81 protein-coding genes, 1 tRNA gene and 2 pseudogenes (1 of these 84 running past the window's edge) are annotated in these 115,343 nt (G+C 35.9%); 25 read left to right on the top strand and 59 right to left on the bottom strand.

Annotated features, from left to right (window positions below):
• The 13 genes and pseudogenes from JEM65_RS13050 to JEM65_RS12990 form a co-directional block, all read right to left on the bottom strand.
• Nucleotides 1-2,045: the 5' portion of an outer membrane protein assembly factor BamB family protein gene (locus tag JEM65_RS13050; RefSeq protein WP_199600225.1), read on the bottom strand. 805 nt of this gene lie to the left of the window's left edge; only the first 2,045 of its 2,850 coding nucleotides appear in the window; the start codon lies at nt 2,043-2,045; its stop codon lies off the left edge, out of view.
• Nucleotides 2,046-2,226: 181 nt separating this feature from the next.
• The gene (locus JEM65_RS13045) at nt 2,227-3,750 is read right to left on the bottom strand and encodes a sulfatase family protein (RefSeq protein WP_199600223.1); all 1,524 of its coding nucleotides are present in this window, start codon (nt 3,748-3,750) and stop codon (nt 2,227-2,229) included.
• Nucleotides 3,751-4,234: 484 nt separating this feature from the next.
• Complete coding sequence (locus JEM65_RS13040) at nt 4,235-5,737, bottom strand: sulfatase family protein (protein ID WP_199600221.1); 1,503 nt, start codon at nt 5,735-5,737, stop codon at nt 4,235-4,237.
• 416 nt (nt 5,738-6,153) lie between these two features.
• Nucleotides 6,154-7,083 (bottom strand): sialate O-acetylesterase, encoded by a 930-nt coding sequence (locus tag JEM65_RS13035; protein WP_199600219.1) that lies wholly within the window; start codon nt 7,081-7,083, stop codon nt 6,154-6,156.
• A 269-nt stretch (nt 7,084-7,352) separates the two neighbouring features.
• Entirely contained in the window at nt 7,353-9,173 is a 1,821-nt protein-coding gene (locus JEM65_RS13030; RefSeq protein WP_199600217.1) for an alpha-1,3-galactosidase-related protein, read from the bottom strand.
• 110 nt (nt 9,174-9,283) lie between these two features.
• Nucleotides 9,284-10,771 (bottom strand): sulfatase family protein, encoded by a 1,488-nt coding sequence (locus tag JEM65_RS13025; protein ID WP_233530650.1) that lies wholly within the window; start codon nt 10,769-10,771, stop codon nt 9,284-9,286.
• Nucleotides 10,772-10,884: 113 nt separating this feature from the next.
• Complete coding sequence (locus JEM65_RS13020; RefSeq protein ID WP_199600215.1) at nt 10,885-11,220, bottom strand: EF-hand domain-containing protein; 336 nt, start codon at nt 11,218-11,220, stop codon at nt 10,885-10,887.
• Between the two features lie 450 nt (nt 11,221-11,670).
• Nucleotides 11,671-12,117 carry a hypothetical protein gene (locus JEM65_RS13015; protein ID WP_199600213.1) on the bottom strand — a complete coding sequence of 149 codons (447 nt, stop codon included), beginning with the start codon at nt 12,115-12,117 and terminating at the stop codon, nt 11,671-11,673.
• A 10-nt stretch (nt 12,118-12,127) separates the two neighbouring features.
• Nucleotides 12,128-12,439: a hypothetical protein gene (locus JEM65_RS23575; RefSeq protein WP_439953512.1), complete on the bottom strand. Its 312-nt coding sequence runs from the start codon at nt 12,437-12,439 to the stop codon at nt 12,128-12,130.
• A gap of 165 nt (nt 12,440-12,604) precedes the next feature.
• Nucleotides 12,605-13,693, bottom strand: a pseudogene (locus tag JEM65_RS23570) (hypothetical protein); the annotation flags it as partial.
• A 216-nt stretch (nt 13,694-13,909) separates the two neighbouring features.
• Nucleotides 13,910-14,659, bottom strand: a complete 750-nt coding sequence (locus JEM65_RS13000; protein ID WP_199600207.1) for a T9SS type A sorting domain-containing protein — start codon at nt 14,657-14,659, stop codon at nt 13,910-13,912.
• 89 nt (nt 14,660-14,748) lie between these two features.
• Nucleotides 14,749-16,356, bottom strand: coding sequence for an IS5 family transposase (locus JEM65_RS12995; RefSeq protein WP_199600205.1), 1,608 nt, complete (start codon nt 16,354-16,356; stop codon nt 14,749-14,751).
• 189 nt (nt 16,357-16,545) lie between these two features.
• Entirely contained in the window at nt 16,546-20,712 is a 4,167-nt protein-coding gene (locus JEM65_RS12990; RefSeq protein ID WP_199600203.1) for a hybrid sensor histidine kinase/response regulator transcription factor, read from the bottom strand.
• A 551-nt stretch (nt 20,713-21,263) separates the two neighbouring features.
• On the opposite strand from JEM65_RS12990, the gene JEM65_RS12985 reads away from it, so the two are divergent.
• Nucleotides 21,264-23,636, top strand: a complete 2,373-nt coding sequence (locus tag JEM65_RS12985) for a hypothetical protein (protein WP_199600195.1) — start codon at nt 21,264-21,266, stop codon at nt 23,634-23,636.
• Nucleotides 23,637-24,556: 920 nt separating this feature from the next.
• Here the strand turns inward: JEM65_RS12985 and JEM65_RS12980 are convergent.
• The 14 genes from JEM65_RS12980 to JEM65_RS12915 all read right to left on the bottom strand — a co-directional run bounded on the left by JEM65_RS12980 (nt 24,557) and on the right by JEM65_RS12915 (nt 48,659).
• Nucleotides 24,557-26,059 carry a sulfatase-like hydrolase/transferase gene (locus tag JEM65_RS12980; protein WP_199600193.1) on the bottom strand — a complete coding sequence of 501 codons (1,503 nt, stop codon included), beginning with the start codon at nt 26,057-26,059 and terminating at the stop codon, nt 24,557-24,559.
• 11 nt (nt 26,060-26,070) lie between these two features.
• A complete protein-coding gene (locus JEM65_RS12975; RefSeq protein WP_199600191.1) occupies nt 26,071-28,353 on the bottom strand; it encodes a beta-galactosidase in 2,283 nt (760 codons plus the stop codon).
• 3 nt (nt 28,354-28,356) lie between these two features.
• Nucleotides 28,357-29,805: a hypothetical protein gene (locus JEM65_RS12970; protein WP_199600189.1), complete on the bottom strand. Its 1,449-nt coding sequence runs from the start codon at nt 29,803-29,805 to the stop codon at nt 28,357-28,359.
• Between the two features lie 13 nt (nt 29,806-29,818).
• The gene (locus tag JEM65_RS12965; RefSeq protein WP_233530649.1) at nt 29,819-31,450 is read right to left on the bottom strand and encodes a sulfatase; all 1,632 of its coding nucleotides are present in this window, start codon (nt 31,448-31,450) and stop codon (nt 29,819-29,821) included.
• Between the two features lie 362 nt (nt 31,451-31,812).
• Entirely contained in the window at nt 31,813-33,378 is a 1,566-nt protein-coding gene (locus JEM65_RS12960) for an MFS transporter (RefSeq protein ID WP_199600185.1), read from the bottom strand.
• Between the two features lie 3 nt (nt 33,379-33,381).
• A complete protein-coding gene (locus JEM65_RS12955) occupies nt 33,382-35,202 on the bottom strand; it encodes a CRTAC1 family protein (RefSeq protein ID WP_199600183.1) in 1,821 nt (606 codons plus the stop codon).
• Nucleotides 35,203-35,301: 99 nt separating this feature from the next.
• Nucleotides 35,302-37,245, bottom strand: coding sequence for a glycoside hydrolase family 127 protein (locus JEM65_RS12950; protein ID WP_199600181.1), 1,944 nt, complete (start codon nt 37,243-37,245; stop codon nt 35,302-35,304).
• A gap of 40 nt (nt 37,246-37,285) precedes the next feature.
• Nucleotides 37,286-38,794, bottom strand: coding sequence for a family 16 glycosylhydrolase (locus JEM65_RS12945; RefSeq protein ID WP_199600179.1), 1,509 nt, complete (start codon nt 38,792-38,794; stop codon nt 37,286-37,288).
• 47 nt (nt 38,795-38,841) lie between these two features.
• Nucleotides 38,842-40,275: a sulfatase gene (locus tag JEM65_RS12940; RefSeq protein WP_199600177.1), complete on the bottom strand. Its 1,434-nt coding sequence runs from the start codon at nt 40,273-40,275 to the stop codon at nt 38,842-38,844.
• Nucleotides 40,276-40,558: 283 nt separating this feature from the next.
• A complete protein-coding gene (locus tag JEM65_RS12935) occupies nt 40,559-42,292 on the bottom strand; it encodes a RagB/SusD family nutrient uptake outer membrane protein (RefSeq protein WP_199600175.1) in 1,734 nt (577 codons plus the stop codon).
• Between the two features lie 20 nt (nt 42,293-42,312).
• Nucleotides 42,313-45,507 carry a SusC/RagA family TonB-linked outer membrane protein gene (locus JEM65_RS12930; RefSeq protein ID WP_233530648.1) on the bottom strand — a complete coding sequence of 1,065 codons (3,195 nt, stop codon included), beginning with the start codon at nt 45,505-45,507 and terminating at the stop codon, nt 42,313-42,315.
• Between the two features lie 613 nt (nt 45,508-46,120).
• Nucleotides 46,121-46,978, bottom strand: coding sequence for an AraC family transcriptional regulator (locus JEM65_RS12925; RefSeq protein WP_199600173.1), 858 nt, complete (start codon nt 46,976-46,978; stop codon nt 46,121-46,123).
• A 96-nt stretch (nt 46,979-47,074) separates the two neighbouring features.
• Nucleotides 47,075-47,719: a bifunctional 4-hydroxy-2-oxoglutarate aldolase/2-dehydro-3-deoxy-phosphogluconate aldolase gene (locus JEM65_RS12920; protein WP_199600171.1), complete on the bottom strand. Its 645-nt coding sequence runs from the start codon at nt 47,717-47,719 to the stop codon at nt 47,075-47,077.
• Complete coding sequence (locus JEM65_RS12915) at nt 47,709-48,659, bottom strand: 2-dehydro-3-deoxygalactonokinase (protein WP_199600169.1); 951 nt, start codon at nt 48,657-48,659, stop codon at nt 47,709-47,711. Before JEM65_RS12915 ends, JEM65_RS12920 begins: the two co-directional genes overlap by 11 nt.
• Nucleotides 48,660-48,919: 260 nt before the next feature.
• On the opposite strand from JEM65_RS12915, the gene JEM65_RS12910 reads away from it, so the two are divergent.
• From JEM65_RS12910 to JEM65_RS12875, 8 genes are all read left to right on the top strand, one after another.
• Nucleotides 48,920-49,942, top strand: coding sequence for a family 16 glycosylhydrolase (locus JEM65_RS12910; RefSeq protein ID WP_199600167.1), 1,023 nt, complete (start codon nt 48,920-48,922; stop codon nt 49,940-49,942).
• Nucleotides 49,930-50,337 carry a hypothetical protein gene (locus tag JEM65_RS12905; RefSeq protein WP_199600165.1) on the top strand — a complete coding sequence of 136 codons (408 nt, stop codon included), beginning with the start codon at nt 49,930-49,932 and terminating at the stop codon, nt 50,335-50,337. Before JEM65_RS12910 ends, JEM65_RS12905 begins: the two co-directional genes overlap by 13 nt.
• 587 nt (nt 50,338-50,924) lie before the next feature.
• Nucleotides 50,925-54,017, top strand: a complete 3,093-nt coding sequence (locus JEM65_RS12900; RefSeq protein ID WP_199600163.1) for a SusC/RagA family TonB-linked outer membrane protein — start codon at nt 50,925-50,927, stop codon at nt 54,015-54,017.
• An 82-nt stretch (nt 54,018-54,099) separates the two neighbouring features.
• Nucleotides 54,100-55,863, top strand: a complete 1,764-nt coding sequence (locus JEM65_RS12895; protein ID WP_199600159.1) for a RagB/SusD family nutrient uptake outer membrane protein — start codon at nt 54,100-54,102, stop codon at nt 55,861-55,863.
• Between the two features lie 14 nt (nt 55,864-55,877).
• On the top strand, nt 55,878-57,584 hold the full coding sequence (locus tag JEM65_RS12890) for a hypothetical protein (protein WP_199600152.1): 1,707 nt from the start codon (nt 55,878-55,880) through the stop codon (nt 57,582-57,584).
• A gap of 19 nt (nt 57,585-57,603) precedes the next feature.
• Nucleotides 57,604-58,005 carry a hypothetical protein gene (locus JEM65_RS12885; protein WP_199600150.1) on the top strand — a complete coding sequence of 134 codons (402 nt, stop codon included), beginning with the start codon at nt 57,604-57,606 and terminating at the stop codon, nt 58,003-58,005.
• A gap of 114 nt (nt 58,006-58,119) precedes the next feature.
• The gene (locus JEM65_RS12880) at nt 58,120-59,277 is read left to right on the top strand and encodes a mandelate racemase/muconate lactonizing enzyme family protein (RefSeq protein ID WP_199600148.1); all 1,158 of its coding nucleotides are present in this window, start codon (nt 58,120-58,122) and stop codon (nt 59,275-59,277) included.
• Nucleotides 59,278-59,288: 11 nt separating this feature from the next.
• A complete protein-coding gene (locus JEM65_RS12875) occupies nt 59,289-60,743 on the top strand; it encodes an NAD-dependent succinate-semialdehyde dehydrogenase (protein WP_199600146.1) in 1,455 nt (484 codons plus the stop codon).
• Nucleotides 60,744-61,834: 1,091 nt separating this feature from the next.
• On the opposite strand, the gene JEM65_RS22415 is transcribed toward JEM65_RS12875, so the two are convergent.
• From JEM65_RS22415 to JEM65_RS12855, 5 genes are all read right to left on the bottom strand, one after another.
• Nucleotides 61,835-62,170 carry a tyrosine-type recombinase/integrase gene (locus JEM65_RS22415; RefSeq protein WP_233530647.1) on the bottom strand — a complete coding sequence of 112 codons (336 nt, stop codon included), beginning with the start codon at nt 62,168-62,170 and terminating at the stop codon, nt 61,835-61,837.
• A 32-nt stretch (nt 62,171-62,202) separates the two neighbouring features.
• On the bottom strand, nt 62,203-63,084 hold the full coding sequence (locus tag JEM65_RS12870; RefSeq protein ID WP_233530646.1) for a site-specific integrase: 882 nt from the start codon (nt 63,082-63,084) through the stop codon (nt 62,203-62,205).
• 248 nt (nt 63,085-63,332) lie between these two features.
• A complete protein-coding gene (locus tag JEM65_RS12865; RefSeq protein ID WP_199600144.1) occupies nt 63,333-63,734 on the bottom strand; it encodes a family 20 glycosylhydrolase in 402 nt (133 codons plus the stop codon).
• A gap of 370 nt (nt 63,735-64,104) precedes the next feature.
• Complete coding sequence (locus tag JEM65_RS12860) at nt 64,105-64,740, bottom strand: ParB/RepB/Spo0J family partition protein (protein ID WP_233530645.1); 636 nt, start codon at nt 64,738-64,740, stop codon at nt 64,105-64,107.
• Nucleotides 64,741-65,123: 383 nt separating this feature from the next.
• Nucleotides 65,124-65,205 (bottom strand) — tRNA-Leu (locus JEM65_RS12855).
• Between the two features lie 232 nt (nt 65,206-65,437).
• On the opposite strand from JEM65_RS12855, the gene JEM65_RS12850 reads away from it, so the two are divergent.
• On the top strand, nt 65,438-66,826 hold the full coding sequence (locus JEM65_RS12850) for a dipeptidase (RefSeq protein ID WP_199600142.1): 1,389 nt from the start codon (nt 65,438-65,440) through the stop codon (nt 66,824-66,826).
• A 123-nt stretch (nt 66,827-66,949) separates the two neighbouring features.
• Here the strand turns inward: JEM65_RS12850 and JEM65_RS12845 are convergent, their stop codons facing one another.
• Complete coding sequence (locus JEM65_RS12845) at nt 66,950-67,588, bottom strand: DUF6563 family protein (protein WP_199600140.1); 639 nt, start codon at nt 67,586-67,588, stop codon at nt 66,950-66,952.
• 142 nt (nt 67,589-67,730) lie between these two features.
• Between JEM65_RS12845 and JEM65_RS12840 the strand changes: the two genes are divergently transcribed.
• The 4 genes from JEM65_RS12840 (at nt 67,731) to JEM65_RS12825 (ending at nt 72,253) form a co-directional block, all read left to right on the top strand.
• Entirely contained in the window at nt 67,731-68,096 is a 366-nt protein-coding gene (locus JEM65_RS12840; protein WP_199600138.1) for a BlaI/MecI/CopY family transcriptional regulator, read from the top strand.
• Between the two features lie 202 nt (nt 68,097-68,298).
• Nucleotides 68,299-70,509 carry a M56 family metallopeptidase gene (locus JEM65_RS12835; protein ID WP_199600136.1) on the top strand — a complete coding sequence of 737 codons (2,211 nt, stop codon included), beginning with the start codon at nt 68,299-68,301 and terminating at the stop codon, nt 70,507-70,509.
• 156 nt (nt 70,510-70,665) lie between these two features.
• On the top strand, nt 70,666-71,766 hold the full coding sequence (locus tag JEM65_RS12830) for a DUF4407 domain-containing protein (RefSeq protein WP_199600134.1): 1,101 nt from the start codon (nt 70,666-70,668) through the stop codon (nt 71,764-71,766).
• 40 nt (nt 71,767-71,806) lie between these two features.
• Nucleotides 71,807-72,253, top strand: coding sequence for a YybH family protein (locus JEM65_RS12825; RefSeq protein WP_199600132.1), 447 nt, complete (start codon nt 71,807-71,809; stop codon nt 72,251-72,253).
• On the opposite strand, the gene JEM65_RS12820 is transcribed toward JEM65_RS12825, so the two are convergent.
• From JEM65_RS12820 to JEM65_RS12755, 14 genes are all read right to left on the bottom strand, one after another.
• The gene (locus JEM65_RS12820; RefSeq protein ID WP_199600130.1) at nt 72,254-72,535 is read right to left on the bottom strand and encodes an STAS domain-containing protein; all 282 of its coding nucleotides are present in this window, start codon (nt 72,533-72,535) and stop codon (nt 72,254-72,256) included.
• A gap of 180 nt (nt 72,536-72,715) precedes the next feature.
• Nucleotides 72,716-73,963, bottom strand: a complete 1,248-nt coding sequence (locus JEM65_RS12815) for an NAD(P)/FAD-dependent oxidoreductase (RefSeq protein ID WP_199600128.1) — start codon at nt 73,961-73,963, stop codon at nt 72,716-72,718.
• Nucleotide 73,964: 1 nt separating this feature from the next.
• Nucleotides 73,965-76,220: a S9 family peptidase gene (locus tag JEM65_RS12810; RefSeq protein WP_199600126.1), complete on the bottom strand. Its 2,256-nt coding sequence runs from the start codon at nt 76,218-76,220 to the stop codon at nt 73,965-73,967.
• Between the two features lie 10 nt (nt 76,221-76,230).
• Nucleotides 76,231-77,238 carry a 4-hydroxyproline epimerase gene (locus JEM65_RS12805; RefSeq protein WP_199600124.1) on the bottom strand — a complete coding sequence of 336 codons (1,008 nt, stop codon included), beginning with the start codon at nt 77,236-77,238 and terminating at the stop codon, nt 76,231-76,233.
• A 187-nt stretch (nt 77,239-77,425) separates the two neighbouring features.
• Nucleotides 77,426-77,791 (bottom strand): endonuclease domain-containing protein, encoded by a 366-nt coding sequence (locus tag JEM65_RS12800; protein WP_199600122.1) that lies wholly within the window; start codon nt 77,789-77,791, stop codon nt 77,426-77,428.
• A 64-nt stretch (nt 77,792-77,855) separates the two neighbouring features.
• The gene (locus tag JEM65_RS12795; protein ID WP_199600120.1) at nt 77,856-79,580 is read right to left on the bottom strand and encodes a DUF885 domain-containing protein; all 1,725 of its coding nucleotides are present in this window, start codon (nt 79,578-79,580) and stop codon (nt 77,856-77,858) included.
• Nucleotides 79,577-81,160: an aldehyde dehydrogenase (NADP(+)) gene (locus JEM65_RS12790; protein ID WP_199600118.1), complete on the bottom strand. Its 1,584-nt coding sequence runs from the start codon at nt 81,158-81,160 to the stop codon at nt 79,577-79,579. Before JEM65_RS12790 ends, JEM65_RS12795 begins: the two co-directional genes overlap by 4 nt.
• Before the next feature lie 175 nt (nt 81,161-81,335).
• A complete protein-coding gene (locus JEM65_RS12785) occupies nt 81,336-82,250 on the bottom strand; it encodes a dihydrodipicolinate synthase family protein (RefSeq protein WP_199600116.1) in 915 nt (304 codons plus the stop codon).
• 662 nt (nt 82,251-82,912) lie between these two features.
• On the bottom strand, nt 82,913-83,731 hold the full coding sequence (locus tag JEM65_RS12780) for a hypothetical protein (protein WP_199600114.1): 819 nt from the start codon (nt 83,729-83,731) through the stop codon (nt 82,913-82,915).
• A 217-nt stretch (nt 83,732-83,948) separates the two neighbouring features.
• Nucleotides 83,949-84,527 carry a PhnA domain-containing protein gene (locus tag JEM65_RS12775; RefSeq protein ID WP_199600112.1) on the bottom strand — a complete coding sequence of 193 codons (579 nt, stop codon included), beginning with the start codon at nt 84,525-84,527 and terminating at the stop codon, nt 83,949-83,951.
• Nucleotides 84,528-84,670: 143 nt separating this feature from the next.
• Nucleotides 84,671-85,033 carry an MmcQ/YjbR family DNA-binding protein gene (locus tag JEM65_RS12770; RefSeq protein WP_199600388.1) on the bottom strand — a complete coding sequence of 121 codons (363 nt, stop codon included), beginning with the start codon at nt 85,031-85,033 and terminating at the stop codon, nt 84,671-84,673.
• 165 nt (nt 85,034-85,198) lie between these two features.
• Nucleotides 85,199-85,921: a hypothetical protein gene (locus tag JEM65_RS12765; RefSeq protein WP_199600110.1), complete on the bottom strand. Its 723-nt coding sequence runs from the start codon at nt 85,919-85,921 to the stop codon at nt 85,199-85,201.
• A 268-nt stretch (nt 85,922-86,189) separates the two neighbouring features.
• Nucleotides 86,190-86,774, bottom strand: a complete 585-nt coding sequence (locus tag JEM65_RS12760) for a hypothetical protein (RefSeq protein WP_199600108.1) — start codon at nt 86,772-86,774, stop codon at nt 86,190-86,192.
• An 88-nt stretch (nt 86,775-86,862) separates the two neighbouring features.
• The gene (locus JEM65_RS12755) at nt 86,863-87,675 is read right to left on the bottom strand and encodes a DUF4412 domain-containing protein (RefSeq protein WP_199600106.1); all 813 of its coding nucleotides are present in this window, start codon (nt 87,673-87,675) and stop codon (nt 86,863-86,865) included.
• An 84-nt stretch (nt 87,676-87,759) separates the two neighbouring features.
• Here JEM65_RS12755 and JEM65_RS12750 point away from each other — a divergent pair, with 84 nt between their 5' ends.
• Both JEM65_RS12750 and JEM65_RS12745 read left to right on the top strand, forming a co-directional pair.
• Nucleotides 87,760-88,311, top strand: a complete 552-nt coding sequence (locus JEM65_RS12750) for an RNA polymerase sigma factor (RefSeq protein ID WP_199600104.1) — start codon at nt 87,760-87,762, stop codon at nt 88,309-88,311.
• Nucleotides 88,308-88,538, top strand: coding sequence for a hypothetical protein (locus tag JEM65_RS12745; RefSeq protein ID WP_199600102.1), 231 nt, complete (start codon nt 88,308-88,310; stop codon nt 88,536-88,538). Before JEM65_RS12750 ends, JEM65_RS12745 begins: the two co-directional genes overlap by 4 nt.
• Before the next feature lie 63 nt (nt 88,539-88,601).
• On the opposite strand, the gene JEM65_RS12740 is transcribed toward JEM65_RS12745, so the two are convergent.
• Complete coding sequence (locus JEM65_RS12740) at nt 88,602-89,351, bottom strand: cyclase family protein (RefSeq protein ID WP_199600100.1); 750 nt, start codon at nt 89,349-89,351, stop codon at nt 88,602-88,604.
• On the bottom strand, nt 89,348-90,508 hold the full coding sequence (gene hemW, locus JEM65_RS12735; RefSeq protein ID WP_199600098.1) for a radical SAM family heme chaperone HemW: 1,161 nt from the start codon (nt 90,506-90,508) through the stop codon (nt 89,348-89,350). Before hemW ends, JEM65_RS12740 begins: the two co-directional genes overlap by 4 nt.
• 778 nt (nt 90,509-91,286) lie before the next feature.
• Between hemW and JEM65_RS22410 the strand changes: the two are divergent.
• The 3 genes and pseudogenes from JEM65_RS22410 to JEM65_RS12720 form a co-directional block, all read left to right on the top strand.
• Nucleotides 91,287-91,693 (top strand): annotated as a pseudogene (locus tag JEM65_RS22410) (helix-turn-helix domain-containing protein); the annotation flags it as partial.
• Nucleotides 91,694-92,143: 450 nt separating this feature from the next.
• Nucleotides 92,144-94,501 carry an InlB B-repeat-containing protein gene (locus JEM65_RS12725; RefSeq protein ID WP_199600091.1) on the top strand — a complete coding sequence of 786 codons (2,358 nt, stop codon included), beginning with the start codon at nt 92,144-92,146 and terminating at the stop codon, nt 94,499-94,501.
• A 78-nt stretch (nt 94,502-94,579) separates the two neighbouring features.
• Complete coding sequence (locus JEM65_RS12720) at nt 94,580-96,538, top strand: OmpA family protein (RefSeq protein ID WP_233530644.1); 1,959 nt, start codon at nt 94,580-94,582, stop codon at nt 96,536-96,538.
• A gap of 178 nt (nt 96,539-96,716) precedes the next feature.
• Here the strand turns inward: JEM65_RS12720 and JEM65_RS12715 are convergent, their stop codons facing one another.
• The 3 genes from JEM65_RS12715 to JEM65_RS12705 form a co-directional block, all read right to left on the bottom strand.
• Nucleotides 96,717-97,079, bottom strand: a complete 363-nt coding sequence (locus tag JEM65_RS12715; RefSeq protein ID WP_199600087.1) for a hypothetical protein — start codon at nt 97,077-97,079, stop codon at nt 96,717-96,719.
• 1,109 nt (nt 97,080-98,188) lie between these two features.
• A complete protein-coding gene (gene ruvC / locus JEM65_RS12710; protein WP_199600085.1) occupies nt 98,189-98,743 on the bottom strand; it encodes a crossover junction endodeoxyribonuclease RuvC in 555 nt (184 codons plus the stop codon).
• A complete protein-coding gene (locus tag JEM65_RS12705; RefSeq protein WP_199600083.1) occupies nt 98,744-99,385 on the bottom strand; it encodes an outer membrane beta-barrel protein in 642 nt (213 codons plus the stop codon).
• A gap of 27 nt (nt 99,386-99,412) precedes the next feature.
• On the opposite strand from JEM65_RS12705, the gene JEM65_RS12700 reads away from it, so the two are divergent.
• Together JEM65_RS12700 and JEM65_RS12695 are read left to right on the top strand one after the other, a co-directional pair.
• Nucleotides 99,413-100,375 carry a lysylphosphatidylglycerol synthase domain-containing protein gene (locus JEM65_RS12700; RefSeq protein WP_199600081.1) on the top strand — a complete coding sequence of 321 codons (963 nt, stop codon included), beginning with the start codon at nt 99,413-99,415 and terminating at the stop codon, nt 100,373-100,375.
• Complete coding sequence (locus JEM65_RS12695) at nt 100,372-101,505, top strand: glycosyltransferase (protein ID WP_199600072.1); 1,134 nt, start codon at nt 100,372-100,374, stop codon at nt 101,503-101,505. The genes JEM65_RS12700 and JEM65_RS12695 overlap by 4 nt, the downstream gene beginning before the upstream one ends.
• A gap of 13 nt (nt 101,506-101,518) precedes the next feature.
• On the opposite strand, the gene JEM65_RS12690 is transcribed toward JEM65_RS12695, so the two are convergent.
• From JEM65_RS12690 to JEM65_RS12650, 7 genes are all read right to left on the bottom strand, one after another.
• Entirely contained in the window at nt 101,519-101,992 is a 474-nt protein-coding gene (locus JEM65_RS12690; RefSeq protein WP_199600070.1) for a hypothetical protein, read from the bottom strand.
• Nucleotides 101,993-102,090: 98 nt separating this feature from the next.
• Nucleotides 102,091-103,227, bottom strand: coding sequence for a tetratricopeptide repeat protein (locus JEM65_RS12685; protein WP_199600068.1), 1,137 nt, complete (start codon nt 103,225-103,227; stop codon nt 102,091-102,093).
• Between the two features lie 11 nt (nt 103,228-103,238).
• The gene (locus JEM65_RS22405) at nt 103,239-105,923 is read right to left on the bottom strand and encodes an energy transducer TonB (RefSeq protein WP_233530643.1); all 2,685 of its coding nucleotides are present in this window, start codon (nt 105,921-105,923) and stop codon (nt 103,239-103,241) included.
• Nucleotide 105,924: 1 nt separating this feature from the next.
• Nucleotides 105,925-106,287 (bottom strand): BlaI/MecI/CopY family transcriptional regulator, encoded by a 363-nt coding sequence (locus tag JEM65_RS12665; RefSeq protein WP_199600066.1) that lies wholly within the window; start codon nt 106,285-106,287, stop codon nt 105,925-105,927.
• Between the two features lie 660 nt (nt 106,288-106,947).
• Nucleotides 106,948-107,616, bottom strand: a complete 669-nt coding sequence (locus tag JEM65_RS12660; RefSeq protein WP_199600064.1) for a response regulator — start codon at nt 107,614-107,616, stop codon at nt 106,948-106,950.
• A gap of 6 nt (nt 107,617-107,622) precedes the next feature.
• Nucleotides 107,623-109,662, bottom strand: coding sequence for a tetratricopeptide repeat protein (locus tag JEM65_RS12655; protein WP_199600062.1), 2,040 nt, complete (start codon nt 109,660-109,662; stop codon nt 107,623-107,625).
• Between the two features lie 149 nt (nt 109,663-109,811).
• The gene (locus tag JEM65_RS12650) at nt 109,812-109,991 is read right to left on the bottom strand and encodes a hypothetical protein (RefSeq protein WP_199600060.1); all 180 of its coding nucleotides are present in this window, start codon (nt 109,989-109,991) and stop codon (nt 109,812-109,814) included.
• Between the two features lie 1,758 nt (nt 109,992-111,749).
• Here JEM65_RS12650 and JEM65_RS12645 point away from each other — a divergent pair.
• From JEM65_RS12645 to JEM65_RS12630, 4 genes are all read left to right on the top strand, one after another.
• Entirely contained in the window at nt 111,750-112,172 is a 423-nt protein-coding gene (locus JEM65_RS12645; protein ID WP_233530642.1) for a RagB/SusD family nutrient uptake outer membrane protein, read from the top strand.
• Nucleotides 112,173-112,341: 169 nt separating this feature from the next.
• Nucleotides 112,342-113,688 carry a Gfo/Idh/MocA family protein gene (locus JEM65_RS12640; RefSeq protein WP_199600058.1) on the top strand — a complete coding sequence of 449 codons (1,347 nt, stop codon included), beginning with the start codon at nt 112,342-112,344 and terminating at the stop codon, nt 113,686-113,688.
• A gap of 16 nt (nt 113,689-113,704) precedes the next feature.
• A complete protein-coding gene (locus tag JEM65_RS12635) occupies nt 113,705-114,523 on the top strand; it encodes a 3-keto-disaccharide hydrolase (RefSeq protein ID WP_199600056.1) in 819 nt (272 codons plus the stop codon).
• Nucleotides 114,523-115,119: a 3-keto-disaccharide hydrolase gene (locus JEM65_RS12630; protein ID WP_199600384.1), complete on the top strand. Its 597-nt coding sequence runs from the start codon at nt 114,523-114,525 to the stop codon at nt 115,117-115,119. Before JEM65_RS12635 ends, JEM65_RS12630 begins: the two co-directional genes overlap by 1 nt.
• Nucleotides 115,120-115,343: the final 224 nt, after the last annotated feature.

The following is a 115,343-nucleotide window of genomic DNA, read 5'->3' as shown; positions in this document are numbered from 1 at the left end:
TTATTAATATATTGAGCCCCACTAGCGATACTATAAACCATTGTTTTTAAAAAATGATTGGGTAAGGTTTGATTAGAATGCTGGCGCAAACGATCAAAACTGGCATTATCTCTTGCACAACGCGCCCCCCAACTATCAACAGAACCAGCAGCCCATAGTCCCATTCTGGAGGCTAAGCTCAACTCCATGGACTTATCTGTGGTCTCTTCCATGGCGGGTACAAATACACTCGCATATTTCCCAGACACCAAGGGTTGCCATTTATCTGAATAGACATCAGATTGCCAAAATAAATGCTTATTTCGCATATATAAATTGGCATTACGTGTTTTGGAATAATCCGCCAATGGCAACAGCAAATCATTCATCACAAACTTAAACTCATCGGTATGGTCCACAACCTCTGGAAACACCAATACCGTTTTCTTACCATTCGCAATGTCCAAACCTTTCATAGTAGTAGCCACCTGAAACATATATGGATCGTTACCATGACCACCCCAATAGGATATCCCTTTACCATGAGACTGGTTATGCATCTTGGTTATTTTTTCCAGAACTTCATCTTGTGATAAAGTATATTTCATCCGCCCATCACGTTTATCTCTATAAACTTTGCTAGCCATGGCAGAACGGTCCCAATTTTCTTTATCGAAATTGCCTCCGTTCAAAAATACAGGATTATCATATTTGGCTTCAATACTATTTATAACCCTTGCCGCTGCGTCATCTTTTCTATTTTCAGTCATAAAATAAACTTTAGCAGACTCCCATTGCGTTGATGGTTTCTTAAAGGTTTTTAGATTTTTCTTTATATCGTTGGTATTTGTTAAAATACTTTGAATTTTACCAATTGGATTTAAGTTCTTATAATCTTTTTTCCATAAGTCATTATCAAAATTTATAATATGAATAGCACTACCCCCACTCTGCGCACTAGCCAAAACAACCGTATTAGAGTTTGGGTCTTTAACCATATCATTAAACGAAAACTGTGTAGAAACAACTTCGGCATCTGCCATATTAGAGCCAAGATCTGATAGAATAATATTACTACCAAGCAATACCATGTAAGCCGATTTTCCCTGGTTATTTATAACTTCTGGCTGCGTCACGCGATACATCCCTCTATTTAGTGCATTATCCTTGACCTTTTTAATATCTAAATACCTCTGCTCTAAATTTTTAGTATCTAAAATCACCACGCCACTTCCCTTTGCTTTAGCTCCTACACGTCCCAATAACACCTCACTATACCCATCTTGGTCTGCATCTACAATTTTAACATCACCAAAAGGACCATTCTTCTTGATGGCAATAGATTGGAATGGCTTTGCTTCTAAAGGATTAAAGAAATAGACGGAACCGTTTGAACTCATACTATTTTGAACACCATGAACTACTAAAATCTCATTTCCGTTACCAAGTTTTGCTGGTCTCAAGAAATTAGTGATATGCAATCCCTCTGGTGGCAATTCTTGATGTACGGCTTTACCCCAAGGTTTTTCTATTGAATAGTTTTTGGAAGAAATTTCACTAACCAATGCCCCTGTTTTTGATACGTAGTAAAAGCTGTTATCGTAACCACCACAAACCACATACGATTGGTTTTCATCCTTAATAACACAAACCGAATACATAGGAGCATCATTTTGTTTGAATTGCCACAGTAGTTTCCCTTGATTATCTAAACAATAGACATTACCATCTGCATTGGCTACAAAAATCTCATCAATACCATCATTATCAATATCACCAGCCCAAATATCGTGGTTCATGTACCCTGATAGCTTATTTTCCCATCGTATTTTACCATCATATCCCACTGCCAAAACAGTACCTTCATAACTCGTACAAGCTACATAGCTACCTTTTTCATCAACTGCTGTACGAACTTTAGTAATGGTATATTTTGTATCTATACTTTTCACCCCAAAATCTTTTAGATTTGAGTTTTTGGAATCACCCGATTGCGTAGCAGAACAATTAATAAATAACAGCATAGCTAAAAAAACCTTTAAAATAACAATGGCATTTATTTTCATATATTTTAATTTTATAATATTTACGCTATTGGCTAAGCAAAGTTGATTCCTATTACCTTGAAAAAGGTATGATTAAGTAAATTAAATGTATGTGTTAGTTTACTCTTGAAACCAACTTGAGTTATAAGTCAGAAAATCCTCATCCATTAGCGAAAAACCTTTTAATTAATCCTGAAATTCGTTAATTCTTAAACTGGTTATATTCAGGATTTACGTTGGCTTCCCTAAAAACAGGACGGTCTTTCCACAAGTTGAAAGTCGCTTTTAATTGTGCTGTATCCTCCGGATACTGGCCTTTATCATCAGTTTCTTTAATCCAATCCTCTAAAAAATCACTATGTCCTTTTAAGAGTACTGCATATTCTGGGTTCTCGGCAAGATTATTTATTTGATGCGGGTCTGCTTTTAAATTATAAAATTCTTCCACGGGCCGATCACCAAACCAATGTTTGTCTTGATATGCTGTCAATTTCCCTTCATCATGTAACTTTTTCAAATCTGTTACAATAGGTTTATCATCTCGATATCCAGCTTGCATCATAGGTCTTTCTGGGTAGTAGTTTCTAATATAGCGATACTGATCAGAAACCACCGTTCTAATACGATCTATAGAATAATCACAACGGTCTCTTGCACCTATCACGTATTGTACTTCTTTATAATTTTCCGAAAACAAATTTTGTCCATCTAAATACCCGGGTAACTCTACCCCTCCTAATGCTAAGGTGGTTGCAGAAACATCTAACAGGGATACCAAATCGTTTCGTACGAGGCCAGCCTTTAAACCTGGATGACTTCCTTTTATAATTAAGGGCACTTGCATACCACCTTCATAACAAAATTGCTTATGTCTCAATGATGTAGGACTACCATGATCTGAAAAAAAGAAAATTACAGTATTTTCCAGCTCTCCGTCTGCCTCTAGTTGTTTTAGGATGTTTTCAAAAGTAACATCTGACCCACGATTTGCATTATAATGGTTTGTCCATGCTTTGCGTTGCGAAGGGATATCTGGAAAATAAGGTGGTAAAGGCACATCTTTAGGCCCTAATTCTTCTCCGGCTCTTACATATTGAGCATCTCTTTTTCCACCCATTATTTGGACCTGTCCAAACCATGGCTGATTTTTATCTGGTCGTGCATTCCATACGTAATCCTTAACGCTCATGTAGTCTATTGCAAAATTACCTTGCCATCCGTTCATTCCCGCCTTATAATCTTCTTTAGTTCCCACATCATAAAGTGCTCTTCTGTTATAGTGAAAATTATAATCATCTTTCCCACTATTAAAGGTAAAATACCCCGCTTTCTTCATCAATTCAGGAATAGTTTTCATATCATCTGGCAATAAAATCCGTAGATCCTCTGGCACCACCTCACCATCTTTAAAACGATTGGACCTATGGTTGTGAGTTCCTGTGGTGGTTTGCATCTTTCCTGTAATTAGAGCCGACCTAGCTGCAGAACATACAGGCGCTGTAGTATAAGCACGTTTAAACAACACCCCCTCACTAGCAAAATTATCGATAATTGGGGTGTGGCCTTCATTTATAGAATCGCCATAGCTTCCCATAAATGGAGAAAGATCTTCGGCAATGACCCAAAGAATATTGGGCTTCTTATTAATTTGGGCTTTCGTATTACAGGAAAACAAAGTACTTATGAGAATTAAACATAGCAGTACTATTGATGACATTCTTTTCATATAAAATAGATTAAGTAACTGTTTTTTGTTAAAACTAACACAACACCAAGAAAAGGATGTCCTTTATGGTAAATGAAATGTCGTTATTAATAAAATTATAAGCACTACTCCCTAAACTAGGGCAACCAAACTATTAATTTTTAGGTACCGCAATTACTCCATAAGAAGTAAGGTATGAATTGCGTATTATGGGATTGCCATTATACATGATCAAGATTCCTATACATGGTGGAAGGCACTGGAATATTTTACCGGTCTTTAGTTTTCCTGTAAATTCTTTATCAATAAAACTTTGATGACGTTCAGAAAATTTCACAACGAAATCAAATTTCCAGTTCCACATAGAGACTGCATTCTAGACAATAAGTGAATAATTTAAGTCCATACTAGAAAGTTTTCAGATTCTAAATATAGATAGGATTTTTCCAAGTGTTAAAATATCTTTTATCCACACCCGATTTTATTATACTAGATAACAATTAAATTACTCTATTATATACTGTTGATTTGCTTTTAACCCAGGCTCATCATACTTTTTCAGCTGAATAAACAATTCCGTTTGCATCATCTTTGCTATGTCTGCGTAGTCTTTATTATAATAAAAGTTAATGAGCTCATTTGGATCTTTTTCTAAGTCGAATAAATATGGTTTTTCTTTTTTATCGATCACTAGTTTATAACGGTCGTTAACAGCTGTTACCCACCAACCTCCAGATTTGGCGTAGTACGTTATTCGGTCGCTATTCACAACTTTATCAGTATTTGTATAATCTTCCGAAGTATCTAAACCATGAAACTTGGCATCTGTTTTCACGTTCATCAAACTTAAAATTGTTGGTGCAAAATCAACATTGGTATAAGCAGTATTAATTACTTTTCCTTTTGGTATTTTATTTGGATAACGAATTATAAATGGAATACGCGCTGATGCTTCATAGGGCACACCTTTATTTCTACGATTATGTTCAAAAAACATATCACCATGGTCTGAAGTAAAAATTACAATAGTATTTTCCGCTAGGTTATTGACCTCCAGAAATTCTAAAATGCGTCCCACACTATCATCAATATGGTTTACCATTCCAAAATATTGCCTTAAAGCTTCTTTATCATTATCGAACGATTTCTCGCCAATAGTTTCATTATTAGAAGTATCAGTAGCCCATGAAGGTTTTATTGCAACATACTCTGGCGCCATTGTAATTGGTGCTATAAATTCCAAATTACTATACATAGTATCATAAGGTGGCCTAGCATAATCAGGTGTATGTGGGTCTGGAATAGACACCATTAATGCAAAAGGCTTGTCTTTATCACGTTCTAAAATCTCTAAGGTTTTATCAGTAAAAAAATCTGTCGCATGTATCACTTCGTTTTTAGAGAATTTTGCTGCCACATTTTCGCTAATTCCTTTTAACACCTCACCATCTTTAACATGAAAGTATGGAGCATGACCACCTCGCATCATATAGCGATTGTCTTCAAATCCTGCCTTATACTTAATGCCGAAAGTGTATTTCTCATGACCAGCAAGGTGCCATTTGCCAACATAAGAGGTTGAATAACCTTCGTCTCTAAGAATAGTTGCAAAGGTTGGAATGTCTTCACGAATATGAAGACCATTTTGTGGTGCACCCGTAGCTTGAGGATACAAGCCTGTAACCAAAGACGCTCTTGAAGGCGTACACACTGGTGAAGACGCGTAATAACTCGTGCTTATAGCGCCTTCTTTAGCCAAAATATCAATATTAGGCGTTTTTGTATTGTTGCCTTTCCCCCAAACAAAAGCTTGATCTTCTGGCAATAATTCTTGATAACAACTCAAGGTTCTAAAATTATGCTCATCTGTGTGAATAATGATGAGGTTAGGCTTCGTGGCCGTTTGCTTATCACTGACTAGACTATTGCTTTTTTGCTTTTGGGCATGACACGCTAAGAATGTAAAAAAACAAATTACTGTACAAAGTTTTAAAAATTTTAAATTCATATTGTTCTGGTACTATTCGTTTTAAATTTATTAGACTTTTACTTTTTATTTTGGTTTAATTCGACTAAAATTATGCTACAAACTAATAAAAGCCTAAGATAATTTTTTGATCCTTTTCTAAAAATCGAACGGTTTAAACACCTGTTCTAAAGGATTGTTTTCCTGAAAAGTTTGACCTTATCGAGGCGAATATTTTGGATGCATATATTTCTTTAAAGCAAACTTTCTTTTGCACAATATCTAAGGTTGGGGTTTCAAAAAATATTGAACCGTTAAATATAACATCTCCAGTGCCCTATACATCTACTAAGATAATAATGATATTGGGTTGTTTAGCTGTTTCCATTTTAGAATTCTTTTCAATTTCCCATGAATAAAAACCAGCGATTATTATGAGTGATATAAAGTGTTTCATACTACTTATTTAAAATAATTAGTTGCTCTCCAAATGCTATGCCCAAACGTCTTTGCCCTTCTGCGTTGTAATGCACATTATCTGCATGTTTAGGATAATCACTCCAACTCGTATCTGTGGTCGTTTTTATTACCTCTACATTTTTATCTGATTGTGCGACATCTTCCATAGCTTGTCTCACCATATTAGGACCTGCTTTAAAGTTTCCATATTTTGAATTTATTTGCCCGATAACACATGGCATATCCTCTACATCAAACTCATCCCTATAACTTTTAATCAATATTTTGAGATTGCTTTCGTAGGTTGTAGCACTCACCTCTTTCGCAGCATCATTCTCGCCTTGCATCCAGGCTAATCCTATAATCTTATAGCTTTTGCCCTGAGCTTCTAATGCTTTAAGGTTCGCTCTGATATCTTCGATGTGTGTGTTGTAAAGTTGAACATCTTGTTTCTGTTCTTTTTCTACTGCTTTTGCTTTTTCTAGTGTCCATTTTGGATTCCATGCCCCATACAATGCAGTTCCTCCTTGTGACCGTTTTATAAATAAAAATTCTTGTTTTGGATTGTTTTCTGCCAAGGTTAACCCCATGAACAGTTCTGGACCAAAACGTTTTATAAAATCATACTTTTCAGAAGGGGTATTGTCGTAATAGGATAAGGGTTTTACTTTACCCCCATTGTAGCTTAAAGCTACTCGATTGGAAACATTTTTAATTCTTTCTATCGCTTCAATATCTAATGCATCAAAGTTTCCTGCACCAGCCATATTAGATTGTCCTGCCAATAGCACCACGTATACATCTATTGTGTCCTTCAATTTAACTATAGTACTATCCGTTATTGTTGTTTTGCAACCTGTTAAAATGATTGATAATAGTATAAAAGTATAGAGGTAAAGCTTCATCATTTTAATTTTTAGTGATTTCATCAAAATAAACATCGTTAAGGTCTTAGGCTTGGATTAGAATCTACCAAAGTCCCTTTTAATAAGTCTCTACAAACGAGTGCTTTTTTAGTATCATTAAGCGTTATTTTTTCTCGAGAACATCAATCCCTTTTTTTTCTGCCTTTGACATAAGGGATTACAATATTTTAATTTTCGCTTCAGCCTCATTTCCCAATGTCTGTGCGCTCAATACAAATGAGCTCATTAAAAAAACTATTAGAAGTATTGGTTTAAGTCTTAAGATCATAGGGTTAGTTTTTAAAGCCCACATTATTCTTAATTACTAAATTTCTACTAGATGGACTATCGACCTTTATGATATTCGTATTTTTCCCCTCATAAGTATTATTTATTATTTGAATATTATCACAATTCACCAAATCGAACATAAAAGCATCAGGGAACAGAGGATTGTCCGTAAACGTTTGCCGTATGGTATTGCCCCTTATTATTAGACCATCTAAACGATCTGCCCAAACAATGCGGTTATCGAAGGTTTCAATAATATTATTTTCAAACAGAATGTTCCTATCATAAGTCATCGTTTGATCAAAACTTTTTCCCAGACGCGGCGACACATTTAATACGGCATGTTCCGAACCACCATAAGCAGAACGAGTAAAGTGGTTGTTTCTAATAATGACGTCTTCAACATTGCCTGATTCAAACCAAAAGAAAGTTTCTCCACGCAACATTATAGACGACATCATTGACGATAAATTATTATTTTCTATCAGAATTTTAAATGGTGTTTTAATAATTATATTTCGCGCTCTATGATCTTTAATTGTATTTCCCCGCATAGTAAAAACAGGATTCCAAGTCTTATTTTCTAATATATCACCTGATTTTAAGTTTCCGGGTAAATTATTAGTAAAAGTTAAATCTGAATATTTCTCATTTACAGTTTGAACATTTTTCACAATCCCCTCTTCCGCACGTTGTGGATTCGGACTTTTTATAAACCAAATTTCATCTCCTGGTCCTGCAAATTGAAAGCCCATTTGCTCAAAATGTTTTAAAGCCACTCGAACCGTTTTAGCATCTAACACGTCAATTACTTGCACGTAGGTGCCGTGTACATTTGTACCGTCATCATACATGCCTTCAATTCGACAATTTTCTATTAACACATCACCTTTACAGTTTGCAAAATGCGTAGCATCAGCAGTTGCAGAGATAACCCGGTCTGAACCTTCACGTATATAAACCCCTGAATTTAATATCTTGATGTTTTCTGTTCGTTCAAATAAAAATGCCATACCTAAAGCATGGTGAACAACTACATTTTCAAAATGTACGTTTTTTGAGTTTCTAGTTAAAAAAGCCGGGGCATATCTATCGTTTTCACGATCACCTTTTGAGTTAAGCACTGTTCCGATTGCTGGAAAATACGGCATGCTTTTTTGATGGATCCGTAAATTGCCATTGGATAATTTCTCTACATAATCAGGATCCAAATCCATGTCTAATGCACCATATGCTATAGCTTTAGTTTTTTTATTATGAGGTAAGGTACTACCCAACTTAGTGAATTTAAAACCATCAATATTTGGGAATATTATTTTTCCATCTATTAATTCCCATGAAAATCCTTTAGTATATGGTTTTAAATCGATGTAGTGTTCTGCAGGATTAACGTCGACAACATCTCCTTGAAACACAAATGGAATATCCCAATCTATAGTTATGTTTTCGATACTTACTTTGTTACAAGCTTCAAAAATGAAAGGCATCAAGGCACCATTAAATATAAATTCTGAACCTTGCCCATCAACTGCAACGGAGTCAAATCCTGTAAAATTAAAAATTATCTTTTTGAAACCATTTCCGTGATTTGTGATATAGAGAAATTTTCCTATAGCATACTCTGGTTTAAAATTATAAATGCCTTTTTCAAAAACGAGTTTAATGTCTTTGCTCTTAGCATTTCCAATAGCATTTCTTACTATGGAAGTCATATCACCATCTGCATATTTTATGTTTATAATTTCGGTTGCTGAAACTGAAAAAGTGAGCATTGAGACTAAAAAAAGAATCGAGGCAGACAGATTGATACTGAGTTTTTTCATATTTTAATTTAATTTATTCCCTAGATTTAAAACTAAAGCATGCAGTTTAAAATCAAATTCGTTATACCTAAAGGTAGCTTTCAACTTTAATTTTTAATGAAATGTTCTTTTTAAAGATTTACTCCTGTACCCTGCAATGAAGCATCGTTATCCCACATAATGAGCCATGGGTCATTAGTGTTTTGCTGAAAGATTTTTAATTTTTTCTTCATGGCGTTGAAAACATCTAAATATTGATCACTATTAGCCAAATTATTGGATTCGTTTGGATCTTTTGAGAGGTTGAACAGCTCAAATTCTGGTCTGTTTATATACGCTTCTACCGTTTTATGTCCAAAATACTTTTGATCATTTCTATAAATAGCTTGCCATGTTGACGAGGCCCATAAGTCTGATGCAAATGGATAATCTAATGGATATGCGATATTCCATATTAATTTGTAATCACCATCAATTACCACACGCATAGGGTAATACATGGTAATTTCATGAAATGTATGAGAAGCATATATTTTATCCCATCCCTTAGGTTTTTCGGTATCCAATATGTTATAGAAAGATTTGCCATGGAAATCATCACTATTAAAATCTACTTGAGCCATATCTAGTATGGTGGGTGTTAAATCTACCCATGAGATTCTTGCGCTGTTTGTAATCCCTTTGTTGGTTTTTGTTGGATCTTTTATTATACAAGGCAACTTTATGCCTGGCTCATAAACCGTAGTTTTCGCTCCAGGAAAGGCCATACCATTATCTGAAATATAAATAACTATAGTATTATCTATTTTACCCGAGTTTTTTAAATGCGCCATTAATTTACCGAAGCCTTGGTCTATTCTAGAAACACTTTGGTAGTATTGTGCAATTTCTTCACGGGTTTCTTTAGTATCGGGAAGAAACTCTGGTACCAAAACATCTTTGGGATTATAGATCACTTCTTCCACGCCTACATAACCTTCCTTCTTATTCCCGAAATTATTTGGCGCATCCCAGGGTTCAGGGTTAAAAGGGTCGCCTCTATGCGGATCATCTGTACAAAAATATAAGAAAAACGGTTTGTCACCATTTAAAAAATCCACACTGGCATTAGCCATTTCGACAGTATTCCTTGGGTCTGCTTCTAACACCTCATCAAATACATATACACTTTCTGGTGCTACATGATATTTCCCAATCCTAGCCGTTAGATATCCCGCATTCGAGAGTCTTTTTGACAGTGATTGAACATTATCATACGTACTAAAATGATGATAATCGTGCACATGCCCATAAGAGCCTGTAGCATGACCATACAATCCTGATAGAATTACCGACCTACTAGCTGCACAACTGGCGCTAGTACAATAGGCATTTGTAAACCTAATACCTTCAGAAGCCAATTTATCTAAATTCGGTGTTTTTATAATGGAATTTCCATAACTACCTAGAGCATCAATGCCATGATCATCGGAAACAAAAAGAATGATGTTTGGAGTGTTTTTCTTATCAGTAACTGAAGATTTTTTGTTTGAACAAGCACTAAAAAAAACAATGAAGAAACCACTAAAGATAAACCTAAAAAATATTGATTTTGATGCCATTTTCATTTTTATAATCATGTTTGATGATTTTTAAATTTTTTCTGCTGTTACTATCACTTATCTACACAGTGAGCTGGTTTAAGTTTCTCTATTTGGTTAATATAAGTTCATGTGTTTAAACCTTTTTACTTTTATAATTTGGCCTTCTTTAAATTCTCTTTAGCTCTTTTTCTAGCCAATTTCCAGTCCGGTTTCAGAGCAAACTCTTCAAGAGTCACCATGTTATCCTCATTCTTATCTAAACCCCAAAAGAACATGTCTCCTTTTGGCTGTCCTGCTTTGTTGATTTCGTTTTTATACAGCTCATTCATCTCCGCGATTGAAATAGAGTTATCTTTATCTTTATCAATTTTTACAAATTTATTCTTTACTTCTCCAATGATATCTTGAGCTCTTACATCCTGAGCACTAACATTTGACAATGCCAATATTGACATTAACAAAACACTTCCTCTCAATAATTTCATGATAAATAAATTTTAATTAATAATTAGTTTTAATATTTATAAAGTTCCTTATTGGATGCCTATTCGTTGTCTTTACCAATAAACAAAATGTATCCAACGATAAATAAGATGTAGTTTGATACTACTCATAATCAACAGGTATGGATAACTGTAAATAAGAGTAAAATGCCTGGGTCAAGTATTAAAAACCTTCATCTGTTAGAATTTAACAAGCATCCTTCTCATGGAATTTCCTAAATCTGTAATGGATTAAAAAAACACATCCCAGATGATAAATAGGATACATCTATATTAAATGTTCTATTTTTTCCTGAATAATTTATATTACCTACAATAACTCGTGAAGCTGGATAAACAATTATTTATTTATAGGTTGCTCTCCTTTAATGTGTATTAGTTTTGAAGTCGGATTTGGAAACACTTGTGCAATATTATTGTTTTTTTTATGGATTAAGTTTTACAATCTACATCTATAAATTCAGCAGGTATAATATCTTCTTGATACAGAAAACCAATTCCAAGCACAGGCTCTTCAACAACTACGGTTTGAACCCCATTGGTACATGTGTAATTTGTTTCCACCATTACAGTAGCAATTGATGAACCGATATAGATGGTAGGCTCATTATAATTAGGATAGGTAGCTTCAACTGTTGGGTTAGGAATTTCAGAGGGATAATGCTTAAAATGTTTAGACTTTAACTCGGCCAACTCGCCGAAGGTGGCTGTTACATCCCTTATGTAAATAGATTTGAACGTTCCATCCGTTAGCCCTATATTTTGATCGTATTTTTTTGATATAAAACCACTTTCAGCACGAATTGCAAAACCACTACTTATAGCTGTAACACCTTCCACATCTATCGACCCATTGTGAACAGCGTGTGGCGAAAGCATTACAGCCGAGTTACCATTTGTAGAAGCAATATTTCTTGCTACAATTTGATCTATACCTCCAACTCTTATTTCCCCAATAGGAAATTCCCTTTCCATTAGACTTTTGATGCTTTTTCTCAATTATATCTAAAACTTCACTTTGGGATAGTATATATTTCATTCGACCATCACGCTTATTTTTACATATCTCGCTGGTCATTTCAGAACGATCCCAATTTTCTTTGTCAAAATTTCCTCCGTTTAAAAATATTGGATTGGAATATCTTGCTTCAATGTTTTCAATAGCTTTAGATGCGTCTGGATTGTTTCTGTTTTCGGACATAAAATAGACAGGAGCCGATTCTTTTTGATATGAAGGCTTTTTAAAGCTTTTTAAATTTTGTTTGATTTTAGCTGAATTAGATAGAATCTCCTGAATTTTCCCTGGTGGATTCAATTTTTTATATTCATTTTTCCACTCCTTATTATCAAAATTGATAATATGTATTGCACCACCACCACTTTGTACACTTGCTAATATTACTTTATTAGAATTTGGGTCTTTAAACATATCATTAAAAGAAAACCGTGTTGGTATGACTTCCGCAGCAGTTTGTGCTTCTCCAATATTTGAAATAACAATATTACTTCCAAATAAAGACATATAAGCTGGCTTACCATTATTATCGATAACTTCTGGCTGTATAACCCGATACATACCTCTTCTTAATGATGCTTTATCTTTAGATTTACTAAAATCTTGAACACTCTGCTTATTTGGGGATTTTGTATCTATAATTCTAAAGGTCATCCCTTCAGCTTGAGCTCCAGTACGCCCCAATAAAATTACGTTACTCCCTTCAGAATCAGCGTCAAAACTACTCTTAAGTCGCCATAAGGCCCTCGTTTTTGCACACTGAAAGATTCAAAAGGCAAGTTTTCCAAAGGATTAAACAAATAAATAGAACCATCGCCGTCATACTGTTTTGAACACCATGAACAATTAAAATATCCTTTCCATTGAGTTTCCAGGTTTTAAAAAATTTGTAATGTGTAAACCGTCTTGTGGTAAATCTTTATGAGTAACATTACCAAATGGCTTTTCTATAGAATATGTTTTTGAATTCACTTCACTAATTAACTGTCCATCACTAGATACATAGTAGAAACTATTATCGTAACCTCCACAAACTACATTAGCTTGGTTGTCTTTTTTAACAACTGTAACTGCATACATAGGTGTGTCGTTCTGTTTAAATTGCCAAAGTAATTTTCCTTTATTGTCTAAACAATAAATAGAACCATCAGCATTTGCTGCTAAAACTTCATCAATTCCATCCTTATTAATATCTGCAGCGCAAATGTCGTGATTCATAAAACCCGATAATTTGTTCTTCCATAAAATGTCGCCATTGTAACTTACTGCGATCATAGTGCCTTCATAGCTCGTTGCAACAACATATGATTGTTTTTTGTCCTCTGCTGTTCTGACCTTTGTAATTGTAAGACCCGTTTCGATACTATACACACCTTTGTTAGAATAGTCTACTTTACTATTTTTTTGTGCTGTAACGCAGCTTGCCGTAAAAAATAACATCTGAATTAATAGCAAACTTCTGAACTCGTTTTTATGTGGGATTTTTTTCATAATTAGTATTTCTAATTTTAATAACAATATATTAGTGATCGTAAATATTTACTTTCAAATAATACCTGTATTTTGAAATACATAAATTATATAATCATAGTTTAACAAAAAAGGGATTGCTCTGAACGCTACCCCTTCTTTAAACAAGTTCAAATTACTGTTTTTTTATTTTAAAATAATCTTACTTGTCATTGATTTCCCTTCTGATGATAGCTCCATAAGATAAACTCCTGCAGAAAGATTAGAAACATCAATTCTGTTTTCTCCTATAAAAGACTCGTGAGATTTTACTAATTTACCATTTATGTTAAAAATAGAGACTTTAGCGTCTTTTAATAGTTTAACATTTACAAAATCTGACACTGGATTGGGATATATTGAAAAATCATCTGCTAAAAATTCTTCAGTACTTAAAGTAGCAGGATCCACAATTTGAATTCTGTTAATTTCAATTGTTCCTCCATCTAAATCAGCTCCACCAGCTTCAGTAAAACGTAATCTTAATTGAAAAGCACCAACCCATGTGGTAGATCCTGCTGGAATATCTATTCTATAGGTTTGCTCGTCAGTATCTCCAGTGCTAATTGCTATTGTCGCTATACTAGTAACCCCCCCGGAAACAGTTTGAAGTACAAACCGATCAGAATTAGAGTTATTTTTCATATCAATAAGAATGGTAGTCAACGTTGTTGGATCTCCCACATCATTTGCGTTTTTTCTTAATTGAGTATTGTCTCCCGTACCAGTAGTTACTATCAAAAGTCCTCCTGAAGCGGCAAGACTTGGTCCTCCAGCACCAGCTACGGCAAAACCTTCATCGCCCGAATCAAAGGTATAATCAATCTGACCAAGGCTTGAAACACTCACAACAAGACCAAGTATTAATAATGTTTTTTTTAGTAGAATTGTTTTCATAATTTATAATTTTAAGATTAATTACTCCAAAATTATAATTCCAATCTGCTTACTATGTAGTTATATGTTTATTTAGGGTCTGCTGATTTTCAAAAACGTGAAAACTCTAAAAATCGAATTTTGTCGGCTTCTAATCTTGATTTTTGTTGCCACATTAGTTTTTCGCACTTAAACAAGACCGTAGTAATCATACTTAGCCACTTTGTTGTGTGTTGCAGGGATTTTAGCAGCCAAAAAAAGTATTTTTCGGCCACTTTTCCAAGGGTTATTAGGTTCATTACGAAAAAGATCGCAGCTATCCAGCTTTCCGATGTGTCTTTGCGTCTGGCTCTGATGCAGTTAAGGTTATATCCGTTTTTTGCCTGTCCAAATTTGCCCTCTATCAGGTTGCGCTGATTGCGCTCTTTCCTTTGTTTTCCTTTTTGGTATGGCGAGAGTTCTACTTTGGGAGGCCTTCCCAGTGGTTTGCCCACTATTCTTATTCCTTTTTCTTTCATATACTTTCTGTTCCCACGCGTCATATAGATCCCATCTGCCAGCAATAGTTCCGGATACCGGCCATAGGTCTTCCGAAATTCTTCTACCTGCATTTTAAGTTCAGTGCTTTCATTGTAGGCATCCCAACTTATGGAGTTTATTTTGGACATGCCATTGCATTCGCTGGCGTTGATCTTTGCGCCAAACTCTATTTTATTCTTGCTCTTTCCCCTTACCATGGGACGTACATATGGCTGGTACACACTTGTTATCCTGTCCGGATGGCTGTGTTCCCTGTTTTCATACATCGTTTTTTGTTGTGCACAAATATTGCGTACCACCCAGTATATACGTTGATCGCGTTTGGTCAATGGCCATGCCGTGGAGCGTGTGCCAAGAAGATCGAGCAGGTTTTCTATGTGCTTGATGTCCCGTTCAACGTAACCTATCTGCTTGCCTATGGCTTTGCGTATGTTTTTTCGACTGTTGTTCCTTTTCTTCGAAATATTCAAATAGTCCTTGCGTGCATTTCTACGGTACGTTCTCGGTTTAGCGCCTGAGTAAAGGTTCTGTTCGACCGCTATTTTGTAAAGTAAGTCCAGGATGCGCTCACATTCCCCACGGCCGGTGCTCAACAGCCCAATGTCTGTGGGGTAGGCTATCTGCTGGTCGCACACGGTGGCGTCCAGTTTTAGCGTGCCTTTATTGGGAGGCAGGTTTGGATCGGACGGATCGCTTGGGCCATCTTCACCTTGGCCGCCGTTATCTTTTTTCGCGGCCTGTCCTGACATGATGCGTTTACGTCCGTTTACAAGTTCTTCCGCTCTGGCAATGACCACGTCGTTAAAACTATCAAAGGCATCTGCTCCCATTCGTTTGCGAATATCCACGAAAAGTGATGCGTCAAACGGATCTTCTATCTTAAAGGCCCTGTAGCCACAGAAGTATTGGATGTAAATATTTTCAGATATGGTACTGACCGTCTCACGGTCGCTAAGCTTTAGCTTGTGCTTGATTATCAGAGCTGCAATAACAAGGCGTATATCAACGCTCTGCCTTCCACTTTTGCTGTCCAGGTTGCGGGCATATATTGTGGCAAGCTCATCCCAGGGGATAATATTTGCCATTTTTACCCAACGGTTTGCTGGGTCTAGATCGCGTTCAAAGGGATGTTCAAAACCAGCTAAGGTCAATTGGGATGCGGGCGTATATTTTATCATATCTGCAAGGGTTTCTGTTACAAGTTCGCAAAACCCTTGCATTTGAGCCAAATAAAAGGCCTATACTTATTAACATATATTGCTGATTATTAACACTTAAGAGACTGTGGAGTCGAAAATCAGCAAGCCCTATTTAATGTAGTCCTGTGTAAAAAATGTGTGTTGATGGCTCTAGGTATCGATGCAATATCAGGAAGTTGCACTAGACTCGCCTTCATATTTACTAGGTGAGACACCAAATTTTTCCTTAAAAATTTTAGTGAAGTGTGTTCTACTTTTGAAACCTGTCATCATATAAACTTCGTTAACAGAATATTTATTCTCTAATAAATAATCTCCTGCTTTTTTTAGTCGATAATTTTTAAGCAATTCAAAAGGTGTCTGATTAGTCAACTCTTTTACTTTTTGGTAAAAGTGTGTTCTATTCAGGTAAAGTTCTTTGGTCAAATTATTTAAATCGAAGTTGTGATTATCAAGATTCTCTTCAATTAAACTATAAAGTTTTTCGAGAAAGGCATTATCATTTCTATTGTTTTTGTTGTTTTCTTTAGTTAATGGAATGCCTATTTGATAACGTTCACGTAGCTGTTTTCTATTGGTCAGTAAGGCTTCAATATTCGTAACTAAATGCTGGACGTTAAACGGCTTTTTAATGTAAGCATCTGCTCCGTCTCTTATACCTCTTAAATGATCTTCAATATTTGTAAGCGCCGTAAGTAAGATTACTGGAATATGACTTGTTTTTAAATCTGATTTTATGTTTATGCACAAATCTAAACCATTTAATTCGGGCATTTGAACATCACTGATTACAATGTCTGGCCATTCGTCCTCCAATGCATCATAGCATTCTTGTCCATTTCTAAAACTTTTAATTCTAAAAAACTTTGAAAGTATTTCAGCTACAAAATGTCTCATTTCAGAGTTGTCCTCAGCATAAAAAATAAGAGCCTCGGAAAAATCTCCATTAGTTGTAATATCATTTATTGAGGCTTCCTTAAAGAAATGATTATCTACGACAATCTCTTTTTCTTTTGGTAATTTAATATCTTCAATGACTTCTTTTTCTAGAAGTTCTCTAACTATAGGCAAACGAATAGATATGGTCGTTCCATAATTTAATGTACTGGTAGCCTCTATAAATCCATAATGCATTTCTACTAATTTCTTTGAGAAAGCCAGACCAATACCTGAGCCTTGTATGTGAACATTTTGTTGTTTGTGGGATTGATAAAATCGCTCAAAAACATGCTCTAAGTCTATACTATCTATGCCCATACCAGAATCTATAATGGAAACAATTAGATCCTTTCCATCACTCTTGTATTTGATTTTAATAGTGTCGCTAGCTTTAGTAAATTTAAAGGCATTGCTAAGCAAATTATTAAATATTTTTTCCATTTTATCTTTATCACCTGAAACCACAATGATCGATTTTTCGCCTATAACTTCCAGATTTTTGTTGTCATTTTTCGCTAAAAGTTTAAAGTCCTCAACTATATCTTCAACAAACGAGTTAAAGCTAAATCTTGAATAATTCATCTTTAATGCATTGACATCCGATCTTCTAAAGTCTTGTACCTGTTCTATTAAATGATGAATTTTTTTAGACTGACGCTCCATTAAGACAAGTTTTTCGCCAATATCTGGATTACCTTTAAAACGCTCTAATAACATATTGATTGGTTCTGAAATTAATGTTAAAGGTGTTTTTATTTCATGGGAAATATTTGAAAAAAAACGTAATTTGGCTTCATTTACTTCTTTAACATTATCGATTTCCAATTGTTCTATTTTTACTTTATAGTTTAAAGATTGAATTTTTAAAATGAAGCTAATGATTACATAAGCTAAGAATGCACCTAAAAAAGTATAAATTATATAGGCTAAATTAGTGTTCCAAATGGAAGGTCTAATTATTATGTTTAATGATTTTGGAACGGTCCATTCATTCAATGAATTTGAAGCAATCGCTATTAATTCGTATTCATCCGGTCTGAGGCCGCTATAATTAATTGTTCTTTGATTGGAGGGGACTTCTATCCAATCTTGATTTATTGGCAATAATTTATATTTTATAAAATGATTTTTGTTGTTGGCAAAATGTAAACTTGTCAAATCTAGTGAAAATGCATTCTCATTATGTGTAAGTTCTATTTCATCTACGTAGGTCAAACTTCTATTCAGTAAAACGCGACCATTAATTGTATCACCTGGGACAATTATTTTATTGAGAATTTTCAAATTCTCAAATTCCAATTTCGGAAGTTTTTCAGTAGTATGAATGTCCTTAGGGTTGAAATAACAAAAACCATCCAGACCGGACAAAATCATGGTACCATTATCTAATTTTTCGGCAGCAAACCAGAAGTCTTCAAAAGGTAAACCATCGGTGGAATTAAACTTTCTAAATTTATTCTCTCGCGTATTAAACTTATTCAACCCTATATTGGTCGTAATCCATAAATTATACTCATCATCATATAATATGTTTTTTACGACATTATTTGATAACCCATTTTTCTCAGTAAAAGGAATGAATTTAGGATTTGAATCACTATCTATAACTTTGCAAATCCCACCACCTTCGGTTCCGATCCACATGTCGTCATTAGGCAACCTAATCATTGAAGACACAAAATTACTTGATATAGAAAATTGATTGTGTTTATCCTTCAAGAACTGATCAATAACCAATTCTTCAATCACAGTATCTTTTTTATTGGTTATCCTAAACAATCCATCAGAATCTGCACCAATCCATATAAAATCGAAAATAGGGTCAGCATAAATCCTTCTTGCGAGTGATATTTTTTTATTCTTAAAATAGGGGTTGTCATTTAATGATTCTACTTTAACAACTTTATTGACTTCATTTATAGATATCTTGTAGACGTCGTTAAAAGCACCTATCCAAATATTCCCACGTGCATCCTCTGTAAAAGATCTTATCCCTGGAGAAGTCGATGACAAAAGATTTTTTAGAGGTATTTTTTCAAAATCATCAGTCCCTGGTTTTTTTCGATATATCGTAGATTCACCTACGATATAGATATAAATATTTTTTTTTGAATCAGTGTATACGGCTTCTACGTTTAGGTCTGCTTTATCAGGTAGATTAAATGGTAAAGGTTTAAACGTACCACTCTTTGTATTGAACAATGCTAAACCACCTAAAGTTGCAGATACATAAACATGGTCTTGACCTATTGGTGCAATATGAGTGACACTATTGGAACGCAATCCAAATTTGTAATCCATCTTAATATTATAACTCTTAAATGGATTGATATTATTATTAATTTTATATACTCCTTTATTAAAAGTAGCAAACCAACAATCATTTTCTTTTGTTGTCATTAAAAAACTTCCTCTTAAAATCTTAAGGTTATCATTAAAATTTTCTAATTCAAACTGTTTCTTATTCCTAATTAATTCTAAATCGTCAATTTTAAAAACACCATCATTTAATTCGCTAAGCCAAAGATTCCCCTGCTTATCAAGCAAAAGATCATTAAACTTATAGTTTTCTAATCCTTCATATACAATTTTAAAGGTTTTAGCTTCCAAATTTGCATCATATTTTATCATTGATACTCCTTTAGAAAGTGAAACCAATAAGGTTTTCTCATCAATCGCAATAATCGAATTTGCATAATTGATTTCATTATTTAAAATAGATTTGAAAGTTTTATCAGTTATGTCGAAAAGTAATAATCCCGAAGATGTACTAAATAGAAATGATGTTTCATCCAAATGTATTCCGTCAAAAAATGAAACGTCATTCGGGTAGATTTTCTGTGATGGTTTAAACTGCCCCAAAAATTCAAAGTCTTTTGTAAAAACTAACACTCCATAGCCTTCTGTCAGGCATAACACCAAATCAGATTCTTTATCTATTAAAATTTTACGGATAATGGGTCCATTAATTTTTTTTCCAGATATTTTATTTAAATGGATTTTAGTAAACTTTTCACTGAGAAAATTAAAAACTGTTATTCCTTCATCTGTTCCAATCCATAAATTGCCATGATTGTCTTCATTTATAGACCTAACCCGATTGCTTGTTAAAAAATCTTCATCAATGGAATTCTTATATGTTCTAAATTCATAACCATCATATTTACTTATTCCATCATAAGTACCAAACCACAGAAACCCTCTGGAATCTTCATACATAGATGTAACCCCGTTATGTGCTAATCCATCAGAAATATTAAATTTTTGAGAAAATCTTAAATTTTTTTCTTGGGCAATTAAACAATTAATGGAGAATAAAGTAAATAGTAGAACAATTAGGTGTTTATTCAACATAAAGCTTAAAATAACTATATTATAGAATTTATTATTATTCAATAAAATATAAATCTAAGCAATTACACAAGATTTAGAACAGAATAAAAAGAATATTTAGGGTCTGCTGAAAGCAGGATTATACTTCAGTTATTTTGTAATTGCCATATTTCCCGATTCTTTCTAAACCGAAATCGAATTTTGTGATGACACAATATTCCATTCTCCTTCAAAAACTATAATTTAATCATTTATTACGTCATAGATTCCAAATTATAATTTGAAATCTAATTCTAATCTCTTTGTGAGTACGAATCATCAATACTCTCTGTTATGATAAGTGTAAAACTCTAACCGTTTGGAGTAGAAATTTTACAAAGTTCATAATGTTTATAATATTTTGTTATTAATGAATGTTGAAAATCTTTATAAAAAACTGTATAATAAATCAATAAGTAAACTCTCTTACCACAGACATCAGAAATCATCTTAATAAATCAATTTGTTTTCTTTGGTTAAATTCATACTATATCATGGTAATTATGGAGATTATTATTCTTTCTGATTATTGCTATTTTACATAATCTAATTTAACTTATTAATCATTAGTTATTATGACAAAACACACATTGATAATTGGTCTCGTATTTATTATAGTTCTTAACGCGTGCAGCAATTCCTCTAAATTCGAAAAAGAGGCCTTAAAGAAAATTGAGACTCTTGAATCTTTAATGAAAGAAGCAGAAGACAAATCTATAGATATAACTAGAGAAAAAACGCTATTATGGTTTTCTAAAGAGTTTCTAAAATTTGCCAATTGGGATGAAGCCAATAAAGAAGCCATTGAGAAACTGTTTGGCTATGAACGTTATTATGCTGAAAACAAGCTACAACTTGCCGAAGAATTACCAGATTATGAGCGTAAAAAAGTTATCGAAATTTTAGATAAAGGGATAGATATTCTAAAACAAGAACTTAATGGCGAAATTCGGCGCCGACCTGTCAATAAAGTAGACTGGCAAAATACCAAAGCGGGAGACAACATGTTTATTAGCAATAACAGGCCTTCTTTTCCATATGATTATTTTTCAAAAACAGTTGGTCAACCTTTAACGAATACCGAAGTTTACAATGATCATTTAGGAGCCATGTATCATGGGGGAGAAAACCTCTATCCTGTAGATCATGACCGAGCTATTAACTCTTTTTTATTAAAAGAAGATGGAACCTTCGATGAAGAGTTAATGAGCAAACTCACAGATATACCTGATACTAATATTGGATTTTTATATTATTGGTCTATGGGAATTCCTGAATGGGTGGAAAAGCAAGAACCAGAAATCAGAAAAGGTCGTTCGTTATTTACGGGTTTTGATATTGACAACCCTCTTGCAAGAGAAGTTTGGGGAAAAATCATCCGACATACCGGGAAACTCACAAAAGGCAAAAAAGTTACAGAGTTAGGGTATATTTTTGCCAACGAGCCACATTGGTATTCAGAAAAAAATCATTGGACCTACAAATACGATGAGATGAATGACATCTCATCTTATACCCGGAACAAGTTCAGATCTTGGCTAAATAAAGCCTATCAGGGAAATATCAAGAAATTGAATTCTAATTGGGGTGCATCATTTGATAATTTTGATACAGTTGAAATTGAAATTCCCATTGATACATCATTAAGAGGCTCCCCACAATGGTATGATTGGAATCGCTACCATATGGATAGAAGTACGGAGTGGTTTAAGTTTAATCAAGATGAATTACATTCTGTAAATCCAGAAGCTAATACTCACATCAAATTGTTTCCACGTTCATTCTATGAGGACTCTCGCTCTCATGGGATCGATTTTGAAGCGCTTACTGAACTAACAACCATGATAGGTCATGACGCCAAAGCGTTGGGCAGCCCGAGCATTAGACCTCACATTGATTCTGAATGGCACAAGAAGTATGCCTATAAATGGGATGGGATGGCAATTTTACATGATTTCTTAGAGTCGGTTAGTCCAAATAAAATCAACATTAACTCTGAATCCCATTTCCTTTCATCTGGTATGTGGAGAGATTTAGAGGCACGCACCAGTTATGTGCGCAATGTGTATTGGTTATCTACGTTAATGGGTATGGATGCTAATATGGGCTGGTTTTGGGCTCGCGATCCCGATGGATCACCTGAAGATCGTTTGGAAGGCGACTTAAATTTTTTCGATCCTGGTTTAGGAGGTGCATATGCAGGCTCAAATAATATGCAGCCTCATATTACAAACGAAGTGACGCAAGTAATGTACGATTTAAATACTTTCTCCGAAGAAATAATTGCTCTTCGTCAACAAGCCCGCCCCCTACGATTATTCTATTCAGAGACTGCTGCAATTAACACGTCTGATTATATGACTAAAACAAATGAACTTTACGAATCCTTATTCTTTGAAGGCATTCCTCTAGGTTTTGTCACTAAAAACATCATAGAAAAACAAGATAACACATGGAAAGCGATCGTTGTTTATAAAACCAACTATGTGACAGATGCCGAGTTTTCTGCACTTCAAACCTATTTAGATAATGGAGGCACTGTGATCCTTGATTCGTCCAACAGCTTATCGATGAATGAGTATGGAGAAAAACGATTGAAAAATTTATCTAATAGTAAAGGAAAAATAATCAACATAGAGGATTCGAACATTCTCAAGTTGAAGAAAGTTGCATTAAAAGAAATAGAAGATCAAATGCCTAATATTATTATCGAATCAGACAATGGGGAGTCCCATAAAACAATTGTTTCACGTGTTGTGCAACAAGCAGATAGTTCTTATTTAGTTAATTTATTGAATGTAGGTCATAAGACTACAAAGGTCAAGCTTTCGTTTAAATCCGGAGCTGAAGCAACCATTATTAACTTAATGACTTCCAATAATGTAGATTCAATTTTTGACTTAGCATCAGAAGAGATACTATTACTTGAAGTGAAAGAAAAACAATAAAAAGCTCTAAATTATAAAATGATTTTTATATGTACATGTTAATGATTGGGAGCACGAGGTCGTTCTAAAATTTTAAATGTGGAATTAATAAAATTCTCTTTTATGGTTCTAAAGAATTTATAGGTTTTACTATCATCTGAAGAGACTCGAATAAGAATCAAATTGATATAGCTTTCACATATGACGCACGCAATAAAACAAATAAAATCACCCTAATAAATTTCAAATGAAGAAGTAAAAATTACTGGAATTCTGTATTTTATTATTATTTTCAAGGAAAGGTGTCGAACAACTTAACGATGACGTCAGCTCAAAAACGAATTAACCAAATATTGAAGTCACTTATCTGATCTTAGTAATTGATGAAAAAACTTATTTTCGGGAATATCTCATTATGTGTGTAAGTTGATAAAATAGCGGTGGACCCCGCTATTTTATTATATAATTTTTACACATTGTTAAGAGAGATGATTAATTTTAAGGGATCTTCGGAATCAGTTCCTAACGATCTATAAAAAATGCAGGTTAAGATTTAAAAATGTCAACTCCTGCTATTTTAAAATTACACACTTGATCGGATAGTGTTATTTATTATTTTCGAAAAATTCAGGTTCTAAATCGTTACAAAACAGCATTGATTTTCTAATCTTAATCATCGCAGTTTTAAGTGCCAATGAGGCTTCTCATTGAATATCCTGATTACCAATTTTGTCCTACAACCTCATTTCGATGCTACTCTTTTGAATCATATTTAAAATGGCGCGTTCACCAACTTTGTTTATATCCTCAATGAAAGCGATATTACAAAATCTTCAATATGATGAACGTCAGATATTAAATTAAACAAAAATGGACAGGGAATATAATCCCTGCCCATTTTTGTTTACACACTTTCTGAGAGTTGAGTATATAAATGAGATTTAATTAAGATGAAATGTTTTATCAAAATGTGGCATCCCATCAGCTTTCCATTCAATGCCAGTTTTTTCATCATGCCACCATCTTGGTTGGATATGGGTCTTACTCCAATCTTGGGCATCTGCAACTAATTTTTTTAGAACTTTTGGATAGGCATTACTAACATCATTAGCTTCCTCAATATCTTTTTCAATATCAAATAACTTCCATGGCTGATTATAGGCCTTCACCGCTTTCCATTTTCCATTTCTGACACCTACATCACTAAATCCATTTCTGTGCCTCATGACAAAGATGTTGTCATCTATGCGACCTTCTCTATTTATCATGATGTTATTCCACATGTCTTTCCCGTCTAAAATCTTCGCTGCTGGAATTTTAGCATCTGCTAATTTCGCAAATGTTGGATATAAATCTAAAGCAGAAACTGGGCTATTATAAATTACACCACTTGGCACAACCCCCTTCCAGTGAAAAAACATTGGCACCCGAAAACCACCTTCATAAACGCTTCCCTTACCTTCCTTTAAAGGGAAATTACTTGCACCTTTATCAGGTCGTCCGCCATTATCACTATAAAAAACAATCAATGTATTTTCATATTCTCCAGTGGCCTTTAAAGTTTCAACAATTTTCTGCACTCCTCTATCTACAGCATAAACCATCGCTGCATAAGTACGGCGATCTTTATCTTTGATATCAGCAAACAATTCCATGTCTTCCTTTTTGGCCTCTAACGGTGTGTGTGGTGCATTATAGGACATAAATAAAAAGAATGGATTATCTTTTTTAGAGGATTCTTCTATAAATTGTACTCCATGATTAGACAACTCATCTGTTAAGTATTCATCATCGTCCTTTACTTCTTTTCCATTATGTTCAAGAGGTAATAAATATTCGAAAATTACGTCTGCCCCACGCTTCTTAGCATCTGCGAATTTCGCTTTATACTCATTTGGATGGTAGTCATGTCCTCCGCCTAGAAAACCATAAAAATCATCAAACCCTCTATTATTCGGATGATACTTATCTATTGCGCCTAAATGCCATTTTCCGACAAGTCCAGTCCTGTAACCCGACTCGTTAAGCATTTTACTCATGAATTTTTCGTTGACATCAATGCCTTCTCCAATTGTTTCACTATTTGGAGGCAAATTAAATTGTGCGCCAATGGTATGGGCGTAACGACCTGTTAAAATTCCTGCTCTACTTGGACCACAAAATGGATGTGGCACATAGCCCGATGTAAATTTTGTTCCAGTTGCAGCTAAAGCATCTAATGCTGGCGTTTTAATATCTTTTGAACCATTGAACCCCACATCAGCGTAACCAAGGTCATCACATAAAATCATGATTATGTTTGGACGTTTTGGCGTATTTATTACAGTTTCGATGGATTCAGTTGACTTCTTGGATTCATCTGCGCCATTTTTGGTGGAATTGCAACTCGTTGCTAAAAACAGTGTTAAACTGCTTACGATCAGTGTTTTTATTAGTTTTTTCATAAGTTAAAAGATTAATTTTTAAGTTCTTCGATAAACAAAACTTCGTAAGGTTTTAATACTGGACCAAATTTGATTGGTATATCACTTATTAATTCTTTGAAAGCTATTGCTCTATTTGTTTTTCTATTTCTAAAATTTAACGTGACGTCATGTTTCCCAACATTAACAACGGATAACACATGGTTTCCTTTGTCATTTTCAATCACTCGCCAGATGCATTTCTTAGCACTCTCACCATCATTTTCAATGATTTCAATTGCTGGCAATAATTCTTTTTCTTGTAATAATGAAAGTGTTCTTCCTTTCATTTCTTGCAAAGTAGAAACGACAAGTAGCTTTCCTTTACTTTGATCCAAAGCAGGAAGTGATGCTCCATAGGCATCAGTTTTCAGGCTTATTTCATCTGTAATTATAGTTCCGCCGTTATCTAAATAATATTGAAGCGCTTGCAGTTCGTCAATGGTGACTTGTTGAGTTTCATAAATTAAAATGACTTCCCACTCCTTATTATCAATCCGTTTGATGATATTTTCAGTCGCAAAACCTAGAGGAATGCCTTCAAAATTCAAACTTTCATACAAGCCAAAAGTTTTGTTCATGTAATCTGCATTTTGACTTGCCGATGTTTTAGAGTAATATAACCGAATTGGCTTTCGTTGCTGTTGAAATGCCGTGATTTCTTCCGAAAAACGATTTAGATCCAATATCGTGTTTTCCAGCTCAAAAGTTACGCGTGGCTGTTGATTGTTAGATCCTGCATATCCTTTTTCGGAATTTGGTCGTAAAGAACCGTCAGGTCTCCGAGGCCAAAACCAAGTTTGTGTAGCGTTTAATCCTAATATATGAGCAGACCAATATGCCGCTCTTACATATTTTGGATTCATATATAAATCGCGCACATGACTTCCGCTCAATAGATGGCTCTCAGAATTAAAATTAATTTGGTTGGGCTGAATAGATTTCAAAAAATCATATCCCATAAACAACTCTCGCCAGCCCCAAGCATAATTATCATCCCAATCACTAGAATTTGGTTTTGTTGTATTGTAATGAGATGCGGCATCATTTCCATTGATCTCACTCAATTCAGTCAGTGCTTCCCAATCGACACCGCTGTCGGGATCATTATCCGTAAAAATTGAAGGCATCACTTTTAAATGAGCTTTAGCTTGGGGATCGTACTTACGAATTTCAGATTTCATGAATGTAAACCATTCTGTTACACGCTCTTGATTAAACGTTGTCCAATCATACCATTTTGCAGTTCCTCTTTCAGATAGATCAACCGGAAGCTGTAACGCTACCTCATTAAAATCAGACATATTTGTCTCCCAAAGTAAATTCAATTTTTCAATGGTTTCATGCCTTTTATGAAGCCAAGTTTCAAATTTATCTAATGTGTATTTTGATACATCTGCCCTAAACCACACATTTTTATTTCCATTGGAATAATTAGCCCAGCGTGGTTCATTAGCCAACATATAACCTAATTGTGTGTGTTTTTTATCTGCTAAATATGGAACTGTGGCCTTGAATAGTTTGGACAACATATCTCTTGCACCTGGATTATCTATATCATAGGATGTAAAAGGCTTACCCATTATTTTATCCAACTCAGTACCATAGACTTCTTCTGCCCATTGAGGGGTGTCTTTATGTGAGATAAAAACAAATCCAGCATTATTAGATGAACCTTCCTTCAAGCGTTGGAGTACATTTGAATTCAGATCTCCGTTTTTAGTTTTTAGCTGATTAGGATTGATTAAAAAATTATTCAAACCACCAAAGTACTTCGATAGTTTTGGTGTGCTTGGCTTCCATGTGTAATCATGCAAAAACACGGGCTTGTTTCTATATAACAAACGATTTCCATCAATTACTATTTGTGACCAATCAGGTCTAACATATGGAGTTCTTTTAATTTTACCTGATATCAATAGTTCAGCCACTTCAATTGTTTCGTCTAATAACTTTATGATATCATTTCTTTCAAATTCAGGCAACTTCTGAGCCATTACGAGTGCACTGTCTTTGTAGATGTTTATCTGCTTGAAATGTTCCGTGTTTTCTTTGATGTTTTTTTCATCCCAATTGGCATATTTCAAGAATTCTTCAGCCGTTGCGATTGCCAATTCTTCTTTAAAAGCTTCTATATTTAGTTTTTCTAAAGCTTGTATAAGTTTTTTTAACTCCTTTATTTTTTGATTTGCGATCTTTTCGGAAGATTGTGATTGTCCAGAACTCACAAACAAGATGCTAAAAATTAATATAACGTAAAAGACACTTTTTCCCATAATTCACCTTAAATAAAGTATATCTAATACTGTTTCGTTCTTTTGAATATCTACAATCACAATTTGTACTGTATCGAAATAGTCCGGTTTATCTACTATTACATTCAGCTTAAATATTTCCAAAGGATTGACGGTGTTTAGTTCTTGAGATTTCAATACTTCACCCCCTGTTTTAAATTGCAATACAGCTTTTCCTTCCTTAAACACACCATAAGTGCCAATCATTTTTTTCCCCGTATCCGTGAACGCCAACTTTTTAGTTATAATACCTGCAACATTCACGCCCAATACTGGTGCGTTCTCAATTTGTGCTGCGCCGTGAATTTCTCTATATATAAAACTTTTCTTTGGTGCCAAATCGTATAGTGGTGTTTGCACTTCAGTTTCTATATAACCTTCAGATAAACCACTACAAAAAATAGCATTATTCAATCCTTGGTCATATTCTAATTCAGGATTGTACGGTTCCATTATTTTTGCAAAAGCGGTGTTTGTTTTTTTATTGACGTAACATAACCAAGACTCTGAAGAAATCATATGAATGCCTGCCATTTGATTATAGTCGTATGCTACTTCATAAATTCCCGGTGCCACCTCACCATTCCAATTTGTACCATTATTGTAATATTTCTCAATATGTTCCGGATTGTTTTTATCTAGTTTGAAACGATTTCGATTAAGATATTTCCAACGCTGTTCCGAATCTGTAGTAATCTCAAATTGTTCTCCATTGGGTAATTTAAGGCTTTTATCAAACGGAATATAAGCCACATAATTCTCACCATCCCGCAAACCACGTTTAGTTTCTGAAACGTGCTGACTTGATATTTTAAGTCCACGTTTCACATTTGTATCACCAACATTTTTGAGCGTATGATCTATATACACTAAGCTACTGTTAGGCTCAATATAGAGTGTTCTTGAATACTGGAGCTCTTCTTCTATTTTATTAGGATAGACAAATCCTTGATTTTCGAAAAACTGTGGAACAGGCAACTGCTGTACACCAGATTCTACTTCAATAGTTTGAAAGCCTAATTTATTTTCACCAATAGTAATGTCATACTTAGCATCGCCAATAATAGCTGGTGGTGGCCAACGTTTACCTTGATTTCCTAACTTATCTACCGAGCAATTTTCGTAAGGCAGTGGTACCAACCGATAGCCCCCAAAATTGCGCCACTCGTTTATTTTTACCTTGTCGGTTGCAGGAAAGGTTTTGCCTAATAACTCAGGATTCAACCATAATGAAGGGACTTGACCTAAATTGTATTCTAAAATTCTTCCACCAGCATCTGGCACCACCACCACACTAATGTATTTATTTTTAGCAACATGCACATTCTCCCAATTCCATCCTTTGTAATTCTCTTCGACAGAAACTGTTTGCGATTGCTGAGCTATACAGCTAAAAGTTAGTAATGTTATAAAACAATATAGAAAAAATTTCATTGTGTATTTTTATTTACAATTTTGCCATATTTCCTTCCCAACCTTTATTAAACTGATCCATAAGTTCTTTAACCACCTCCGGATTTTCAAAAGCTATATTTTTTGTTTCTGTTGGGTCAATTGTATGGTCAAATAATTCGATAAAGACAGGTTCTTTTTCTGGATTTTTATAATCCTTCCAAACAATAAATCGGTACCTATCGGTACGCATTGCATAACCCATTAAGTTATTTTCGAATAATTTCCGGTCCCATTTATCGCCTTGTTGTTCAATAATTTTACCTTCAACCTCTCTAATTAAAGGGCCAAAATAGGTCTCACGCATTCCCTTTGACAATGGGTTTGCAGCCCACTCTCGTAATGCAGGTGTTGGAAATTGACTGAAGGCAGCACTTTTCCAATTTCTATTCGGTTTTTTTAATAGGGGAACAAAACTTTGACCTTCTAAATGTGTTGGCAGTTCGAGACCTGCCAATTCCGACAGAGTTGGATACATATCAACCAACTCAACTAATGCGTTGGTTGTTTTCCCTCTACTTCCTGATGGCATATCTGGAGTCCAAATCATCAAGGGAACTCGTGTTCCTATTTCATAATTTGTGGCTTTACCCCAAATCCCCATTTCGCCTAAATGCCAACCATGGTCTCCCCAAACGATAATGATGGTATTGTCTCTTATGCCTGCGTCGTCCAAAGCGTCGATCATTCTACCTATTTGAGCATCGATATAAGAAACACTGGCCAAATAGGCATGTTTTAATGTTCTTGCCAGGTCATCTTCAATAGGACCTTCTTTAGGGATGCCATATCTGGCACGCAATTCAAATGAAGGATGTAAACCCATGGCAGCACCATTTTCTGGACCAGAAGTTTGAGTAGCTAATTTAATGTCATCAGGGTTATACAAATCCCAGTATTTCTTGGGAGCTAACCAATCTAAATGCGGCTTTTTCATTCCAAGACCTAAAAAGAAAGGCTTGTCAGGATTTTTTTCTAACATATCCTTCATGGTAACAATTGCCAACTCTGTATTATAACCATCTTCATAAAAAGTGTCAGGTACATCTGCATTTTCATAAGCTGGCCCTTTACCTAGACCGTTTCTAGGTGCATCTTCGCCATATTTAGCAATCATGTCTGCCATGTTTTTTCTAAACATTTCTTGATTTTCAGGCAAAGCAAAGCCACCAGGAGTACTTTCTTTCTTAATCGTCATTTTTTCAGTGGCAGCTTTCCTACTCCAAGACAATTCAAGATCACCAAAGGCATCATTATGATATATTTTTCCAGTATAAGTAGTTTCATAACCATTAGCCCAAAAATGCTGTGGTAAGGTTATCATGTCTGGATTTTCATCCCTAAAATAAGTGAAGTTTTCTATAACATTAATTGTTTCTGGACGAGCGCCTGTCATCAAGCTTGCTCTAGATGGGCTACAGATTGCTTGTTGACAATAGGCTCTATTAAAAAGCAAACCATCACTTGCCAATTTGTCCAAATTAGGTGTTACTACGACATCAGAACCATAAGCACCGAGTTCCGGACGTAAGTCATCGATAGCAATAAACAGAATGTTTGGTTTCTTTTTCGATGTTTCTTTTTTTGAAGTTCCACTTTTTGTGGTCTCATTTGTCTTACAACTCATTGCAAGTAATAAACACCCTATTAAAATCAGACGTATTTTCATAAGACTTATGTGTATTAATTTAGTTTTATCTGGTATGACAATTTCGAAAAATTTAAACCGATTTTAAGTGTCAAAATTACCTTTTGTGTGCATTATATTATCTCAATGGTGATTTGGATAGGAAGTACAACTATTCACATTGTATTTTTAAAAATATTACAATTTTTAAAAATTACTCTATGCCATCTAAAAGCAATGGCTGTGGCAGTATAGGTACATTAATAGCATCCAATAATTAAATTTAAGAAGTCAAAAAGTATGTTGAAGAAATTTCAATAAAAATGTCTTTTCATTTCCAAAACATTATTTAATTAAATTGACTATTTTTTTTTCAACTTAGCCTGAATTTCTTCTATCGTTAAATTCTTTGTTTCTGGTAAGTATTTATACAAAATCACTAGTCCAACAAACACTAACCCTCCGTAAAATAAAAAAATGGTACTTGCCCCCATATTAGCAAGCTGCCACGGGAAAAATAATTGTGTTAAAGCACTTATTGTACTAGAAATTAAAGCGAAAAAAGGTATAGCGATACCCCTTAAGGATATTGGAAAAATTTCAGAAAGCAGTACCCACATTATGGGACCTACCGAGAAATGGAATGCCGCAATAAAACTTAGAATCCCAATTAAAATTAAGGTTGCATTTAATACTGCAAATTTTTGTAAAAAAACACTTGAATTATCTCTAGCAGATATCTCACCCATAACGTTTTTAACCGCATCTTTAAATTCGATATCCGTAGCAAATTGCTTACCAACTAATATTTTTAATTTATTAACGTCTGAAATATCCTGCATTTCAGCAATTGCTTCATTAGTAACTTTATATTTAGCAGTGCCAAACCCATAAGCACATAAACCTAAACTCAAAATAACCCAAACTAGGCCAGAAATCATCATAGGTCGTCTTCCTGCTTTATCAATCATAACAAGTGATAAAATCGTAAATATCACACTGGTTAAACCAATCCAAATTGCTTGTTCAAAGGCCGCATTTTCGCCTAAACCTAACTGTTCCATTACTGTTGGCGCATAAGTTAATACCGCATTGATGCCTGTGGATTGCTGTACAATGGCCATCGTTAAAGCCACTATGGCTACAATACTCATTTTTTTACTAAAAATCTCTTTTAATTGACTTCCAACTGAGCGATCTTTATTGCTTTCTGCAACGCTTTGCTGCATTTCGGCCACGTGTTTATCTATTTCCCATTCTGGAATCACTTTGGTTAAGGTTCGTTTTGCTTCTTCAAATTTACCTTTATAAACTAACCAAGCAGGACTGCAAGGAACCGTATAAAGCAACCCAAACCATATTAGAGCAGGGATAATTTCAATGCCTAACATCCATCTCCAAGTATATTCTCTTATCCCAAATGTTGTGACCCATTCAGCATCAGAGTTAGTGACTTGTAAAATCCAATAATTTATAAAATACGCTGCAGTAAGCCCAATAACAATATTGATTTGCGTCATCGATACTAACTTACCACGCCATTGTGCAGGAGCTATTTCGCCAATATACATAGCGGCCAAAGTGATAGAGCTAAATGCCAGACCCCCTAAAAATCGGGCTCCAAATAAGGTAATAAAAGAAGGTGCAAATGCAGACCCTAAAGCTGAAATTAAATACAGTGCAGCGATGATTTTTAAAGTTGCTTTACGTCCGTATTTATTACTAGACCAAGCAGCCAATGGCAATGCTACCAACACACCAATTCCAGGTCCAAAACCAAGGGCGCCCACTTGCCATTCATTGAGATTAAATTCTGCCGTTATAAATTTAAATGCACCTGATATTAAAGCGGCATCTAAACCGAATACAAAACCGCCCATCGCAACGATAGAAGAATAGGCAAATGCGTTTCTCTTGAATGAACTCATGAATTATGGTGTATTAATAGTTCCAATGGACACTATGTTATTTAAATTTTTTACCTTTTGATCAATTGTTTCGCCGTTAGAATAAGTGACTTTTATTTGTATAGGCTTATCACAATCTCCCAATCCGAAATGAACAAGATTATTAAAACTAAGTGAGTAAGCCGCTCCCGTAGAACCTATGCGTTGTTTTTGTGAATTGCCACAAGCTTTAATTTCTACTAATGCCCCAAGCGCAGTTGCTTTTTCTGATTTTGAATTATCAACATCAATAATTACAAAATTGTTTTTTTGAGCTTCAGATAATTCATTTTTGAATAGATGCCATTTTCCGCGTTCATTACCGATAACAACATCTATCTTACCGTCAAGATTATAATCAATAATTCCAACAGCCATGCCATTAGCCCCTAATTCTGTTGTAATTATATTGTGATTTTCTATTTTTTCAAATCCTAATTTACCTTTATTTAAGTAAAGCAATGATTCATTTTCATAAATTAAATCACCTCTTTTAATAACCAAAATATCCTGAAATCCATTATTGTCAAAATCAGCTGTTTGAACGCCCACGGAATGCTCATCAAAAGAAAGTTTAAGGTGTTTGGTAACATCTTCAAAACGCCCTTTTTTATTTTCTAATAACACATCATTCAAACCTTTTGGATGATTTGATTCTTTATAATTTTTTACACCGTGAACAATTCCAGAAGCAGGCGCGAACAGAAAACCAGCGATGCGCCATTTGTTATTTCCAACATAACCTATGTACCAGCCCTTTTTATCTTCGTAGTTTGCATTGTCAGGAAAACCGAGCGCATTGCTATTTACCAATTTAATATTTTTACCAGAGTGTGTTTCACCTTCAAATTTATAGTCATAAGACGATTCCCCTATAAAATAGGTATTCGCATTTGGCCATTGTGATTGAAAGTTTTCCATATTTAGCACTTCTCCTACTTCTAAATCATCAAATTGAAATGCACCGCGTTTTGTAAAAAATCCGAAAGTTTTCGATTCTTTATCATAGAAAGTTTCTCCTTTTTCAAAATCTAGGCCTCTTGTAAAATAGAGATCAAAATCGCCATCATTATCATAATCAATTTCAGAAATACCAGTGACCTCATCTAAATTGTAAGGGAATATTTTATCTGTGACGTCCTTATAAGTTAAATCACCATTGCCTTGATACGCTTTTACGTTTCCATGACCATACAATAAAATATCCAAAATATTATCCCCATTAAAATCTGTAACTAAGGTTTTTTGTCCATCTACTTTAATGGCAGGCAATGTGGAATGGAGTATAAGATCCCCATTTCCATTGTTTTTATAGATGTAATTCTCAGTTTTACCTTTTTTTTCTGAATCTGGGAACGCAAAGTTCAATAGGTCTAAATCACCATCATTATCGCCATCTATAAACTTTACGGTTCTGCCTCTCATCATTTCTAAAGGAATATCAAAATCTGGTAATGGAATAAACTCCCTTCCTTTTACCGTATATATCTTTGAATTTCTAGCATTACTTCCGGAACCGCCACCACGCGACATAATAACTTCTAACTGGCCATCTTTATTAATATCTCCAACAGCAATTCCATGTAGATCGCCCATAATAATGTCATAGGGTTTTGCGAATTTTCCTTGATTATTCCATAAAACTTGAACTCCCAAAGTATGGTCGTTTAGGAGTAAATCCGGAAAGCCGTCTTGGTCTAAATCTGCTACCACCGGTGCATCCCACTTTTTTAAATTTTTATCTTGTCTTGGAAAATCTTGGAAAACTTCAGTAAACGAGTTTTTCCCAACCTTAGTTTGTGCCAAAAGATACGATTGGCATGAAAGAATCATCAAAAGACAACAGATAACGGCCTTTGTTGACCGTGTTTTTTTATTTTTTACTAACATAAAGCATATTAAATTTTAATTATTCCAAATTACAGGTAAGAAAACAGTCATTTCTGCTTGTCCTCTATTACTCCAAGCGTAATATGGAACCAATTGCGTTTTATAGGATTCCCAGTTTGGTTTTTCAACACTTCTGTACATGCCTGATTTATGATCTTTCCGCAGTAGCAATTCAGTTTCAACAACCGTGACGCCACCTAAAAAATTTGGTTTATGTACTGCTTTTAAAGGCGCATCCCCATTAAAATAAACATCTAAAATAGTAGTACCGTCAGGAAGATCTGGAGATTCTATACAATAAACTACAGGCCCTCTTTTTATAGCAACCTGATTTCGAACTTCCTCAATACGAGGATGACCTTCTATTAATTTAACTTCCATTATAAGATTTAATGTAATAACATCCCCTTTTTTCCAAACGCGGTTGATGACTGCAAATGTGCCTGGCTGCATTTCAATATCTACAGTCTGATTATTAACTGAAAGCATCGCATCTTCGCACCAAGCAGGAATTCGTAATTTAATATCAAAAGCCGATGCTTTACATTCATCAATGGTTATGGTTACCAACCCATCCCAAGGATATTGAGTATTTTGAGAGAGTTTGATTTCGGAACCATCGGACAAATTGGTTTCCAAATGATTGCTTCCATATAAGTTTACAGAAACTCCGTCTTCAGTAAGGCTATACGCCCATCCTGAAACCTTGGCAACTGTTCTCACCAAGTTTGGTGGGCAACAAAAGCAGTCCAAATAAGGCTGTCTATTTGGTGTTTCTGTAATATTTTCATGAGAATGATAATCTCTCGTATTATTTACCATTCTTAATGGGTTGGCATAAAAATAATCTTTACCCTCCACACTTATCCCAGACAATCCACTGTTATATAATACTAATTCTATAATGTCGGCATATTTGGATTCCCCATGAATAGTCAACATTCTGTAGCTAAACATGGCATTACACAAATTAGCACATGTTTCATTATACGCCGTCATATTAGGCATCATATAAGCATCTATAAAGCCTTCCTCAATCATATCTAAATTTGTGGAAGCACCATAATGAGCCTGTCCTACGGCACCAGTAACATACATTTTCTTCTCAGTGATATTCTCCCATAGCCTATCGAGGGCATCAATCAAGGCTTTCTCGCCCGATTCAGAATATACATCTGCAGCACCTGCATAATAATATAACGCTAAAACGGCGTGCCCAACAGCTTCTTCAGAAATTCTTAAAGGCGTGCGCTCTTGGACCATATCTCCAATAGGATAGCCCTCTGTAGTGGAGTCATGTTTTACCTCATACTTGCCTCTATTATTAATGAATTTTTCTGCTAAGTTCAAATACCGTTGATCATCGGTTATTCTAAACAAATCAACCAATCCCATAATTTGAGTCTGGTTAAAACCAAAACGCCCATAATGCTTCGTATCGGGCATAAAGATTGTGAAGATCAAATCGGCATGTTTTATGGCAATATCTAAGAAATTTCTTTTTCCTGTAATTTTATAATGAGCACACGCGCTAATCAATAAATGACCGCTGTTATACATTTCATGATATTTCCTGTTTTCATACCTATCAACCCCTTCTCTTAACTGAATTTGTGTTTGCAAATAACCATCCTCCTCTTGTGCCTTAGCTAGGATAGCAACATATTCATCGAGTTCATCTAAAAGTTGCTTGTTTTTAGTGTGGGCATACACATAAGTTTTGGCTTCCATAAACTTGTAAAAATCACCATCATGCCAAAACATTCCCTTATGTTCACCTTCTTTTTCACCTGCAGCAATTTTAAAGTTATTCAATGCATGGCCGACATCTCCACATAAAACATCGCCCATATAGGGCACCATGACATCCTCGCACAATTTAAATTTTTCTGCCCAAAATCCATTGGTCCAATTACAATCTCCTATATTTATTTGTGTTAATTTCTGATATGTCTTCATAGTGTAATTAGGGTGTAAATTTTGAAATTTTAACTTTTACTTATTTCGATTTCTTAATTTCGATATCGTCAATAAAGAGCTTTGCAGCTCTTGTTTTAGGCAAATCTTTTTTATGGATTTCAATCAACATTTGATCATTATCCTCAGAGGCCTTTTGTCTTGATATTTTTGATTCAACCTTCACCCACTGACGTCTTGGAAGCGCTGAAAGATCTGTAAATTCAATTTTTAATTCAGGACTTCTAAGAGTGACATGGATTTTTTCAGGAACACGCCCTTGATCCAACCAAACTTTCATGGATACTATATAATCTCCAGCTGGTATGTTTAACGCACCTTCTGGAGAAACAACTACTACTTTATCGGCTTCCAAACTTTCATTTTTTCCGAAACCAGAAAACTTAAGACTGTTAACTCCTGTAGCGTAATCACCTTCTACGATGCTTAGATATTTTGACGACACATCATCAAATAACCAAAACTTTTGATAGTCGTTAGGCGTTGAATCTTCGGGAACCATAGTTAAAGGTCTCGGCTTTTCTTCAAATAATACAGGACCTTCAAAACCATAAAAAGCACGATCTCTAGCTAATAGGTTATCTGACGGTTGTTGCCAAACGCGCATATATTCAACTTCAAAATCTACAGGCAATTCTTCTTTATGAGGAAGTCCCAACCATTTGAATATTTCAGAATCCAACCACACTTCCATTGGGTTGTTAAGTATCCAATCCAAACCAACATCATCTTGAGTAAAATGATGTACCATTTCTCCATCTATAAATAATTTAAGAAAATCTACGCCCCATTCTGCGCCATACACATGAAAGTCATCGGCGGTTCTAAAAGGTAGATCCTCGGTATGTTGAAATACGTTTGTTGGCCTTTCTGCAGGAGGGCTCCAATCGTGAGCGGTAGCTAAATAAGAGTTTTCTCTAATATTCCCTTTTTTATTTTTAGGATTCCCCATCAGCTCAAACACATCCAACTCTTGCTCATATCCAATAGCCCAAAATGCTGCGGTGATGGCAGCGTCTCCCACTTTGGCCTTAACTTCCATATAGCCATTCAAAAATCGCTTTTTAGTAAGCACGGCAGCCGTAGTAATAGGCAATGGCTTACCTTCATACATGCCATAGGCAGCTGATCCCATATTGCCATCAGCATATTCTTCCTGCGCAAATGCATAATCAGGCTCCCATTGGGTTCTTAATTTAAGTTTACCATTTTCAACAATTACATTATGTGGGACAAATTGAGAAGGCGCTCGTCCTTTCCATATATAATAATCACCATTCAACCCCTCAACAAACCATTTGGTGGTATCTATTTCTGTGCCTTCAAACTCATCGCTTACGTCTTTGTTAAGAACCCATCCTCCTGTGTTTTCAGGATCAGAATGCGGATAATACAAAATGTTTTTATCTTGATTATGGCCCACTATTGACTGTGACTCTAATACTGATTGTTTTTTCACTTGACAACTTGCATTTAAGAATATAAATACACTGAATAGAAGTGCAAGATTGTACTGTTTTATATATTTCATATCACATAACTTTAATTCCATTTGTACTTAACAAATGTGCTATTTTTCTAATCTAACTTTTTAGTTCGTGTCACTGGTAAGTGCATTTCTTTTTCAACAAGCTCCGGGCTTCTGTAGCGATCCATACGATCTATATCATACTTCTCAAACTCTTGTTTTAGCATCCACATAGGTCGCTCTAACGTAAGCTCCCATTCAAAAAGTTTTTTATACATATTTCGCACTTGCTCTGGGTATTTTGAAGCTAAGTCATTTTGCTCGGCGATGTCCTTAGACAGATCATAAAGTTCTGCTGGCCTGTCCGGGAATCGAATTAATTTATAATCGCCTTCACGAATTGCGCCACGAGCTTCCTTTTTCCAATATAACGTCTCATGGGGTCTTCCCTTTATTTCGACTTTTAAAAATGGAATTAAATTTACCCCATCTATATCTTTTAAATCAGAAACATCACCTCCACCGGCCGCATAAAAAGTGGGTAATAAATCCAAAGTACTCACGGGGTAATTATAGGCAGTATTTCCTTTTAAATGTTTGGGCCAGCTTATTAAAAAAGGGACTCTTAAGCCACCTTCTAAATGGTTTGATTTAGTCCCACTTAAAGGTAAATTTATAGAAGCATTCTTATCAGTTGGACCTCCGTTATCATTAGAAAAAACCACTATTGTGTTTTCATCTAATCCCAATTCCTTTAATTTATCTAATATCTTTCCACTGGCACGATCCAAAGCCCAAGTCATCGCTGCCAATTCTTTACGTTTTCCTGTTAAATCTGGAAATCGGTCTAAATCTTCCTGTGTAGCCTGCATTGGCGTGTGTACTGCATTAAATGCGAGATATATAAAAAACGGTTTATCTTGATTTCTTTCAATAAATGAAATGGCTTTATCTGCAAAAACATCGGTAGCATAGCCATCTGGTTCTTCAAAGTTTCCAAAGTCACGCTCCATTTTATTGTCATGATGCACGTTTTTGAAGTTTTCATAAGCAAAGTAATTACGGGCACCACCTCTAAAACCATAAAATTCGTCAAACCCTCTTTTTAATGGATGAAAACGATCGGCATCCCCTAGATGCCATTTACCATACATCGCATTCACATAGCCCAGTTTCTTAAGATAATCCGCCATGGTGACCTGATCTAATGGCAGCCCCATATCATCTCCTAAGAACTTGGAATTATCGCTCATATAACCAGGTACATTTATCTCGCCATATCCAAACCGTTGTTGGTATTTTCCAGTTATAAGCCCCGCTCTTGAAGGCCCACAAGTGGCATCAGTGACATACGCTTGTGTAAACTTGACACCTTTTTTTGCTAATTTATCCAAGTTTGGAGTTTTCATTACCGTACTACCTTGAAAACCAAAATCAGCATAACCTGCATCATCAGCAAAGAGAAAGACAATGTTTGGTTGTTTCTGTGCATAGCTGTTGTGAAGAAACAGAAATGTTGTAAGAATAAATAGAATTTTTTTCATGTTAATACTTTTATAAAATGGATTAAACAAATTAACTTTAAATATTCAACTAATCATTAGTAGAATTTACCCTTCGATTACCAAAATTTACCTATTCGATATTTTTTAAGTTAAATCTATTAAGGCTTCTTCTAAAATTAAGCAAATAATTTCCTGATTACATTTTGAGATACTAATTGAAATTAGACAACCTTTTTATAAAAAAAATACCGAACATTTTTGTTCGGTATTTTCAAAATAATGACTAAGCAAACAAACCATGTTTGGATATTCCAGGATTTTATTAATAACCATCATTTTGTAACATCGCCGGAGCCTTTTCGATTTCGGTGGCAGGGATAGGCAAATAATACTGTCTTTCAAACCATGGTCTTGTAACGACAGTATATTCTGTAAATGAATAAACGTCCAATGTTGTCTTCGTCCATTTTAAGCCTTTTACAGGAAAACCTAAATGGGCTTCATTCATCCACCTTCTTTCATCAAAAAAGTTGTGTCCTTCAAAAGCCAGTTCTATACGCCTTTCTTTTTTAATAGCTTCTAAAAGTTCTATGCCACTTTCCGTAACTGCTGGCTGTAAAGCTCTTGTAATCACTTTATTCAAAAATTCACGGGCTGCCGCTTCTTGTCCAACATGATATGAAGATTCAGCATAATTCAAATAAATTTCAGCTAAACGATATAATATATAAGGCCGTTGAGATGATATATCTGTTAATCCAATACCTTCGTCCTGAAATTTCCGAATGTTATACCCAGTTTTTGAAGAATGTCCCTGATTTACCCCGATTCCATCCACCAATCCTTTTGGAGAATCTGGCCCATTGAGTGAACTGTTTCCAGAAGTTAAAGGGGTCAATACAGCATAATCTACCGCACGCCCCCTAAACATTGCACCTTGAAAATTAAGATTGGCGTAATACCTCATTTCTCTGTTATTGTTAGGATTAGCTGGGTTGTAGGTTGAAACTGAACCACTCGTTTTCGTACCATCTGCCATATTAAACTCTAAAGCAAAATTATGGGAAGGCGAAGATAGTCCCCATCCACCATAACCGCTAGGAGATTGTGTTTGATCCCACAATGTATTCACATCGGTACCAAAATCATAATAATCATTTCCATAAGGACGCACGAATATATTGTCTTGATTAGGTGTTAAAAATAGTTTTTGGTAATCGGTAGCGTTATTTACAGCAATCAAATCCCTAGCACCTACTAAATCAATAACGGCCTTTGCCGCATCTGCTGCATCTTGCCATTTGCTCGCTTTTGTATAATCATACAATGGGCCATTTGGTGATGTGCTTGGGTCATGTAACTTACTAGCAGCATATAACAAAGTTCTGGATTTTACAGCTAAGGCTGCTAATTTAGTCGCTCTACCATATTCCGCATCAGGACGTGTTTCAGGTAATATTGCAGCGGCTGCATCAAGGTCCTGAATTATAAAATCTACACAATCTTCATAGCTATTTCGCACTAAATTAAAATCATCATTTAAGCCTAATGCACGGTCTAAAATAGGAACACCACCATAAAAACTAATAAGTTTGCTATATAGATTGGCACGTAAAAACTGCATTTCTGCTTTAAGCAAACTTACCTTTTCTGGATTATCTTGCATAGCTTTACTAGTATCAATCCTATCTAAAAACTCATTAATCGACCTTACATAAAACCAATAATTACTCCATTTTTCTTTAAAAACACCAACATTGGAAGCCGTCCATCCAGCTCTAAGTCTATACTGATCTATATCGTTAAAGTTAAACTTAGCTTCATAAGATGCTCCTTCAATATTAAATCGTCTTGACCACCATTGGTTTTTGTTCAGCCCCCAACTTTCAGTACTGTTGTAAGCAGTAAAAACCAATCTTTCTACTTGGGCTGGATCACTATAAATAAGATCTTCAGCAAAGGCATCTGATGCTGTGGTGTCCAAAACATCTTCACAACTTATTGTTGCAAATAATCCACATGCAACAAAAAGATATTTTAATTTAAAATATTTCATTTTTTTCATTTTTATATTTATTAAAAACTAAAGTTCACACCGAAAGTATAGGTCTTGAGTGAAGGATAGGTCGCATTTCTGAAATTGTTATATCCTGTTGCCTCCGGATCCAAACCAAGTTTATATACATCTGAAAACATAGTCAGCAAATTGAATCCTCTTACAAATACTTTCAAATCACCTATTTTTATATCGTCCTTGTTAAAAGTATATCCTAATTCAATCTCTTTTAGTCTTAAAAAAGAAGCGTCACGCAGCCAAAAATCTGCACCTTCAAAATTATCAACGTTTCCACTTTGATTACCGCTATAACTATCGCTAATTCCAAAGGCTCTTGGATATTCAGCGTTGCGGTTGGTTGGTGTCCATCTATCATTGAATACATAATCGGGTTTGGCTCCCTGCTGATCAAAAAACACTAACATTTCCGCTTTTGCCTGTCCTTGAAATAAAAAATTGAAATTGAAATTATCATAATTTATACCTCCAAAAATACCGTACTGGATTTCAGGAACATTGGAAGTGAATTTACGTATCCTGTCTTTTGAGTTTATCACACCATCATTATTAGTATCCAAATAATATGGTTCCCCAGGAACAGTACCTGGTAATTTAACTGCTGTAGCATCTACCTGAGCTTGATCTTTAAAGATTCCATCTGTTGGGTAGACCACATATGAATCTAACGGTTTGCCTTCTCTCTTTAAGCCTTCGGGCGTGTCGGCAGCTTCAGCTAAATATTTAACTTCGTTTTTTGCTTGTGTATAATTAAAGCCTAGATTGTAATCTACGTTTCCGATTTTATCTTTCCAAACCATTTCAATCTCTAGACCAAAGTTATTTACTTTCCCAATATTTTCTGCTGGCAAGGTTAAGCCTGCAGCATCCGGAATTGCCTCTGCCCTTGTAACCAAGATACCCTCCCTCTTTTGATAAAAATAATTAATGTCGCCAGACAGCCTGTAATTTAGGACAGTAAAGTTTAAACCGATATTTTGCATAAAGGCGGTTTCCCATGTAACATCCGGATTAGGCACATTGGCACTGGTGTAACCATTGTAACTTGTTCCTGCTAAACCAAAAACATAATAGTTAGGTCTTGCCGCATTTACAGGACCACCATAATTATAGCGTGTTAAATATTGAAATGGCGCAATCCGGTCATTACCCATTTCAGCATAAGATGCTCTTAATTTTAAGGCACTCAACCACTCTATATTTTTCATATATGATTCTTTGTCTATTGCCCATGCCAAGGCAACCCCAGGAAAGGTACCGAAACGGTTATTGGGCCCAAAATTACTTGAACCATCACGACGTATTGTAAAATCAACAAAGTACTTTTTGAGGAAATCATAAGATAACGATCCAAAATAACTTACCGTAGCGGCTTCGCTAGAAGAACCACTGGATTGTTGCCCTTCGTCACTACCCGCAAATAATTCTGAATGATTATCGGTTGGAAAACCTTTTCTCTCCGCCCAAAAATTGCGCGACTTAGAAGTTTGTTGCTCATATCCAATAAAGCCACTTAAGGAATGGTTTTCTGCAAAGGTTGTAGAATAACGAAGTGTTGAGTTTAATAATGTTTCATCAAATTTCCAAAAACTTTCGTTCAGTATTCTTTCATTTCCACGTTGTGAGAAACCTGTCGATGCAAGGTAGTCATTTGAAGCAGTATCAAAAGCATATACCGTCCAAGGGGTGTACCAAGATTTTTCGTCATTGTTCATTCTTCTTACACCTGCATAACCATTTAAACTTAATCCATCAACTAGATTGCTTAAATCCCAATCATAAGAGAACCTACTTCTCAAATCATTATCTGTTCTTTTAACAAAACCAGATTCATTACTTGACATCACATAGGGGTTTGCTCCATTCTCAAGTCCAACACCAGAAGGCAGCCCATTAGGATACACGCCAACTAAAGTAGGTTCGTTCGTATAAATGTGTTTGTAAATATAGCCTGCATCCACGCCTGGTTCTGTTGTTTTCCCAAATCGTCCAGATAAATCCACGCCAATTTTAAAATTTTTAGTGATATCAATATCTAAATTAGAACGTATTTGGTTTTGATTAAAACCTAAATCTCCAGAAGCGTACATGCCTTCTCTATCTGTTACATCTCCACTGACAAAATACTTAACATTCTCACTACCCCCTGAAATAGACAGAGATGTTCTAGTTTCAGGAGCTGATTTCGCAAATGTAAGATCACTCCAGTCTGTGTTAGGAAAATTGAGAGGATCATTATTAGATGCAAAATTATTTATATCTTCTTCAGTATAAGGGAGAGGTTCACCTTTTCGATCTGCAATTTCATTGTTATAAATGGCATATTGTGAAGAACTCATTAAGCTTGGTGTTGAAGAAAAACTAGCTAAACTATAAGATGTGGATACGTTGATTTTGGGCTTTCCAAGTTTACCCCGCATAGTAGTAACTAAAATAACACCGTTTGCTGCGCGAGTTCCATAAATTGCTGCTGCACCATCTTTCAAAATACTTATAGAGGCAATATCTTGAGGTGATAATTGGGAAAACGACCCTTGTCCTGCTGCTATTCCATCAATTAAAATTAAGGGTGCATTATTCCCTAAAGTAGATTTACCGCGAATTAACAATGAAATATCATCATTTGAACCAGGGTATCCTCCTCTATCGGATACAATTAAGCCAGAAACCTTACCCGCCAACGATTTAGCTACATCCTTATTGGAAGTGTTCTGAATTTCAGCAGAATTTATAGTACTAACAGATCCTGTGAGCTCTCCTCGTTTTCTTGTGGTATAGCCCACAACGACAATCTCGTCAAGTAAGGCCGTATCTTCTTCAAGAATTACGTCAATTGACGACTTATTTAAAATCTCAATTTCTTTGGTAGTATACCCAACATAAGAAAACACTAACACAGCATTCTCAACATTTACATCTATAGTATAGTTTCCATCAAAGTCAGTAACGGCGCCAACAGACGTTCCTTTTATTTGAACATTCACGCCGGGTATCGGTCCATTGGCATCTGAAACTATACCCGAAATAGTTTTTTGTAATGACACAAACAAACCAAATTCCGGTTTGATGTTTTCTGAATTAATATACGCATAAGAGTGAGAAATCGAAATTGCAAATACGCATAGAGTAAGTTTGAATTTTAGATCAAATTGTAAATAATAAGGATATAGCATCCTTAAAAGAATGTTATTTTTCATATTTTTGTTTTGAATAAAGGATTGAATTAAGTTTTAATCATTTGAACCAATCGGGAAATGAACCACCATTTTCCGATTTTTATTGAAATGATTTCGTTGATTACTTTTGAGATGTTTATATCATTAATTGTTTGATTTTAAGTAGTTAAATAATTATTTATTAGTTCGCGTCAAATTAGAATAAGAAAGCGCTTAACACAAAATTAACATAAGGGTTTTATAAAAAAACATTCTAAATTACCCTAGAATCTTATAATTTTACCCAGTTTTTAATAATTTGAAACTAAAAATGTTAAATGGACAGTAGAAATATTGTATTGGATATAAATAGAATAGAGTAAACCTTCCTATATTTTGCCAACACTAAAAATTATAAAAAAGTGAAATGATATAAACATGTTTATATTATCTCTGATCTTGAGAAACAAAGTTGAAATGCAGAACACATTGATAATTGAACACATTCAATTATGAAGATAATTATGTTAAATCTCGAAGGGTTCTTCGCAATCTCTTTTTCACCAGACGCACGATGATATAAAATTACATTTCACATTCTGTTAATAAATGTATTGAGCGTAGAAAGTTCGATATTTCTTAGGTAAGTGAGAACCTAAATAGCTTCTCGGAAACTTTTGGGTGTAACCCCCATTATTTGCTTAAATTGCTTATTGAAATTGGTTATGGAGTTATATCCAACAGCGTAGCAAACTGAAGATACAGAAATGTCATCTTGTACTAATAGACGCGAAGCATTTTTGATTCGCACCTCATTTAGAAATTGGGTGAACGATTTATTTGTTGTTTTCTTGAAAAACCGACAAAAAGAATTAGTAGTCATGCACGCCACATCAGCAATATCGTCAAGCCCTATATTTGCGGCGTAATTATCGGAAATATATCTTAACACCGTATCTATACGCTCAGAACTTTCTGTGGTTGATTGTCTCATGTCTGAAGATGATAAAATGCTAATATCATCTGTCAATGATAACTTCTGCAAAATAGTCAAGATTTTTATGTATTGCTCAACGGACGATAGGTTAGGCAAGTTTACAATTTCATTATGAAGCGCCAAACTTGTTTCTACGCCAAAACAAATCCCGAATTTTGATTTATCTAAGAGTTTCTTGATTTCAATGAAATCAGGTAGTTTGAATATCTCATTGCCTAGAAAATCTATGGTGAATTTTGTTATAATTGTTTCCACTTCTTCCGTGCTATCTTCCTTGTAATAAGAAGGATCATTTCTCCAAAGATGTGGCAAATAAGACCCCACCAAAACTAAGTCTCCTGGTTGAAATGCTGAGACGCTATCGCCTACAAAACGTAGTCCATTACTCTTGGTTATATAAATAAGTTCAAATTCAGGATGATAATGCCATGCGACATCTAAACAGGGAAGAATCCTTCTTGAGACACTTAATTTCTTATAAGCATTTGTATCGGCGTTTTTTAACACGAGCTTCATAAAACCAAAGATAGTTATTTTTCAATAATAACGAAATTGAATACTAAATTGTCAAAAAAACTGCTATATATCCATTAAATTGTTAAAAAAATGTCTTTACACATAATCTTTAATCTCATTTTTTATACTCTGAAAATGATTTTTAAGACCAATAAAATCACCATTCTGTATCAATTTTGTATTAAGCAAAGAGCTGCCCATGCCTACACCAATAGCACCTGCCTCAAAGAAAGATTTAATATTATGTATTGACACACCTCCTGTGGGCAGTAATTTTATCTGGTTCAATGGGCCCATCACATCTTTTAAATACTGAGTACCTAATTGAGTTGCAGGAAATACTTTTACAGCGGATGCTCCAAGGCTCCAAGCCTTATAAATTTCTGTTGGTGTATATGCCCCAGGAAATATTGGTATATTTTGTGAAACAGTACTTTTAATGACCTCTTCATTTATTATGGGAGTTACAATAAATTGCGCTCCTGCACTTAATGCATTATTTAGATCATCTTTAGAACAAACGGTTCCTGCACCAACATTTAGAGTTGGAAACTCTTTGCGAAGAACCCTAATGATATTGATGGCTCCTTCTGTATTCATTGTAATTTCTATGGTATATAAGTTGGCCTCTAAATAGGTTTCAGCAATTTTCAAAATTGTTTCTAGAGGGGCGTTCCTTACAATGCCAACTATTGGAGCTTTTTTATATAAGTCCCAATTAAAGGATGTTTTACTTTTCATAATATTCTAGTATTTTCTTTTGACCAACTAACACGGCTTTTTCAACTATTTCATCATCTAAGAACATATAATTACCTGCACCAATAATATGGTCCAATGCTATTTTGTACAGCTTGGAAAGTGGATACGGAGCGGCTAAAAATATCTTTTTAGTTTCATTTTTCAAATATGCCAATTCATCACCAATCAATAAGCCACTTAAATAAAAATAATTTTCAGCTTTGGTGGATTTCCCGAATAAATCATTCACTCTAATTGAAAAGAGACTTGAAGAAAGTTTTCCTTGACTCCCTAATTTTACGCCTTCTAAAAAAGGACCTTCAGAAATTTGTTCTGTATCTTCCTTAATAATTGAATTAGACAATATGCTTATTTGAGAGAGAATTTCAAAAAGCTCTCCGGTCATAAAACTTTTGAGTTCAATAAAATGACCTTCCTTATATAAGAGATGCTTACTATGTGTACCAGGTAAAAGTAAAATACCTTCATCGTAGGATTGAAGATGCTCTTCAAATCCAATGGCTTGCGTCTCCTCCCCTCTCATTACGCCTTGTGAATCTTTAATTCCCGAAATTAGTAAAAGTTCAAAGTGATTTTTTAATTGCAGCATCTTTATTTCTAAATCCTTTCCATCTGCTTTAATTGGCATGTTGACATAATCCAATTCATAAAGGCCAATACTAGAGGATGCCATGCCCGAACAAATAATCACATGATTTTGATGTTTGATTGGCAAAACTTTAATTTGACTTATTATGTAGTCAGAAAAAAAATCAAATTGGCATAATTCATTTTGTGCTGTATATTGATCGTAAACTTTTTTAACACCTTGATTGGTTATAATTTCATTTATAACGTCCAAAGAAATTGCATGAACAACTCTTAGCCTAAAATTGCTTGTTCCCCAATCACAACTGATAAAATATTCCGGGATTTCCATATTTGAATGTTTCTAGTCTTAACTGTAAAAAAACCAATCTGTTTAATTGATAAAAATTATGTACAATTCAAAACTCATTATTGTCAAAGAACTGTATAAATGAACACTATTAGATAGTATCTATTATCCTCATGTTGCATTATTTTACCTTTTTATTTCAAAAGGTAATTTTTGCTTATCAACAGGTAAATTTTAAGAATAGTATTCTTTTCTTTTCTAATTACTTTGTAAAAATCATTGTTTCTAATTAATATATTATCATGAAATTTACCCAACATTTCAATATTGCATATGTAGCAATTGCCATTTTTTTTCTCCTGTTAACTTGTGGAAATAATAAAAGCATCACCCAAACTAGTACAGGTACAAACATAATTGTTTATCCATTCTCTGACCCTGCCAATTTGGGAAATTGGACACTTAATCCAGAGATAAGTGATGAGTTTAACGCTTCGTCAATTGATGAGGACAAATGGTACATCGTCGGGAAATTTGAAAACGACAAACCCTTTTACATACACCCAGACAAACCAAATAAAACGGTATGGAAAGGGCGCGCTCCTTCCCAGTTTTCAGGTAGAAATTACCGTTTAGAAAACGGAAAACTCATTTTAGAAACACGTTGGGAACCAGATTTTCCATTTAGTGAAGAAATAAAGACACCTGTATTTGGGGAAGCCTTACCATACGAGAATATAACTACAGCGTGCTTTATAGGCAGAAACGAGTTTACATATGGCTACATCGAAATTAAAAGTAAAGCTGCAGATGCACCAATTTCAAGTGCTTTTTGGGCTATGGGTAAAAAATTGGAAATTGATTTTTTTGAACTTTATGGAGGTTCTTCAAATCCAAGTAAATCTCATCTTGATAGTCAATTATGGTGGTCAATAAGAGATTGGGAAAAGCCACTTACAGGAAAACCAACCTATACAGAAATGAAGGATGTAGGTTTTAGGGTTGCTGACGATTTTCATATTTGGGGTATTGAATGGGATGAAAATGGTGTAAAGTATTATATAGATGGTCAATTATTTTCTTCTGTAACGGCAGATGAGGTCACCTCATGGGTCAAACAAAACCGAAAAGAACTTAATTTACCTGATGACTATAATGGCTATGTAGCCACTAAACCCATCAGCTTATGGCTTGACCAAGAAGTATTTCCATGGCATGACATTCCAAAAAGTAAGGAAGAATTAGAAGCTAAGAGTCCTGACGATAAGAAAGATGATGGTGTGGTAGATTTTGAAATAGAATATATCAGGGTTTGGCAAAAATAATAATCAGTAAACTAAGTATAACATTTAATATTAATATGATGAAAAAAATTATTCTAACATTATTACTCGCAATTACATTTACAGCAACTTACTCACAAAGCAAACACCAAGAAAGACAAAATAAATATTTTGTTGAAGCTGCCACAAAAGAGTACAATTTAAACAAACTGCAACAAGATGAGCTTAAAGTTATAAGAACGGCAATGGTTGTGGCGTACGGAGAGGCTACCAAACAAGAAAAAAGTGGAGACATTACTTCTGCAGATAAAATATCAAAAACGCAAGAAGCAAGTAAAAATTTTAACAATGCATTAATTAAATTGACTGGAATACAATATGATGAATTAGAGCCTTTTTTAACTAGAATGCGCGCAGAACTGAAACAAGTTAAATAAGGAAAGCTTATCAACACATGTTTTTAAGTAAGTTATAAAGTGTAAAATAGAGACAAGGATCATTTGTTCTATATTTTACACTTTTTATTTTTAAACATAAATATTTAGGCTGATACTAAATGCTTGAGTGAACTCAAAATTATGCTAATATATAGTTCACTTTAAGACATTTAAAATAAGACTATCATATATGCCTCGACCAACAACCAAACAAAAAACTATGAAATAAACGAAGGATTTGGCATCTATGGAAAATGAAATTCACGCTTAAGCTTAGCCAGTAAATCCGTCGAAAAATATTATTGATAATTCAATCCAAAATTTTTAGGGAAGCGTGCATTATCAAGTATGATTACTTAAATAATCCAATATAAATACATAAATATCAAAGCGATAGCTACAAACTTGGATTTGATCTTTTATTTCCTATAAGGGTAAAATTGGAGAAGCAAAGGGTAAATATTAACGTTAATTATTTTTCTATAACACTTAATTTTACTTTATCAGGAATAGATAACTCACAATAATGATTTTGAGACCTTATAGATCAAAATAACTTTGTTGCAACTAAATTAAACTTAAAACATATGAAAGTAAAAAGAATATTAGTTACTAAAAACGCTTTGAGTCAATGTTTGCTGATTTTGTTTTTAATTTTACATGGGGGTCTATCAGCTCAAAATAATGCGATAACAATTCAAGGTACAGTCACTGGTGAAGACGGCTTACCTGTTCCTGGTGTTACAATAGTCATACAAGGAACTACCACAGGAACTGCAAGTGATTTCGATGGGAATTACACTATTCAAGCCGCCATTGGAGATGTTTTATCTTTCAGTTATGTTGGTTATCAAGAAACTTCTTTAAAAGTCAAAAGTGCAACATTAAATGTGGTATTGTTGGAAAAATTAGAAGGTTTGGATGAGGTTGTGGTCATAGGGTACGGAACCGTAAAAAAGAAGGAAGTTACTGGGGCACTAACCCAATTAACTGCAGAAGAAATTACAAGGGTCGTATCTCCTGATTTGGGGTCTGCTCTGCAAGGACAAGTTGCTGGTGTAAATATAGTTTCTTCATCCACCCCAGGTGGTGAATCTGAAATATTAGTTAGAGGTATCACGTCACTCAACGACAACACTCCTCTATACGTTGTTGATGGCATTGCACAAAATGGTAATCCTAACATCCCACCATCAGATATTGAATCTCTAGTAGTTCTGAGAGATGCAGCCTCGACAGCTATTTATGGAGTTAGAGGTGCCACAGGTGTTATTCTTATTACTACAAAAAAAGGACGACCTGGTTCGTTGCAAGTACGTTCAAGCTTCAGTTATGCCGTTCAGGATAGACGGAAAGCTGTTCCATTGATGAACTCAGTCGAGCAGACCTATTTTGATGTTATTCAAAGTTTTAATGTTAATGGAAACCTTCCGGAAGATGTAAATCTTCAAATTCTTCAACAACCACTTCAATTCCAAAATGAAACAGATATTAATAATCTAGTATTTGTTGATCAAGCTGCCATTCAAAACCATAATTTAACAATTTCTGGCGGTACTGAAGAAATAAATTACAACGTTAGTTTAGGGTACTTTAATGAAGAAGGACTTCAAATTAATTCTGGGTTTGAACGATTAAATATGAGAGCTAACACTGTTTATGAAAAAAATAAGCTCCGTGTTCAAACAAGTTTAGGATTAAGTTTTGAAGAGAGAGACATTCCTCAAAATAATCTTTTGTCTCAAGCTATTATTTACCGACCAACTCAAAATGGTTTAGATTTAAATATCATTGACAACCTAGAACAGGGAGGAGATGATGTTATAAGACTAGGATGGGTTTTAGAGAGTTTAAGAACCACCAATAATGATAAAACTACGAGAGTTAATGCGTCTACAAATATTAGCTATAAGCTTTTAGATAATTTAACCTTAACCACCAATTTAGGAATTACAAAAATAAACAGTATTGGTAAAATCATAAGACCTTACACTGAAATTTTTAATACTCTAGGCGTATTACAAAGTCAACCTGAAAATAGTTATATAGATAATAGAACCCGATTTACGACCAATTCCCTTGCAGAAATTGGAGCCACTTATGAATCTGTTATTAATGAAGACCATGAATTTACATTTACAGGATTTGTTACCGCTGGTAAAAATATAAGTGAAGCATTTTCTGCAAGACGGGCAGGTGTTACGCTAAAAGGTAGCACCGTATTAGATTTGGCAACAGGAACTCAAAGTGTCTCTTCAGGTTTTGATTATACAGACACAAGTATGGGTGTTTTAGCAAGAATACAATACACTTATAAAGGTAGATATACATTTAGCTCAAGTTTAAGAAGGGATGGCTCCTCGAAATTTAGCGCTTTAACAGAACAATGGGGAACTTTTCCTGCTGTTGCAGCAGCATGGAACATCGACGAAGAACCATTTTGGGAAAAGCTGAAATCTTCTGTAAATAGTTTTAGATTTAGAATATCTCAAGGAACTTCAGGTGTTGACAGAACACGGTCTTATGCTTTTGATCCTACGTTAACTACGGACATCAACTATTTTGGCTATAATCCTACGGCCGATGCTGAGACAATAAAATTGGGCGTTATCCAAGAAGATTTTGCTAACGAATTACTAAAATGGGAAACAAGGACCCAAACCAATTTTGGTATTGATTTATCATTATTTAAAAACAAGTTGACCATAGCGGCAGATTATTATTACTCCACCAATGATGATATGCTCTTCCCTATATTTTTACCACCATCTGCTGGGGGTGGAGAAAATGCTCAGGTTATCCTTAACGTTGGCAATATGGTCAACACAGGGTTTGAGCTTGCACTTGGTCATAGAGGAAAAGTTGGAAAGTTAAACTATGGAATGAATGGCACGTTCTCTACCAACAAGAATGAAATTACAAAAATAAATGGAGACAGCAATTTCCTATTAACCAATGATTTTGGATTAGTGGGCAGAGCACCTGACCAATCTCGAATTACTGCTTTAGCAGTAGGTCATGAAGCGGCTTCCTTTTATTTATGGAGAACAAACGGAATTATCGATACTGAAGAAAAATTAGCAGAGTACCAGAGCATAGATAGCAACGCTAGAATGGGAGATACAAGATATATTGACCAAGACGATAATGGTATTCTCGATGCTAGTGACAGAGTTTATAGTGGTAGTGGTTTACCAGAATTTGAAATTGGTTACAACCTAAATGCCAATTATAAAAACTTTGATTTTTCAATGAATTGGTACGCATCCATTGGGCAAGAAATTATGAATGGTTTTGATGCTTGGGCTTATGGTTTTGGAAGGCACAAAGATCAGGTTTACCAATGGTCCCCAGTTAATCCTGTAACTCCAATCCCTGCTTTTAGAAATGATATTAGAAGGCACCCTAATTATTTAGGGTATAGTGATGCGTGGTTAGAAGACGGCTCTTACCTTAGATTAAAACAAGTATCCCTAGGCTACAGCATTCCTAAGCAGAAAGCTGAAAAATGGGGCTTCAATAGATTTAGACTTTATTTGAGAGCTCAAAACTTACTCACCTTTACAAAATACTCTGGTTACAACCCAGAAATAGGTGGAGGAATTTCTGGAAGAGGGTTAGATAAAGATACAGGGCCAATTTCAGTACAATATTATATGGGTGTCAATTTTGACTTTTAAAAGAAACTAAAACATTATGGTTAAAACACATCAAAATTTTATTTGATAGTGATAAATAACGATAAGCAAAAATAAAAGAAATATGAAAAAGTTAATTTACAAACTATACATACTTATAATCCCATTTGGGATGATGTTCTCGTGCAATTCTGAAGAGCTATTAGATCAAAGAAATCCCAATGAAATTTCCAAAGCTACCTATTGGAGAAATCTGAGTGAAACACAACAGGGTCTTAATACTGTTTATCAAACGTTACACAAACCAGGAGTGATTAATAAAATTAGTGAAATTTTAAGATCAGATTTAGGATATCCAGGTTATGGAAGGCCGGCACCTCAAAATACAGAACCATTTTATCTACACACCTATAATGCGAGTACTGATGAGATTACTAGCAAATGGGGAAGTTCTTACCAAGGCATCTTTAGAGCAAATCAGGTTATTGAAGCATTAAATAATTTACCTGGTGAGGATCACGAACAAACAGAATGGACATCTCAAATGGCACAAGCAAGATTTTTTAGAGCTTTGTACCATTATTATCTATACACCACATTTAACGATGGTCGAATTATTATACGGGATTTTGTCCCATTAACTAATGAAGAGTTTGCACAACCTCTTTCTCCTGCTGAAGATGTCATTGCTTTTATAAGGCAAGATTTAGAATATGCATATGCCAATCTTTATAAAAAGGGCGAATATCCAGATAATGATATTAGTAAAGTCACTTCTGGTGCAGCGGCTACTATTTTAGGCACAAGCTATCTTCAAGCCTTAGAATACACTACTGCAATGCGTTATTTTGAAGACGTCATAAATAATCATGGCTACACTATTGAGAATGATTTAAGTAAAATGTGGACTGCTGATGGTGAATTCAATTCTGAGTCTATTTTTGAAATCAACTTTACAAATGATAATGTGCGAATTGATAAATCTGCTTTTAACGGAGATTCTGGTACAAACTGGTTAAATCAACAAACTTCAAACACCCGTGGTGCTGTTGGACCAGCCTGGGTAACTTTTGCATATAAAAACGAGCCTATGGATCCTCTAGATTCTAGAAATTACTATAATGACTCCATAAAGGGAGTAACCCTACGCAACGTGCCACTAAGATCTTCAGCAATGTTGGCCATTGTAGAAGACACACAAACACCATATTATTTATTACCATCAACAAGTGAATATACAAGGTTTCATGGTAAAGCTTGGGGATTTTCTTGGTGGAAAAAGTATCAAAACCATGACATTGTTGCAAATGAAAATGAATTGCCTGGTGGCGCAGTTTATTCCAATAAAAACGTCGTATTAAACAGACTCTCTGAGGTCTTGTTAATGCAAGCAGAATGTAAGATTAAAACTGGTGATGTGGACGGCGCCATAAACTTAATAAATAAAATACGTAAAAGATGGGGCCTTGTATTATTAGGCACTTCAGGCCCTCTATCCGGAACCTATGACGATATTACCTATACTCAAGGAACTTTAATGCAGCACTTAATGCGTGTAGAAAAACCTTTAGAAATGTCCATTGAAGGTCATGCTATTAGATTTTTAGATTTCCAAAGATGGAAGAAGTCAGATAATTATGGTTTTAAAGAGAGATTAGAAGAATTAGCCAACGATAAATACTACGGTGTTAATTATACTTTTATAAACAGTAATGGACAGCCACAAACAAGAATTAATTTTCCGTCAGTTGTTAGAGAGCAACCAAATGTCAATCATATTGTAATTGATTATGAATACAAGGTTTCAGCTTTAAATTATAACGAGGCCATTCATGGCCAATATCCAATACCTTTCTCAGAGATCAACTCTAACCCAAATATTAACTAAATATAGTCAGAATTATGAAAAATATAAGAATCATCACATCCATCTTATGTCTTACCATTCTCTGGACATGTAGTAATGATGAATATCAAGATTATGACGCACCAGATGAGCTTTCTGACATATTATGGTTAATTGGAACCAACAAAAATTCCCAGGACCAATATAGTATCAATGCTGCCACACATCTCTCATTCTTGGATTTATCCCAAGGTGCTGTAAGCCATGAGTGGATTATTGAAGAGGGTAATAATTTCTTAAAAGAAGGTTTCAATAGCACCGATTCTCTAACTGCTTTTATAATTCCAAATGCGGGTTTGTCCACTACAAAACCTAAGGCACACATTTTGTTTAATAATAGTGGCTTAAATAAAGTAAGACTACTTAATAAATTTGATAAACCTGTTAAATACGTATCATCTCAAGGCATTTTGGAAGCAGTTCAAGAGGGTAATCTTTGGGTCATTGATACCACTTTTACATTTGATGTTTATGCACAAATTAAACCAGCATTCAAAGTATATCAGGATGGAGTAGAAATACTAAATATTACTGAAGCAGATATGCCGTCTGTCAGTGATTCTGATTCATGGCCCACTATAGAAGTTGAAGCAGGTACAGCGCTTCGTTTTGAAGATTTAACCACCGTAGGACGACCTAATGGAAGATCTTGGAGATTTCCTGAAGGTACACCAAACCAAATTGGAGGAGTTACTGCAAATGTAAGTTTTTTTCAGCTGGGAACTTTTACAGGTGAAATGCGATCTTTTAGAGTATCTCCTTTGCCTACATCAACCGTGACAAAACTTATTCCACTTAAGGTGAAAGTAATTCCATCTTCTCAACCATTTGTATTTAGTGGTCAGATCAAAGAGAGTGAAAATGAAAAAATCTTATTTCAATTAAATGGTGAAGTTGTCCCATTCTCAGGTGAAGAAGCAAATTTTACAGTAAATGTATTCAATGAGCAATCTGGATTTAATCAGGTTATACCTGTACAGACAGCTTCAGTCAGTACTGATAATGCAACCTTTATAGAGCTCACACTCTCGCAACCTATATACAATTCTGATACTATTACGGTAACATATGACGCATCTACTAACGGTATTACATCTACAGACACTAGAGTATTACAATCGTTTGGCCCAGAACGTGTTCAGATGTATTTTGGCAACAACATATTGCCTGGCAATAGTTGGGCAAGTTTTGAACCGTCTGGCGGGGGTATAAATAATGCCTTCGCTTCAAACCAATTCTTTATTCCTGGGGGACAAGGTAATGGACAATTTGATGATTTAATTTGGGAACGGGTTACAACAAAGTCTTTTGATGGCGTAGCGAGCATGAGATATAAATTACCCGCTGGCGAAAAATTACCTTTAATAAATCTTTTTGGTTTTGGACTTGCTGATGGCCCAGGTGGTGTTCCTGCAGGAACTTATCGCGTTTCTTATAGAGTGTATAAAGAAAATTCTAACTTACAGAAATTCAGAATGGAATTCGGTAACCCTACAACTGATATTAAAATTTTCGATATCTCAGCAATACCAAATAATCAATGGGTAGAAGTTTCCGAGACCATCACCTTTAATGAAGATTTAACCGCCGATAATTATAGAACAGCCTTAAGAATTGTGGATGAAGACAATCCTGGAATAACAGGGCCACAACTGCTCTATTTTGATGATTTGGCATTGATAAAATTAGAACCAAGACTTTAATTGTAAATTAGGATAAACTATGAAAGCTATACTATCATATCTAAGTATATTATTGATCGTTATTGCGGTTACAAGCTGTAATGTTGAAGAGAATTTTCAAGAACCCAATATTGAATTAGTCCCTGTATATTCAATTACAAACATACAAGGACCAAGTGCTCCGTTTAAGATTAATATATACAGACAAGATGATTTAATCGTCGAGTACAGTTCATCTGTAAACGCCTCCAATTTCAACTCAGATAACTATTCGGACACTTCCACAGAAGATATGTATATATTATCTGTAGACAAAATTACGGCAGACGGATCTATTAACTATTTAATTACAGCAGATAAGGGTACGGGGCAAGGCACTTTAACAATGAATGGAACTATAACTTACAGTATAGTAATTTCTCAAACAGACGTCTATAACTAGATATTCCTTAAAATTGTATGGTTAATACAGACGTAAAATCATGCCTAAAAAGAAATTGCCAGCGAAATGTTTTTATTTAAAAATACCACAAATACCAACCATTAAATCCAAATTATGATTATTGAAAAAATAGAAACATTTGTAGTTAAAGATAAACTTTCCAAGAGTTTTTTCTTTTCGCAATGGGAATACTCAGAACGCAGTATATGTATTGTAAAGATAACCGCATCTAATGGTATGGTTGGCTGGGGTGAAGGCTATGGCCCTGCCAATGTCTTAGAAGCGGGAATTAAATTTTTAGAACCAGTAATAGTAGGTCTTAATCCACTTGAAAATGAAGTAATTTGGAGCACCATGTACAGGAAAACTTTAGATTATGCCAGACGAGGTATCTTAGTTGCATCTATAAGTGCAATTGACATTGCTATATGGGATTTAAAAGGAAAAATACTTGGTCTCCCAATATCAACGCTTTTGGGTGGTGCACACAGAAAAAAAATAAAACCTTATGCTACAGGCTTGTACTTTACAGATCACAATAATCCATCACGGGATTTTGAAAAAGAAGTAGCACTTTATAAATCTCAAGGTTTTAAAGCCATTAAGATGAAAGTAGGTTTAGGAATCAATGAAGATTATGAAAACATAAAGCGCATGCGCAAATTGTTGGGAGACGATATTCAATTGATGATAGATTCCAATCACGCCTACACCTTAAGAGAGGCCGTTACACTTTGTCAGAAAATAGAACAATTTGATATAAGTTGGTTTGAAGAACCTGTATCACCAGAATATTACCAACAGTATCATGAATTAAGGCATAAAACTTCAATACCAATTGCTGGAGGAGAATGTGAATATTTAAGATTTGGTTTCCATCAATTGCTCAGAAATAAATCTGTAGACATTCTACAACCAGATATTTGTTCCAGCGGCGGTTTAACAGAGGCCAAACGCATATCAGCATTGGCGAGCACTTACGGTGTTGACATCATACCTCACACCTGGGGAACTTCAATTGGCATACATGTAGCCTTGCATTTTATCGCAAATCTAGAAAATATGCCAGGACGTATGAAAAGTCCAGATTTCTTAATTGAATACGACCAAACCGAAAATGGACTTAGAGAGCGCCTTACCTTTCCTAAAATAAAGATGGTGGATGGAATGATTGAAGTGCCAACAGCACCAGGACTTGGAATTGAAGTTGATGAAGATGTGTTATTGGAATATTCCGATAAAAATCGAAAATTAAATAAAACAATCATATAATAACAAAACGTATGAAAACCCAAAATTTTGGTTACAAGAAATTATACATAAATGGACAACTGATTGATGGTGTAAACAATAATAAAGCAGATGTAATTTGTCCTGCCAATGGCGAAATTGTTGCTCAAGTGGCAGTAGCTAGTAAAACCGACACTGAAGCTGCATTAGTTGCGGCACAAAAAGGCTTTAAATATTGGTCCCATCTTTCATTAGTAGAAAGAACGGAATGGATGCAAAAACTAAGTGATGCCATTAAAGAAAATGAACATGAATTAAGAACAGCAATGGTCCACGAAATGGGTAAAACCTATGCCGGTGCTTATGAAGACATTGAGGCCATAATTAATGGATTAGAATGGTACCCTAATGCGATGAAAAATTTAAGGGAAGAGCAAATTCCTGATTATGAGAATACGCATACCCACAAAATGATCTCTAAGCCTGCCGGAGTTGCCGTGGCATATTTAGCATGGAACTTCCCGTTACTAAATGTTGGCTTTAAATTAGGCCCAGCACTGGCATCAGGATGTTCAATAATTATTAAACCTTCAGCGATTTCCCCGTTATCAGCGTATATGATTGGTGAAATTCTTCATAATATTAATTTTCCTGCTGGAGTAGTCAATATTCTTTCCGGCCCTGTCAGCGAAGTTGCAACGGTTTTAACAACTAGCACTATTCCTGCAGTTTTAACAATGATTGGCTCCACAGAAACAGGAAAAAGAGTCATTGCGGAAAGCACAACATCCATTAAGAAACTAGGAATGGAATTAGGCGGAAACGCGCCTTTTATAGTATTTGAAGATGCGGATTTTGAAACGGCCTTAAATTTAGCCGTAGGCTTAAAGTTCGGAAATACCGGCCAAATATGTGTTGCCGCCAATCGAATTTACGTTCATAAAAGCATTCATGATAAATTTTTAAAAGCTTATGTAAAAAAAGTTTCAGAACTAAAAGTTGGATTTGGTACAAAAGAAAATCCAGATGTTTTTATGGGACCAGTTGCTAGTAGGAAAGATCGTGATCGTATGTTCGATATCATTGAAGATGCTGAAAGCAAAGGTGGGAAAGTAGAATATGGCAATAAAATACCTAAACATCTGCCAGAAAAAGGAAATTGGATAGAACCAACAATTATTTCAGGAGCTACTCATGAAATGACTTTGTTCAAAAAAGAAACTTTTGGACCTGTAGCTGGAGTTATGAGTTTTGAAACAGATGATGAAGTACTAGAACTAGCAAATGATACTGAATATGGCCTGGCTTCATATATTTTTACCAATAACCATAAAAGAATTGAACGTTTTACTGACGAACTAGAGTTTGGTGAAATTCAAATCAATGGCGTTAAATACGCCATCTACTTACCTCACGGTGGGATTAAAAACAGCGGTATTGGGCATGACTGCTCTCATCTGGCACTAGATGATTATTTAGTTAAAAAACGTGTATCTACAGCTATATAAAATATAGGTTATCTTCAATTTGAGTGAAGGTTATTCAAAAAAGTCTACAGTAAAATTAACTGTAGACTTTTTTATTGTTATACTTCATCTATCTTATCTCATGTGGAATATTATAAAAGAGGCATCAGAAAAAGAAAATTCCTTAAGATTCTAAGAAAGCTCCTTCTAATCTTAATATCTCGAATTAACATTCCAAATTATATTTGAAATCTGACCATTTAATTTGAATTGAATATTTAAAAGAAAAATGAAAAATTAAGACCAATCATTGTTTAATTACTAATTAGCCTAATAGTTATTCTCAAAGTAGTTAAAATCCAATCTATAATACACAAAATGTTAAATTATTGTTAAAAATGCTAATTCGGTGTCACTACATTTCAAGGACTCTTAAAGCCCTAATATAATCTCGAAAAACAGAATTTAAATAAGTTCCTCTTTATTCCCAACCATACCATTTAGAAACTAGGATTGAAACGTTCTTACACATCCATTAATACATGAAAAATCAGCATTCCCAACCAATACTGAATTGACAAGGATAGGAATATAGATTTCGTAATACCCCTTCCTCTATTATCGTTTTAAAACTGGTACATTTTTCTGTTACGTATTTAGGAATATAATCTATCCTCCAGTATGAATGGTCGGAAACATTCAGACTATTTTTAGTCGTGCTTTTTGAAATCATTTACTTATTATATCCTGAGCGTTTTCCTTTTCTTTTGATGCTGGATTGGGTTTTCACTATAGACCACTACTATAATCCCAACAATAAGAACACAAGGTTACATCATCAAATGCTTATCTATTTACTTCCCATTGTGTATCCTATCGCTGTTACCTTTCGGATACTACATCTAAAATTTAGATTGAGGAAGGACTTATAAAAAGGAGGCACGACCGGTTATGCAGTCTGTCTCGAGCTAAATTTTAAACTTTGTGGAGAAAATGGAATGGTGATCTCTTGTTGATAGCATCCCGTGTTTCCCTATTGTTATCAATAATAATTTTCAAAATGTCTTTCTGTCTTAGCGTTAAATCCGATAAATCTTCTAGATTCTTGCTAATCTGACCACCTCTCAGACCACCTATTTGTTGATTAACTTCAGTTCATCCTTACCATTCAATATCTTCTGTAAATCAATCATATCCTTACTTAATTTATCCTCTAATACACGTGCATAAATCTGAGTTGTTGATATTTTCTTGTGACCCAATAATTTAGAAACCGTCTCTATAGGCACGCCATTGTTTAATGTAACAGTTGTGGCAAAGGTGTGGCGAGCCATGTGAAAGGTGAGGCTCTTTCTAATTCCAACCACAGAGGCAATTTCTTTGAGATACAGATTGATTTTCACATTGCTAACCACGGGAAATAAGGTTTCTGAGATGACAGCCATAGGATGATTGTCATATTTTCCCAAGAGTAATTTCGCCTTATCTAATAAGGGTATTTTTACTTTTGTTTTAGTTTTTGACGATGCGTAACAATCCAATTATTACCATCCATACCTTCTAAAACATGTTTTGGTTTAAGGATTTTAATATCAGCATAACTGATACCGGTATAGCAACTGAAAAGAAAAATATCACGCACCCTTTCAAGTCGCCCAATTGGAAAGTCATAGGTTTCGAGATTAGAAAGTTCATTAGCAGTCAAAAAATCACGTTCCTTCTTTTCATAGCTCATTTTCCAACGCATGAATGGATCTTTGTCCAACCATTCCAAATGATAGGAAAGCGTAACCATTTTACGAAGCCTCTGAATGTGTTTCATGACGGTATTATGTCCCATCTCCCTATCATGACCCTTTGGATAGTATGCATTAAGAAACCGCTCAAAATCACAAATAAATTTATAATCCAATTGTTTTAATACAATATCCTTAATTTTTCTATCCTTTAAAAGAAACTTCTTAATGTAGTCTTCAGTGACCCCATAATTTCTGATCGAACCAGCAGCATGTGTGTTCTCTATTTTATTTGAATGATAATCAATAAGCTCCAATAACGTTTTGGAACTTTCATCCTCGCCAAGAAAAATAGTCTTGATTCTTTTAGCTGTAATAAGTTCCCCCTGAAATTTTAAATCCTGAAATATTTGAAAGAGTAATACTCGTGATTCTTCCAAATATTGATTGATCTGTTTTGCTTCGGAAGAATTACCTAAAACCTTTTTGTTCTTACCATCCCATAAATCGAGGGATACCTTTCTTTTCAAGCTGGTTTCAATTCTTTGCTGATTGACAGTTACCCTGGCATAAAGTAAGGCACTGTTGTTTTGTGCTTTCTTGGGATTTACCCAAAAGCGGATGGAAAATGTTTTTGAAGTACGCATAGTTGTCGTCTTTAAATGAAACAATCTTTTAAGACGAAAGTCAAATCAACTACATCAATTCAATTTAGGGAATTTTATTTAAAAGAGACCTCAGGTCTCTTTTAAATAAAAGGTCTCTTTTTAGCTACCATTTTAAATCAAATCATATCAAATTAAAGAAATCCATAAAAACCTAAAAACCAAGCGAATCCTAAGGATTGCTTGGTTTTGATACCATTTGTAAATGGTAAAAGTGACCACGTTTGGAGTTATTTGTTATTTGCGGCTTCGGATTCCTTTGCTTTGAGATCGATTTCAAGTTGGTCACTGTCCTTAAAATAATTGATGCCGATGTCATCCCAACGCTTCTCCATCTTTTTAAGAGCGCGCTTAAAGTGATCATAATCCTTGTTTTCAAGTGTTGTCCAGCCCACTTCAGCAAACGCGGCTATTCTTGGAAACGTCTGACGTTCTACATCGGCATTGGTCGGCGTCCATTCGCTCCACATTTGACATCCTACCCCAAGAATATTTTTGTGGTATTGGTCGTCCAATCCTTCAGGAATGGGATCAAAGTCATAGGCTTTTTTTAAAAGTCCATCTTTCTCCGCTGAGAGATTACCAAATCTCATCAAAAGCCGATAAACACTATGTTTATCGGCTTTTTGCATTTTCTTAAATATTAGTTAAAACTATAAAATAACAAATAAAAGGTGCGGGATTTGGTGCGCTTTTTTATTTATAAGTTGCGCACTGAACCTTTTTTAAAAAGTAAATGATTGTATGTTTTATTATGATTATTTAGGAGGTATTGTACTAACTTTTTGCGTCAACTTGTATTTTTTCTTAAAAATTATACTAAACGGGATTGCGTTCTGAGACAGAATATTTGTGTTAGGTTTTTGTACCAGTCTTCGCTCAAATCTATAAGCAATTCTCATGAGCGTCCATTAAAGCCCGGTAAGCCGAAGACTTTAAGAAGAAGAGTTTTTCATTTGCTGATTTCGATACAAACCTGCGTTATTAAATCTAATCAAAAAATTATGCTGAAAATGTATTATTAGCAGCCATCATCTGCTGTTCTTCTGGTTCGAAAAGTGCCACACCTATGCCAAGCGAAATTGTCATTTCTCCATTACGAACAAAATTCTTGAAACCTTCTATAAGTCCAGCTAATTTCAAGCGTTGTCTTATAAAATTATCGCCCCTGCCCAATCGCTTTGCAATTTCCGTGGCAGAGTGTTTTTCACTTAAATATGCGATAGCATCTGCTTCCTCTGTGGGTTCAACATCTTGTCTCTGTAGATTCTCGATTATCTGAATTTCCAAAATGTCATTGTTTTCATATTCTCTCACGATACACGGTATGGTCTTTTTACCTGCCAATTTACTGGCACGATAGCGACGTTCTCCCATTACGATGATATGTTCATTTCTGGATTTTCGTACCGTGATGGGTTGAAGTACTCCGTGTTTTTTGACACTTTCTGAAAGCTCCTTAAGAAGCAATTCGTTGAAAGTCTTTCTCGGTTGCATCGGGTCGGGAATGACCTTCTCGATGTTCAGATTTTGAATTTGAAGCCCAATTACATTTTGGGTCAATTTCTCTCTCATATTCTTTTTGACGGTAGCATTTACTTTACCGTTCTTTCTGGTTTTAACTGCTTTTGTTGTCATAATACTTAAATTTTAGATTAAACAATATTTAAGCAGGAACCAAACGGAAGATAAAATCTTGGCTCAAAAGGAAACGGAATAAATAAGCGTAGGAAGAAGCGATGGCTTTATGCCGTAGTCTTTTGATGGAAGTATTTTACGACTTTAAATTGCGGTTATATTGTATGATAATAAACTCCCTCTTACGAAGTACTAAGGCTGTGGTTTACCCAAAATTTATTATTCTGATAGTAAATTCATAAGGATTAAAACCAAGTATAGACATTTGATATCAATACGAATGTTCCATTAAAAAAACCAAAATGTTGTACCTATGTTGTACCTGACATTTTTTTCGAGCAAATTTTAAACAAAAAAAGCCGAAGATTTCTCTTCAGCTTTCGTACGGGCGGGGAGACTCGAACTCCCACACCTCGCGGCACCAGATCCTAAGTCTGGCGTGTCTACCAATTCCACCACGCCCGCTTTTTCAATAATAATTGGACTTTTATTTGGTTAAGTCCTAAGTCTAGCGTGTCTACCAATTCCACCACACCTGCAACTTATATTCCGAAATACTCTCAGAATTGGGATGCAAATATAAACATTCCTTTGAATATACAAATAACTTGACTAAGAAAATTCACTTCAAATTTTGTACTTTTGAATAACTTGAAAAACATCAGGTAATTCAATGCCATTAACCAAATATTAAAACATGCAAAACATAGATAGCTACGTAGAAAAAAATAAAGATCGTTTTATCACTGAACTGATTGAACTTCTCAAAATCCCATCCGTTAGCGCCGATTCTGCTTTCAAAAAAGATGTCCTAAAAACGGCTAGTGTCATTAAAAAAAGTTTAGAGAAAGCCGGCTGCGATCATGTTGAAATTTGTGAAACCGAAGGCTACCCGATTGTTTATGGCGAAAAAATAATTGACAAAAACTTACCTACGGTTCTGGTTTATGGCCATTATGATGTGCAACCTGCGGATCCTATCAGTTTATGGACATCGCCACCGTTTGAACCTGTCATTAAAAAAACAGACATACACCCAGAAGGTGCTATTTTTGCACGTGGGGCTTGTGATGATAAAGGCCAGATGTACATGCATGTTAAAGCCATGGAGTTTATGACCTCTACTGATCAACTGCCTTGTAATGTCAAGTTTATGATTGAAGGCGAAGAGGAAGTTGGCAGCGTTAATCTTGCCAAATTTGTGAAGCAAAATCAGGAGAAACTTAAAAATGATGTCATTCTTATTTCTGACACCGGAATGATTTCTAAGGACACACCTTCTATTACAACAGGCTTGAGAGGTTTAAGTTATGTAGAGGTTGAAGTTACAGGGCCTAAAAGAGATTTACATTCAGGTTTATACGGTGGCGCAGTTGCCAACCCTATTAATGTGTTGACTAAAATGATTGCATCATTGCATGACGAGAATAACCACATTACAATTCCAGGATTTTACGATAAGGTTGAAGAACTATCTGATGACGAACGCGCACAAATGGCTAAAGCCCCCTTTTCATTAGAAAACTATAAAAAATCGCTCGATATTGACGCCGTTTATGGCGAAAAAGGATACACCACCAATGAACGCAACTCGATCAGACCAACCTTAGATGTGAACGGCATCTGGGGAGGCTATACAGGTGAAGGTGCTAAAACAGTTATTGCCAGCAAAGCTTTTGCAAAAATCTCTATGCGATTGGTACCTAACCAAGATTGGGAAGAAATCACATCATTGTTCAAACACCATTTTGAAAGTATCGCACCAGAAGGGGTGAAGGTATTGGTCAAACCACATCACGGCGGGCAAGGCTACGTGACTCCAATTGACAGTACTGGCTATCAAGCCGCTTCCAAAGCTTATGAAGCAACGTTTGGCAAAACCCCAATTCCACAACGCAGCGGTGGCAGTATTCCCATTGTAGCGCTTTTTGAACAGGAATTGAAAAGTAAAACCATTTTAATGGGCTTCGGCTTGGATAGTGATGCCATCCACTCGCCTAATGAGCATTTCGGGATTTGGAATTATTTAAAAGGAATTTCAACCATTCCGTTGTTCTACAAATATTTTACAGAGCTTTCTAAATAAAAGAAACCGTTTCCTCTATTGCAATATATAGAGGAGACGGTTTAAAATAGGCCGCACCTACACCACTACAGTTTCCCTCTAGTCATGAAGGTGTAATTTTTCTGTTTCAGGCATTCAATAACACTAGTGTTTACCAATCCACTTCAGGAGGTATGTTGTGATAACTTCCACATTATTCTTTTCCTGCTCTTGTTCATAGTCATCCACTAAAGCGGTGGAGCTCCCAATATAATCTCTAATATTCTTTTCAGAAATCAATACTGCTTCTTGCGTGTCCTTATCCAACAGGTAAGGCAAACGGATGAGCGCTCTTTTAGCTGCACCAAACGCGGCGAAGACTCCGCCAAACATGTTTGAAAGATCAGAAGATTCAAATCCATGTTTTTTTGGATTCATCGGAATGCCTGCTTTAAAAAAGAAGTAGTCGCTATTTTCACCTTCCACTTTAGCGTACCAATATTGCAGTTCATATTTGAAACAATTAATGTAAAGATCAGTGCCTTCAGAATACGCATACACATCTTTTAAAAAGAACGCTCTTTTAACATCCTTATCGATGGCGTTGAGTTGATAATCATTGCCGCCATTCATTTTTATTTTTCCAGTACTTCGATGTTCCAATTCTACATTCAGATGTTTAGATGGTGCTTTATCAATCACCTCTTTAAAATCCATATAAATCCCCTCAGGATAGGTTGCAGTTTGCGCATTCATACAAAGGCTATAACAAACAAATGCACTAATTAAGATTAAGTTTTTCATTTTAATTTAAGAATGGAGTCAACTCCTATAGACGGTTAAACAACTCAAATATAGACTTTTTGATTAAAAAAAAGTAACAATTTATTTGGTGAATTAAAATTCTACTCTACATTTGTAGAACACAATCTAAACTTGTAGAACAATGCAACTCACAAAAACAGAAGAAGACTTGATGAATCACCTCTGGAAATTGGAAAAAGCCTTTATGAAAGACCTTTTAGAAGCGTATCCTGATCCGAAGCCAGCACCAACCACAGTGGCTACATTATTAAAACGGATGCACGACAAACAGTTTGTGGGCTATACCCTTTACGGAAAGTCAAGAGAATATTTTCCGTTGGTAAAGAAGAAAGACTATTTCAGCAAACATGTAAACGGCCTGATCAAGAGTTTTTTTAACGACAGCGCCACACAATTTGCCTCGTTTTTCACCAAGGAAACCAATCTTACAAAAGAAGAGTTGGAAGATTTAAAACAACTCATTGATAGCGAAATTAAAAAAAGATAATATGTTATTCTATCTCCTAAAATCCGCCGCATGTTTAGCCATTTTTATGGCCTTCTACAAGTTCTTTTTAGAAAGAGAAAACATGCATGTGTTTAAACGTTACTATTTATTAGGTGCATTAGTGCTTGCCTTTACAATTCCATTGGTAACCTTTACGGAATACATAGAGGTCATCTCAACACCGAATATTAATGAAGGCGCAGTGTATTATATTCAATCCGCTCCTCAGATAGAACAAACTAACTATCTTCCTCTGATTTTATGGAGTATTTACTTAATTGGCGTCGTACTATTCAGTTTTAGATTTTTCGTTAATCTCAGAACTATTTTACACAAAATTAAGGCAAATCCGAAGCATCGCTATCTTGAATATACCAATGTATTATTGCAAGACTTGGTAGTTCCTCATACTTTCTTAAGCTACATATTTTTAAACAGAACAGAGTATGAGCATCACCTCATACCAGACGAAGTATTATTGCACGAACAGACCCACGCCAAACAAAAACATGCCATAGATATAATTATCCTGGAGATCCTACAAATAGTGTTTTGGTTTAATCCTCTACTCTATTATATAAAGAAAGATATTAAACTCAATCATGAATTTTTAGCAGATCAAGCTGTTTTGCAAAAAGGAATCAATAGCGCACAGTACAAAAAAACCTTATTAGCATTCTCATCAAATGCCACAGAACCACGGTTCACAAATTCAATCAATTATTCATTAATCAAAAAACGATTTACAGTTATGAACACACACACCTCAAAGCGGAAAATTTGGCTAAGAAGCAGCTTGCTTCTGCCATTATTAGCACTGACACTTTATGGATTCAGTGAGAAAATGGAGGTTGTAAAACCTTTATCAAACCAAACCTTAAGTACGGATACAATCCGTGACATCATAATCTTTATTGATGAAAGCAATGCTCTTAAACTTAATGGAGTTCCGGTTCAACTTAATGATCTTAAAACAGAGATCAATAAGCTTAATCCTCAGTTAACAAAAGAACAGAAGAATTTATTTTTAGAAGCAACCATTAATTATGAGAATAGTGGCAGTGAGAGCTTCATAGAAAGAATTACATCTATATTAATTGAATCTGATATTTATTCTCATAGGTCAAGACTCATCAACGATTCAATACATTCCGGGTTCGGTATGCATCAATCGAAAAATCAGTATATCGGGAAAACAATAGCAGAAGCCAACACTATTTATGAAAATCAAACTATGGTACTTTCTCCGCTTAATGGTCTTTCTTCACCATGGCAATCTGCGATTGAATTACAAGAACTCCAAAACGGAGACTCCAAACCAGTTAAAACAGAGTTGATCAAAGAATATAATGCAATTGCAAAAAACATTAATTCGCAAGCAGAAGGAAATGCAACTGCTAATATGAAAGATATAAACCGTTTGATGCATATTTACCATTCTATGTCAAAAAAACAACGGCAATTATCAGAACCATTTCCGCAATTCGGACACCTTCAAGCTGCAAACACACAACAAAAAGCAACGCCTGAAGAAGTAGCAGAATATAATAAACTGGCCAAACAAATCAATTCCCAACCTCCCAACAAAACGGTCATAAGACTTAAAGACGTTAAACGTCTTAGGGTGCTCTATGATAAAATGAGTGCTGAGCAAAAGGCAAACGCCGAACCCATGCCTAATTTCCCACCACCTCCACCGCCGGTTGCGGCAGGTTCTACAATAAAACGGATGCCTTTACCTGCTCCGCCACCGCCAAATGCGACAGCTGAACAATTGAAAGCTTATGAAAAAGCAATCAAAGATTATAAAGCGGAACAAAACTATACCTACAAGCATAAAACTAAAGAGGGTAAGGAAGTAGAAGTGTTAGTTATTCAAGATACCGATGATCTTCTCCCGCCACCGCCACCACCTCCAGTTTCGCCGTTAGCATATGCCAGCACTATGGTTAAGAAAAACGCCCAATTTTTCTATGAAGGCAACCCCATTTCGTCTGACGAGGCCCTTGCGATTTTAAGAAAAGACCAGTCGCTCAATATCTCAACAACTTATACAGATGCCAACCAAGCAAAAGTGAATATCACGAAAGATCCTATTAAAACAAAAAATAGCAATTCCAACGAGGTGACCTCGGGTAAGAATTTTGCAATACATTCCGCAGTAACCAACTTAGTAGTCGATGCCGATACATTAGAGGAGTTAAAATCTTTTGACTTTGATGGATTGAGGAAGATTTTTTCAGAAAACCAACCTGACACTATGATCTCTGTTGAATTTAATTACAATAAACCAGTTTCATTAAATGAATCGATAATAAATAAATTCAGATACACAATGTCTTGTAAAAGTTCAGATTTAGATGAAAATATACTAAAATTTAAACGTGTCTTGAGTAAATTAGAGTCTATTTAATAGCCTAATCAACTATTTAAAATGCACCTCAATGAATTAAAAAACATTGAGGTGCATTTTTTGATAATAATTTGTAACAAAACCCCAACTCTAACGTTCTAATAGTCAACCTGTCCTGAGCGTAGCCGAAGGGTCAATCAAAAATCAAATCACATCATGTTAAAAAAATTCTTCATCCTGTGCTCCGGCTCAGATACTGATATTCTGGACCAGTGTTCCAACGGCGAACAGAACAAATATGCAGGTATTGGCGCTACCGTTTTCTTTACGGCACTTATGGCCACCATTGCGGCCAGTTACGCCCTCTATACCGTATTTGATAATGCTTATATTTCCATCGGTTTTGGTTTTATTTGGGGTTTGCTCATCTTTAATCTCGATCGTTTTATTGTCTCCACCATCAAAAAAAGAGGACGTTTTAGTGACGAATTGATTCAGGCCGCACCCCGACTCATTTTAGCGGTTATTATTGCGGTTGTCATTTCTAAACCTTTAGAACTTAAAATCTTTGAAAAGGAGATTAATCAAGTATTGTTAGAACAGAAGAACGACTTGACGCTTGCCAACAAAGATCAGATTGCTCAGCAATTCACCCCAGCGCAAACAGCTTTACAAAATGACACTGCAGCATTACAATCGCAAATTGAGATAAAAGAAGCGGAAGTCAACGCCTTATATAACACATATATTACTGAAGCAGAAGGCACTGCTGGCACACAACGCTTAGGCAAAGGCCCTGTTTACAAAGAAAAACGCGATAAACACGATACCGCTTTGGCCGAATTACAACAACTCAAACACACTAACACGGAAAAAATTGCCGATATTGAAAGTCAGCTGGTACAATTGCAGACTGAGTATTCCACAAAAGTTGCCAGCACACAACCCTTCATTGATGGTTTTGATGGATTAATGGCACGGGTCAATGCTCTAAATACGCTGTCTTTGCTGCCGTCGCTTTTTATTTTTCTCTTGTTTTTAGCCATTGAAACCTCGCCTATTTTTGCTAAATTATTATCACCTAAAGCGGAATATGACTATAAATTGGAAGATGTTGAAACCGCCATAAAAACTTGGGTGGAGCAAAAAGTTAACGAGCGTAAGACCCTTTTGCAAACGGACATGGCCATTAACAACAAAGTTTATAATGACATAGCTGAAGAAGATGAACTCTACCAATACAAACGCAAAAAAGCCAGAGAACTCATGCAACTGCAAGCCGACGCGTTTTTTAACCATCAAAAAAATGCGCTTTAAAAATTAGTCTGTATATTTAAGTACTACTAAAATTGTTATAATGAAGCTTATCTATGTCTGCTTAGTACTACTAACATTGTCTTGTAAACCCCATATTGCAGATCAGCATGCACCATCAGAAATAAAGGCTAAAAACGCCATAAAAGAGGTGCTTGCCAATCAGGAAATTGCCTGGAACAATCATGACTTGGAAGGCTTTATGCAAGGCTATTGGAAAAACGATTCGCTGAAATTCTACGGCAGTAAAGGTCTTACCCTCGGTTGGGATAAGACCTTGGCCAATTATAAGAAAGGTTACCCTAGCAAAGCTGAGAGTGGCACCCTCAAATTTGTGATAAACGACATTTCAAAAATTGAGAATAGCGCCTATATTGTCTTTGGCGAATTCCATTTAGAGCGCACCATAGGCAATGCTAACGGTATATTTACAATCATTTTCAAATACATTGACGGTCAATGGAAAATTGTTGCAGATATGTCGTGTTAATTAAGCCGCAGCCTCTTCAGATTTAAAATGCTCGTATAAATCGTCGCAGCCCATGCCAACAATAGAAAGTTCCTTCTTTTTTTTGAGGGATTCGTTATGCAATTGGGCCAGCGCATTAACGCCGTAACGATCAATACTGGAGAGTCCTTCAATATTCAGAATCAACGCCTGTTGCTTATCAAAAATGTTTGAAAATTCTTTTTTAAACACATGCACATTGCCTTTGTGTAGGATGCCTTGTACTTTGAATAAGTTGTTTTGGTGTGTAATTTTTAAATCCATAATAGCGTAAATTTAGTGTTAGAGTTTGTAAAGCACTATTAATCAAACAGGAACACTTCAAATATCGGCTAAATTATGAGAAAACAATTATATTTTCGACCAATAACATTCTGAAAGGATTATTGAACGTGAAATTCCAATTTCTTCGATATAACTCACTAGATGAACGTTTTTACTTACTTAAAATTTTCGATCTGGATGGAACATGGTCACATCCAGACTCACTTTTTTACCTGAAACTAATTCTGATACTAACTTGCCAGTTCCGGTTGCCATACTCCAGCCCATCATGGCATGACCTGCCGCAACAATTAAATTAGAGCATTTTGTAGACTTTCCAATATACGGTAACCCATCTGGAGATACGGGCCGAAGTCCCGACGCGGCGTTGTCCTTTTCGCTCTCGGTTAAGGTAATCTCTGGATAGTATTTGGTAGCTGCTCTAGCAATGGCAGTTACCCTATTTTTATTGATCTTATCATTAATTCCCGCAATTTCCATAGTGCCTCCAAAACGTGTAAATCCGTTCATAGGCGTGACCGCAACTTTAGATTCCGTTAAAATGGCAGGCAATTTGATTCCTGTAGGGCGCGAGGTATTGATTCTATAGCCCTTTCCTGCTTGCAGTAATAAATGGATACCTAACTTCTTACTTAAAGAGGCGCTCCAAGAACCCGCTGCCAGAACAAATTCGTCCGCATGAAATCTATGGGATTTGGTGATAAGCGCGACGATTTTTTGATTCTTAATTTCCAAATCATCCACTTTTTCATTGGCATAAAACACAACCCCTTTGGCTTTTAAATAGGTTTTCATCTCAGCCATAAACTCATTGGGTGTGGTATGGGCATCGCATTTAAAATGGGTACCTCCAATAACGTTTAATTTTACATTTGGCTCCAATTTTCTTAAGTCGGCAAGCGTCACTTCATTGACTTCCAATCCTTCTTCAGTGGCCAAATATGCCGTTTTCAGTTCTTCTTCTAAGGCTTTTTCAGTTTGACACAGCATCAAAATTCCGTCTTTTCTATATTGAGAGGTGAAATGCTCATATTCTCTAATATCTGCATATAATTCCTGACTCAACACTGCCAAATCCTTTATAACTGGAATCGCTTTTTTGACATGATTGGGATTGCAGGATTTATTAAACGCATAAGTCCACTTTAAAAAATCAGGATCAAGTCTTGGTTTGATATATAATGGGCTTGCAGAATTAAACATCCATTTAAAGCCTTTTAACATGACTCCGGGCGCAGATAAAGGAATGATGTGACTTGGTGACAAATAACCAGCATTAACATAAGATGCACCGGCATCCATATTAGATTGATCAATAATCGTGACTTGATGTCCTTCTTTTTGAAGGTAATATGCAGAACATAAACCAATGATTCCGCCGCCAATAACTATAACTTGTTTACTCATTTTATTCCCATTTAAAATCCCAAATTGGTTCGTCTCCCTTTAAATGTTCCACAAAATAATTCCACCGTTTTTTGGTGAAATAATTTCTGACTTTCCCCTGATAGCCATGTCTTTGACTTGGAAAAATCAATAAATCGAAATCTTTATCAGCTTTTACTAAAGCTTCGGCCAATTTAAAAGTTGCTGAAGGATTGACGTTCTCATCAATACCACCGTGAACCAATAATAATTTTCCTCTTAAGTTTTTTGCATTGGTGATGTTGGACACCTCATGATAGGTGGAGTCTACCGGCCAACCCTGATACATTTCGGGCCACCAGGCTTTTTCCATTCTAAAATCGTGGTCTGCAGAACTGGCTACACCAACTTTATACACCTCAGGGAACGCGAGCAGGGCTCTCCCGGTATCATAGCCACCTGCCGAATGTCCAAAAATCCCCACATGATTGGTATCAATCCATGGATATTGTTCCCCTAAATAAGTAATTGCCAACACGTGATCTTCAAGATTATTACCCATATTTTTATAGGAATGGTTATGGAATTCCTTAGAACGTTCTGAAGTTCCCAATCCATCCACCATCATCACTATAAAGCCCAATTCTGCCAAGGATTGATTGGTAAAAGCCCTATCGAAAGACTTTGGAAACACCTGAGTATGTGGCCCCGTATAACTATGGTCTATAATTGGATATGATTTTGTAGAATCAAAATTGGTTGGTTTCCAAATAGCACCGTAAATAGTTGTTTTTCCGTCTTTCCCAATAAGTTGAAATGGCTCTGGAGCCTGCCATCCTTTAGACACAACATCAGACACTTCTGCAGAAGTTAATTCTGCCGCGATTTTTCCCGTTTTAGCCTCTCTTAACACTGTTTTTGTAGTTCTATTAACTGTAGAGTAATTATCTACAAAATGTTGTCCATCTTCTGAGAATGATATCGAATGGTGTGCATTTTCTGGTGTCAGCAACGCTATATGTCCCTTGAAATCGACTTTATACAGTTGTTCATGGTATGGGTTCATGTTGGCTTCTTTTCCTGAGGCCAAAAAATAGATTTCCTCCTTATCTTCATCGGTATGCACCACTGAATTGATATAATAATTCCCTTTAGTCAAGGGTGTTATGGCTTTCGTTTTTAGATCCACCATATAGAGTTGTCGCCAGCCACTACGTTCTGACAAAAAGATTACTTTTTGCTTTTTATCAAACGACCTGAACCAGAAATTATCAATATTAGTAGCACTTGTTTCTTCGATAAGTGTTTCTTCAGTATTATTATTAAGATCCACAAGTTTTAAAAATTCCTTTTGATACCCTCTTTCAGAATATCCTACCAAAAGTTGCCCTGACTTTTCCATCCACTCAACAGCCACCGAGTTTATATGCGTGCCTGTTGGTAACTTTGTTTTTATTTCTTTTTTGCTTTCCACATTAAAAAACACAGGCTTTACATGCACCATAGTGGTATCTCCGGGAGAGCCTCTATAATAGGAGAGTAATTTTGATTTGTAAAGGGAGTCAATACTATGGTCTAATAAATACATTTTTTCAGCAGTTCTAAAGTCTACAACATCAGCTGCAATCCATTTGGAATCTTTAGACCAGTCCACTTTAAAGTGTTTTGGACGCTCAGCATTTTCCCCTTCCATAATATCATACCAGCCATAGAAGGTTGCGTATTCATAATCTCTTTTGCCATCCTGACTCAATTGAACTTCTTGGTCAGTGGTAGTGGATTTTATATATAAATTATAATCTTTAGTGAAGGCAATCCACTTTCCGTCTGGAGATTGGGTTTCAAACGGATCCTTATCTTCCTTTTTTTCTGCATTTTCAACCTGTATTTGATATGTTTTAAGATCAAGTGTATACGTCTTAGATTCAAAATTGAAGGTGAGCTGATCTGCTTTTGTTCTTTCAATAGTTGAGAGCGCCAATTGATTGGCCTCCAATTCCTTTTCTGCAATTTTGGATAATGCTTGTGCGACTTTGTCGTGGTCAAATAAAGGGTTCACCTTATTATTTTTAAAAGATACAGTTTTATACGACTTGCCAGCTTTACTATAATCAACAAACCAAATCCCAGAGTTATCTTTAAACCAATGCACGTCTGTATGTAAATTAAAAACTGTTTTGTTGTTTAAATTATCGGGCATAAAACTGACGGCTCTTTTATAATCGTCTTGAGTCAGTTTTTGCGCCTGAATTTGTGTTGTTAAAAACAACACGATAACTATATAATACAACTTTTTCATTCTCCTAATTTTATATCACCTGAAATCCGAAAGCATACGGATCGTCTTCAGAATCAATTGTTATTGTGTTCTGTCCATAAATTTTAGCCCAACCTTTAATGCTCGGAATCACAGCTAAGTTAGTACCTAAAGTGGTTTTCTTTTCAACACGACCTATAAATTTACTGCCGATAAAGCTTTCATGGACGTAATCTTCCCCAATTTTTAGCTTCCCTTTTGCATATAATTGTGCCAGACGTGCAGAGGTACCCGTACCACAGGGGCTTCTGTCTATGGCTTTATCACCATAAAACACTGCATTTCTACCCGAAGATGACGCATCTATTGGGGTTCCTGTCCAAAGTATATGGGTGACATCCCGTATGGTGTCATTCTCTGGATGTATAAATTGGTTGGGATATTTTTCATTGATACGCTGCCTTACCACTTGTGACAATTGAATAAGTTTTGAAGCAGAAAAATCCTGAACACCTGAAAAATTTTGTTGCGCGTCAATTATGGCGTAATAGTTTCCACCGTAGGCCACATCAAAGGTAAGGAGCCCTAATTCTGGACAATCCACCGTGAGATTCTCAGCAGCCAAATAACTTTTTATATTGGTTAATTTAACCCAATCCACTTTAGCTCCTGTTTGCTGGTATTCAATTTCTACCAAGCCAGCCGGGGCTTCCATCCTTATTTTACCTGGGGTTTTTGGTTGTACCAACCCCTCTTCTATAGCAATAGTTACAGTTCCAATAGTACCATGACCGCACATAGGCAAGCAACCTGAGGTTTCAATGAACAAAATGGCAAAATCATTTTCTGGAAGGTGCGGCGGAAACAATATCGAGCCACTCATCATGTCATGACCACGTGGTTCAAACATTAAACCTTTTCTAATCCAATCATATTCTTTTAAAAAGTGTTGACGCTTTTCACTCATGCTATTGCCTATGAGTACTGGACCACCTTCTTTAACCACTCTTACTGGGTTGCCGCAGGTGTGCGCGTCGATGCAGATGAATTTGTGTTTCATAAAATGTTTCTTACACCTCCCTAACCCTCCTCAAGGAGGGAATTGATTGTGACTTTTTATTAAATTTAACCATATATTAAATGCTTGATAACTATCTGACACTCTTCAATGAGGAAATTTCAACGGAACTCTGTCCTATAACGAACTCAAAAGTCCTCCCTCGAGGGAGGATTTAGGAGGGTGTTACTCATGCCATTGATTCTTTAATTTCATTTTCCATTACAAGCAACACATTCATCATATCTTGTTTTATGTCTTTATCTGAAAACCTTACGAACCTCACCCCTTCTTTTTCCAATCGACCTTGTCTTTTTGCGTCATATAAAAACTTATGATCATGGCTTCCACCATCTATTTCTATAGCTAATCCAATTTCATGACAATAAAAATCAACACTATAATCTAACATTGGCACTTGTCTGTGAAACTGAACACCGTAAGCCTTATTCTTAATTTTCTTCCAAAGTAAAACCTCGGAGTGCGTCGCATTGTTGCGTAAATATTTTGAACGCTCTCTTAAATCTGCTCGATATGGTATAATTTTATTCGCCATTTGGAACACTTTCTAGCCTTCTTCAAGCCTGCCTGTCGACAACTAAAGAAAGAAATGATCAAGTTTATTTTTTTTGTTTCTGGATGTAATTATCAACGCGTTCTTCCATAATCGACAAAGTGACCGTGCCTTGTTCTAGAATGATTTCATGAAAAGCCCTAATATCGAACTTGGAGCCCAATGCCTTTTCTGCCCTTTTACGTAGTTCTCGTATTTTTAATTCTCCTATTTTATAAGACAACGCTTGTCCTGGCCAAGAAATATAACGATCCGTTTCTGTATTGATTTCGTGTAATGACAAGGCGGTGTTGGCAGACATATAGTCTACAACTTGCTCGCGGGTCCAGCCTTTGGCATGAATTCCTGTGTCAACTACCAATCTGCAAGCACGCCACATTTCGTAAGTTAATTTTCCAAATTGCTCATAAGGTGTGGTGTACATCCCCATTTCATCGGCTAAAAACTCAGAATACAAACCCCAACCTTCACCATAAGCGGACAGGTATAAATTTTTTCTAAACTGCGGAATGCTATCACCCAACTCATTGTTCAAACTCATTTGTAAATGATGTCCAGGAACCGCCTCATGAACTGTTAACGATGGTAAGGTGTACAGCGTTCTACTAGGTAAGTCATAGGTATTTACCCAATAATATCCCGGTTCTGTACTTTCTTTTGAAGTTCCAATATAACGACCTCCAGTATATTTTGGAGCAATGGCATCTGGCACTGGCGCTACACCATAGGGTTTACGCGGCAGAGTTTTAAAAAACCGAGGCAACTGAGCGTCGGCACGTTTTGACATATCGCGAGCAATCATCAACAATTGTTCTGGAGTTTCAGCATAAAACTGTTTGTCCGTTCTTAAGAAATGGAAAAAATCGGCGAAGCTTCCTTTAAAATTCAGCTCCTTAATGATTTGTTCCATTTCTGACTTGATACGTACCACTTCTTTTAAGCCAATTTGATGAATGGCGTCCGCTGTGTATTGCGTACTTGTGGTATAATAGTTAATTCGATTTTGATAGAATTCTTTACCGTTTGGAGTTTCAGACACCCCTAAAGTTGTTCTTGTTTTTGGAAAATATTCAGTTTCAAAAAATGTTTTGATGCGTTTAAATTGCGGCGTAACTTTCGTCTCTATGGCAAGTTTCGCCACTTTTAATACAGAATCCTTTTGGGTTTGGCTTAAATCATTCGGTAAATTTTTGAATGGCGAGTAGAAAAAACTCTCCTTATAATCTTCTACAATATGTTCATCATAGGTCGATTCGTATCCTTTAAATATGACTAAAGGTTGTGAAACTCCCTTTTGCAATCCTAAGCGTATGTTTTTAAGATTTTGATTTACAAATTCTGGAATGGCATTCAAACTGTTGAGATAGGATTTAACTTGACCGTAATTTGATAACGGACGCACCCCGTAGTTTAAACTACTGTGAAATCCAGAATCAGAAAGTAACGGATTTAAATAGTGTTCAAACTTGTAATAATCAATTTGATCTTGTAATACAAACGCCAAGAGCTCCGCAGAAATACGTTGGGTTTCCGGTAATTGTGTGATGTCAACTTGAGATAATTCTGTTAAGGCTTTTTTGGCAACATCTGCTTCGGCCTTAAAATAGTCTTCAGTGTACAACCCCAAAGGAAACTGCTTCTTATTGTAACCCTCATGGTGTTCATACGTTTTAATCAAGCTATCCAATTTGCTAGACGCATTTTGGGAATGGGCTGAAGGCATCATAAAAAGCGACAGCATCAAGATAATAAAGGATTTAAAGAATTTCATAGGTGTTTTTGAGTTTGAATACCGTCAATATTACGAATTATTCCCAACGGATTGTCATCTTTTAGAGCATCTGGCAGCAATTGTTTTGGCCAATCTTGATAACTGAAAGGACGTACCCAACGTTTTATAGCGTGTGCACCAATAGCGGTAAACCTACTATCCGTAGATGCGGGAAATGGACCGCCATGCATCATGGACGGACAGACCTCAACTCCAGTTGGTACGCCGTTAAAAATAATCCGCCCTACTCTATTTTGCAAGGCTGACACAATCTTGGAATATTTTGAAATTTCAGTAGCATCTGCCATAATGGTGCCGGTGAGTTGCCCTTCCAATTTTAAGATGACTTCCTCTAATTGGCGATCATTTTCGCATTGCACTACAATAGCATAAGGGCCGAATACTTCTTGGTGTAATGCGACATTCTTCAAAAAAGTATCGCCATCTACCGTTGTTACGGTCTGTTTGGCATAATTTGGCTTGGTATCCGATGGATAATCGGCAGATATGTTAATTCCGTTTTGCGAAATTGCAGTGTTTTTATTCTTGTTATAGGTATCATGAATGTTTGGATGCAACATACATGAAGGTTCAATTTTTAGAATTTCATCAGAGAGCTGTTGGATAAAATTTGATAAGGCATCACTTTTTATTCCCAATAGCAACCCTGGATTGGTGCAAAATTGACCCGTCCCAAGAGTTATAGAACCGGCATAGGTTTTAGCTAGGGATTCGCCTTTAGATTCTACAGCTTTAGGAAGCAGAACCACGGGATTCACACTGCCCATTTCAGCAAATACCGTAATAGGTTCGTCGCGTTGTGCCGCCAAATCAAATAATGCTTTCCCGCCTTTATAACTTCCTGTAAATCCGACGGCTTTTACTTTTGGATGCTTTACCAACTCTTGCCCAACGTCAATACCACTACTATTAAGATTAGAAAACACACCATTTGGCATGCCTGTTTTTACAGCTGCTTTTAAAATGGCCGAAGCGACCAACTCCCCTGTGCCCGAATGCATGGGATGCGATTTCACGATGACAGGACAGCCGGACGCCAATGCCGAGGCCGTATCTCCACCTGCCGTTGAAAATGCCAGCGGAAAGTTACTTGCGCCAAAGACCACCACGGGTCCGATAGGAATAAGCATTTTCCTAAGGTCAGATTTTGGCATAGGCTCGCGGTCTGGCTGCGCGGTATCAATGGTAGCTTCTACCCAGGAACCTTCGGTCAATACGTTTGCAAATGATTTTAACTGCCCAATGGTTCTACCACGCTCGCCTATCGCTCTTCCTTCTGGCAGTCCAGATTCTGAACAATACATTTGAATCAGAGTGTCGCCCAATGCTAAAATTTCATCAGCAATGCTGTTCAGAAACTCAGCTTTTTTTGCTCCAGAGATGGCTCTGTACACTTCAAATGCTTCTGAAGCTAAGGTAACAGCTGCGTCAATTTCCTCTTGGGTAGCCTCTGTAAAAACGGATTCGTTTTCAATATTTAACTGCGGATTGAAGGTTTTGTAAGTTTGAGTGCCTTTTGCTGAGTATTGATTTCCTATATGGTTTTTTCCTGTAATCATACTTTTCTTTTTTGATCCTATTTCACTAATCTATTCAACCGGATTCTTGTTTTAGTGTAGACTTGTGTTAACGTCCAATTAGTATTTTAGTAATTCCAGAAGCTTTTTTGGACGACTTTCCTCCTGATTAATTATCTATACATCTACTTGCTGGTTGACTTGTTTTTTGCTGTCTTTACAAATTTTTATAATCAGGAAGTTTTGGTCTGTTTTTTAAGGCGTTTTCAATGGTTTTTATCACGTGTCTGCGTTCATCACCTCGTAATGTTAAACGTGGCGCACGAACATTTTCAGTACCTAGTTTAGTGTAAACCTCCGCTAATTTTATGTTTTGTACTAATGTAGGGATAATATCCAACTCCAATAAAGGCATGAACCAACGGAAAATTTCGATGGCTTCTTTAATTCTACCTGCTTTTTGGAGCTCGTAAATGGCGACGGTTTCTGCCGGGAAAGCGCAAACCAAGCCTGCTACCCAACCATCAGCTCCCATAATCAAACTTTCAAGCGCAATGGTATCAACACCTGTCATTATTTTGAGTCGGTCGCCAAAGCGGTTTTTGATTCGTGTGACATTCGTAATATCACGTGTAGATTCCTTGACAGCTTCAATGTTATCACACTTTAACAGTTCTTCAAACATATCTAAAGTCACTTCAATTTTATAATCGACGGGATTATTATAAATCATTATAGGCAACGACGTACTGTTTGCTATGGCCTTGAAATATGCTACAGTTTCACGATCTCCAGACTTATAACGCATTGGTGGCAATACCATCAGCCCTTTTGCACCGTCTTCTTCAGCCTTTTGCGCGGCTAAAATTGCATTTTTTGTAGTTTGTTCTCCAATATTGATTAATACAGGGACTTTGCCCTTAACGATGTCTACCGTTGTGGTGGTTAAGGTCCGTTTTTCTTGATCTGACAAGGTGCTTGCCTCTCCTAAAGTACCACCCAATACAATACCATGAACCCCTGCATCCAATTGTGCCTTGATATTGATTTCGAAGTTTTTTAAATCGAGTTCATCGTTATCGGTGAACTTTGTGGTCACCGCTGGCATGATGCCTTTCCATTGTATGCTCATAATATTACGTTTTGATTCTGTAAATTTAAGCCTCTATATCATGCAATATTAATGTACATTTATCCAAATTTGATAGTATAGTATCCATTATGAAATAAAGTTGTATAATTTTGAATAGTATATGTTGATTCTAGCCACATAAATGTTTTACCTTTTTAAATACCAAAACCCCGCTAGGATGCCTTTATATTTCAGGTTGACGATGATCTCATTTTTTATAATAAGCTACACCAGCATATGGAAATATAATTAAGTTATATGGTGGAAGGTGAAGGCACAGTGATTGTAGGTGCTAGGATAAACTACTATAGGAAGCCATATTCCACATGTCTTTAAAATGATTTCTCCCAATCTAAAACCAGGATGCTCACTCTTTTTTTCATCAAAAATCTTTTGGAAAAATAGTTTTTTTGAGCTTGAAGAGCTCCAAGAATTACACCATTTCTTTAGCCGATCAAAACACGGATTTAAAGTGACTTCTTATCAAAATAAAATCAAAACCTTTTTTTTACAATTTCCGAAATCGCGAAAGCTTCAGGTTATAATAGTATATCAAACTTTAACAGGTAATTTAAAACCTTAAACATTTAAGTCCCAAAGAATTTAAAAACAAAAAAAGGCTTACTATCTAAAGTAAGCCCTACTATTTATATGTTTTCCTTTCATTTGGCTAAGCCTGCAACATAGGTATAAACATAATCACCATGCCTGCCATCAAAATATTTTGCGCTTTTTTCTTCCATACCTTTGCGAGCTGCTTCGTCTTTCCAATGAGACTCAAATAATTCGGTATCCCTATCGAACATTTTATCTAAATCAGCCATAGAATCTAAAAAGAAAGCCTCAACTGATTCGGTCCGGTCAGAACCCCAGGCATGTGCCATTGGGTAATAGGCTTTGATATACTCATTTTTACTGGTTACGTTATCAAAATATTCTTTTGAAGTGGCTTCAAATTCCTCATTGTTGCCTTCCCCATATGCAAAATGGCCTTTTCGAACATAGCATATCATATCTTTAGTTGGCGCCGTAGTCATACGTTTTGCGTGTGGCATGGTCGCATAAATCTCATCGGAGTGCTTTGGCGAATAATAGGCGTCTCGTTTTTTCATAAAAGCAGTACGAGCTTTTTCATCTGGCCAAGCAGACTTTTCAAGTTCGGTGTTTCTGTCAGCTGCCTTACCCATAGCTTCCCAAGAAGGATAAGATTGTGCATACAATATTTCAGTATTGTCTGGTGTCATTCGATGTAAATAGAAGGACGCATTTGCAACATGTTCATTGTTCATAGTTACCTTGTCCAGATATTCCTTTTCTACAGCTTTCCATTCTTCCATTTTAAAGTCCTTATTGTCCATATTCCAATGCATAGTGGTTATGGTTACAAATTCAGGCCTTGTTTGTTCTTGAGCAATAGTTGAAGTGCTGTTTAGTAAAAGCATTCCTGCTAATACCACGAATAATCCTTTGATTGTTTTCATAATATTTGAATTTTGGTTAATATAAATTGATTACAAATTTTTAAAACCAAGATCTAGGACAATCGTAAAGAGCCTTTAGTACAAAGGCATAGGCATGTTGTGGAGAGGATTAAATGTACAAAAAAAACACGTGTAATTATTTGATTATTACATATTTATTAAAAAAAAAGAAGCTTAAAAATTAATGTAAGCTCCATTTCTGTATCAGATTTAAGTGTTATGATTTCTTTACATATTTTGTAATAATAACAATATTCTGACCATCCACTCTGCCTTCAATATATTCAGCATTTTCATGATCCAGACGAATATTGCGCACCGCAGTACCTTGTTTTGCCACCATACTGGAGCCTTTTACTTTCAAATCTTTGATCAGCACAACGGAGTCGCCGTGTTCTAGAATCACACCGTTTACATCTCGATGGATGATTTTATTAGCCTCATCTTCATGTTCGCCTGTGGCCCTTGCCAACGCTAAGGCTTCCTCATCAAGATACATCATCTCTACCAAATCTTTAGGCCAACCTTCGGCACGAAGTCTTTGTAATATGCGCCAGGCCATAATTTGAACAGCCACATTTTCATTCCACATACTGTCGTTTAAACAGCGCCAATGGTTAGTGTCCATTTCAACAGTACCCTCAATTTGATCTAAACAGGTTTTACATACCAATACATCATTGGCCACATTTTCATTTAACGATGGCGGAATAGTATATTGTGACAAATTTTCTTTTGAACCACATAGTTCGCAGGTGTTGTTGCTTCTGTCTTGAAGCATTTGAAGAACGCTCATTGGGAATTACGATTTTTAATTTACGACTTGCCCGAATGCATCTTTTCGATGCAGGCGGGTTTTTCACTTGCCCAAACGCACCTCTTGGGTATGGGCGGGCTGTTGATTGCAGGCAATATTTCTGCATTGCAAACATACCATTTTTATTGAAGAGATTCCCGCATCGTTTTAGGCATTCCTTTAACCACCATATCGTAGGAATGGTCAATTAATTGGGAAAGGAATTTTGGAGAGATTTCATCCGTGGTTAAATCGATGGTGTTCCAATGTTTTTTACTCATGTGATAGCCCGGCTGAATAGTGGGGTATTCTGCACGTAATTCTTCAGCATACTCCGCGTCGCATTTAAGGTTAATGGCTTTTTGGCCTGCCTCCCATTTTTTCAACCCTATTAAAGCATACATTTTTCCTAATACTTTAAACACAAGGGTATCGGCATCAAACGGAAAATCTTCAGTAACGCCTTTCTTAGACATACAATAGGCGTGAAGTTGTTGAATATTCATAAAAATACGTTCAATTTTAGGCATGAATCTATTTAAAATTACAAAAATTATGGAACTTGAAATTCATTTTATTTTCATCTAGTGTTGCTGTGGAATTTGGATCACAATAAAACAGTCTGAAAGGTGCAGCACATTCAGGAGAAATTGTTCGCTCGAATTTATAGTTTAAAAATATTTCGCAATCCATTTGGTGTTTGGGAGCATTGATGGCGTTGAAGACACTGCTATTTTACTTGGTTTCTTAATGAGTTCAAATGTATTTTCATCGGCCATGCTAGGTACCTTGTGTGTCTCAACAGTTTCAATTTTATACTCAATAAAGTTAAAACCACGTTTCAATTGCAAATTGTATATATAGTGCGTTTCATAAGATTCATTACCAGTGTACGACACGGTAGAAGTGCACGTGCCTTGGTACTTAAAATTAGAGTCCATATAAACCAGTTTAAAATAGGAGCCCAAAACAGCATCACTATCCCCACTGGACTCAATCCATGGCACTAATTGTTCTTCGGTAACCAAGAAAATCAACCCTGAATAGGGATTATCCTTAGTACTTAATGACAAATAACCACCACTGGTTGCTTTAACGTTTTCCTTCTCTGAGAGTATATCGTTACTATTATCACAATTTGAAAAAATGGTAAATGCTGCGTCCGACATGAAATCTGCTTTTATCTCCTCTGTAATAGTGCTTAACGTTGTTGGGAAATTTAAAGTTAGTTCTCCTGAGTTCGAGAGTGTACCGATGGAAATAGGATGTTCCATGCCGAACGCGAACAGGACTACCTCCATAGGTTGTAACGGGTGGTTCTCAACTTTAGCTACAGATTGTGCTGCCATAGTTTCCACGGAGAACAGTATTAAGACCAGTAACATCTTTTTCATAATTTCGATATTTTTTGGGTTTTCTGAACGCTCAATTCAGTAATATATTAAAGCTATTAAAACGTTAAATTTCTCATATCGATAACATTACAAACTTAATTAACATCCATTCATATACCTTTTGTATTACAAAAAGCCTAGTGTTGCTTAGCATCCCAAATGATGATTAAAAATCTATTTTAGCATACACATTTATGTTGACGACTGTTTTCAAAACATGGACAACATTACCAAGAAAGTGAGTTTCATTGGGGAAAATCTTTAGAACTTAGTTCATCTGTTCTTCTATAATGGCTTTTGCTAAAGCAATGGTTTTTTCTTTATCTAGGTTGTCATCATTAGACATATCAACCTGAAGCGTAAAGGAAACGCCGTTGTAATACACCTCTAAATGATGCTTTTTAGAATTCCAATACGCCCCTTCGCCAACGCCATTTACTTTGGATAATTCTGGATGGTTGTCAAGATCTATAAAGTCTAAAAAAGAGTCCATATCAGCTTCACCATCTACCCATTTTAGCTGAACCAGATCCATTGTAGATGATATATCGGTGTTTTTTCTATTAGGGGCGGTGCTTTCCTTGGCCTTTTCTCTACCATTATCCCAATAATACCGTAGAACTTCTCCCAACATCCCTTGGGTAGTATTCATTTTTTGTGCTTTCGAAGGGTAAAAACCAGTAATTCGAGATGCCATTTCCAAGCTTAATAAATCGTTATAATCTCCGCTGAACACAAAATTTCCCTCAGGATTGGTGACATCAGTAGTTGAAACAATATCTGTTGTTTGTCCATTTCCTTTGCAGGAAATAAGAAGTCCAATTAACATAAATACATATAAATAGCTCTTCATAATTTGTTTTTTTAATTACGTCTGGCAACTTAATTTTGAAGGATTTCAGTTTCCGAGCCCTAGTTATATAAGAATCAGCCGTATATCCTTACATAAATTTATAATCAGATTTACGGATTGATTTTTGAACTTTCTCCAACCCCACACACTCCATGGTTGCACTATTCTTTTTATTTTTTAAATCCGTCATATCCATAGAAATCATAAGTACTTTATCATCAGGATTAAAATAATCTTTCAGCGCTACTGGAATTTTAGTTTTACTGTTTTTAAAAATGTCATCAAAACTTACTTGGGTTTCATTGGTAAAATACATGACCATTTCATACGCTGTACTTGTTGCTTTTACACCTTTGCAATGGTATCCATTGACGCTTTTCTCAGGCAGAGTTTCAAAAGTAAATTCGGCCGATTGATCTTCTTCAAAGTCCAAATCACTCGGCATTTTGGTAACCATTCCTATATTATTACCTTCAGACTCCATAAACATGGCCATAATTTTTTTATCAGTATCCATGACGTTAAACATATTTTTCATTGCTGCAGACGTAAATCCGAAATATGGTGCATCAGGTTTCAGATAATAATCAAAAACAATTTCCCCATCTTTTGTGCCCATTTTTAGCGAATATTTCCAAGTAAAATCATACGTATCTGCAATTAGAGAAGGGTCTGCCTTCTCTGTTCCGCCCAGACTACCAAGTGGATTTCCTTCAAACACTTTATCCATAGATCTGGTAGCTGATTCTGCCGCTTCATTGGCCGTTTTTTCAATGACTGCGTTCTCCACTTTTTGTTCTACCCGTTTTTTAAGGTTTTTAAGGAATTGAGCCTGCGAGTTTGGTATAAAAAAAAGTGTAAAAACAATTACTGCGAGCATCTTAAAATTAAAATTTTTCATTATGAATTGATTTAGAATGACTTACCTTTAGTCATACGGAAATTGCTGATGTTAACACGATATTAAAAAAATTCTAAATTTCAAATGGAACATCAATTTGCAGATGCGCTAAAACACAATGACGATCAACTCGTCAAAGAACTTTATGTCTGCTATAGAGAAGAGTTTATCAGATTTTCAAAAAAATACCAAATTGCACCACAGGACAGTGTGGATATTTATCAGGATGCATTTCTATCCATTAGAAAACATGCCCTTTCTGGTAAATTATATGAGGTAAACAGCAGTTTTAAGACCTATCTATTTGGCATTGGAAAACATCTCATCTTTAATAAGCTCAAAGATTACGCCTCCAAAAAACCATATGATCCAAAGCTTCATCATCCGTGTACAGAGTATGAGATCATCCGTATAAACGACACCCAAGAACCGTCTGAGGAACAAAAATTATTGCGACATTATTTTAATCAACTGGGAAAAAGTTGCCAGCAGATGTTAACATTAAGCTTTTACCGAGGACTAACTAATGAAGAAATAGCAAAACAATACGGTTACGACAGTGAAGCCGTAGTGCGAAGTCAAAAATCGCGTTGCCTGAAAACACTTAAAAACCTCATCAAACAATCCCCACGATGATGATTAACGAAACACTTTTAGAAAAATTTTTTTCTAAGCACTTGTCAGAAGCAGAACTTCTGGAATTCAAAAAAAGATATGACACGGAGGCCGACTTCAAGCAAGAAGTGGACTTTCTAAACAACTTACAATTGGTTTCTGAAACTGAAGAGGAGACAAAATTTAAAACGCAATTAGCCACCTATGAGAGTGAACTTTCTAAAAAAAAGAAATGTGCAATTTTGTAATCAGTGCTCCATTCGAACAGAAATAATTGAAGGAACGACGGTTACCTCCTGATGTATTATAAATCATTCTAACAACTTATATAAAATTGGTTTGCTGGGTGCGGCATCATTTTCAAAAGGCGCAATCTGTAGATTTAAGATATAACTCCCATCTTTTATTTTATTCCTGACGTAAATCAATTCCGTAATTGTGCAATGCATCCGCCGTTCTCCATCAAAATCCCAGAAAGCCTTATGTGCTAACAATTTTCCACCGTCATGTTCTCTGTCAACACTGGGTAAATCAATCAGCAGATGTTGAATGCCCTGCTCTCGTATAAACACCATCGCATCTTCTGTAAGATATGTCCAGTTGGTTTCAGAATACTGTCTGCTATTTTTTTCTTTCGTATTGGGCATGGTACGAATGACCAAGGCTTCTGGTGTTTTTCCCTTCAATAAAGATTCAATTTGCTTCTTAGAAATTACGGTGTCTTTCATGTAGTTTTCAGGAGCCACTGAAATTAATTCGGCAGTAAAAAAAAACTGCTGTAAATTTTTATTGATGGAGTGAAATTCTTCCGTAATGTGCCCTATACATTCCGTATGTGTACCGTGCGCATGCGGATTGAAACAAATATTATTAAAATTGACATCTGCACCAGCTTTTACGCTGCCAATCCACTCTTTGTTTTTTACTGGTTCCATTGTGGGCTCGCCAATATACCAAGCGTTCACATTGCTTTTTGAGGCGCGTAGTGGAATTGAAATATCCAGTGGTTTTGAAAGGTCTATGCTGTATAGTTTAGAATGATGCGTAATGGTTGTTTTCAAGATAAATTGATTTTAAAAAGATCAGACGCAATACCATCACTCAAAAATTTACCCTTTTTGGTGACCAGCAATTTGCCATCCTCAAGATACAATAATTGTTCAATAATATGTTTTTGTGAGTGCTCCAAAAGGTAGTTTTTATAGTCTGATCCGAAATCTTTTTCCACTTTATCGAGAGAAACACCCCAAATAGTACGCAGCCCTGTCATCACATATTCGTTGTATTTGTCGGTAGTAGAAAGTGTTTCGGTTTCTAAAGGCAGTGTATTATTTTCTAAGGCCTTGATGTATTTGGTATTGTTCCGGACATTCCATCCCCGACGTGCTCCATCAAATGAATGCGCCGAAGGCCCTATTCCCAAGTACGATTTTCCTTGCCAGTAAGCTGAATTATTTCTACTAAAATAGGCTGGCTTTCCAAAATTGGACAGTTCATAATGGATAAAACCTGCTTCCTCCAATTTTTCTATTAAAATGTGGAATTGTTCTTGAGCCAGATCATCATCTACGTTATTAATAATTCCTTTTTTAATAAAAGTAGCCAATGCGGTTTTTGGTTCAACCGTTAAGGCGTAACTAGAAATATGCGGAATGTTAAATGCCAATGCAGTATCTATATTCTGAATCCAGCGCTCGTTGGTCATTCCGGGAATGCCGTAGATGAGATCAACAGAAATGTTGTCGAAATGTTGCGTCGCTTCTTCCAAACATTTTTGAGCTTCTTCTGAACTGTGCGCGCGATTCATCAATTTTAAATCCTCTTCAAAAAAGGATTGAATGCCGATAGAGAGACGATTTATGCCAATGTCTTTGTACGCTTCAAAAATGGACTGCGACAGATTCGAAGTGACGGTATTTTCAAACAAATCATCCGGATTGGCTTCGAGGGTGATTTCAGGAGTGTCCACAACGTCGTAATCTCTATAAACCTCAGCAATCAACAATTTCAATTCAGCAATCGACAATAAACTTGGCGTTCCACCACCAAAATAAATGGTTTGTATCACTTGATTTTTGAATTCATCTTTGCGCAATTCCAACTCCTTAACCAAGGCATAGACTAAGTCATCCTTCTTTTTTAATGAGGTCGAAAAATGGAAGTCACAGTAGTGACAGGCTTGTTTACAAAATGGGATATGAATATAAACTCCGGACATGAATAATGCGAATCAAGGGTTGGTTATCAACAAAAAATTGTTGATATATTTCTCTAAAAACCAGAGAGATAAGGCTTAAAATATAATATTAAAAGCCTGTAAATTAGTATATTATACGATTATAATTACACAATCATAAGATATGATCTCCGAGGCTAAAAGTCTAAAATTACTGAAAATTTACTTTTATATCTGTGAAAGGTACAATGAAGATTTGAAATACCATTGCCAAAGGCTCAGCAACAACAACGAACCAAGACTGACAGCCCAAGAAATAATGACTATATACCTTTTTGCCGTGGATGAAGAACAGCGCTTCAAGGTCAACCAAATACACCGATTCGCACAAGATTACCTACGCCCGTGGTTTCCCGAACTTGGTTCCTATGCGGCATTCAACAACAGGATAAACAGGCTATCCGGGGCATTTGGCCAACTGGGGAATTCTTTGATCTCGGATTTCAGGTCTTCGGATTGTTCTTCGGCACAAAGCCTATTGGATTCGATTCCCGTTGTCACCTGTTCGGAAAAATGAACCCCATGTATAGCAAACGGACTTGTCGACAAAAGTTATTGTTCCAGAAAAAACATGTGGTACCATGGCTTAAAGTTGGTACATGTTTTTGGAAAATTGACTGCGGCTTTTATTCCTCTAATTTTTTAACCCTTGATTCGTATTAATATGCCATCGGGCGATAAATAGCGGGCTAATTCTATGTCCAAGTTCTAAGTGTTTTTCTTGCAAAGAAACGTTTATCCCCAAGTTTTTGTCTTGATACGGAATGCACTTAAAAAGAATCTTTTAAGGTTTGGACTGCAACTGCACGAGGATAAAAAGAGCATCCCTATTGAAAAAATACAATTCTTGAGATGATCCAATATGCTGATGGATGCCCTAAAATGAATTATTCTGAGTATATCAGTGAAAAATTAAACTATGATTATACCTATCTGGCCAATATATTTTCAGAAGTAAAAGGTATTACCATACAGCAATATATTATCCTCAATAAAATTGAAAGGGCAAAGGAATTGCTTTTGTATGATGAGCTCAATCTTACCGAGATCTCCTATAAACTTCATTACAGAAGCGTGGCACATTTATCTGGTCAGTTTAAAAAAGTCACAGGTCTTTCGCCTTCTTTTTATAAATTACTGAAGCAAAAACGAGAGGAAACAATGGAAATCATTTCAATGAGGAAATTTGATTATGAAGATTGTTTTTCGTTTTCACTTCATTGTCTCCAATCGTTGACTGAACTTTCCTGGAAAATTTGGACCCATTTAAAAAATTCATTTAGAACAAATCGGTCTATTTTCCGCTCCAGATATTTAGAGCGTAACAGATAAAAAATCCTATTTCCTTAATTCCAGAGCCATTTTTATCTGGTGCTCCATCACCCAACTTTTCTTCAATTACCCAACTTTTCTAAGTCCTGCAATTCAATTTATTACCGTTTTCAACTGGGTCAAGACCTACTCGCTGGTTTTTATAATCTAACTAACACCAAATCTGCGAATTATATAATTTTTATTTTAATTGATATGTGATGCTTTATATCATATAGTTATGTAATTTTAGACGTTGAAATTTTTTCACGCCTGGCCCCACCAGTAATATTAATCTACAATTATATGAATTTAAAAAAATTACTCGCAACCTTTGCTTTTGCTCTGGTATTTTTACTTACCGGCTGTGACAAAGATGAAGTCGTTGAGATCGTTGGAGTATGTCCAATTGTATTATCAACTATTCCTGATAATGATGCTATTAATGTACCACTTGATCAGGTGATCACCGTAACATTTAATGAGGATATAAATCCTGAAACAATTAATGAGGAAACTTTTACAGTTGATGGGCCTACTCAATTAGTAGGAACCATTACGTCTTCAGGTGCTATCGCAACCTTTACACCTTCTACTGATCTTGCGCCAAACACCACCTACACAGGAACGGTGACAACATCCGTTAAAGACCCTATGGGCAATGCGTTACAGGAAAACTATGTGTGGAGCTTTACTACTATTCCGGAAGTATCATTATCTGCAAGCCCCGAAGACGGAGGAACGCTTATTGGAGCTGGTACATTTGCAGCTGGATCTTTAGTTACAGTAGCTGCAATACCTAATGAAGGTTTTACATTCACTAACTGGACAGAAGGTGAAACTGTTGTTTCAACAAGTTCAAGCTATCAGTTTGAGATGGATGGGAATATAGCCTTGGTAGCTAATTTTGACGAAGTTGTTTTAGGGAATTTTAGGATAAATCTTTCTTCAAGCCCAATTGCAGGCGGAACCACATCCGGATCGGGACAATATACTGAAAATTCAACTGTAACGGTTTCAGCTTTGCCAAATCCAGGATATGTTTTTGTTAACTGGACAGAAGGAGAAACTATCGCTTCTACCAGTTCAAGTTATCAATTTGTATTGACCGGAAACAGAACCTTGGTTGCAAATTATAGCGAAATATCTGCAGGTCAATTTGCGGTAATTTTATCGGCAAATCCTGCGGCAGGTGGATTAACAAATGGATCTGGTTCATATGATGCTGAAGCTAACGTAACTGTAACTGCAACCCCGAATAATGGATATGCCTTTGTTAACTGGACAGCAAACGAAGTGGAAGTCTCAACCAACTCAAGTTATACATTTGCAATAACTGCAAACACCAACTTAGTTGCCAATTTTGAAGTTAGAACCTACACATTAAATGTAACTGCAAAAAATGGAAGTGTTACAAAAAATCCGAATGAGGAAAATTACAATAGCGGAGCTCAAGTAGTTCTTACTGCTACCCCTGCGACTGGATATGAATTTTCATCGTGGAGTGGGGATGCCACAGGATCTAACAATCCTCTAACAGTGACTATGAACAGTAATAAAAATATTACTGCTAACTTTACAGCCATCGTTAGCACATTCACTTTAAATGTAACTGCAGTAAACGGAACTGTTGCAAAAAATCCTGATCAGCAAAATTACAATGATGGAGATGATGTTGTCCTTACGGCTACGCCAGCCAATGGATATGAATTTTCATCGTGGAGTGGAGATGCTACAGGATCTAACAATCCTCTAACAGTGACTATGAACAGTAATAAAAATATTACTGCTAACTTTACAGCCATCGTTAGCACATTCACTTTAAATGTAACTGCAGTAAACGGAACTGTTGCAAAAAATCCTGATCAGCAGAACTACAATAATGGAGCTATAGTAGTTCTTACAGCTACCCCTGACAACGGATATGAATTTACATCCTGGAGTGGGGATGCTTCAGGCACCAACAATCCATTAACGGTAACTATGAACAGTGATAAAAATATCACTGCGAACTTTACGCTGGTAAATAATCCTAATCCCCAAGGGATAAATCTTGGATCTGCAGGTAACTTTGTTGTTCTTTCGGGATCTGGAATTACCAATACTGGAGTTTCTACCAGGCTTATTGGTGATGTTGGTTCATTTCCTACGGCTACAATTAATGGCCTTGACCAAACAAATGTGGTTGGAACACTTTATACCTCTGCCGATCCTTTAGTGGGAGTAGCAAAAGAGGATTTAACTTCTGCTTATATTGAAGGTCAAGGAAGGTCATTAAATGCGATCTCATTGCCAGGACAACTTGGCGGTCTTACTTTGACTCCAGGTCTTTATGTCAACTCTTCCTCAACCGGAATATCAGGAACAGGGCCTCAAGGTATCTTAACACTTCATGGGGATGCAAATGCGGTATGGATCTTCAAAATGGGTTCCACTTTAGTTACTGGCCCAGGTACCAGTATTGTCCTTTCGGGTGGTGCAAAAGCTGAAAACATTTACTGGATAGTTGGTACTTCAGCAACACTTGGAACAACCTCTGTTTTTTATGGGAATATTCTTGCTGATATATCTATTACAATAAATACCGGTGCAGTCTTGAACGGAAGAGCACTGACCAGAACTGGAGCAGTTACCTTAGATTCCAATACAGTTACAAAACCATAATTCATTTTAAGAATTAGGAAAACAAAAATTAATTATAAAATGGGGCTGTGCCTGGCACAGTCCCCTTATAACCCAAATATGAAAAAAATACTATTTATTGTTTTAATCGCATTAGGTTTCCAAATGTCTTCTTTGGCACAGGAAACTCAGTATGAGAAACCAACATGGTTGTTTGGTGTAGCCGCCGGTGCAAACTTTAATTTCTATCGCGGTACCACACAAAGATTAAATAAGAACCTAACCGTTCCAACAGCATTTCATGATGGTGATGGGATTGGACTTTTTGCAGCACCTCTTGTAGAATATCATTTCCCGGATTCAGTATGGGGAATCATGTTACAAACAGGATATGACAATCGCCAGGGGGATTGGGATCCGGTTACTTCACCTTGTAACTGCCCTATGGATCTTTCTACAGACCTTAGTTATATTACCGTTGAACCAAGTTTGCGTATTGCACCCTTCAAAAACGGCTTATATATTTATGGCGGACCAAGATTGGCTTTCAATTTAGATAAATCCTTTACATATGAAAAAGGAACCAATCCTGATATTCCTTCGCAAATAGCCGATCCTGCTGTCAATGAGGATTTTGGTGACATCGAAAGCACAATTATCTCAATGCAGATAGGAGCAGGATTTGATATCCCTCTTTCCTCAAATACCCAGAAAACACAATTTGTGCTTTCTCCTTTTGTATCTTTCCAACCATATTTTGGTCAGAATCCACGTGCAACAGAATCATGGAACATCACTACTGTAAGAGTTGGTGCAGCACTTAAGTTTGGCCACGGACGTAAAATTGTAGTTGAAGAAGCGGAAGTTGTTGTGCCTATTGTTGGATTTACTGTTAATTCTCCTGAGAATATTCCGGGTGAACGATTGGTAACCGAAACCTTCCCATTGCGTAACTATGTGTTTTTTGAAAAAGAATCTACAGAGATTCCAAGTCGCTATGTATTGTTGAATAAAGACGAGGTAAAAGATTTCAAAGAAGATCAGGTTGAAGTAAATACTCCTAAAGACTTGTCCGGACGTTCAAAACGTGAAATGAGGATTTATTACAATGTATTGAATATTCTTGGTGACCGTATGGAAAAAAACCCTTCCTCCACCATTACTTTGGTTGGATCATCAGAGAAAGGTCCGGAAGACGGAACTTTAATGGCAGAGTCTGCTAAGAAATATTTGGTAGATATATTTGGAATTGATGCTACAAGAATTGCTGTTGAAGGAAGAAAAGAACCAAAAATCCCATCTTTAAAATCAGGAGTAACCCGTGAGTTGGATTTACTACTTGAGGGAGACAGAAGGGTTTCTATAGAAAGTAATTCACCAGAATTGCTTATGGAATTCCAAACCGGCCCGAATGCACCTTTGAAACCGGTACAAATTAATGGTATTCAGGAAGCACCTATTGAAAGCTATGTAACTTTTAAAGCTGAAGGAGCACAAGAAGCATTTTCTTCATGGAAACTGGAACTTACTGATGAAAACGGAATGGTTGAAAATTTTGGACCTTATACAGAAGAAGAAGCGAGGCTTCCGGGAAAAACCATTTTGGGAACCAACACTGAAGGAGACTACAAAGTTAAAATGGTAGGTACTACTAAAGATGGTGGGATTGTAACTGAAGAATCTAACATAAATGTTGTACTCTGGACTCCGTCAGAATTGGAAGAAGGGATGAGATTCAGTATTCTTTATGAATTTGATGACTCCAAAGCGATAGCTATGTACGAAAAATATCTTACCCAGATCGTAGCGCCAAAAATTCCTGAAAACGGAAAAGTTATTATCCACGGTTATACCGATGTTATTGGAGAAACAGATTACAATCAAAAATTATCTTTGGCACGTGCAAATGATGTTAAGACAATCCTTGAAAATGCCCTTTCAAATGAAAACAGAAGTGATGTGACATTTGATGTACACGGATCTGGTGAGGATGAATCAGCAGCTCCATTTGGAAATAAACTTCCGGAGGAACGCGCTTATAATCGTACGGTTGTAATTGATCTTATTCCGGCCAACTAAGTTCTCTTACTAGTTAAAAGAGAATTTCTTTTAAGAATTTAAAAAAGGATATGGTATAAAACCATATCCTTTTTTTTCTTCATCAAAATTTTAAATTGATCCCATTTCATCAAGAAAATGCCGCATTTTACAAAAACAGAAAACCGGTTTATTATTTAATGGTTTCTTGTTTAATTGTTTAATTACACTTACAGTGTCCGTGCCTTGCTATTTGCAATGCTTTGTCTAAAGCTTTGGTATTCGCTGTTGTATTGCCTATTAAAGCAATTACATTGCTTGTGTACTGACTTTTGCTTTTTTCAATCATCTTTATAAATCTCATCGAGACTAGATCATTTAAAGCCTTAATATAAGTTCTGTAATTTTTTATGCCTAAAGTTTCCATTGCACAGTCGGTGGGAAATCCAAATTTATTTTTCCAACCTAGACGATTGCATCGCTCTATAGCAAATACATATATTGCATGGTGAATTGGTTTAATTTTATCAGGATTTTCGAAACAGAAATCGAACCAGGCACGAGTGAATTTATATCCATTCATGATTAATGCGAATCAAGGGTTGGAAATTTGGAAATAAGGTAAAAAGAACAAGATTATTTTGAATACAGATACCAATAACAAGGATTGCAAGTTAGTGAGAATATATTATTATGCCTGCGAAAAATTCGAAGAGAATCTACAGACAGATGTGAGCGCTCCAGCAATAATACCGGGCCTAAGCTCACAGATCAAGTAATTATAACCATATACCTGTTTGTGATGTGCCATCTAGGAATTTTTAAAATGAACAAGATAAATCAATTTACCATGGAGTATTTACTGGATTGGTTTCCTGATCTAGGGAGTTATCAAGCCTTTAAAAATAGGCTCAAAGGATTTTTACGTAATGAGCTCCCTTGTGGAAACGCTCTTAGATAAATTTGCCACAAAAGTGTGTTCCAAGAACTATAGTGTGCTGGATTCCATGCCCATTATTACTTGCTCAGGGAAACGTTCGGGAAAAGTAGCCCCGGAAATCATGGTCAAAGGCTATTGTTCTACCAAAAGAATGTATTCTTACGGCATGAAATTGCATGCTCTAGTTTTTTGTAATACAGGTAGGTTGCCCCACCCAGAGCAAATTATATTTACACCAGCCTTCGTGAACGATCTTGCTCTTTATAAAGACACTTGGTCTGAAATTGAAAATCGCACATTCTTTGGAGATAAAATATATAATGACACTTCTTTTTTTTCGAAAGATGAACCATGCCTTCAACTCTGAAATGCTGACCCCTGTAAAAGCCATCAAAGGGATGACCCGATGTTTTAAAGAAATTTGACAGGGCTAGCAACAACCTGTATTCCAGGCATGTGTCCAAAATAAGGCAACCTATAGAAGCCCTGTTCAGTTAATTCATTGAAAAATCTGATATAGAAAAAGCCAGTAAGGTCAGGTCAACAAAAGCACTAAATCTTCACGTTTATGGAAGATTAGCTGCCGCCATTATTACTCTAATTTTTTTTAACCTTAATTCGCATGAATGATGAATGATGAATGATGAATGATGTAAAAAAAGAACACAGAACATTCTATTAGAACATCCTAAAGTTTTAAAAATATGTCAACCACTAACTTGAAACTTCAAACCTGAAACAAAAGAAACTAACTACTTCTTAACTCTGCCTTCATTATCTTTCACAAAAGCGGCCCATCCCGTATAGTTTTTGCCTACGTCAATACGGCCTTCATTATAAAAATGACAAACAGCTGCGGCCAGTCCGTCAGTGGCATCGAGGTTTTTAGGTAAGGTTTTCAATCCGAGCACACTTTGCAACATCTTGGCAACTTGCTCCTTACTGGCATTTCCGTTACCGGTTATGGCCATTTTAATTTTTTTTGGTGAATACTCCGTAATAGGGATCTCTCTGCTTAAACCGGCCGCCATGGCAACACCTTGTGCCCGGCCCAATTTCAGCATACTCTGAACATTCTTGCCAAAAAAAGGTGCTTCAATAGCAATTTCATCTGGATGATGTGTGTCAATAAGCTCAATAGTACGTTCAAAAATCAACTTTAGTTTCAGATAATGATCGTCATATTTTTTGAGATCAAGTTCATTCAACTGAAGGAATGACATGGTTTTACCCACCACTTTTATCAGTCCGAAACCCATAATGGTGGTTCCCGGGTCAATTCCTAAAATAATTCGTTCTTTACTCATTTAATAACAATAATTGCATCCGCTCAAAGATAGGGATACCCCTAGAGCAACATACATTAAATCGCCATTAAATGAATATCCGTCAATGGTTGGGTTGTATTTATCTTTTCCAGCAAGCGCTAACACATACGAGCCATCAACAAATACAGAGAAGGACTCTGATACCCTATAATGCAGTTCCAAACCCCCTAAAAAGTTAGGATAGGTGTAAGTGTTATTGGTATCGTTACCTAAAGGTTTGGTCATACTGACTCCTGGTCCCGCATGGGCTACAATACCTATGGGAGCGGGTAAAAAGCGAAGAATATCTTTAAAATCATAAACGAGCTGCGCATTAACACGTGTGTAATTTAATTTGAAGGGCTTAGATCTATCGGCCGACTCAGACCTATTATAACCTAAATCAATCTTAGCACCCAAGTTTTCAGAAAACATATGCTGCACACCGAGATTAATTGTTGGAAAGTTGACGTATTCAGTGAAATAGCCATCTTTATCATTGGTATCAATAGGATTATTTAATCCTATACTCGCCTGAAGCTTCCATTTCTCAACATCTCTCTGAGCGACACTCAAAGAGCTGGTCATGAGCGTTAAAAACAGGAGCCATAATAAGTTTTGTGTTTTAATATAAGTCGCCATAAGCTAAATATCATTTAATTTGTAACTATGTTAACAGCAATATCCTACAAATCTAAACAATTCTTACCAACACTTATAAAATTAGGTCTTGTTGTGGCCGCATTTTATGTTATACACTCCAAACTGTTTCAAAATAGCGATTTACATTTTAATGAATTGCTTAAAAATGTAATGGATTTTAGTTCAATTTCGGCAAATACCCTACTTATCTTAATCTTATTGAGCATTTTTAATTGGGTTTTTGAAATCCTTAAATGGAAGCAATTGGTTTCTTCGGTCAGTATAATTTCATTTAACGCAGCAAAAGAACAAAGTTTGGGAGCCCTTACCGCATCTTTATTAACGCCAAACCGAATTGGTGATTATGGCGCGAAAGCTTTGTACTACCACCCTGAGCTTCGGAAAAAAATAATATTTTTGAACTTCATAGGAAATAGCATCCAAATGGGTGTTACTACGCTTGTGGGTAGCATTGGCTTGACTTACTTTACGCTACTGTATCAACCAAAATTGAATGGTATTGGCATCTTATCAGGTATTGTGGTGATTGGTATACTTTTCCTTATTTGGACCATGAACGCAAATTGGCTCCAAAAACAGAAACAACCACTTTATAAACATCTTGCTTTTATTAAGTGTATTTCCAAGCAAACCCTGTCCAAAATAATTCTGTTTTCCTTAATACGTTATCTGATATTTTCATTTCAGTTTTACTATTTATTGATTGTTTTTGGAGTTGAACTGAACTATTTAGAAGCTATGGCAGCCATCTCAAGCATGTACCTCCTATCTTCGATAATTCCTTCCATTTTTATCTTTGATGTCGTCATTAAAGGCGGCGTTGCGGTTTATTTGTTTGGACTAATGGGAATTTCTGAAGCTATTGTGCTATCTATTGTAACCTTGATGTGGATTTTAAATTTTGTGCTGCCCAGCTTTATAGGCAGTTATCATGTGCTTCAATTTAAACTTCCAAAAACAGAGGCATGATGGTAATTATTGCAACTGTAACACTCCTTTACGTATTACTGATTGGAAGTTTCTGCTGGGGATTTGGGCGCGTAAAATCTTTTGAACTGAGTAACGTAAAGCCAAAAACCAACTTTACCATTATTGTTCCCTTCAGAAATGAAGCCCAACATCTTCCTGCACTTTTAGAATCAATTTTTGGTTTGAACTATCCGAACGCACTCTTTGAAGTCATTCTTGTAGATGATGCCTCTGATGATAATTCCCGAGAAATTCTTGATTCTATTCTGAAATCTAACGGCAACAGTTCTACAAACATTAAGGTGGTCAATACGATAAGAACAACTACATCGCCAAAAAAGGACGCCATTACCTTAGCCATTTCACAAGCCACTACCAATTGGATTGTAACTACTGATGCTGATTGCGAGCTTCCAACCTACTGGCTGGATAGTTTTGATGCGTGTATTCAAGCACAAAATCCAGCACTTATTGTTGCTCCTGTAACCTATCATGAAGTGGACGGATTTTTACAAAATTTTCAATTGTTGGATGTCTTAAGTTTGCAAGGCGCGACTCTTGGAGGCTTCGGTATTAAAAAGCCTTTTTTGTGCAATGGGGCAAATTTGGCCTATACCAAACAACTTTTTTATTCGGTTAATGGATTTGAAGGCAACTCAGACTTGGCGAGTGGCGATGATGTCTTTCTTTTGGAAAAAGCTATAGAAAACAGCCCCAAACAGGTACATTATTTAAAAAGTGCCCAGGCCATTGTGGTTACCAAAGCGCTAAACACTATAACAGAGCTGGTAGATCAGCGGGTGCGCTGGGCAGCTAAATCTACAGCTTATAAAAATGTGTTTGGGAAACTTGCCGGTGGAATTGTGCTTGCTCAAAATGCACTTATAATTGGTTGTCTTTTTTTGGTGGGGATGGGAGTGCTCAGGGCAGAAATACTGTTGTATATATTCTTAATCAAATGCAGTATAGATTTTGTTCTGATTTATAAATCGGCAGCTTTCTTCGGTCAAAAAAAACATTTGGAATACTATTTTTTAGCCTCTTTTTACTATCCGTTTTTTAGTGTGTATGTGGTAATACGCTCCGTTTTTAAGGGGTATAAATGGAAAGAAAGACCCTACCGACAATAACTATTGGCAAAGATTAATTGATGTTGACAATAACGGGCAGACTGAACTCTGTTGCCACTTGCTGACTGCGTTTGATGGCAGGATAAATTTTAGGAAGGGAATCAAAACTGTGTCTTAAAATACTGTCCAATTGCGGAATTTGAGCTTGCGTCATAGAATCCATATCTATATTGCGTATTGAAAACTGTCCTTTTTTATCGATGTGGATTTTTAAGATGATGGTATCTGATACATCTTCTGTAACTACAATTATTTGGTTTTTTAAATGTGACGCCAACAAATTGTGAAGATAACTCTCAAAGCAGGCTTTCTTGTCTTGATTGGTATTTGCACCGTCACAATCAGAAAAGGTGGGGTAGTCATCCACATCATTCCAATTAATGGCTTGCATTTCTTCTTCAAGAAGTTGTTCTGTCGATACTTTTTTAGATTGAAAATAATCGCAAGACGTCAGTAAGATAAGGAAAACAAGTAAAAATGGCTTCATTTTATAATGTAACTGAAGCTGAAAAATACAATTTTTTTAGTGAATTTATTCACTTCATGTAGTTGTGTTATACAATTTCTATGAGGCGGCATGCCTGCTTATTCAGATTTCATAAACTTTTCCTCCTTGAGCTCCCGCAATCGCTTGTCTGCAAAGAAACCAAACACACTTTTTGGAAAACGTTCTTTAAACACCTCATAGGCCTTAATTTTAGAGTCGGTGTCCGCAAAATATTCGTCTTTTGTCCGCACCAAGAAGAACTGAGCCCGCTCATCCTTAGGATCTTCCTTGATGGCGTTTTGTAGCGCCGCCATGGCTTCCTTGTGTTTTTTCTGCTGATTTAGTACAGTGGCCAAGGTGGTATATTCTACATGTAACGGCTGATCCATAATGATCAGAGCTTTAGTAAGCCATTCTTCTGCGGAAGCGAAATCGTTGATCTTTTCATACAACCGACCTAAAATATACAGATTGGTGGTGTTATTGAGGTCAAAATCTACGGCGCGCTTAGCGTAAACAATGGCTTTTTCATACTGTAGCGTTTCCGCATAACAGAAGCTTAATTTTTCGTGGATAAATTGGGAATTTTCTCCCAAATCCAACAGCTTTTCAAACCATTGTGCAGCGGCTTGATAGTCTTGTTTCCAATAGTAATTGAGTGCTTTTAGGTTAATGAGTTCTGTATTGTTGGCATAACTCTCCAACCCAATATTGATGTATTTTAGAGACGCATCATGATGACGCTTTACCAATAAGTGTTTGGCAATTTTATGAATGGCTTTTTGATGGGTTTTATCGAGGTTAAATGCCGAATGAAACCTGTTCATTGCGGTAGAATCTCCTTGCTGCTCCATTACCAGCCCAAGTTCATAATGATAATTAGGATTTCTATAGTCTAGATACACCAACTCATTTAAGAGCACCTCAGCGCTCTTTAGTTTTTTGCTTCGGGCCAATAGCTTAGCGTAATCATATTTAAGAAGTGCATCCTCAGGAGAGGCCTGGGATGCCCTTTTATAATTCTCCAAAGCTTCGTCGTAATTACCCAGTGCGATATAGGCTTTGGCCAATTTTTCATAGACTTGATCTTGCAGTTCTATAGATTTAAAGACTGTTATGGATTGTGCATAATTGCCATGCACATACAAACTGTCTGCGAGTTTCAACCTGGCAAACTGCGCTTGCATTGACCATGAGATTAAGACAATACTTAAGACACTACAGAATTTGGGCATACGAGATGTGCTTAGTTTTTGACTTTTGGCGCGGCTTCATTGACTTGAAATAGAATTGGCAAACTATAAGGTACAACTACGGCTTTCCCTCTCTGTTTGCCCGGTTGCATTTTTGGCAATTGTCCAATAACACGAATAGCCTCTTTTTCCAATTCCGGATGTGACGCTCTCGATCTTATATCTGTAATAACACCGTCCTTACCAATTTTGAAGATCACACTGATACGTTGCATTCCTTTAAGTCCTAAATCATTGGCCAAATTAACGTTGAAATTTTTATTGACAAATTGACCAATTTCATCTGAGGTACATCTCTTGCGATCCTCATTGGACTCCGAAGATTGACATGTTAAGAAATAAGGAGCTTCTTCTATAACGGCATAAGGCACTTCAATGTCGTCCTCTCTCCCATTACCCGATTTATTTTGGTCTGTTTCTGAATTGTCGCCTGGAACCATAAACAAAATCGGTAAACTATAAGATATCGTAACGTCTTTCTCTTTTTGTTTTCCAAGTAAATAATCTGGCATTGCATTAATTACTCGTTTAACTTCAGACATCAAAGCTGGATGTGGCGCTCTCGCTTGTACATTTTCAACCTTTCCATTAGCATTTATTTTGAAAACAACATGAATACGTTGTTTTCCGGTAATCTGATTCTCTTTAGCAACACTAGTATTGAAGTTTTTACTGACAAACTGTGAAATCTTATAAGAAGGAGACTGTTTATCTGATTGGTTTGACTGTTTAACATGAGCATCTGTAGATAGCACGACTTCATCGAGTGCGACAAATGGCCCATGGTTATTATTCCCTTCAGGAATATCATCTTGAACCTGAAACAAAATAGGCAAGCTGTAGGGTACGGTAACTGCTTTACCACGTTGTTTTCCAGGCGTAAACTCTGGCAAAAGCTCAAGGACCCTAATGGCTTCTGCTTCTAACGCCGGATGTGGCGCTCTTGCTTTGATATCTTTGATCTTTCCGTCCTTACCCAGTTTAAAGATGACACTGATTCGCTGTCTTCCTTTCAGATTTTGCTGCTTTGCGATGTCAGTATTAAATTGTTTAGCGACCATTTCCGACACTTTCTCAGACATACATTTTTTTAGATCACTGTTGGAAGTAAGATGTTCGCAGCCTGGAAATATGGGGACTTCCTCTACTACAGCAAAGGGCACTTCCACATCTTCAGAAACAGAACTTTGATTTGTCTCTTGAACCTCAACATTATTAGCATATAACAGAGTAGTCATTTTACCATCCGTCATTTTCAGCACCTTGAACTGATTACCTTTTGTTATCAAGGCTAATTTTTGCTCCCGCTTCTTTTGTTCTGCATCTGATAAATCATTTATATCGTCTACAACCAAACGAAGTTCTCCGTTACCTGCGGAATTCTCCCAAGCGCCCTTTCCTTTGTCTGATTTTTTATAAATTACATACTCATCATAAGTAGGTTGTTCACTGCCAAAAAGCTCCATATCGGATTCATCTGCTTTACTTAAAATTCCTTCAGCCTTTTTTTTCTCCATTAATTTGGTGTGCTTGTATCTTAGAAGCGCTTGGGCTTTGGCAACGTCTTGCCTACTCTGCATATAATCTTCACCAATGTCGCCATAATTTTTATAGGCCTTGTAGTAATCCTCTGGAAGTTCGCTTAGGCCAATAACATCTTGGTAATACTTATCTACAAGTTCTGAAAAAGATAATTCTTGGTTTATCGTTTCATGTTGCCCCAATGATAAAGGCTCTTTAATTTCACTGGCATAAGAGGAGGTGTACAGCAACATCCCTATCACCATAGGAATTAATAAGGCATACTTGATAAGATGGATCTGTTTTGATTTTGTTTTGCTTAACATAACGATTCGTTTTTTGACCTGCCCGTTATGGACTCCAAAAGAAAATTGTCTTCCAAATACAGTCAGGCGGGTTAATGATTGTTTGAAAAATGGATTGATGAAAGAAATGTGCTGGGTCTCAAAAACCTGAGACAACAGACTTTGGTAATAGGCTGATTTGCCTTTATATTTTACAGCTTTGGCATCGGCAATAAACTCGTGCAATGTGGACAATCTGTTTTGATACATGTACACCAACGGATTAAACCAGAATACAATGCGCAACACTTCAAAAATCAACAAATCGATACTGTGCTTTTCCTTAACATGCACCAGTTCATGCTGTATGATATGTTCTTTTTTGTCAGCTTGGATTTCAGACCCTAAGAAAATGTAGTGGAAAAACGAAAAAGCGGCATTACTATTTAATAAATAGATAAAAAGAACACCTGCATCTAAGCGCTTCGGATTGGCATAATAAAGCTTACTCAACTTAACAATCTTGTAGGCCAAAATGAGAGCCGTTAATACCACACCTGCAATCCACACATAGGTCCAAGAGAAGTTGATTGCGTGGTCTGCAACTTGGTCTGCCTGAATGATTACAGTACCATCATTAAAGTTTGAAGACACCTCCCCTATAATGACTTCTGGCAATCGGACCACCATAGGTTCTGGCACGATAGCTCTAAAACTTTCCAACTTTAAAAAGGGTATTACGATGGACAAAAATGCGGTGCCGATCAAATAGGCGCGATTCCAATTAAAAAAGGTCTCTTTCTTTAAGAATAGGTCATAAATAATCAGAAAGAAGATCTGAAAGGCAACGGTCTGTAATATATAGTGTAGCATATCAGTCGTCTTTTTGGTTAATGTGTTTTAAGATAGATTCCATTTCTTTTAAGCTGAGATCATTTTTCTTAACAAAAAAGGACACCATACTTTTAAACGAGCCTTGAAAATAATTATCCACTAGCATATTAATGCTTTGGTTACTGTATTCGATTTTTGAGAGCAGCGGAAAATAAAGATGGCCTTTACCCTGCTTTTCATAATCCACAAATCCTTTGCTCTCCAAAATCCGTACAATGGTCGATACGGTATTATAGGCAGGTTTTGGTTCTGGCAACTCGTCAATGATTTGTTTAACGTTGGCTTTTTTTAGTTGCCATAGGACTTGCATAATTTCCTCTTCTGCTTTTGTAAGTTGTTTCATCTGTAAGACTGCGCCCACCAATTGGCAAACTTTGTTGCAGTAGTTTTTTAATTAAACGGGATATTTATTCGGGAAATTTAGAATGGAATTGTCCAACCCATTAGTTTCCTGACGCTAATATAACTAAAATATTAGTTTAAACTAATATTTTAGTTATATAATTTAATGAAGAAATTGAAGAAGAGGTTGTTTTGAAAAAAAAACCTAATAACATTCCAGATGGGCCGTTATTAGGTTTATTCTATGGTGCTATTAACGCAACAAGATAATTTGAGGGATTAATTAATTATTGTTGACTTGCCAAAATTAAAGAATTGTTTTGGATTTAAGTTACGGGATAACCGTAAATTTTCTATGGAATACCCGTACTAATAAGGAGCGAAAAACCTTTGGGGAGTTTATAAAACCTTAAACTTAAGAGATTTTAACACTCTTAATCATTATTGTCCGATAAAGGATTAAGACCCTGCCGGCCGGGAACAAAGATTTGATTATAACTAAATGATAGACAGTCATTAATCTAAATCAAATTTGCCAAATTATACTAAGTGAAAATGGTTTCAAAAAGCAAGGTGTCATTTTTTAAGATCTTATACCTGGTCTTGCTTTAATGGGGTTTGTAAACTTTTTATCTGTTTTTCGAACACTCATGTCTCCTAATTAAAGAAAGCCCATTTTTCTTGCTTCTTCAATCAATGTTTCATCTTTTCCATCTTCAACAGAGAACAACAACTTGAGTTGTCTTTTCCGTTTTTCTATCGCACTCATGGATAAGTTGATGTGCTCGCGTAAGGTAATTGTTCTGATCCCTTGAGAAAGAAGGTGTAGAATTTTCCTATTGATATCATCCACATGCAAATTTGCAGATACCGTTTTTTTAAGATAATTGTTCACGGTACTACTGTAATAGGGTGGTGTGGTTAAAATATGCTGAAACGCCTCAGCAAGTTCGCTTGAGGTCAGGTCACTTTTAATCAAGAATCCGTCCGGATTAATCTCCTGGATAATATTGTGCACTCTATACGATTCATTAAACATGGTCAAAATGACCACCTTGGCGTTTGGCATGATATCTCGTGTCATCTTAGCTAAATCCTCTCCTGAATTCAATTTACCGTTAGAAGAACTGGGCAAACTGATATCAAAAAAACAAATATCATAGGGCTTCTCTATGGCCGCGCGCTGCAACAGCTCATTAGCAGTATCACAATCATTTGCTGTTTCTATCTGCAGGATTTGATCTTCGTGCTTGGTGGCCATTAAAGTGTTTTCATAACCTTCAATAATAATTGGATGATCATCTACCATTAAAATATGAATATGTTGCATATCTATTTAAGTTGTATAGGGGGTTTTAATTTGCAGTGTAGTGCCTTTGTCAATCTGTGATTGAATTGTCACCGTTCCATTGAGTTCCTTTGCTCTAGAGTTGATGTTTTTAAGACCAATGCCCTTTTTGCTTTTATTGGAATCAAAGCCACTACCATCGTCGGTAATGGACAAGCAAATTACAGCTTTTTTTAGTTGAATACTAATATTTACCCGCTTAGCTTTAGCGTGCTTATAAATATTGTGGAGAGATTCTTGCACCATCCTATACAAATTAATTTTGGTTTTATTGGGGATGGCTTCCCAATTAATATCGTCAGTAAAATCAAATTTAGACTCTAATTGATAGGCTTGGGTTTGCTTGTCAATCAATTCTGTCATGATATCCATAAACCCAGAGCCGGACACAAAATCTGTACTTAGATCATGGGAGATTTTTCGGATATCATTTTCAATGGTTTTGAGTTCAGCAATATACTTAGACCTAACCTGCACCGCTTCTTTTCCTTCATTAAAATTATAGCTGTCCAAGCTTAACCGCGTCCCAAATAATCTGCCCAAAACACCATCATGTAATTCTTGGGAAATACGCTTTTTTTCTTCAGCCTTTGCGCCATCTACCTTATCTTGCTGCGAGAGCATCAAATTATAGATCTCTTCATTAGCCTCCTGCTGATCTTGCCTAAATTTTAATTCCCTATTTTTATTTCGCTGTGTAATGATGATGTACACCAATATTGACGTTAATAAGAGTACGACAGAACTAATTATCCACCACATTTTTTCAGTAGCAATCTTTTGGTTTTCTAATTCTATTTGATCGGTTTCAAAATGTACACGTGCAAATTTATTACGGATGCCCCGCTCATGTGCCAATAAACTATCACTCAAACGAATGTACTCTTTAAAATAACTTTTCCCTTCATCGCCTGCTTTAAGCTCAGACAGAAGGATCATAGATTCTAAAAGAATGTCATTTGATGAGATATCTCCAGCCAAATCATAGGACTCCTGAGCAAAGTGTAGTGCCTGATCATTTTTTCCTTGCCCTTTATAAAATTTTGAAAGATCAATGCTAACGGCTAATTTTGTAGTGGGATCGTCCAAACTATCACTGAGTCTATAGGCTTCCATAAACATATTTTCCATAGCTCCATAATCCTTATCCTGTGATTCAAATTTAGTAAAGGCAATATTATCAAGGATTAGGGGATAAAAACTGGGATCTTCAATAAATAAATCCTTTTGTTGCAATATCTCCTCATACAATTTAATTGCGGCTCCATAAGCCCCCTGTTTTCTTAAAACAAAGGCCTTATTGTGGATGGACGTGTAATAATCGGACTCCCCATTTCCTATTTTCTTGCTAATACCGATGGCCCTATCATGATATTCTAGAGATTTCTCATACAATCCCAAATCCAATGAAATGATACCCAATCTGTTGTATAGAATCCAAAACATTGATAGGTTGCTATCTTTGGTTGGTAACTGCGCTAATAGTCGGAGTGCCTGGATGCATAAGTCTTCACTCCCAAAATAATCCCGTTCAATATATTGAATCAGTGAAAGGTTGGCCATAACCTCAATTTTTCTTGAGACCTCGCCAGATTGCTCATAACTTTTAATTGCCTTAGTGTAGTAATAATAAGCACTGTCATTTTGACTTTTTGTAGTATGATAAAACCCTAAGTTATGATTAGTCATACCAACGTTTAAGGTGTCACTAATTCGTTTCGAAATTTTTAAATTCTCATGATTAATTTTACTAAAGGCATCATAATCTCCAATATAAAGATATGCGGTACTTAAAATTTTGTTGCTTCTTAGAACAATACTATCAACTTCCAAATCATGAGATATGTTGACGGCTTTTTTAGCATATTTCAACCGGATTTCGAGAGAATTATTTGGGTCTTCCCCTAATTTTCGAAATTTTAGAATACTATCGTATTCTGAAGATCCAACAATGTCTTGGGCAATTAAAGGACAGGAACACAAAAATAACAGAAAGAGGATTGGAGGTCTTAACACGTGAATGGTCAATTAAGTTTTAAATTTAGAAAAATTATTCCAAAACTTCAGAATGTCGTCTAAATTAAACAAAATAACGCTTCATAAAACCAGATCGATTAGCAACATCTCAAGCCCTTATTAACTAAAATAAAGGCTTGAGACGCTAAGGAATTTTAAGTTTATCCCTGTGTTGGAATAACAATCTTATCTTTTGAATGTGCCAACAAATCGTAATAAGGTTTTGTTGAGTCGTAGTTTTTAACTTCTTTCTGAGTTGTATTCTCAATTGTCGTCTTGTCCGTTTGACTAGAAACAGTTAAAAATAATGCAAGCAATAAAGTAATTTTTAGAGTTCTCATTTTAATTAATTTTAGGAGTTATTTACAGTTTTGTTAATTAATAATTGGGCATGAAAATGCCATTTGAGGGAAGAATGGATTATTAATTTTGGAGCATAACGCCCAGTATTGCTATTACTGTTGAGGGAGATTTAAGACCGGAAATAAGGTCTTAAGGAAAATGGATCAAAATTCTCTATTTAAGTTGATTGACAACTCTTACAGAGATGCAAATATATTATTAAAAAGTTATCAACAAAAATAAATAAGAGAATAATGCAATAAATTCGATCAAATGCAGTTGCATTAAAATTCTACTTGATTTCAAAAGCAAGAGCCCTAGGCTGCACGGCATCAAAAACATGGATCTTTTAATAATGGCATGTTTTGACTTGATCCTTTTTGACTTGATCCGGTATGTGTAGAAAACGGAGCATTACCAAAACCCCAAAAACAAAAAAGCATCCCGATCCTGTTATAAAACAGAAAAGGAAAGCTTCTCATCGGAATACCAAATTGCTCTGGTATCACTACGTTTATCTAAACTTTCATTCAGATAAAACAACACAACTTCTTCTCGTTCCCATGACGATGGGAATCTCGCCAAAAAAAGCTCCAAATTTCTTTAGAGCTTCTTAGTATTATTGCGGTCTGGACGGGACTCTGACTTGAATCACTTATCCTAACCATATCAACACTCTTGTTAAATCTCTTTATCTATGTTGACGATTTGTGACCTTATTCCCTTGGGTTAGGGTACAATTTGATTTCGTCTGGTGCAAAAATACTAAATAGAATCAATTAACTATGCTTAATATTAATAAAAGTAGTTAAAATATTCTTGCCATATTCTCACTATACTTCACACCCATTGTACAAGTATCTTTTTGGTTCCACATCCCCAAAAAGGGTTGGGCTGTTGCTATCTCTTATTACTTCAGAACTGTATATAATTCACAACGAGATATGCTGGTCAATTAAGGAGATAATTTAATACTATACCTATGACGGCATTGTTTCCATTTTGGTTCTAAAATATCCAGTCTTATCCATCCAGTATCTGCGTGGCTAGCTTGGTACTGCATGTTTAGGAAAAGTTGGCAACAGTTGGTCTGGCTGGGTGATTTCATCATCCAATTTCCATGATATTTAGTGACGATGGCATATGGTCAGCTTTTGGTTGCAATTTAAAAATTAAAATGATATGTTTATACTACCCTAAAATCGTGAGTATTATGATCAATAACAAGCCTAAAGGAATTAAAATAGACCCTAGCAGATTGCAACAGAACACAGCAAAATCAGAACCCCAAATAACATCTCCAAAGAAACCGAAGGATAAGAAGTAGAGTGATAATGAGCGGTCAATTTGATTCGCGGTACTGATGATAACCGTGAATGCGATTGCACAATGGGACATAAATATCATTCAAATGATGTGATGTCATAAGAAGAAATAGCCAAATAATACAGCTTATTGGCATTAGTTTTTTTCGAAACCCCTTAATTTCTGTTCGGTGAACAATTTGTATGTTTCCTTTATATTTCTATTTTTCCTTTTCATCCATAAGTCCTCTTTCGTCAAGGAAGAAATATAATTGTCTTTGGTCAGTATTTTCGTCTCCAAAATATTTGTCCATTAAACTTTGTTTGGCTTCACTTTTTAGGAATTTTAAAAATGTCGAAAATTTTTGCTTTGTTGGTAGTCCGTTATACATTACAATATTAACTCCATGGCTGCTGAAGCTGAAGCAAAAACCAGCAATTTAGGTTCTTGTCATGCAATATGTAAATCGGGTTCGCGAGAGCGCTTCAAATCCTCAGGGATTCTCGAAAAAATATGTTGATGATAATAGCCCACTTACAGGTTTTGACCAAGCTAAGAATGCTGCCAATTATATAATCGGGATGTACACCACTTCAGAATTCTTTTCTAAAGAAAGTGCGCTAGAATCAATTCACTACGAACGTAAACTTGAATTAGCCATGGAAGGACACCGCTTTTTTGACTTGGTGCGTTGGGGCATTGCCGAGAAAACCTTAAATGATTACTTTCAATATCAAGGTCAATTAACTACCGATGTTAGGGGAGGCAAATTTATTTCAGGTAAAAGTGAATATTACCCTATTCCTCAAGCTCAAATAGATCTTAGTTTGAACAACTCTGGGGAACCTACCTTGACCCAAAATCCAGGATACTAGTTTGAAATAATAAAGATTTACAATATATTTAGAAAATTCAGGAATAAACCAATACCTTGAATGCTATTGGTTTATTGTTGTCTAAGGAAGACCATGTTCACTATTTAAAACCAATAAACAAACCTGTTTACTATCCAGAATTTAAAATATCAAAAACCACTATTTAATTATGATGAAAAAAGACAGACGTTCCTTTATAAAAAAATTAGGAATAGCAAGTGTTACGGCAGCCGTATTGCCCTCCACCTTTGCCGCAGAGACAAAACACGTCAACATATTAAACCGACATTTATTAGCTGATACCACCAAAGTCTTAAAAATAGCACTAATCGGTGCAGGCGGTATGGGGAGTTCTGATACCAACACTGCTTTAGAGCACAAAAATATAGAGTTGGTTGCCGTCTGCGATTTGTACGACGCAAGGTTGGACAATGCAAAGAAAACTTGGGGAAGCCATTTATTTGTCACCAAAGATTATAAAGAGATTTTGGACCGAAAGGATATAGATGCAGTAATCATAGGCACTCCGGATTTTTGGCATAAACAGATTAGCATAGATGCTTTAAATTCGGGTAAGCATGTATATTGTGAAAAACCCATGATACGCAACATTGATGAAGGGCAGGATGTCATTAATGCCTGGAAGAAATCAGGAAAGATAATGATGGTGGGCAGTCAGGGCATGTCTTCCTTAGGTAATGAAAAGGCAAAAGAATTACTGGCCGAAGGGGCTATTGGAGAACTAAATTATGCCGAAGGTTTTTGGGCGAGAAACTCGCCAATTGGTGCCTGGCAATACCCTATTCCCAAAGATGCCTCAACGGAGACGGTAGATTGGCAAAAATACATTTCCATAAGCAAAGATCGTCCATTTGATCCGCTACGATTTTTTAGATGGCGAAATTATCTAGATTATGGAACGGGAATGGCAGGGGATCTCTTTGTGCATCTTTTCTCTAGTTTGCATTTTATTACTAATTCATTGGGACCTAATAGAGTATCTTCAACAGGAGGGTTGCGCTATTGGAAAGATGGTCGTGAAGTACCCGATGTACAGTTAGGAATGTTTGATTACCCAGAAACCAAAGAACATCCTGGATTTAACCTTTCTTTGCGTTGTAATTTTGTAGATGGCACAAGTGGAGGGACGTATTTGAAATTAGTAGGCAGCAAAGGTTCGATGGATGTAGAGTGGGATCGAGTTACTTTAAAACGAAATGCTGGAGGAGCTAGTGATGATCCGTTTTTAGCAGAAAAGGCCAAGGAAGGATCAAATCAGTCCGATCGAAAACAAATAATGCCACCTTTAGAAACCGTATATAATGCACAAGATGGGTACAAAGGAGCCCATTATGACCATTTTGCCAACTTTTTTGATGCTATTAGAAACGATGGCGAGGTCGCACAAAACCCCATTTTTGGATTTCGTGCTGCAGCCCCAGCATTATTGTGTAATGAAAGCTATCGCAAAAATGAATTTATGGGTTGGGATCCAGAAAAAATGAAACGGGTTTAATTTTAAAGACATAATTATGAAAAGAGCACTAATATGTATGTTATTGGCAATTTCAACAGTAGCATGTAAAAACTCAGAGGACAGCAAGAAAATAACTGAGAAAGAAGCAACCTCTAAAGAAGATCGCAAAAATGATACAATCAATACCAATGGAGAATGGCAATACCTTTTTGACGGCACGAGTCTTAAAGGTTGGAGAGCTTATGGAGAAGATCAGTTGCCACCCGGTTGGACGATTAAAAACAAGGAACTTACCTATGATACAAAGCTTGGTTTAGAAGAAGACTATAAAGGAGGACGGGACATTATTTATGGAGATGAAGAGTTTGAAAATTTTGAATTATCTCTTGAATGGAAACTTCCAAAAGGCGGTAATAGCGGCATTTTTTATCATATTAAAGAAGGCTATGCAAATCTGTCAGAAATTGCACCCGAGTATCAATTAATTGATGATGAAAACTACGCCGAAATACATGATCTTTCTGGTTACAATAAGAGTCTTGGTCACACCCAGAACCTTACGGAGTTAAAACCACTTAATAAAACAGCGGCAGATTACTCAATGTATGCTCCCGATCTTGATAAGAAAGAATTAAATCCTGTGGGGGAATGGAATACCTCTAGGATCGTTTTTACACCTACAAAAGTAGAACATTGGCTCAATGGAAAAAAAGTAGTGTCCTTTAAACCTTGGTCTGAGGAATGGTATACTAAAAAGAACTCCGGCAAATGGGAAGGCAGTCCGGATTACGGTAAATTTAAAACGGGATACATTGGTCTGCAGGACCATCAAAGCCCCATATGGTTTAAAAATATTAAAATAAGAAAATTGTGATGGTTAAGAAAGCAAGTTTGTTTGCGGTTATGTTTAGTCTTTTATTTGTAGGTTGTCAATCTGGGAAAACCCTTTTTAATGGAAAGAATCTAGACGGTTGGAAAATTCACGGAACCGAAAAATGGTACGTTGAAGAAGGGGTGTTAGTATCTGAAAGTGGGCCGGATAAAAAGTATGGCTACCTCGCCACTACTGATAACTACAAGAATTTCGAAGTGACTCTGGAATTTAAGCAAGAAGCCGACGGAAATAGTGGGGTTTTTATCCGCTCTGAGATTGACGGTACCAAAATAGCAGGTTGGCAGATAGAAGTTGCGCCACCCAACCTTCACACGGGTGGTATTTATGAATCGTATGGCCGTGGTTGGTTGGTTAAACCTTCTGAAGAAAAAGAGGAGGCGCTTAAATACGGTGAATGGAACAAGTTAAAAATAAGAGTTCATGGAGACCGGATAATCAGTTGGTTAAATGGTGTTGAAATGGTCGATTTTTCTGACGCTAAAATAGGAGATGCAAATGGCAAGATTGCGTTACAGATCCATGATGGGGGAGGGATTAAAGTGTATTGGAGAAATATTAAGCTGAAAGCGCTTTAATTTTATTTCGGTTTGAAGTGCCTGATCATGGAGCAAGAACGATAGCTTTTAAAATCCCTTCATTTATATATGAAACGCCCTGAATAGTAGGAATGGATAAATTATTGGATTTTAGTAGGAGATGGTAACTCTATTTGTTTAAAAAAGACAACTGGGGTTTCTGCCCAACCTTATATCAAGCGTCTGTCTTGTTTCTTGTCTAATTAGTCGAACCTTAACTACAC

Origin of the sequence: Gelidibacter salicanalis, assembly GCF_016469035.1 — a bacterium.
GTDB lineage: Bacteria > Bacteroidota > Bacteroidia > Flavobacteriales > Flavobacteriaceae > Gelidibacter > Gelidibacter salicanalis_A.
This window is presented reverse-complemented; position numbering and strand designations above follow the sequence as displayed.

Bases quoted from the DNA above. Each gene is read 5' to 3' on its own strand.
- JEM65_RS13045 (WP_199600223.1), bottom strand. From the start codon at position 3,750: ATGAAAAGAATGTCATCAATAGTACTGCTATGTTTAATTCTCATAAGT.
- JEM65_RS13040 (WP_199600221.1), bottom strand. From the start codon at position 5,737: ATGAATTTAAAATTTTTAAAACTTTGTACAGTAATTTGTTTTTTTACA.
- JEM65_RS13035 (WP_199600219.1), bottom strand. From the start codon at position 7,083: ATGAAATCACTAAAAATTAAAATGATGAAGCTTTACCTCTATACTTTT.
- JEM65_RS13030 (WP_199600217.1), bottom strand. From the start codon at position 9,173: ATGAAAAAACTCAGTATCAATCTGTCTGCCTCGATTCTTTTTTTAGTC.
- JEM65_RS13025 (WP_233530650.1), bottom strand. From the start codon at position 10,771: ATGATTATAAAAATGAAAATGGCATCAAAATCAATATTTTTTAGGTTT.
- JEM65_RS13020 (WP_199600215.1), bottom strand. From the start codon at position 11,220: ATGAAATTATTGAGAGGAAGTGTTTTGTTAATGTCAATATTGGCATTG.
- JEM65_RS13015 (WP_199600213.1), bottom strand. From the start codon at position 12,117: ATGCTTTCGCCACACGCTGTTCACAATGGGTCGATAGATGTGGAAGGT.
- JEM65_RS23575 (WP_439953512.1), bottom strand. From the start codon at position 12,439: ATGTCCGAAAACAGAAACAATCCAGACGCATCTAAAGCTATTGAAAAC.
- JEM65_RS13000 (WP_199600207.1), bottom strand. From the start codon at position 14,659: ATGAAAACAATTCTACTAAAAAAAACATTATTAATACTTGGTCTTGTT.
- JEM65_RS12995 (WP_199600205.1), bottom strand. From the start codon at position 16,356: ATGATAAAATATACGCCCGCATCCCAATTGACCTTAGCTGGTTTTGAA.
- JEM65_RS12985 (WP_199600195.1), top strand. From the start codon at position 21,264: ATGACAAAACACACATTGATAATTGGTCTCGTATTTATTATAGTTCTT.
- JEM65_RS12980 (WP_199600193.1), bottom strand. From the start codon at position 26,059: ATGAAAAAACTAATAAAAACACTGATCGTAAGCAGTTTAACACTGTTT.
- JEM65_RS12975 (WP_199600191.1), bottom strand. From the start codon at position 28,353: ATGGGAAAAAGTGTCTTTTACGTTATATTAATTTTTAGCATCTTGTTT.
- JEM65_RS12970 (WP_199600189.1), bottom strand. From the start codon at position 29,805: ATGAAATTTTTTCTATATTGTTTTATAACATTACTAACTTTTAGCTGT.
- JEM65_RS12965 (WP_233530649.1), bottom strand. From the start codon at position 31,450: ATGAGTTGTAAGACAAATGAGACCACAAAAAGTGGAACTTCAAAAAAA.
- JEM65_RS12960 (WP_199600185.1), bottom strand. From the start codon at position 33,378: ATGAGTTCATTCAAGAGAAACGCATTTGCCTATTCTTCTATCGTTGCG.
- JEM65_RS12950 (WP_199600181.1), bottom strand. From the start codon at position 37,245: ATGAAGACATATCAGAAATTAACACAAATAAATATAGGAGATTGTAAT.
- JEM65_RS12945 (WP_199600179.1), bottom strand. From the start codon at position 38,794: ATGAAATATATAAAACAGTACAATCTTGCACTTCTATTCAGTGTATTT.
- JEM65_RS12940 (WP_199600177.1), bottom strand. From the start codon at position 40,275: ATGAAAAAAATTCTATTTATTCTTACAACATTTCTGTTTCTTCACAAC.
- JEM65_RS12935 (WP_199600175.1), bottom strand. From the start codon at position 42,292: ATGAAATATTTTAAATTAAAATATCTTTTTGTTGCATGTGGATTATTT.
- JEM65_RS12930 (WP_233530648.1), bottom strand. From the start codon at position 45,507: ATGAAAAATAACATTCTTTTAAGGATGCTATATCCTTATTATTTACAA.
- JEM65_RS12925 (WP_199600173.1), bottom strand. From the start codon at position 46,978: ATGAAGCTCGTGTTAAAAAACGCCGATACAAATGCTTATAAGAAATTA.
- JEM65_RS12920 (WP_199600171.1), bottom strand. From the start codon at position 47,719: ATGAAAAGTAAAACATCCTTTAATTGGGACTTATATAAAAAAGCTCCA.
- JEM65_RS12915 (WP_199600169.1), bottom strand. From the start codon at position 48,659: ATGGAAATCCCGGAATATTTTATCAGTTGTGATTGGGGAACAAGCAAT.
- JEM65_RS12910 (WP_199600167.1), top strand. From the start codon at position 48,920: ATGAAATTTACCCAACATTTCAATATTGCATATGTAGCAATTGCCATT.
- JEM65_RS12900 (WP_199600163.1), top strand. From the start codon at position 50,925: ATGAAAGTAAAAAGAATATTAGTTACTAAAAACGCTTTGAGTCAATGT.
- JEM65_RS12895 (WP_199600159.1), top strand. From the start codon at position 54,100: ATGAAAAAGTTAATTTACAAACTATACATACTTATAATCCCATTTGGG.
- JEM65_RS12890 (WP_199600152.1), top strand. From the start codon at position 55,878: ATGAAAAATATAAGAATCATCACATCCATCTTATGTCTTACCATTCTC.
- JEM65_RS12885 (WP_199600150.1), top strand. From the start codon at position 57,604: ATGAAAGCTATACTATCATATCTAAGTATATTATTGATCGTTATTGCG.
- JEM65_RS12880 (WP_199600148.1), top strand. From the start codon at position 58,120: ATGATTATTGAAAAAATAGAAACATTTGTAGTTAAAGATAAACTTTCC.
- JEM65_RS12875 (WP_199600146.1), top strand. From the start codon at position 59,289: ATGAAAACCCAAAATTTTGGTTACAAGAAATTATACATAAATGGACAA.
- JEM65_RS12870 (WP_233530646.1), bottom strand. From the start codon at position 63,084: ATGCGTACTTCAAAAACATTTTCCATCCGCTTTTGGGTAAATCCCAAG.
- JEM65_RS12865 (WP_199600144.1), bottom strand. From the start codon at position 63,734: ATGCAAAAAGCCGATAAACATAGTGTTTATCGGCTTTTGATGAGATTT.
- JEM65_RS12860 (WP_233530645.1), bottom strand. From the start codon at position 64,740: ATGACAACAAAAGCAGTTAAAACCAGAAAGAACGGTAAAGTAAATGCT.
- JEM65_RS12850 (WP_199600142.1), top strand. From the start codon at position 65,438: ATGCAAAACATAGATAGCTACGTAGAAAAAAATAAAGATCGTTTTATC.
- JEM65_RS12845 (WP_199600140.1), bottom strand. From the start codon at position 67,588: ATGAAAAACTTAATCTTAATTAGTGCATTTGTTTGTTATAGCCTTTGT.
- JEM65_RS12840 (WP_199600138.1), top strand. From the start codon at position 67,731: ATGCAACTCACAAAAACAGAAGAAGACTTGATGAATCACCTCTGGAAA.
- JEM65_RS12830 (WP_199600134.1), top strand. From the start codon at position 70,666: ATGTTAAAAAAATTCTTCATCCTGTGCTCCGGCTCAGATACTGATATT.
- JEM65_RS12825 (WP_199600132.1), top strand. From the start codon at position 71,807: ATGAAGCTTATCTATGTCTGCTTAGTACTACTAACATTGTCTTGTAAA.
- JEM65_RS12820 (WP_199600130.1), bottom strand. From the start codon at position 72,535: ATGGATTTAAAAATTACACACCAAAACAACTTATTCAAAGTACAAGGC.
- JEM65_RS12815 (WP_199600128.1), bottom strand. From the start codon at position 73,963: ATGAGTAAACAAGTTATAGTTATTGGCGGCGGAATCATTGGTTTATGT.
- JEM65_RS12810 (WP_199600126.1), bottom strand. From the start codon at position 76,220: ATGAAAAAGTTGTATTATATAGTTATCGTGTTGTTTTTAACAACACAA.
- JEM65_RS12805 (WP_199600124.1), bottom strand. From the start codon at position 77,238: ATGAAACACAAATTCATCTGCATCGACGCGCACACCTGCGGCAACCCA.
- JEM65_RS12800 (WP_199600122.1), bottom strand. From the start codon at position 77,791: ATGGCGAATAAAATTATACCATATCGAGCAGATTTAAGAGAGCGTTCA.
- JEM65_RS12795 (WP_199600120.1), bottom strand. From the start codon at position 79,580: ATGAAATTCTTTAAATCCTTTATTATCTTGATGCTGTCGCTTTTTATG.
- JEM65_RS12790 (WP_199600118.1), bottom strand. From the start codon at position 81,160: ATGATTACAGGAAAAAACCATATAGGAAATCAATACTCAGCAAAAGGC.
- JEM65_RS12785 (WP_199600116.1), bottom strand. From the start codon at position 82,250: ATGAGCATACAATGGAAAGGCATCATGCCAGCGGTGACCACAAAGTTC.
- JEM65_RS12780 (WP_199600114.1), bottom strand. From the start codon at position 83,731: ATGAAAACAATCAAAGGATTATTCGTGGTATTAGCAGGAATGCTTTTA.
- JEM65_RS12775 (WP_199600112.1), bottom strand. From the start codon at position 84,527: ATGAGCGTTCTTCAAATGCTTCAAGACAGAAGCAACAACACCTGCGAA.
- JEM65_RS12770 (WP_199600388.1), bottom strand. From the start codon at position 85,033: ATGAATATTCAACAACTTCACGCCTATTGTATGTCTAAGAAAGGCGTT.
- JEM65_RS12765 (WP_199600110.1), bottom strand. From the start codon at position 85,921: ATGAAAAAGATGTTACTGGTCTTAATACTGTTCTCCGTGGAAACTATG.
- JEM65_RS12760 (WP_199600108.1), bottom strand. From the start codon at position 86,774: ATGAAGAGCTATTTATATGTATTTATGTTAATTGGACTTCTTATTTCC.
- JEM65_RS12755 (WP_199600106.1), bottom strand. From the start codon at position 87,675: ATGAAAAATTTTAATTTTAAGATGCTCGCAGTAATTGTTTTTACACTT.
- JEM65_RS12750 (WP_199600104.1), top strand. From the start codon at position 87,760: ATGGAACATCAATTTGCAGATGCGCTAAAACACAATGACGATCAACTC.
- JEM65_RS12745 (WP_199600102.1), top strand. From the start codon at position 88,308: ATGATGATTAACGAAACACTTTTAGAAAAATTTTTTTCTAAGCACTTG.
- hemW (WP_199600098.1), bottom strand. From the start codon at position 90,508: ATGTCCGGAGTTTATATTCATATCCCATTTTGTAAACAAGCCTGTCAC.
- JEM65_RS12725 (WP_199600091.1), top strand. From the start codon at position 92,144: ATGAATTTAAAAAAATTACTCGCAACCTTTGCTTTTGCTCTGGTATTT.
- JEM65_RS12720 (WP_233530644.1), top strand. From the start codon at position 94,580: ATGAAAAAAATACTATTTATTGTTTTAATCGCATTAGGTTTCCAAATG.
- JEM65_RS12715 (WP_199600087.1), bottom strand. From the start codon at position 97,079: ATGAATGGATATAAATTCACTCGTGCCTGGTTCGATTTCTGTTTCGAA.
- ruvC (WP_199600085.1), bottom strand. From the start codon at position 98,743: ATGAGTAAAGAACGAATTATTTTAGGAATTGACCCGGGAACCACCATT.
- JEM65_RS12705 (WP_199600083.1), bottom strand. From the start codon at position 99,385: ATGGCGACTTATATTAAAACACAAAACTTATTATGGCTCCTGTTTTTA.
- JEM65_RS12700 (WP_199600081.1), top strand. From the start codon at position 99,413: ATGTTAACAGCAATATCCTACAAATCTAAACAATTCTTACCAACACTT.
- JEM65_RS12695 (WP_199600072.1), top strand. From the start codon at position 100,372: ATGATGGTAATTATTGCAACTGTAACACTCCTTTACGTATTACTGATT.
- JEM65_RS12690 (WP_199600070.1), bottom strand. From the start codon at position 101,992: ATGAAGCCATTTTTACTTGTTTTCCTTATCTTACTGACGTCTTGCGAT.
- JEM65_RS12685 (WP_199600068.1), bottom strand. From the start codon at position 103,227: ATGCCCAAATTCTGTAGTGTCTTAAGTATTGTCTTAATCTCATGGTCA.
- JEM65_RS22405 (WP_233530643.1), bottom strand. From the start codon at position 105,923: ATGCTACACTATATATTACAGACCGTTGCCTTTCAGATCTTCTTTCTG.
- JEM65_RS12665 (WP_199600066.1), bottom strand. From the start codon at position 106,287: ATGAAACAACTTACAAAAGCAGAAGAGGAAATTATGCAAGTCCTATGG.
- JEM65_RS12660 (WP_199600064.1), bottom strand. From the start codon at position 107,616: ATGCAACATATTCATATTTTAATGGTAGATGATCATCCAATTATTATT.
- JEM65_RS12650 (WP_199600060.1), bottom strand. From the start codon at position 109,991: ATGAGAACTCTAAAAATTACTTTATTGCTTGCATTATTTTTAACTGTT.
- JEM65_RS12645 (WP_233530642.1), top strand. From the start codon at position 111,750: ATGCAATATGTAAATCGGGTTCGCGAGAGCGCTTCAAATCCTCAGGGA.
- JEM65_RS12640 (WP_199600058.1), top strand. From the start codon at position 112,342: ATGATGAAAAAAGACAGACGTTCCTTTATAAAAAAATTAGGAATAGCA.
- JEM65_RS12635 (WP_199600056.1), top strand. From the start codon at position 113,705: ATGAAAAGAGCACTAATATGTATGTTATTGGCAATTTCAACAGTAGCA.
- JEM65_RS12630 (WP_199600384.1), top strand. From the start codon at position 114,523: ATGGTTAAGAAAGCAAGTTTGTTTGCGGTTATGTTTAGTCTTTTATTT.